At 44.2% G+C, this 115,343-nt stretch carries 101 protein-coding genes, 2 tRNA genes and 1 riboswitch (1 of these 104 running past the window's edge); of the genes, 57 read left to right on the top strand and 46 right to left on the bottom strand.

The genetic code is table 11. The features are described from left to right. On the bottom strand, nt 1–15 hold the start of the coding sequence (sdhC, locus tag IQ457_RS10115; RefSeq protein WP_082894375.1) for a succinate dehydrogenase, cytochrome b556 subunit. 372 nt of this gene lie to the left of the window's left edge; 15 of the gene's 387 nt are visible here — the first part of the coding sequence; its start codon is at nt 13–15; its stop codon lies beyond the left edge, outside the window. 1,154 nt (nt 16–1,169) lie between these two features. Here sdhC and gltA point away from each other — a divergent pair. Next, nucleotides 1,170–2,450 carry a citrate synthase gene (gene gltA / locus IQ457_RS10110; RefSeq protein WP_200663064.1) on the top strand — a complete coding sequence of 427 codons (1,281 nt, stop codon included), beginning with the start codon at nt 1,170–1,172 and terminating at the stop codon, nt 2,448–2,450. An 88-nt stretch (nt 2,451–2,538) separates the two neighbouring features. Here gltA and IQ457_RS10105 read toward each other — a convergent pair whose 3' ends face one another. Next, the gene (locus tag IQ457_RS10105) at nt 2,539–3,552 is read right to left on the bottom strand and encodes a hypothetical protein (RefSeq protein ID WP_200663063.1); all 1,014 of its coding nucleotides are present in this window, start codon (nt 3,550–3,552) and stop codon (nt 2,539–2,541) included. A gap of 140 nt (nt 3,553–3,692) precedes the next feature. Next, nucleotides 3,693–4,268 carry a type IV secretion protein Rhs gene (locus tag IQ457_RS10100; RefSeq protein ID WP_446737540.1) on the bottom strand — a complete coding sequence of 192 codons (576 nt, stop codon included), beginning with the start codon at nt 4,266–4,268 and terminating at the stop codon, nt 3,693–3,695. A gap of 229 nt (nt 4,269–4,497) precedes the next feature. Between IQ457_RS10100 and IQ457_RS10095 the strand changes: the two genes are divergently transcribed. Both IQ457_RS10095 and ribBA read left to right on the top strand, forming a co-directional pair. Beyond that, on the top strand, nt 4,498–5,787 hold the full coding sequence (locus IQ457_RS10095; protein ID WP_200663062.1) for a replication-associated recombination protein A: 1,290 nt from the start codon (nt 4,498–4,500) through the stop codon (nt 5,785–5,787). A 303-nt stretch (nt 5,788–6,090) separates the two neighbouring features. Then, entirely contained in the window at nt 6,091–7,203 is a 1,113-nt protein-coding gene (ribBA, locus tag IQ457_RS10090) for a bifunctional 3,4-dihydroxy-2-butanone-4-phosphate synthase/GTP cyclohydrolase II (protein WP_200663061.1), read from the top strand. Nucleotides 7,204–7,341: 138 nt separating this feature from the next. Here ribBA and IQ457_RS10085 read toward each other — a convergent pair whose 3' ends face one another. The 6 genes from IQ457_RS10085 to IQ457_RS10060 all read right to left on the bottom strand — a co-directional run bounded on the left by IQ457_RS10085 (nt 7,342) and on the right by IQ457_RS10060 (nt 13,459). Beyond that, nucleotides 7,342–7,833, bottom strand: coding sequence for an acyl-CoA thioesterase (locus tag IQ457_RS10085; protein WP_200663060.1), 492 nt, complete (start codon nt 7,831–7,833; stop codon nt 7,342–7,344). A gap of 44 nt (nt 7,834–7,877) precedes the next feature. Next, nucleotides 7,878–8,819 (bottom strand): hypothetical protein, encoded by a 942-nt coding sequence (locus tag IQ457_RS10080; protein WP_200663059.1) that lies wholly within the window; start codon nt 8,817–8,819, stop codon nt 7,878–7,880. A gap of 71 nt (nt 8,820–8,890) precedes the next feature. Continuing rightward, nucleotides 8,891–9,847 carry a uroporphyrinogen-III synthase gene (locus IQ457_RS10075; protein WP_200663058.1) on the bottom strand — a complete coding sequence of 319 codons (957 nt, stop codon included), beginning with the start codon at nt 9,845–9,847 and terminating at the stop codon, nt 8,891–8,893. A 117-nt stretch (nt 9,848–9,964) separates the two neighbouring features. Further along, nucleotides 9,965–11,002, bottom strand: a complete 1,038-nt coding sequence (hemC, locus tag IQ457_RS10070) for a hydroxymethylbilane synthase (RefSeq protein WP_200663057.1) — start codon at nt 11,000–11,002, stop codon at nt 9,965–9,967. A gap of 379 nt (nt 11,003–11,381) precedes the next feature. After that, the gene (locus IQ457_RS10065) at nt 11,382–12,119 is read right to left on the bottom strand and encodes a LytR/AlgR family response regulator transcription factor (protein ID WP_200663056.1); all 738 of its coding nucleotides are present in this window, start codon (nt 12,117–12,119) and stop codon (nt 11,382–11,384) included. A 293-nt stretch (nt 12,120–12,412) separates the two neighbouring features. Then, complete coding sequence (locus IQ457_RS10060; protein WP_242465406.1) at nt 12,413–13,459, bottom strand: sensor histidine kinase; 1,047 nt, start codon at nt 13,457–13,459, stop codon at nt 12,413–12,415. A gap of 218 nt (nt 13,460–13,677) precedes the next feature. Here IQ457_RS10060 and argH point away from each other — a divergent pair, with 218 nt between their 5' ends. The 3 genes from argH (at nt 13,678) to thiC (ending at nt 18,093) form a co-directional block, all read left to right on the top strand. Next, the gene (gene argH, locus IQ457_RS10055) at nt 13,678–15,051 is read left to right on the top strand and encodes an argininosuccinate lyase (protein ID WP_200663095.1); all 1,374 of its coding nucleotides are present in this window, start codon (nt 13,678–13,680) and stop codon (nt 15,049–15,051) included. Between the two features lie 240 nt (nt 15,052–15,291). Then, a complete protein-coding gene (locus IQ457_RS10050; RefSeq protein ID WP_068407860.1) occupies nt 15,292–15,582 on the top strand; it encodes an oxidative damage protection protein in 291 nt (96 codons plus the stop codon). A 151-nt stretch (nt 15,583–15,733) separates the two neighbouring features. Beyond that, a riboswitch (TPP riboswitch) is annotated at nt 15,734–15,857 on the top strand. Between the two features lie 262 nt (nt 15,858–16,119). Further along, nucleotides 16,120–18,093 carry a phosphomethylpyrimidine synthase ThiC gene (thiC, locus tag IQ457_RS10045; protein ID WP_207161732.1) on the top strand — a complete coding sequence of 658 codons (1,974 nt, stop codon included), beginning with the start codon at nt 16,120–16,122 and terminating at the stop codon, nt 18,091–18,093. A gap of 86 nt (nt 18,094–18,179) precedes the next feature. Here thiC and IQ457_RS10040 read toward each other — a convergent pair whose 3' ends face one another. Together IQ457_RS10040 and IQ457_RS10035 are read right to left on the bottom strand one after the other, a co-directional pair. Beyond that, nucleotides 18,180–19,070 (bottom strand): fructose bisphosphate aldolase, encoded by an 891-nt coding sequence (locus IQ457_RS10040; RefSeq protein ID WP_200663054.1) that lies wholly within the window; start codon nt 19,068–19,070, stop codon nt 18,180–18,182. A 160-nt stretch (nt 19,071–19,230) separates the two neighbouring features. Beyond that, nucleotides 19,231–20,079 carry an EamA/RhaT family transporter gene (locus IQ457_RS10035; RefSeq protein WP_200663053.1) on the bottom strand — a complete coding sequence of 283 codons (849 nt, stop codon included), beginning with the start codon at nt 20,077–20,079 and terminating at the stop codon, nt 19,231–19,233. 328 nt (nt 20,080–20,407) lie between these two features. Here IQ457_RS10035 and IQ457_RS10030 point away from each other — a divergent pair, with 328 nt between their 5' ends. The 3 genes from IQ457_RS10030 (at nt 20,408) to IQ457_RS10020 (ending at nt 23,982) form a co-directional block, all read left to right on the top strand. Then, the gene (locus IQ457_RS10030; RefSeq protein WP_200663052.1) at nt 20,408–22,357 is read left to right on the top strand and encodes an ABC transporter ATP-binding protein; all 1,950 of its coding nucleotides are present in this window, start codon (nt 20,408–20,410) and stop codon (nt 22,355–22,357) included. 64 nt (nt 22,358–22,421) lie between these two features. Beyond that, entirely contained in the window at nt 22,422–23,324 is a 903-nt protein-coding gene (locus tag IQ457_RS10025) for an alpha/beta fold hydrolase (protein WP_200663051.1), read from the top strand. Nucleotides 23,325–23,364: 40 nt separating this feature from the next. Beyond that, nucleotides 23,365–23,982, top strand: a complete 618-nt coding sequence (locus IQ457_RS10020; RefSeq protein WP_200663050.1) for an alpha-ketoglutarate-dependent dioxygenase AlkB family protein — start codon at nt 23,365–23,367, stop codon at nt 23,980–23,982. Nucleotides 23,983–24,013: 31 nt separating this feature from the next. Here IQ457_RS10020 and IQ457_RS10015 read toward each other — a convergent pair whose 3' ends face one another. The 3 genes from IQ457_RS10015 to IQ457_RS10005 all read right to left on the bottom strand — a co-directional run bounded on the left by IQ457_RS10015 (nt 24,014) and on the right by IQ457_RS10005 (nt 27,163). Then, nucleotides 24,014–25,009, bottom strand: coding sequence for an NADP-dependent oxidoreductase (locus tag IQ457_RS10015; protein ID WP_200663049.1), 996 nt, complete (start codon nt 25,007–25,009; stop codon nt 24,014–24,016). An 80-nt stretch (nt 25,010–25,089) separates the two neighbouring features. Continuing rightward, complete coding sequence (locus IQ457_RS10010; RefSeq protein ID WP_200663048.1) at nt 25,090–25,848, bottom strand: endonuclease/exonuclease/phosphatase family protein; 759 nt, start codon at nt 25,846–25,848, stop codon at nt 25,090–25,092. Nucleotides 25,849–26,050: 202 nt separating this feature from the next. Beyond that, nucleotides 26,051–27,163 (bottom strand): AOC03_06830 family ribosome hibernation factor, encoded by a 1,113-nt coding sequence (locus IQ457_RS10005; protein ID WP_200663047.1) that lies wholly within the window; start codon nt 27,161–27,163, stop codon nt 26,051–26,053. A 448-nt stretch (nt 27,164–27,611) separates the two neighbouring features. On the opposite strand from IQ457_RS10005, the gene IQ457_RS10000 reads away from it, so the two are divergent. The 4 genes from IQ457_RS10000 to IQ457_RS09985 all read left to right on the top strand — a co-directional run bounded on the left by IQ457_RS10000 (nt 27,612) and on the right by IQ457_RS09985 (nt 31,311). After that, nucleotides 27,612–29,801 carry a M3 family metallopeptidase gene (locus IQ457_RS10000; RefSeq protein ID WP_200663046.1) on the top strand — a complete coding sequence of 730 codons (2,190 nt, stop codon included), beginning with the start codon at nt 27,612–27,614 and terminating at the stop codon, nt 29,799–29,801. Further along, complete coding sequence (locus IQ457_RS09995) at nt 29,802–30,059, top strand: YheV family putative zinc ribbon protein (RefSeq protein ID WP_200663045.1); 258 nt, start codon at nt 29,802–29,804, stop codon at nt 30,057–30,059. 121 nt (nt 30,060–30,180) lie between these two features. Further along, a complete protein-coding gene (locus IQ457_RS09990) occupies nt 30,181–30,702 on the top strand; it encodes a hypothetical protein (protein ID WP_200663044.1) in 522 nt (173 codons plus the stop codon). A 30-nt stretch (nt 30,703–30,732) separates the two neighbouring features. Further along, nucleotides 30,733–31,311, top strand: a complete 579-nt coding sequence (locus IQ457_RS09985) for a hypothetical protein (protein WP_200663043.1) — start codon at nt 30,733–30,735, stop codon at nt 31,309–31,311. 121 nt (nt 31,312–31,432) lie between these two features. On the opposite strand, the gene pnp is transcribed toward IQ457_RS09985, so the two are convergent. The 14 genes from pnp to tpiA all read right to left on the bottom strand — a co-directional run bounded on the left by pnp (nt 31,433) and on the right by tpiA (nt 45,299). Beyond that, on the bottom strand, nt 31,433–33,535 hold the full coding sequence (gene pnp / locus IQ457_RS09980; protein ID WP_200663042.1) for a polyribonucleotide nucleotidyltransferase: 2,103 nt from the start codon (nt 33,533–33,535) through the stop codon (nt 31,433–31,435). Nucleotides 33,536–34,172: 637 nt separating this feature from the next. Continuing rightward, nucleotides 34,173–34,439: a 30S ribosomal protein S15 gene (rpsO, locus tag IQ457_RS09975; protein WP_068407892.1), complete on the bottom strand. Its 267-nt coding sequence runs from the start codon at nt 34,437–34,439 to the stop codon at nt 34,173–34,175. Nucleotides 34,440–34,738: 299 nt separating this feature from the next. Continuing rightward, complete coding sequence (locus tag IQ457_RS09970; protein ID WP_200663041.1) at nt 34,739–34,918, bottom strand: hypothetical protein; 180 nt, start codon at nt 34,916–34,918, stop codon at nt 34,739–34,741. A gap of 85 nt (nt 34,919–35,003) precedes the next feature. After that, a complete protein-coding gene (locus IQ457_RS09965; protein ID WP_156508534.1) occupies nt 35,004–35,165 on the bottom strand; it encodes a hypothetical protein in 162 nt (53 codons plus the stop codon). Between the two features lie 143 nt (nt 35,166–35,308). Next, nucleotides 35,309–35,833 carry a type 1 glutamine amidotransferase domain-containing protein gene (locus IQ457_RS09960; protein ID WP_200663040.1) on the bottom strand — a complete coding sequence of 175 codons (525 nt, stop codon included), beginning with the start codon at nt 35,831–35,833 and terminating at the stop codon, nt 35,309–35,311. A gap of 342 nt (nt 35,834–36,175) precedes the next feature. Further along, complete coding sequence (gene truB, locus IQ457_RS09955; RefSeq protein ID WP_200663039.1) at nt 36,176–37,237, bottom strand: tRNA pseudouridine(55) synthase TruB; 1,062 nt, start codon at nt 37,235–37,237, stop codon at nt 36,176–36,178. Nucleotides 37,238–37,245: 8 nt separating this feature from the next. Then, nucleotides 37,246–37,650, bottom strand: coding sequence for a ribosome-binding factor A (locus IQ457_RS09950; RefSeq protein ID WP_068407899.1), 405 nt, complete (start codon nt 37,648–37,650; stop codon nt 37,246–37,248). 222 nt (nt 37,651–37,872) lie between these two features. Then, on the bottom strand, nt 37,873–40,599 hold the full coding sequence (gene infB / locus IQ457_RS09945) for a translation initiation factor IF-2 (RefSeq protein ID WP_200663038.1): 2,727 nt from the start codon (nt 40,597–40,599) through the stop codon (nt 37,873–37,875). A 164-nt stretch (nt 40,600–40,763) separates the two neighbouring features. Then, a complete protein-coding gene (nusA, locus tag IQ457_RS09940) occupies nt 40,764–42,248 on the bottom strand; it encodes a transcription termination factor NusA (protein WP_068407903.1) in 1,485 nt (494 codons plus the stop codon). Nucleotides 42,249–42,377: 129 nt separating this feature from the next. Then, complete coding sequence (rimP, locus tag IQ457_RS09935; protein ID WP_200663037.1) at nt 42,378–42,878, bottom strand: ribosome maturation factor RimP; 501 nt, start codon at nt 42,876–42,878, stop codon at nt 42,378–42,380. 534 nt (nt 42,879–43,412) lie between these two features. Continuing rightward, a tRNA-Met gene (locus IQ457_RS09930) sits at nt 43,413–43,489 on the bottom strand. A 152-nt stretch (nt 43,490–43,641) separates the two neighbouring features. Continuing rightward, nucleotides 43,642–43,726, bottom strand: a tRNA-Leu gene (locus tag IQ457_RS09925). Nucleotides 43,727–43,923: 197 nt separating this feature from the next. After that, nucleotides 43,924–44,232, bottom strand: coding sequence for a preprotein translocase subunit SecG (gene secG / locus IQ457_RS09920; protein WP_025652589.1), 309 nt, complete (start codon nt 44,230–44,232; stop codon nt 43,924–43,926). 266 nt (nt 44,233–44,498) lie between these two features. Beyond that, on the bottom strand, nt 44,499–45,299 hold the full coding sequence (gene tpiA / locus IQ457_RS09915) for a triose-phosphate isomerase (protein ID WP_200663036.1): 801 nt from the start codon (nt 45,297–45,299) through the stop codon (nt 44,499–44,501). A gap of 396 nt (nt 45,300–45,695) precedes the next feature. On the opposite strand from tpiA, the gene pilB reads away from it, so the two are divergent. The 4 genes from pilB to coaE all read left to right on the top strand — a co-directional run bounded on the left by pilB (nt 45,696) and on the right by coaE (nt 50,569). After that, nucleotides 45,696–47,405, top strand: coding sequence for a type IV-A pilus assembly ATPase PilB (gene pilB, locus IQ457_RS09910; RefSeq protein ID WP_200663035.1), 1,710 nt, complete (start codon nt 45,696–45,698; stop codon nt 47,403–47,405). A 209-nt stretch (nt 47,406–47,614) separates the two neighbouring features. Next, a complete protein-coding gene (locus tag IQ457_RS09905) occupies nt 47,615–48,838 on the top strand; it encodes a type II secretion system F family protein (protein ID WP_200663034.1) in 1,224 nt (407 codons plus the stop codon). A 25-nt stretch (nt 48,839–48,863) separates the two neighbouring features. Further along, a complete protein-coding gene (locus IQ457_RS09900) occupies nt 48,864–49,763 on the top strand; it encodes a prepilin peptidase (RefSeq protein WP_200663033.1) in 900 nt (299 codons plus the stop codon). 116 nt (nt 49,764–49,879) lie between these two features. Then, nucleotides 49,880–50,569, top strand: coding sequence for a dephospho-CoA kinase (gene coaE, locus IQ457_RS09895; protein WP_200663032.1), 690 nt, complete (start codon nt 49,880–49,882; stop codon nt 50,567–50,569). Here the strand turns inward: coaE and rlmB are convergent. Both rlmB and ppnP read right to left on the bottom strand, forming a co-directional pair. Then, a complete protein-coding gene (gene rlmB / locus IQ457_RS09890; RefSeq protein ID WP_200663031.1) occupies nt 50,532–51,302 on the bottom strand; it encodes a 23S rRNA (guanosine(2251)-2'-O)-methyltransferase RlmB in 771 nt (256 codons plus the stop codon). The two genes, coaE and rlmB, sit on opposite strands and share 38 nt — an antisense overlap. A gap of 378 nt (nt 51,303–51,680) precedes the next feature. Continuing rightward, entirely contained in the window at nt 51,681–52,016 is a 336-nt protein-coding gene (ppnP, locus tag IQ457_RS09885; protein ID WP_068407914.1) for a pyrimidine/purine nucleoside phosphorylase, read from the bottom strand. Nucleotides 52,017–52,561: 545 nt separating this feature from the next. On the opposite strand from ppnP, the gene recN reads away from it, so the two are divergent. The 9 genes from recN to IQ457_RS09840 all read left to right on the top strand — a co-directional run bounded on the left by recN (nt 52,562) and on the right by IQ457_RS09840 (nt 60,070). Further along, a complete protein-coding gene (recN, locus tag IQ457_RS09880; protein WP_200663030.1) occupies nt 52,562–54,241 on the top strand; it encodes a DNA repair protein RecN in 1,680 nt (559 codons plus the stop codon). Nucleotides 54,242–54,424: 183 nt separating this feature from the next. Next, the gene (locus tag IQ457_RS09875) at nt 54,425–54,988 is read left to right on the top strand and encodes a YqgE/AlgH family protein (RefSeq protein ID WP_144296863.1); all 564 of its coding nucleotides are present in this window, start codon (nt 54,425–54,427) and stop codon (nt 54,986–54,988) included. 72 nt (nt 54,989–55,060) lie between these two features. Next, on the top strand, nt 55,061–55,615 hold the full coding sequence (gene ruvX / locus IQ457_RS09870; RefSeq protein ID WP_207161731.1) for a Holliday junction resolvase RuvX: 555 nt from the start codon (nt 55,061–55,063) through the stop codon (nt 55,613–55,615). A gap of 72 nt (nt 55,616–55,687) precedes the next feature. Next, nucleotides 55,688–56,167 (top strand): hypothetical protein, encoded by a 480-nt coding sequence (locus IQ457_RS09865; protein ID WP_200663029.1) that lies wholly within the window; start codon nt 55,688–55,690, stop codon nt 56,165–56,167. Nucleotides 56,168–56,243: 76 nt separating this feature from the next. Then, complete coding sequence (gene tusA / locus IQ457_RS09860; RefSeq protein ID WP_200663028.1) at nt 56,244–56,570, top strand: sulfurtransferase TusA; 327 nt, start codon at nt 56,244–56,246, stop codon at nt 56,568–56,570. Nucleotides 56,571–56,675: 105 nt separating this feature from the next. Continuing rightward, nucleotides 56,676–57,908 carry a methyltransferase gene (locus tag IQ457_RS09855; protein ID WP_200663027.1) on the top strand — a complete coding sequence of 411 codons (1,233 nt, stop codon included), beginning with the start codon at nt 56,676–56,678 and terminating at the stop codon, nt 57,906–57,908. A 38-nt stretch (nt 57,909–57,946) separates the two neighbouring features. Then, the gene (gene xerD, locus IQ457_RS09850) at nt 57,947–58,885 is read left to right on the top strand and encodes a site-specific tyrosine recombinase XerD (RefSeq protein ID WP_200663026.1); all 939 of its coding nucleotides are present in this window, start codon (nt 57,947–57,949) and stop codon (nt 58,883–58,885) included. Nucleotides 58,886–58,929: 44 nt separating this feature from the next. Next, on the top strand, nt 58,930–59,268 hold the full coding sequence (locus IQ457_RS09845) for a DUF3817 domain-containing protein (protein WP_200663025.1): 339 nt from the start codon (nt 58,930–58,932) through the stop codon (nt 59,266–59,268). Nucleotides 59,269–59,449: 181 nt separating this feature from the next. Beyond that, nucleotides 59,450–60,070, top strand: a complete 621-nt coding sequence (locus IQ457_RS09840; protein ID WP_200663024.1) for a class I SAM-dependent methyltransferase — start codon at nt 59,450–59,452, stop codon at nt 60,068–60,070. 96 nt (nt 60,071–60,166) lie between these two features. Here IQ457_RS09840 and lptG read toward each other — a convergent pair whose 3' ends face one another. Both lptG and IQ457_RS09830 read right to left on the bottom strand, forming a co-directional pair. Next, nucleotides 60,167–61,408 carry an LPS export ABC transporter permease LptG gene (gene lptG, locus IQ457_RS09835; RefSeq protein WP_200663023.1) on the bottom strand — a complete coding sequence of 414 codons (1,242 nt, stop codon included), beginning with the start codon at nt 61,406–61,408 and terminating at the stop codon, nt 60,167–60,169. Continuing rightward, nucleotides 61,408–62,697: an LPS export ABC transporter permease LptF gene (locus IQ457_RS09830; RefSeq protein WP_200663022.1), complete on the bottom strand. Its 1,290-nt coding sequence runs from the start codon at nt 62,695–62,697 to the stop codon at nt 61,408–61,410. Before IQ457_RS09830 ends, lptG begins: the two co-directional genes overlap by 1 nt. A 613-nt stretch (nt 62,698–63,310) precedes the next feature. Here IQ457_RS09830 and IQ457_RS09825 point away from each other — a divergent pair. From IQ457_RS09825 to sstT, 3 genes are all read left to right on the top strand, one after another. Beyond that, nucleotides 63,311–64,963 carry a leucyl aminopeptidase gene (locus IQ457_RS09825; RefSeq protein WP_200663021.1) on the top strand — a complete coding sequence of 551 codons (1,653 nt, stop codon included), beginning with the start codon at nt 63,311–63,313 and terminating at the stop codon, nt 64,961–64,963. Nucleotides 64,964–65,013: 50 nt separating this feature from the next. Continuing rightward, on the top strand, nt 65,014–65,502 hold the full coding sequence (locus IQ457_RS09820) for a DNA polymerase III subunit chi (protein WP_200663020.1): 489 nt from the start codon (nt 65,014–65,016) through the stop codon (nt 65,500–65,502). A 195-nt stretch (nt 65,503–65,697) separates the two neighbouring features. Then, nucleotides 65,698–66,900: a serine/threonine transporter SstT gene (gene sstT / locus IQ457_RS09815; RefSeq protein ID WP_200663019.1), complete on the top strand. Its 1,203-nt coding sequence runs from the start codon at nt 65,698–65,700 to the stop codon at nt 66,898–66,900. 130 nt (nt 66,901–67,030) lie between these two features. On the opposite strand, the gene IQ457_RS09810 is transcribed toward sstT, so the two are convergent. Then, nucleotides 67,031–67,354, bottom strand: a complete 324-nt coding sequence (locus IQ457_RS09810; protein ID WP_068407333.1) for a chaperone modulator CbpM — start codon at nt 67,352–67,354, stop codon at nt 67,031–67,033. A gap of 143 nt (nt 67,355–67,497) precedes the next feature. After that, nucleotides 67,498–68,481 (bottom strand): DnaJ C-terminal domain-containing protein, encoded by a 984-nt coding sequence (locus IQ457_RS09805; RefSeq protein WP_200663018.1) that lies wholly within the window; start codon nt 68,479–68,481, stop codon nt 67,498–67,500. 461 nt (nt 68,482–68,942) lie between these two features. On the opposite strand from IQ457_RS09805, the gene IQ457_RS09800 reads away from it, so the two are divergent. After that, the gene (locus IQ457_RS09800) at nt 68,943–69,305 is read left to right on the top strand and encodes a septal ring lytic transglycosylase RlpA family protein (RefSeq protein ID WP_102076714.1); all 363 of its coding nucleotides are present in this window, start codon (nt 68,943–68,945) and stop codon (nt 69,303–69,305) included. Between the two features lie 140 nt (nt 69,306–69,445). On the opposite strand, the gene IQ457_RS09795 is transcribed toward IQ457_RS09800, so the two are convergent. Then, on the bottom strand, nt 69,446–71,512 hold the full coding sequence (locus IQ457_RS09795) for an ABC-F family ATP-binding cassette domain-containing protein (RefSeq protein WP_200663017.1): 2,067 nt from the start codon (nt 71,510–71,512) through the stop codon (nt 69,446–69,448). A 553-nt stretch (nt 71,513–72,065) separates the two neighbouring features. On the opposite strand from IQ457_RS09795, the gene erpA reads away from it, so the two are divergent. The 9 genes from erpA to IQ457_RS09750 all read left to right on the top strand — a co-directional run bounded on the left by erpA (nt 72,066) and on the right by IQ457_RS09750 (nt 81,134). Continuing rightward, on the top strand, nt 72,066–72,446 hold the full coding sequence (gene erpA / locus IQ457_RS09790) for an iron-sulfur cluster insertion protein ErpA (RefSeq protein ID WP_068407319.1): 381 nt from the start codon (nt 72,066–72,068) through the stop codon (nt 72,444–72,446). Nucleotides 72,447–72,817: 371 nt separating this feature from the next. After that, the gene (locus tag IQ457_RS09785; protein WP_200663016.1) at nt 72,818–73,174 is read left to right on the top strand and encodes a roadblock/LC7 domain-containing protein; all 357 of its coding nucleotides are present in this window, start codon (nt 72,818–72,820) and stop codon (nt 73,172–73,174) included. A gap of 295 nt (nt 73,175–73,469) precedes the next feature. Next, a complete protein-coding gene (gene gshA, locus IQ457_RS09780; protein WP_200663015.1) occupies nt 73,470–75,044 on the top strand; it encodes a glutamate--cysteine ligase in 1,575 nt (524 codons plus the stop codon). An 85-nt stretch (nt 75,045–75,129) separates the two neighbouring features. Further along, complete coding sequence (locus IQ457_RS09775) at nt 75,130–75,642, top strand: disulfide bond formation protein B (RefSeq protein WP_200663014.1); 513 nt, start codon at nt 75,130–75,132, stop codon at nt 75,640–75,642. A 421-nt stretch (nt 75,643–76,063) separates the two neighbouring features. After that, the gene (locus tag IQ457_RS09770; RefSeq protein WP_200663013.1) at nt 76,064–76,696 is read left to right on the top strand and encodes a copper resistance protein NlpE N-terminal domain-containing protein; all 633 of its coding nucleotides are present in this window, start codon (nt 76,064–76,066) and stop codon (nt 76,694–76,696) included. 197 nt (nt 76,697–76,893) lie between these two features. After that, nucleotides 76,894–78,384 (top strand): UDP-N-acetylmuramate:L-alanyl-gamma-D-glutamyl-meso-diaminopimelate ligase, encoded by a 1,491-nt coding sequence (gene mpl, locus IQ457_RS09765; RefSeq protein WP_200663012.1) that lies wholly within the window; start codon nt 76,894–76,896, stop codon nt 78,382–78,384. Nucleotides 78,385–78,763: 379 nt separating this feature from the next. Next, nucleotides 78,764–79,018 carry a GlsB/YeaQ/YmgE family stress response membrane protein gene (locus IQ457_RS09760; RefSeq protein ID WP_068408390.1) on the top strand — a complete coding sequence of 85 codons (255 nt, stop codon included), beginning with the start codon at nt 78,764–78,766 and terminating at the stop codon, nt 79,016–79,018. Nucleotides 79,019–79,243: 225 nt separating this feature from the next. Further along, the gene (def, locus tag IQ457_RS09755) at nt 79,244–79,798 is read left to right on the top strand and encodes a peptide deformylase (RefSeq protein WP_200663011.1); all 555 of its coding nucleotides are present in this window, start codon (nt 79,244–79,246) and stop codon (nt 79,796–79,798) included. A 160-nt stretch (nt 79,799–79,958) separates the two neighbouring features. Next, a complete protein-coding gene (locus IQ457_RS09750) occupies nt 79,959–81,134 on the top strand; it encodes a type III PLP-dependent enzyme (RefSeq protein WP_191691813.1) in 1,176 nt (391 codons plus the stop codon). Nucleotides 81,135–81,234: 100 nt separating this feature from the next. Here IQ457_RS09750 and IQ457_RS09745 read toward each other — a convergent pair whose 3' ends face one another. From IQ457_RS09745 to dnaJ, 3 genes are all read right to left on the bottom strand, one after another. Then, the gene (locus tag IQ457_RS09745) at nt 81,235–82,164 is read right to left on the bottom strand and encodes a hypothetical protein (RefSeq protein ID WP_200663010.1); all 930 of its coding nucleotides are present in this window, start codon (nt 82,162–82,164) and stop codon (nt 81,235–81,237) included. Nucleotides 82,165–82,244: 80 nt separating this feature from the next. Further along, on the bottom strand, nt 82,245–83,087 hold the full coding sequence (gene dapB / locus IQ457_RS09740; RefSeq protein WP_200663009.1) for a 4-hydroxy-tetrahydrodipicolinate reductase: 843 nt from the start codon (nt 83,085–83,087) through the stop codon (nt 82,245–82,247). 145 nt (nt 83,088–83,232) lie between these two features. Continuing rightward, entirely contained in the window at nt 83,233–84,360 is a 1,128-nt protein-coding gene (gene dnaJ / locus IQ457_RS09735) for a molecular chaperone DnaJ (protein ID WP_200663008.1), read from the bottom strand. 421 nt (nt 84,361–84,781) lie between these two features. On the opposite strand from dnaJ, the gene IQ457_RS09730 reads away from it, so the two are divergent. Further along, nucleotides 84,782–85,435: a DUF2939 domain-containing protein gene (locus tag IQ457_RS09730; protein ID WP_200663007.1), complete on the top strand. Its 654-nt coding sequence runs from the start codon at nt 84,782–84,784 to the stop codon at nt 85,433–85,435. Nucleotides 85,436–85,617: 182 nt separating this feature from the next. Here the strand turns inward: IQ457_RS09730 and IQ457_RS09725 are convergent, their stop codons facing one another. Together IQ457_RS09725 and IQ457_RS09720 are read right to left on the bottom strand one after the other, a co-directional pair. Further along, nucleotides 85,618–86,700: a disulfide isomerase DsbC N-terminal domain-containing protein gene (locus IQ457_RS09725; RefSeq protein ID WP_200663006.1), complete on the bottom strand. Its 1,083-nt coding sequence runs from the start codon at nt 86,698–86,700 to the stop codon at nt 85,618–85,620. A gap of 307 nt (nt 86,701–87,007) precedes the next feature. Further along, nucleotides 87,008–87,712, bottom strand: coding sequence for a pseudouridine synthase (locus tag IQ457_RS09720; RefSeq protein WP_068405762.1), 705 nt, complete (start codon nt 87,710–87,712; stop codon nt 87,008–87,010). Nucleotides 87,713–87,909: 197 nt separating this feature from the next. On the opposite strand from IQ457_RS09720, the gene IQ457_RS09715 reads away from it, so the two are divergent. The 4 genes from IQ457_RS09715 to IQ457_RS09700 all read left to right on the top strand — a co-directional run bounded on the left by IQ457_RS09715 (nt 87,910) and on the right by IQ457_RS09700 (nt 91,751). Beyond that, nucleotides 87,910–88,506 carry a YigZ family protein gene (locus IQ457_RS09715; protein WP_200663005.1) on the top strand — a complete coding sequence of 199 codons (597 nt, stop codon included), beginning with the start codon at nt 87,910–87,912 and terminating at the stop codon, nt 88,504–88,506. 199 nt (nt 88,507–88,705) lie between these two features. Further along, nucleotides 88,706–89,767 (top strand): YheT family hydrolase, encoded by a 1,062-nt coding sequence (locus tag IQ457_RS09710; RefSeq protein ID WP_200663004.1) that lies wholly within the window; start codon nt 88,706–88,708, stop codon nt 89,765–89,767. Between the two features lie 68 nt (nt 89,768–89,835). Next, nucleotides 89,836–90,378, top strand: coding sequence for an acyl-CoA thioesterase (locus IQ457_RS09705; RefSeq protein WP_200663003.1), 543 nt, complete (start codon nt 89,836–89,838; stop codon nt 90,376–90,378). A gap of 329 nt (nt 90,379–90,707) precedes the next feature. Then, nucleotides 90,708–91,751: an NAD(P)H-dependent flavin oxidoreductase gene (locus IQ457_RS09700; protein ID WP_200663002.1), complete on the top strand. Its 1,044-nt coding sequence runs from the start codon at nt 90,708–90,710 to the stop codon at nt 91,749–91,751. 98 nt (nt 91,752–91,849) lie between these two features. Here IQ457_RS09700 and IQ457_RS09695 read toward each other — a convergent pair whose 3' ends face one another. Then, nucleotides 91,850–92,803 carry an alpha/beta hydrolase gene (locus IQ457_RS09695; protein ID WP_200663001.1) on the bottom strand — a complete coding sequence of 318 codons (954 nt, stop codon included), beginning with the start codon at nt 92,801–92,803 and terminating at the stop codon, nt 91,850–91,852. Between the two features lie 263 nt (nt 92,804–93,066). On the opposite strand from IQ457_RS09695, the gene IQ457_RS09690 reads away from it, so the two are divergent. Then, nucleotides 93,067–94,647 (top strand): MATE family efflux transporter, encoded by a 1,581-nt coding sequence (locus IQ457_RS09690; protein WP_200663000.1) that lies wholly within the window; start codon nt 93,067–93,069, stop codon nt 94,645–94,647. 69 nt (nt 94,648–94,716) lie between these two features. Here the strand turns inward: IQ457_RS09690 and IQ457_RS09685 are convergent, their stop codons facing one another. Then, nucleotides 94,717–95,475, bottom strand: coding sequence for an aspartate/glutamate racemase family protein (locus tag IQ457_RS09685; protein ID WP_200662999.1), 759 nt, complete (start codon nt 95,473–95,475; stop codon nt 94,717–94,719). Between the two features lie 224 nt (nt 95,476–95,699). Here IQ457_RS09685 and IQ457_RS09680 point away from each other — a divergent pair, with 224 nt between their 5' ends. From IQ457_RS09680 to IQ457_RS09645, 8 genes are all read left to right on the top strand, one after another. Further along, entirely contained in the window at nt 95,700–95,993 is a 294-nt protein-coding gene (locus tag IQ457_RS09680; RefSeq protein ID WP_264753696.1) for a DUF2798 domain-containing protein, read from the top strand. A 111-nt stretch (nt 95,994–96,104) separates the two neighbouring features. Beyond that, nucleotides 96,105–97,205: a DUF2157 domain-containing protein gene (locus IQ457_RS09675; protein ID WP_200662998.1), complete on the top strand. Its 1,101-nt coding sequence runs from the start codon at nt 96,105–96,107 to the stop codon at nt 97,203–97,205. Next, nucleotides 97,198–98,364 (top strand): DUF4401 domain-containing protein, encoded by a 1,167-nt coding sequence (locus IQ457_RS09670; protein ID WP_200662997.1) that lies wholly within the window; start codon nt 97,198–97,200, stop codon nt 98,362–98,364. Before IQ457_RS09675 ends, IQ457_RS09670 begins: the two co-directional genes overlap by 8 nt. Next, nucleotides 98,361–98,987 carry a GDYXXLXY domain-containing protein gene (locus IQ457_RS09665; protein WP_200662996.1) on the top strand — a complete coding sequence of 209 codons (627 nt, stop codon included), beginning with the start codon at nt 98,361–98,363 and terminating at the stop codon, nt 98,985–98,987. The genes IQ457_RS09670 and IQ457_RS09665 overlap by 4 nt, the downstream gene beginning before the upstream one ends. A gap of 159 nt (nt 98,988–99,146) precedes the next feature. Continuing rightward, a complete protein-coding gene (locus tag IQ457_RS09660) occupies nt 99,147–100,124 on the top strand; it encodes a zinc-binding dehydrogenase (RefSeq protein WP_200662995.1) in 978 nt (325 codons plus the stop codon). 398 nt (nt 100,125–100,522) lie between these two features. Continuing rightward, entirely contained in the window at nt 100,523–101,503 is a 981-nt protein-coding gene (locus IQ457_RS09655) for a zinc-binding dehydrogenase (RefSeq protein ID WP_200662994.1), read from the top strand. 55 nt (nt 101,504–101,558) lie between these two features. Continuing rightward, nucleotides 101,559–102,563, top strand: a complete 1,005-nt coding sequence (locus IQ457_RS09650; protein WP_200662993.1) for a YhdH/YhfP family quinone oxidoreductase — start codon at nt 101,559–101,561, stop codon at nt 102,561–102,563. Between the two features lie 192 nt (nt 102,564–102,755). Beyond that, nucleotides 102,756–103,604, top strand: a complete 849-nt coding sequence (locus IQ457_RS09645; RefSeq protein ID WP_200662992.1) for an HNH endonuclease — start codon at nt 102,756–102,758, stop codon at nt 103,602–103,604. Between the two features lie 75 nt (nt 103,605–103,679). Here IQ457_RS09645 and IQ457_RS09640 read toward each other — a convergent pair whose 3' ends face one another. Both IQ457_RS09640 and guaA read right to left on the bottom strand, forming a co-directional pair. Continuing rightward, nucleotides 103,680–104,666: a tetratricopeptide repeat protein gene (locus tag IQ457_RS09640; RefSeq protein WP_068405737.1), complete on the bottom strand. Its 987-nt coding sequence runs from the start codon at nt 104,664–104,666 to the stop codon at nt 103,680–103,682. Between the two features lie 48 nt (nt 104,667–104,714). Next, nucleotides 104,715–106,325 (bottom strand): glutamine-hydrolyzing GMP synthase, encoded by a 1,611-nt coding sequence (gene guaA, locus IQ457_RS09635; RefSeq protein WP_191690874.1) that lies wholly within the window; start codon nt 106,323–106,325, stop codon nt 104,715–104,717. A gap of 402 nt (nt 106,326–106,727) precedes the next feature. Here guaA and IQ457_RS09630 point away from each other — a divergent pair, with 402 nt between their 5' ends. From IQ457_RS09630 to IQ457_RS09620, 3 genes are all read left to right on the top strand, one after another. After that, on the top strand, nt 106,728–108,470 hold the full coding sequence (locus tag IQ457_RS09630; protein ID WP_200662991.1) for an FAD-binding oxidoreductase: 1,743 nt from the start codon (nt 106,728–106,730) through the stop codon (nt 108,468–108,470). 24 nt (nt 108,471–108,494) lie between these two features. Beyond that, on the top strand, nt 108,495–110,198 hold the full coding sequence (locus IQ457_RS09625) for a glycerol-3-phosphate dehydrogenase/oxidase (protein ID WP_200662990.1): 1,704 nt from the start codon (nt 108,495–108,497) through the stop codon (nt 110,196–110,198). Nucleotides 110,199–110,363: 165 nt separating this feature from the next. Next, a complete protein-coding gene (locus IQ457_RS09620) occupies nt 110,364–111,932 on the top strand; it encodes an FGGY-family carbohydrate kinase (RefSeq protein WP_200662989.1) in 1,569 nt (522 codons plus the stop codon). Nucleotides 111,933–112,010: 78 nt separating this feature from the next. Here the strand turns inward: IQ457_RS09620 and IQ457_RS09615 are convergent, their stop codons facing one another. Both IQ457_RS09615 and IQ457_RS09610 read right to left on the bottom strand, forming a co-directional pair. After that, on the bottom strand, nt 112,011–113,174 hold the full coding sequence (locus tag IQ457_RS09615) for a PatB family C-S lyase (RefSeq protein WP_200662988.1): 1,164 nt from the start codon (nt 113,172–113,174) through the stop codon (nt 112,011–112,013). Nucleotides 113,175–113,207: 33 nt separating this feature from the next. Then, nucleotides 113,208–114,014, bottom strand: coding sequence for a crotonase/enoyl-CoA hydratase family protein (locus tag IQ457_RS09610; protein WP_200662987.1), 807 nt, complete (start codon nt 114,012–114,014; stop codon nt 113,208–113,210). Between the two features lie 241 nt (nt 114,015–114,255). Between IQ457_RS09610 and rlmF the strand changes: the two genes are divergently transcribed. Then, nucleotides 114,256–115,308 (top strand): 23S rRNA (adenine(1618)-N(6))-methyltransferase RlmF, encoded by a 1,053-nt coding sequence (rlmF, locus tag IQ457_RS09605; protein ID WP_200662986.1) that lies wholly within the window; start codon nt 114,256–114,258, stop codon nt 115,306–115,308. Nucleotides 115,309–115,343 lie beyond the last annotated feature (35 nt).

Genomic DNA, 115,343 nt, shown 5'->3' with positions numbered 1-115,343 from the left:
TTTCACAGCGGGCATCCTTTTTGCGGTTATACTCCTGTATCAGCTATCAACGCATTATATGAATACTATTTATCAATACTATTCTACAAGCGGCAAGCAACACATGAGATGAATAAAGTAAGGAAGGGCTAGCTGACGTCGTTTCATTTGCGCTAAATATGCAAGGTCGATAAGTCTTATTTATCTGACGTTCAGATAAACTCTATAAATAAAATCTATGCCCATAGCGACTGTTTATTTAGTTGCTATTTGGGTAGTTTCCATTTATAAAGTGGTTATAGACTTCCCTATCGCTCACTGAAGTGACAATCCCTTTTTATGACAAATCATTCACACCCTTTATGCAAAATAAAGAAGTTATATGGAGTTCATAATGTGGGATAAATCGATTAACTATTCTATTTTTACGACGTTGCATCAACAAAAAAGATAACGCCATAATATCGTCTGTAGAGTATCATCTTTTATTAAGGCAAACTTCACTGTTGACTATTTAAAAATAGAACAGTTAACAAGAATATTTAAACGATAAGTCGGGTTTTGGTCTATTAACCGAACAGTATATCATCAAAAAGTCTCAGTAAAGCTGGGCTTTACCAGTGGTTTTATCAGAGCAACCTATCCATTTGCGCAAAGCTAGTGCCAGTTAAATCCCTCCAATTATAAAATGACTGCGTCATAATTACAAATTTATCCCCTAAATAGTGGTTATCGGTGATTATTTAACAAAAAGCTAGCTATTGGTAAGACGAATTTATTAGTATTGGTGTGTCAGAATCACCTTTTGACCCCAAACAATCTGTCGGCTACTCATACTCTGTTTATCGCATGGTCCATTGAGGCAAATAGTAAAAGTGTTTATTTTGCGATAAGGTGTTTATTTTTATAATGTTAATGAGAATCATTACTTTAGAAGTAAACAGCAGACATGCGGTTAAATTACCAAATAGACATATTTTGATACAAAGTTTACAGTCGTTTAGTACGACTAATGCACACCTATTACAGACATTACTGCTAAAAGTCTTTTCAAAACCTCAGTAATTACTGCTAATATAGCCTGCATATTAAATGGGTTAGAATTTTTTGACCGTTTAACAAGTGAAGACGCGAGGGTATGCGTCGATATAATTTTATTCCAACAAGTTAAAAACAATGGAGAGCAGTTTATGGCTGACAACAATGCCAAATTAAGCGTAAATGGTAAAGAATACGAATTTCCTATTATTGAAGGTACTTTAGGGCGTCCAGTTATCGATATTGCTGCTCTACAAGATTCAGGCTTTTGGTCTTATGACCCAGGTTTTAAAGTAACCGCTCCTGTTGAATCTAAGATTACTTACATTGATGGCGGTAAAGGTGAGTTATTACACCGTGGCTACCCTATCGACCAGTTAGCAAACAATGCTGAATACTTAGAAGTGGCGTATGCACTGATTCATGGTGATCTACCAAATGCTGAGCAAAAAGCAGATTTCTATGAAAAGGTTCGTAAACATACGGGTGTTCATGACCAATTACGTAAATTCTTTGAAGGTTTCCGCCGTGACGCGCATCCAATGGCGATTATGGTTGGTGTCGTTGGTGCTTTATCCGCGTTTTATCATGACAACTTAGACGTCAGCAACGAAGCACACCGTGAAATCACCGCTATCCGTCTAATCGCTAAAATGCCAACGCTTGCAGCGATGAGTTATAAATACTCGCAAGGCGAACCGTTCATGTATCCACGTAATGATTTTAATTACGCAGAAAACTTCTTATACATGATGTTCGCAACCCCTGCTGATGTTGACTACAAAACCAATGACGTGATTACTCGCGCGATGGACAAAATCTTTACTTTGCATGCTGACCACGAGCAAAACGCTTCAACCTCTACGGTACGTCTAGCAGGCTCTACTGGTGCTAACCCTTATGCGTGTATCGCTGCCGGTATCGCTGCCCTTTGGGGTCCATCACATGGCGGCGCTAACGAAGCTGTCCTTGAGATGCTAGATGAGATTGGTTCGGTAGAAAACGTTCCTGAATTTATGGAAAAAGTGAAAAGCCGTGAAGTAAAACTGATGGGCTTTGGTCACCGTGTTTACAAAAACTTTGACCCACGCGCACAAGTCATGAAAGAAACTTGTGACGAAGTATTGGGTGCATTGGGTATCAATGATCCTAAGCTTGAGCTTGCTATGGCACTTGAGAAAATCGCTTTAGAAGACCCGTACTTCGTTGAGCGTAACCTGTATCCAAACGTTGATTTCTACTCGGGCATTATACTTAAAGCCATCGGTATCCCAACGTCAATGTTTACCGTCATCTTCTCACTGGCGCGTACTTCTGGTTGGATCAGCCATTGGTTAGAGATGCATAGCGCTCCGTTCAAAATCGGTCGCCCACGTCAATTATATACTGGTGAGACGCATCGCGACTTCATTAAAGTTGAAGACCGCAAATAGTAAGCTGTTATTGGCAGCATAAAAAATCCCGCGACTGAGCGGGATTTTTTTATGGTCTAAATTCAATAAAATGATGACTACTTATTCTTTATTGAAATTCTTTTAAGGTCTGCTCATATTTTGCAATTTGCTCATCATAACCTTGGATGGTTTCATTAAATTTTGCCATCAGTCTCTCAAACTCTTGCTGTTGGTCGATTTTCATTTGCTGCATATCCATGACCTGTTGGGCTTCTATTTGCTCCCAAACCTGATGCTGAATAATCAAACGCGCCAGCGCCGGACTTTTTGCACTTAGTCGACCAGCGATTTCTGCATGTTCAAATAACTGCGGCGTCAAGGTGGCAATGTTAATCAAGGTATCAACCTCTTCTGCATTAAGCGGCGTGGTCACAGGTTGATAAAGCGCGTCCATCGCTTGTTGATAGCTTTCTATAATCTGCTCATCTGACAACATCACAGGTTTGCGCGGCTCAAGACTGATACGTTTTAGCACCGTTAAATCGCGCTCGCCAACCTCGGTACTGGTATTAATATTCGCGTCCGTAGTAGCATTAGCGTCAACTTCAGAGTCATTGCTAACGTCTGACTCACTATTGCTATTGTCCGTATCAGCGGCTGAATTCGTAGCAGTTGATTTTGCTATTTGCTCAGAATCGTTAGTATTTGCAGCTGGATTAGGGGTATTAGACGGCTTAGCATTGTCTACTGACGCAGCAGAGGTATTATCTGGCAACAAATCATTGCCACTGTCTGAGGCATCTGCCGCTTGTAGCGATTCATATTCAGCTTGTAGACGCTGCTGTAAACTTTTCGCTTGCGCAAGATACAAGGGTTGAAATTGCTCTATGCGCGCAGCAGCGGAGTCACTTTTACGCATCGGCTGACTGTCCTCTACGCTGGTTTTTTCTTTGGGTTGACTATTATCAGCTACTGGTGCTTCTGCTTGCTGCTGACAGCCGCTTAGCAATAAAATTCCAGTCATGGCGGCCGCTAGCAAGGAGCGCGTACGCGGCGGCATAATTGCTTCATTTAGCAACCTTGTATTTATATAGGTATGATGAGTCTCACCATCAGGCTTTACGAGCAAATTTTTAAACATCCGAGTTCTCATCCTTATTAAAAGCAGTGCGCTTATATGCTGAGGCTACTAGCTATTTTATTTTGTCTGTATGTTTAGCAGCTTGTTATTATTATAAAAAGGTTCAGTCATCATATAAATATTATAGGATAAAAGAAAGACTAAACTTTAAATGTCTCATGAGTTTTATGTTCGTCGCAGGTTCTATTATGATCATGGCTTTTATCGATTTTTTGTGTCGCTAAAAATGGAATACAGCTTTCAAAACCCTGACAATCGCGGCCATGCTGCCGACTGATAAAATAATCTTGTACCATGCGTGCTTGCTGCTCAATACCATAGTTGAAAAAAGGTTTGCCAGCGGCAAGTACATAATCATAGCGACGATCAATCATAGCACCGCGTACGACTTTAAGACCTTGCTGCAATTGCCAAACGTGGGTCAACTCATGGATAAGCCAGCTTTGCTTAGCCAAGGAACACTGACTAAAATCTATGACCCAGTCGGCCGGGTGAAAATAAATATTACCATTGGGACTGACAGCGTAATTTTTTAGTACCCAGCATGCGGTTTTTAGCTGAACTTGCCCAAGCCGGATACTATCGCCGAACACCGAGCGAGCCAGTGCCATCTCCCCAGCCGTCAGCTGCCGTGAACGCTGCTTGGTAGCTTTAAGAGGCCTAGCACGAAGAGACTCAGCGCGTTTAAATAAACGCTTGAAAGCAGATAGCGACAGCATAAATGTCTTACCTTGTATTGGTTGCTCGTTTTATATTTGATAATTTGTCATAACATGATTGGTCATCACTGATAAACCATTAATAAGGTCGAAATTGCTTAAAACAAAGCCTTTAAGACATAAGCTGTACACTTAGCTGACTTTTATTAACGTAAATCTGCGTTAGCCTAGCTATAGTCACAACAATACAAAAAAAACAGTCGTTTAATTGATAATAGAGATTTTTATGCCACCCAGTTTTCATGCTGATACGCCCCTTGCTCAGCGTATGCGCCCAACGACGCTCAACGCTATTATTGGACAAGAGCACCTGTTATCAGCAGGCGCACCGTTACGGCGCTTGGTTGAGCAAGGGCACCTGCCATCGATTATTTTGCATGGCGAAGCAGGCATTGGGAAGACCACCATCGCTATGCTATTGGCTGATGCCGTTGGCCGACCTTTTCATGCGTTATCGGCATTAAATACGGGCGTGAAGCAATTACGTGAAGTGCTAGAAACAAAAGACTCGTTAAGTTTTGAATCGCCGGTGGTATTTATCGATGAGATTCACCGTTTTAATAAAGCACAGCAAGATGCGTTACTTGGCGCGGTAGAGTCAGGTGATATTACGTTAATTGGGGCGACGACTGAAAACCCGTCGTTTAGTGTGAATAACGCCCTGCTATCGCGTTGCCAAGTGTATCGTTTAGAGCCGCTGACACCTGAGCAAATCAGCGCCGTATTGCAGCGCGCGCTATTAGAAGACAATATCCTTAAAAACCTAAAAGTTGATTTGCAAGCGCAAGAGACGATTAGCCAATTGGCACACGGTGATGCCAGAAAAGCGCTCAATCTATTAGAGCTTGCCATTCAAACGGCGGACACTAAAGAATCGAGATTAATTATCAATGATGAATTGGTCGCCCGTGTCGCCCAAACGGCGCTGGTACGCTACGATAAAGATGGCGAGCAGCATTACGATATCATCTCGGCCATGATAAAATCTGTACGCGGCTCCGACCCTGATGCGGCGCTATACTGGATGGCACGGATGCTAGTTGGCGGTGAGCCTGCTGATTTTATCGCACGGCGTTTGGTTATTTTAGCCAGTGAAGATATTGGTAATGCCAATCCTAATGCCCTGCTCCTTGCCGATGCCGCACTGCGTAGCGTACAGTCTATCGGCATGCCAGAAGCGCGCATTATCTTGGGGCAAGTGGTGGTTTATCTGGCGACCAGCGCCAAAAGTAACAGCACTTATAAAGCCATCAATGCGGCAATGGCCTTGGCAGAAAAAGACGCCTCGCCTGTACCGCTACATTTGCGTAATGGCGTGACCAAATTGATGCGCAATCAGGGCTATGGTGAAGGTTATGTATATCCGCACAATTATCCCAATCATTATTATCCGCAAAGCTATCTGCCGAACAATTTAGTCGGCACCAGTTTTTATGAATTTGCGGACAATCAGCGCGAGCAGCACAGCAAGCAGTTTATGGACTGGCTAAAAAGCCAAGCGGCCAGTAACGAATAACAGCATATTTGCTTGCATCATTGATAATACTTATCGCTATTTTTAAGCGATTAATAGACATATTGGTAAGATGACGCAGCACAGCAGGGTGAAAAGCGTTAAAATGGCCTCATAATGATATATACAAGTCGATAGAGCGCAGCAATTTTATCGCATGATGCTGTTATTTTTAGGGCTATTCTATTATTAAGCCACGCCATGCTTTATCACAGCGCTTGATGCCCTCTGCTGCTACAATAGACAAATAATAATTTAACCTTCTCATCAAACCCATCTATACATAATAAAATATTGAGACTTCCTATGAGTTTAAATACGATTCCTGAGATTATCGAAGACATTCGTGCTGGCAAAATGGTCATCTTGATGGATGACGAAGATCGCGAAAACGAAGGTGATATCATTATGGCCGCGACCCACGTACGCCCTGATGATATCAACTTTATGATTACCCACGCGCGTGGTTTGGTTTGCTTAACCTTATCAGAAGCGCGCTGCCAACAGCTGGCATTGCCGCTAATGTCAGACCGCAACGAGGCAAAATTTAGCACCAACTTCACCGTTTCTATTGAAGCGGCTGAAGGCGTGACCACAGGTATTTCTGCCGCTGACCGCGCTCGTACCATTCAAGCAGCAGTGTCTTCTTCAGCAAAACCAGAAGATATCGTCCAGCCTGGGCATATTTTCCCGATTATGGCACAAAATGGCGGTGTCCTGCACCGTGCCGGTCATACCGAAGCAGGTTGTGATTTGGCTCGCCTAGCAGGGTTAGAGCCAGCAGCCGTTATCGTTGAAATCATCAAAGACGATGGCACAATGGCGCGCCGTGATGACCTTGAGATATTTGCCAAAGAGCATGGTCTTAAAATAGGGACGATTGCCGATTTGATTAACTACCGGATTGCCAATGAGCAAACGGTCGAAGAGGTTGAGTCCCATCCGTTTGAGACCGAATACGGTACCTTTACCTTGCATCGCTTCCGCGAGTTTGGTGCAGACGAAACTCATTTAGCCTTGGTAAAAGGTGATGTCAGCGAAGGTATCAGTACCGTTCGTGTACATGGCTTCCATCCTTTACGTGACTTGTTTGCGGCGAAAAACGACACCACTGGTCGTAGCGGCTGGAGCGTACGCTCAGCCTTAGAAGAAATAAACAATTCAGAGCGCGGCGTGTTGGTTTGGATCGGCAATCATCAGCCGATTGACTTGGGAGAGGCATTGGATAAAGCGGCTGAAAATCAGTCCATGTCTACCATCGCTCAGCAGCCTTATCGCAGTATCGGGGTTGGCGCACAGATTTTACGTCATTTGGGCGTACGTGATATGCGCTTACTGTCGTCACCAATGAAGTTTTATGCGCTGTCAGGTTTTGATTTAAATGTAGTAGACTTTGTTCATGCGCCTAAGCAAAAATAAAGCTTAGAAATTAAAAGGCACAGCAACATAAAAAAGGCACGCTAATATCATTTAGCGTGCCTTTTTATTTTTAACGGTATCATTTTATTGATATTGATACTTAATAATTTGGCCGACTTTTCAAAGTTTTTAAATTTTTTAAAATTCGGGCGTATGGTTAAATTTTGCCTCTAGTTTCAATAACCGCTCACGCTCCTCATTGCTCCACGGCAATTTATCCTTACCATCACTGTCTAAACGGACGATAACGGCATCAGCGGTCGCGACAATCGCTTCTTGAGCGCAGCTATAATAGCTATATTCCATCACAATACTGGTATTGCCCAAGCGCTGGCAACGCACGCCTAATAATAACGTATCGGGATAGGTCACCGGGCGTAAATACTGACAGCTTGATTGCGCCAATACTGTCACCATACTGCCATCAAACATACCTAGCGCTTGCAGATAGCCAATCCGTGCTGACTCCGCATAACGATAATAGACCACGTTATTTAGATGATTAAAGGCATCCATTTCGCCCCAATGGATCGGCTGCTGATGAATGATTGGATAATGCGCTAGCTCGCTAGGACGGCTATCATCTACGCCATTATTATTTGCGTTTGTGTGTTGTTCAAAAGCACTCATCACTGCATTTCTCTTATTTTTTTATAGAATTTCAAAAACGACAATTAACGCTTAGGCTTATCTAAAATTTGCGTGGTCAACAATGGCGTTGGCTGTGGCGCCGTGGCAATCAGTCGATCTAACCAGTCAACAACTTCTGCGATATTATGAGGGGCAGATTTGGTTTGATCTTTATCTTTAGAAGTTGCGTTGCTCGTTGTTTGAGCGTTTTTATTATCGGTAGCGGATTTTGACGCAGACGTATCTACTAGAGTTTGTAGCTGTTTACGCGCTTGACGCAGATAGCCAATCAGCTGATCTTTTTCACGCATATTGCTTGCTTGACTGGCAAGGTTTAAAGTCATAATCACTTCATGAATGATAAGTTCTTTGCGGGTGACGCCGACATCGTTAGCGCTAGTATTAGACGCGTCAGTTGCACGAGCAGGACGCTGATAACTATGCAAAAACGCTTGGATATTTTGAATGGCTAAGTTTTGTAGCTGCCAAGGACTCGGCTGCGAGCTTCTTGCTTGCAAACGTTCAATGTCTTTCATCAAACTTTGCTTGATTACCACGGTAAGCGCAGGGGCAACCTCATTACTGCTTTGAGACAGTTGCCAATGCAGACCGCGCAACAACTCAATCGCCGCACTCTCATTATTATCCGCCAATAATCTATCGGCCGCCTGTATCTGAATGCGCAACAAATCAAGCTGGTTTTGGGCTTGGCTAGTAGCAGCGACGCGCGGCTCTGGCAGCGTCTGCTGACTCATCGCAAAGATGCGATCGTCCATCTCATTTAGGCGGCTGACGACTTGCTCATTACTTTGCAAGCGCTCATTTATACTGCGCTCAAAGCGCTGCTGACTGATAAACAACCACAGCAAAGCAGCAATAAGCAATAATATGACCAGCCATTGTAAACGCACCAAAAACATATTTGCTTGCCGGCGCTGCTGAATAGCAGAAGGTTCCTTAGCTAACGAGTCAGAATTCATGGACATAAGGCAGCACCGTTGGTGAATAATTTTTTAAGCAAATATAAAATAAATGGCTTGAGAAAAGGAAGTGTTTTTTAACTGCAACCAACTAGCGGTGTATGGATTGCCGCAGCAATGGTTTCGGGCGCCAAATCTTCCACGCGCCAATAACTTAAATCCTGACTAGCAACCATATTGGCTAAGCGCTCACCCAGTACGACATAAGCAAAATCGTTGAGTTGCAGCGGCGCACGGTTTGATTTTTCTGCATTGGCTTTTTGCGCTGCCACCTCTGTAACAATCGCTTGCCAATGCTCAAACGCTGTGCTACTACTGACAATCACGATGGGTCTGGGCTGCTCAGACTTTTGGCTAAGATACTGGGCGTACCATTCTTTATACTGCGCCATAGCATCATTGGGCATTTTGCGCTCATACCAAGCGATGCTATCGATATGGACACCGCGCGCCTGTAAGGTATTGACCAATAAACGCCGCCCACCAAGCCCGCGCCATACCAAGAGCTTATCGCCAGCTTGAAGGCTGTCAATTTCAGGCATGGCTAGCATACCTTCGTTATTGGCAATTAACGGCTGCAATACTTGATAGCTTGATGCAGCCAACTTTGCATCATTTAACACTGCCGCAGTCGCTTCCCCAACCGCTATCAGATGGCTTGGCGCTTCTAAACCTGTAAACCCCGTCTCTTTTTGCTGACTAGCATTTTCGCTAGATTTTTGAACGTGGCATTCTTGCTCAAGTGCTTGCCAAATAGACAGCCCTGAAGCTGCGGCAGTCGGGCTAACGATAACGAGTGCTTGATAGTCACCTGCAAACCATTGGCGCATCAACCCCATATCTTGCTCGGTAGTTGGCCGCGCCTCTAAGGTCAACATCGGCATATCAATCACTGACATCCCTGCCGCTTGTAAATGCTCGGTCAGCGGCGCCGCACGCTCAACTGGGCGCGTATTGATGACAACCTGCGGCAGCAATACTGGCTTATCAATAGGTTGATTTGAATCAGTAGAATTCGGTGATGACCAAGACATAAACATACCGTGACAAAAGGCTTAGGAAAAAAGGACGCTGAATCATAGAGCCATCTGAATAAAGATAGCGCTATGATTGAGATGACAATAATAGTTAAACATTATTAAATATAGATGCTATTTAGGATTATAAATGGCGGATAAAATATCACCAGCACCGATGGCTAGTAGCATTTCAGCAACTTCAATACCTAGCTGGTTGGCTTGCGCTTCTTGCTCAGCTTGGCTGCCCGTTAAGGTCAGACGTTTATCAGCTTTGAGCAGCTCGCTACCGTCTTCTTGACCGACGCGACCGCGTAGCCATAAGCTATCACCGGCATCATTATTACCGTTTTGGCTATCGTTTTTGCTACTGCTATTGTCGTCTGCATCAGCCATTTGTAAGACTGCATAAGCCGCAATCGGTACTTGGCAGCCACCTTGTAAATGACGGTTTAGCGCGCGCTCAGCGATGAGGCGGATACGAGCTTTATCATCATTTAACGGCGCTAGTAATTTTAGAACCTCGTCATCGCCTTCGCGGCATTCAATCGCTAGCGCACCTTGTCCAACCGCGGGCAAGCAAATATCAATATCCAACTCACTACGAATGCGCTCGTCATGCTTGATACGCTGTAAACCACTGGTTGCCAAAATAATAGCGTCATACTCGCCGGCATCAAGCTTACCTAAACGCGTACCAACGTTGCCGCGCAGGGTCTTGATTTGTAAATCGGGACGATAGGCTTTGATTTGACATTGACGACGCAAACTTGCGGTGCCAACCACCGCGCCTTGCGGCAACTCATCGATATTATGATAAGTATTCGATACAAAGGCATCGGTTGGCGAAGCGCGTTTACAATAAACACCAAGCGTCAAGCCTTCTGGCAACTCCATCGGCACGTCCTTTAGAGAATGTACCGCGATATCTGCCTGTTTATCATATAACGCCTGCTCGAGCTCTTTAACAAACAAACCCTTACCACCAATTTTTGCCAGCGGCGTATCCAAAATTTTATCGCCTTTGGTAACAATTTTTAGCAGGTTAATGGTCAGCTCAGGATACAGCGCCAGTAGGCGGTCACGAATGTGCTCCGCTTGCCATAATGCCAATGGACTTTGGCGGGTGGCGATATTTAAGGTAGTCAAAGCAGGTTGCTGCATGGTGCTCATAAAAGGCCTCAATAGATTCGATATAAAATCGCGTTGCTGAATAACAGTTACTTAACGACAATCGCTCGACAACGGTCGCTCAACAACAAAGGATTCATTATCTTTACAATAATGCGAATGTATAGTCAAAATACCCTAAAAACGCTACGGTATTGCTGATATCAATTTTTCGTAGCCTCTGTCTGCGCAGGCACAGCAAGCAAGAAAAATTGATATCAGCAGTGCGTGATGCATTGATATTACTTTTCTCTCACTATAGTATTCAATATAAACGTTAAATGTCTTTAAACTGAGTGCTACAAAAAAATACCCCTATTTAAGCATAAATAAGGGTTTGATGATATGGCATGATTATGTCAACAGCATGAAGCCCTTATCACTACATGCTTTGAATCTTTTCACGGAGTGCCGGTAGATGGCGACGACTGACTGCTAGCGTCTCATCAATCCCTTTAAAGTGCAGTTGAAACTGTCCTGCATCCAAGGCTTCTAAAAAATCTAGATATTTGATATTGATAATCGCGTTACGATGCACACGAAAAAGCCTGTCTTCAAATTCTTGCTCAAGCTCTTTTAGGGTGTCGTCAATGAGGACAACGCCTTCTTTATGGCGTACTTTGACGTATTTTTGATCGGCGGTAAAATAATAGATGTCTTTGAGTTCAATCAGCTCTACGCCGCGGTGGGTACGCGCGACGATATGTTCGCGCACTGGGCGCGCAGTTGGATTCTCAAGTTTTCGAATCTCGTTTAATTGCGCGGCATTGAGATTGGTGGCTTTTTTTAGCGCCTCGAGTAATTCATCTTTATTAGCAGGTTTTAACAGATAACCGATGGCGTTGGCTTTGAGCGCCGCGATAGCATAATGGTCATACGCCGTGACAAAGATAATGGCAGGTGGATGGTTTAACGTTGCAAGCTCTTGCGCGCACTCGACGCCATCCATCTCTGGCATGCGAATGTCGAGCAATATAATGTCTGGTTGCTCAGATTTTACGGCGATAATGGCCTCTATGCCGGTTTTAGCTTGGGCAACCACCTCATGACCTGACTCTTTGACTATTCTAACCAAACGCTCGCGAGCTAAGGGCTCATCATCACAAACAACAATCCGCATCCAAACTCCTTTATAAGTGCCTACTTATAAATCTTTTAAAGTATTAATAACCTATCAATCTTTAACACTCATCCCTTAGTAAGAATGCAACTCCCTACTTAAGTTATAAACCAACCGCCACACTTGTGCAAGCCACGAATTTAACTTTGCCGTTTAAATGCTTTAGCGGTACATAACAGCTTAGACGGTGCAATAAATATGCCACGATAAATGCTTTGTAATAAATGACTGACGCTTACAATTTAGAGAATAGATTTTTAGGGAAAACGTTTTAAAAAGGAAGAAAGAAAGGATTATAAACTGACATCTTGCAGCGGATAGCTAATATTAGTAAGAATTTGTTTATTCATGATGCTGCTTTGGATGTCGGCACTTTGACCAAAATAGGCGCGCAGGCGCTCTGCCTGAATATAAAAATCCATATGCTGGCGTAAGTCATGGTTAATCAACAAGGTTTTTTTCGGCAGCTGCACGCTAATGGTAATGTCGACCCGATGCTGTAACCAAGTGACTTTTATATCAATATAAATGGTTTCAGTGGTCATCCTAATGACGTTCACCAACATTTTTTCAATCACGCTTTGTAAGGTTAAAGCGGTAATCACCATGTCATACATGACGTCTTCTTTTGGCAATTGCCAGTTTACTACCAATTTATCTGCCAAGCGGATGGATTCAATAGCCAAATAATGCTCACACAGGGCAATCTCTTCTTCAAAGCTGATCTCACGCGCGCCATTAAAACTGGCACGAAATAGCGCTGAGACGTGCTGTAATAAAATAGCGGCGCGCTGCGGCTCAGACTCAATCAGCGACATCAAAGTATTGATGGTATTAAAAAAGAAATGCGGTGCTAGGCGAGCTTTTAACACATCATTTTGGGCGCTCAATTTTTGCTCAAATGAATGCTTTAGTGCATTTAGCTCACGATAACGGCGCAAAAAAAACAACAAGGCGGCAACGGTAAATCCGGCGGCAATCACCGTATTAAACACAATAATTGAGATAAAGTCCGCCAAGTTATAGTTAAACCAGCCAGCGTTTATCATAATTAGCAAGGCCAACGCGACTGTCACCGCCGTGGCAGTGGTCAAAATGAGTAAAACATACATACTGACGGTCGTTACGCGTAAGCCTTTAAAAACTGGACGTAAATAATCGGTGAGATAAAAAGATGGTATCAAGGCCAAGCTGGTTTGAATGAATCTTGCCATAAACTTGATAATAAACTGCGTTTCATTGACCACGCTATGCCGATCGACGATTGCCACAAATAGCGACCAAAAAAAGATCGCCAGCAGCCATTGCCAAGGCTTCATCACCTCCATGAGCTTAGGCATAAAAAACTCTAAGCGCTCCGCTAGTAAGGCAACCTCATCATTTGCTATACTTGAGTTCTTATTCTCTTGACTTGTCTTGTACCGATATGAACGCCAACTCTTCAAATAGTATTAATCCTAATTCAAATAAAAATTCATCTACTCCTGATTCTAGCATAGATGCTTCTATAACCAACACTCCTGCGCCGCAAAGCGCTACAAGTGGTCAAGGTCAGCAGATGTGGGGCGGGCGCTTTAGTGAAGCGACGGACAGTTTTGTCGCCGCCTTTACCGCATCCGTCGGCTTTGACCAACGCTTTGCTCGTCACGATATCCAAGGCTCAATCGCCCATGCAACCATGCTGAAAGAATGCGGCATTTTAAGTGCTGATGAGGTTGCGACCATTATCGATGGTTTACAGCAAGTGCTGCGCGAGATTGAAGCCGGTGAGTTTAACTGGTCAATTGCGCTTGAAGACGTGCACATGAATGTCGAATCGCGCTTGACGGATATCGTCGGTGCGGTTGGTAAGAAACTACATACTGGCCGTAGCCGTAACGATCAGGTTGCGACCGATATTCGTCTATGGTTACGTGAAGAAACCGACAATATCATCGCGCTACTGGTACGTTTGCAAAGCGGTTTACTAGATTTAGCTGAGCAGCATACCGATACCATCATGCCGGGTTTTACCCATTTGCAAACTGCACAACCTGTGAGCTTTGGTCATCACGTGATGGCATGGTTTGAGATGCTCTACCGCGATACCGAGCGTCTGGTCGATGCCCGTCGCCGTATCAATCAGATGCCGCTTGGTAGCGCTGCCCTTGCTGGCACGACCTTTCCGATTGATCGCACCATCACAGCCAAATTGTTAGGTTTTGACGGTATTTGCCAAAACTCGCTCGATGCCGTCTCAGACCGTGATTTTGCCATTGAGTTTACCTCGGCGGCTTCTATCTTAATGATGCATATGTCGCGTATGAGCGAAGAGATTATCCTATGGATGTCAGCGCAATTTAACTTTGTGCAGATACCAGATCGCTTTTGTACTGGCTCATCTATCATGCCACAAAAGAAAAACCCTGACGTGCCAGAGTTAGTACGCGGTAAAGCGGCGCGTGTGTTCGGCCAACTAATGACGCTGCTTAGCCTGATGAAAAGTCAGCCGCTTGCCTATAATAAAGACAACCAAGAAGATAAAGAGCCGCTATTTGATTGCGTCGATACTTTGACGGGTTCGCTACTCGCCTTTGCCGATATGCTACCGAATATTACTCCGAATAAGGAAAACATGCGCGCTGCCACCCTGAAAGGCTATGCAACTGCGACCGATTTGGCAGATTATTTGGTTCGCCGCGGTGTTGCTTTCCGTGATGCCCATGAAGTGGTCGGCAATGCCGTTGCTTTGGGTATTCGCGAAGGTGTTGATTTGAGCGATTTGTCATTGGCGCAGTTACAGCAGTTTAGCGCTGCTATTGGCGCTGATGTTTTCGACTATCTAACGCTAGAAGGCTCATTGGCCGCTCGTGACCATTTAGGCGGTACCGCGCCAAATCAAGTCAAACAGGCAGTGGTTAATGGACGCGCGCGCCTAAAAGCGTTTGCGTAAAAGATTTTTTTAAAGTTGAAGCTAGCAATAAAACTGTGCTTTAAAACCAGCGCTTTTCTCTAACACCCGCCATTGTGCGGGTGTTTTTTTGCCATGCCTGATTTTGCCAGAATTAGATAGATTTGATGTTACTTTCTCTACACCTGATACGCTTTGCTAAATCGTGCAAGCGCGTTATGATAGATGAATATCAATATTCGACACGATAATTTAATACCCCTAATTAATGAGGATTGCCTGATGACTGAGACTTTTAATCCACAAGCCAATACCGTTTTTTGCCGCAAATATAAGCAAGAATTGCCAAAAATGCCGCATCCGCCATTTCCTAATAAAAAAGGTCAAGAGCTACAAGAAACCGTCTCTGACAAAGCTTGGAAAGAATGGCTTGAACAGCAAACCATGCTGATTAACGAAAACCATCTCAGCATGATGGACCCTGAAGCCAAAAAGTTCTTAACCGAGCAACGCGAGAAGTTTTTGGACAATGAAGACTATGAACGCGCGCAGGGTTGGACACCAGAAAAATAATACGCACGGTGATTTTTATTAATTAAAAAGACTGTCATTGATTAAAAGACAGTGATTACATTAATAACAGCAAGATTGCCTCTATACTAACAAACGGCAAATGACTGGGCATCATCCCTATAATTTGTTAGTATGAGACTGATTTACAACACTGACAGACTCGGGGTGCGGTGTATGACAAGCTTAGTTTATAAGGTTGTCATACATTCGCTGAGAGATCACCCGCCGAACCTGATGCGGTTAGTACCGACGCAGGGAAGTCTTAAGACTATGTTTTATATACAAAGGGCGCGCAGAAATGCCTTTTTATTATTGCTCATACTTCATATGCTAGCGTTTTTACGCGGCCATGAGGCAAGCAATAAAAAGCGGCGCCTACCAATCATTTAACATGGCATTAGATTAATTTTCAATGAAAGTTGAATTTAATAATAGTGCACGTGTTTGATGATTGAATTTGTCTATCTTGCATCGTCTTGCCCCGCAGCTACTGGCGGTGTTGCTTTTATTCAAAAAACCAACACGCTAGGACAGCATATGAACCTCACACAGAATACTTCAACTCCTATTGTCAAAACTTCTGACAAAAAAGCCGACGCCCTCAAAACGCCTGCTCACCGTACCGCCAATGATGCGCGGTTTGAAGAAGACGCCCGCGACTTACACCGCATCTTACCCGCTTCTAAAAAAGTCTATATCGAGGGCTCACGTCCTGACATTCAAGTACCGATGCGCGAGATCACCCTTGACCCTACCCCCATACAAGGGGCAAGCGAGTCCGAATGGGAACAAAACCCACCGTTTTACGTCTATGATACCTCAGGCGTTTATACCGATCCCAATGTCGAGATTGATTTGACCCGTGGTTTGCCCAAATTGCGTGAAGGCTGGATAGCTGAGCGCGGCGATACCGAGCAATTAAGCGGCTTATCTAGCTCATACGGACAAGCGCGCGCCCGTGATATCAGTACTGCTAACTTAAGATTTGCGCATATTGATAGACCACGTCGCGCCTTAGTAGGAAAGAACGTCACGCAAATGCATTACGCGCGTCGCGGTATTATCACGCCTGAAATGGAATATATCGCCATTCGTGAGACGCAAAAGCAGCACGAACTGACCGATATGCGCCAACACGATGGCGAAAGCTTTGGTGCCAATACGCCAAAAATCATCACCCCTGAGTTTGTCCGCAGCGAAGTTGCCGCAGGCCGCGCCATTATCCCCAATAATATCAATCACCCTGAATCTGAGCCGATGATTATCGGGCGTAATTTTTTAGTGAAAATTAACGCCAATATCGGCAATTCAGCGCTCGGCTCATCTATCGATGAAGAAGTATCAAAAATGACCTGGGCAACGCGCTGGGGCGCCGATACCATTATGGATTTATCGACCGGCAATCATATCCATGAAACCCGTGAATGGTTGATTCGTAACTCACCAGTGCCAATTGGTACGGTGCCGATTTATCAAGCCTTAGAGAAAGTCGATGGCGTTGCCGAAGACTTAACGTGGGAGATATTCCGCGATACCTTGATTGAGCAAGCCGAGCAAGGCGTTGATTACTTTACCATTCACGCTGGCGTACTGCTACGTTATGTACCGCTAACCGCCAATCGCTTGACGGGCATCGTCTCGCGTGGCGGCTCTATCATGGCGCAGTGGTGTTTGGCCCATCATAAAGAGAGCTTTTTATACACGCATTTTGAAGATATCTGCGAGATTATGAAGCAGTATGATGTGGCATTTAGCTTAGGCGATGGCTTACGTCCGGGCTGTTTGCAAGATGCCAATGACGAAGCACAATTTGGTGAGCTACGTACCCTAGGTGAGTTGACGCAAGTCGCATGGAAGCATGATGTACAGGTGATGATTGAAGGCCCTGGACACGTGGCGATGAACCGTATTAAAGAAAATATGGACTTGCAGCTTGAGCTATGTAGCGACGCGCCTTTTTATACTTTAGGGCCATTAACCACTGATATTGCGCCTGGTTATGACCATATCACCAGTGCGATTGGGGCGGCAATGATTGGCTGGTTTGGCACAGCGATGCTCTGTTATGTGACGCCAAAGGAGCATCTCGGTTTGCCCAATAAAAAAGACGTCAAGGACGGCATCATCACTTATAAAATCGCCGCTCATGCTGCCGACCTTGCCAAAGGCCATCCGGGCGCACAAGCACGTGACAATGCCTTGTCCAAAGCCCGTTTTGAGTTCCGCTGGGATGATCAGTTTAATCTGGCGCTCGACCCTGATACCGCCCGTGAATATCATGACGAAACACTGCCAAAAGACGCCCACAAGTCTGCGCACTTTTGCTCGATGTGCGGACCGAAGTTTTGCTCGATGAAAATCACTCAAAACGTGCGCGAGTATGCTAAAGGTTTAGATGCAAAAGAAAATCTAAGCGCAGACGTCATGAGTGCAACTGAGATTGCGCAAGGTATGGCAAAGATGACCGAAAAATATCATGCCGAGGGTCGCCAGTTGTATAAAGAGGTTTAAGCGATTAACGTTAATCCTTAATTCACAAAAAAGCGCTACTCATAAGTAGCGCTTTTTATTGCAAACTGTTTTATCTTTATAGTAGATTAAATCTTTGATGCTTCGTAAATCTCTTTAATAGAAGTATTAATCGTATCAGCAAACTCTGCGTCGTCTTGTTGCTTACTTAAGCCTTCGGTAAAAGCACGCGAGAAGCTCGCAATCATACCGGGATTTTGCTTCAATTTTTCACAGGCGTCATGACGACTATAACCACCAGATAGCGCCACTACTTTTAGCACTTTTGGATGATCAATCAGCTCTTGATAAAATCCGTTTTCTTCAGGCAAAGTCAGTTTTAGCATCACTTGATGATCATCGTCTAAAAATTCAAGATTGTGCAAAATACTAGTTTTGAGGATGATTTCACAGTCATGTTTTTTGCTACTGTTGATATCTACTTCTGGCTCAACGATTGGCATAAAACCTTTAGAGAGAATTTGCTTTGCGACATCAAACTGCTGCTGAACGACAAGCTCGATACCATCGACACTTGGCTCATAAATGACTGAGCGCATCTTGGTACCAAATACCGGATAATTTTTTGCCTTATCCAACAACAAATCTAGATTGGGCATCGGACGCATGACCTGTACGCCGTTCATGTGTTCAGCCAAACCCTTATCTACCTTTAAAAACGGTACGATATTTTTATCTTCCCATAGGTAATTGGCGGTCGGTTTGCCATTAACCTCGCGCTCCATGGTATCTTCAAATAAAATCGCGCCGAGCACACGCTCATTATCAAAGGCATCACAAGTCATGATACGCGCGCGCATTTCATGCACCAAATCAAACATCGCCTCGTCATTGTCATAAGCATCGCCGCTGACGCCATAGTTCTCTAATGCTTTTGGCGTGCTGCCACCACTTTGGTCAAGCGCGGCGATAAATCCTGAGCCATTTTTTATATGCTGTAGTTGTTTTTCGTATTCCATTGAATGGGTATCCTATCCTAATTAATAAGGGTCAAACGTTATTATAATAAGTCAATCAGCCCTCAACCGTGTGAGCCTGACTGTCAATTACCTTATCATAGGACATGCCACCTGCCTATTGTTGATAAGTTAAAATTTTGCCTATTTCACAGTGGCGAGATTAAAGCAAAAACAATACCGCTACACAGCCAATCGCCAATAATAAACCGACGATATTGATATGATTAAGGCGCTCTTTAAATACGCCTACTCCAATTAAAGTTGCTACTGCAATCACGCCTACGTTCATACCTGTAAAGACGATACTTGGCGACTCAGACAAGACTTGATGGGCGCGCACATAAGCATATATATTGCCCATATTGAGCGCGCCAAGTAATAATCCTGCGCTAAGGGCATTGCTCTGCCAGCGCACGCGAGTGCTAAGCAGGTAAACGAGCAGCAGCAAACCTGCCAGCCCAAAGGTCACAAATAAGGTTAAAGGAAACGCCGCGCCTTGTTTGGCAACTTGTTTGAATAAAATATCAATCACGCCATAGCCTAGCCAAACGCCAAACAACCAGAGTGGCGTCTGCTTTGCTTGGCTATTTATAAGCCCATGCTGCGGACGATAAACCAAAGCACCAAGCGCCAAAAACCCTAACAACAGACCAAATATGCGCGTACCCGTTAATACTTCACCAAACAATAAAAAAGCAGCAACGATAGGAATGATAAGCGATAAACGCTGGGCGGCATCGGTTGCGACCATCCCGACCGATTCAATCGCCCGCCCAAGGATAATAAACACTGCTGGCAACAAGATACCAAGCGCAATAATGATACCCCACGCATTGCCAAGTGCGCCGATACTACTAACATCTGGTTTTAATAACAGCCAAGTTAATAGAAATGCCACGGGATATCCCGCCACGATGGTTTGGCGAATATCGATATTTTTTTGGCGTAATATTTTTAAAAGTACGGAAACAGCGACGCTACAGAGCACCGCTATCGTTAAATACATCATCAACTTTATCCTTGTTAAGTCGCAACTTTGCGCGTTTATTATTTTTATATGAGTAAAAAATACTTATTCATTAGCTGATTTCTCGTTTACTAAAACGTATAAATAAAGGAAAGCAATAAACTAAAAGAAATAATGGAATGTAACAAAATATTTCATCTGCAGCAATCTAATTATTGTGCGCTTGATTGTTCAGCTTACAATTAGCATGCAAGCATGAGGACGAACTTTGTTAAAATAACCAGCAATCCTAATAACAAAAGTAACGATTCACGATAGCGCTTGATGGCGTTTATCTTGGCGTACTGCTATGAATGCTCCCTGACTGCCTATGAATGCTCTATTTCGATTTTTTGAAACTCGTCTGCCCGCCTTTCCTGAGACGCCTATGCCGCTGCCCTCGCCGCGTGAAGGTATGCTCAAATTTATGTGGGCATGTACCAAAGGGTTACGCGGTTGGTTATTGCTATTTATGATTTTGTCCGCTGGCATCGGTATCTACGAGGCCATGCTATTTGCGTGGATTGGCAATATCGTCGATTGGCTTGGCGTTTATACGCCGCAAAATCTGTGGGCAGAAAAAGGCGATATGCTGCTTTTGATACTGGCCGTGATGATTTTAAGTCCGCTTTGGATTGCCCTATCGTCATTTATTCATTTCCAAACCTTGCAAGGCGTCTTCCCGATGCAGATGCGCTGGCGTTTTCATCAGCGTATGCTTGGGCAATCGATGCAGTTTTATCAAGACGAGTTCTCAGGTCGCGTCTCTGCTAAAGTGATGCAAACGGCGTTGGCGGTGCGCGATACCGTGATGACGGTCACTGACATGTTTATGTACGTCGCCGTTTACTTTATTACTTCTGGCATTATTTTATTTAATTTAGACAGCTTATTATTGATTCCATTTATTGTGTGGTTTGTCTTGGTATGGCTGGCGATGTGGTATTTTATTCCCAAACTTAAACAAACAGCGATTGTACAGGCCGATGCTCGCGCGTTAATGACGGGCCGCATCACTGATGCGTATGCCAATATCATGACGGTCAAACTGTTTAGCCACTCGCGCCGCGAGCTCGATTATGCCAAAAATGCCATGGGACAGTTTTTAGGTACGGTCCATGCGCAAATGCGTTGGGTCAGCTACCTTGAGGTATCAACCCACCTAATCAGTGTGATTTTGGTCAGTAGTACGGCCGGTATCGGAATTTATTTATGGCAACAAAGCGCTGTTGGTGTTGGGGCAATTGCCGCTGCCACGGCGATGGCGCTGCGATTAAATGGCCTGACGCGCTGGATTATGTGGCAAACTGCTAGCCTGTTTGAAAGTATCGGGACGGTACAAGACGGGATGCGCACCTTATCTGCCCCGCAAACCATCGTCGATAAGCCAAATGCTTCTATCCTTAAAGTCAGCGATGGTCATATCGTTTTCGACCATGTTGATTTTAGTTATGAAGGCGAAGACGATGCCACAGGTTTAAACAAGCATAAATCAGACAAGCCTCTAGATAACACGCATGAAGATGCTGCTATTCCTGCTGCGGATTCTGCAGCGGGAACTTCATACGCCAAGCTATTAGATAACTTTTACTTAGATATCAAATCGGGCGAGAAAATCGGTCTGGTTGGGCGTTCTGGCGCTGGTAAATCAACCTTGGTTAATCTACTCCTGCGCTTTTTTGATGTTGATAAAGGGAAAATCTATATCGACGGGCAAGCGATTGACGAAGTTACCCAAGAATCGCTGCGTCAGCAAATCGGTATGGTCACCCAAGATACCTCGTTATTGCACCGTACTGTGCGCGAAAATATCGCTTACGGTCGTCCTGACGCAACCGATGAGGAAATCATTACAGCTGCTAAGCAAGCGCAAGCGTGGGACTTTATCAAAGATTTATACGATGATAAAGGCAATACCGGTCTTGATACCCAAGTCGGCGAGCGCGGCGTTAAGCTCTCTGGCGGTCAACGTCAGCGCATCGCTATCTCACGCGTGATGCTAAAAAATGCGCCGATTTTGTTACTGGACGAGGCGACCAGTGCACTTGACTCTGAGATTGAATTTGCCATTACCGAAAGCCTAAACGATATCATGACCGGCAAAACTGTGATTGCGATTGCGCATCGATTATCGACCATTGCCGCGCTAGATAGATTGGTGGTCATGGATAAAGGCCGTATCATCGAGCAAGGCAGTCATGATGAACTACTGGCGTTAAATGGCGTTTATGCGCGCTTATGGCAGCGTCAAAGTGGCGGCTTCTTAGGTGAAGACAGCTAATTGAAAACTAACAATAAAATGTAAGATAACGGTTAAAAAACCGCCACAAGGAAGTGTGATTTTTATGGAAACTTTTACCAAACGTATTAATATCAGTGGCAAGCAAGCGCGCTATTATGATTTAGAGCAGTTGAACCAAGCTGTAAATCACGCAGACAAACCGAACCACCATAAACGCCCGCCTGCCCATTTTTATGGTGGCAATAGCTTTACCGTTGGTACTTATGCGCCATTGTTAAATGAGCTCGCAACAGAGTTTGATTTATCGGCATTAGCGCTACGTGGCTATTGGTATGACAAACCGCAAGCGCCGCGTCTGACCCGCGAGCAAGATGCCGATATACTGATTGAGTTTTTGGACAAAACCCAAAACGCGCCTATCGTTGGTATTGGACATTCACAAGGCGCAACAGCAACCGCCATAGCAGCAGCGAAACGCCCCGATTTATTCTCGCAGTTATATCTTATCGAGCCTGTCACCTTTACTAAAAAACAAGCAACGCTTTATAACTTACTACCGCGCAAGATATTGCTAAGCCGTGAACCTTTTAAAAGCACCCTAACCAAGCAGGTTACATGGGCAAGTATCGAGGATTATTATGAGCATTTGCGCGCACAACGGGCTTATAAACGTATCAGTGATGAGCACTTAAAAGTATTTGCTGAGCAAAGTTTGACGGCCAATAATAATGGCAGCTATAGCTTGATGTTTGCCCCCGAGCAAGAGCTTGCCAATTATTTTGGTGCGCCTCATATCGATGCAGCATTAAAAAAACTGCACTGCCCTTACACCTTAATCACCGGCAAACCAACTTTGTTTATCAATGATAAAGTACGCAAACAATGGCAAGGATTTGTTCCCGCAGATAGCATTATCTCTTTGCCAGATTACGGTCATCTTTTGCCAATGGAAGCACCTGAATTGTGCGCGCAAATTATTAATGAACATTATGAAAGCAATAAATAGGCCGAGCGATGTGGAATGTAGGATATACGGGATATGAGCGATGAGCGACCTTTTTGCCCCTGCACCGACCGATAATTTCTTACCTTATGATGGCAAGGTAAATGATTTAGGAATCGTGATTGACTATCCAAGTGCCCTATATTATGCCTTGTTGACGACGCTGCCTTGGCAATCTGATATCGTCACTTTATTTGGTAAGACGCACGTCACCACTCGGCAAATAGTATGGATGGGCGACAGTGCTGCCAGTTATCAATATTCTGGGCACAGGCGGCAAGCCATTGCATGGACAGACTCGGTGTTTCATGTGAAACATCATATCGAGCGGCAACTATTAAAAATCGGAGTTAATGCCAACTTTAATTCTTGTTTGCTAAATTACTATCCGACTGGCGACGATGGTATGGGGTATCATGCCGATGATGAGAGGGAGCTTGGCGAGCAGCCAATTATCGCCTCTTTGTCACTCGGAGCGACGCGCAAGTTTGTCTTGAAGCATAAAAAAACTCAAGATAAAGTCGAGCTTTATCTTGAGTCCGGTCAGCTTATCGTCATGCATGGGGATACGCAAAAATATTGGAAACATACTGTTACTAAGACGAAAACAGTTTTAGAGGGACGTATTAGCTTAACCTTTAGGCAAATGATATTAGGTTAAGCGGGTTTGGCTTAATTTAAGCAACTCTGCCTTAGCTTGCTTTGAGCACAATCTTGCCAAAGGTATCGCCTTTTTCTAGCTCGCGATGGGCAGTAACTACTTCAGACAATGGATAGGTTTGCTGAATTTGTAAAATTAGCGTGCCATCAGCGATATCTTGTAAAACCTTTGCCATATCTTCGCCATTTGGCTTTACCGCGTAGCCGTCGACGCTCAAGTTTTTATTACTACCGGCAGCTTTTAGTTTATCAACCCAAATGGTCGGTAGCACTTTAACGCGACCACCAGATTTGAGTGTGCTCAAAGCGCGCACGCCTGCATTGTCACCGACCAAGTCCATCAGTACATCGGCTTGTAAGTCAGGAAAATCTTGGTCTTTGGTATAATCTATCCAACCTTTCAACTTGCTTTTATCTATCAAATCGTCAAGTTTGGCGTATTTTTCTGGCGAGCAAATAAGCGTGACTTTGACATTATCTGACGCTACCTTTTTCAGTAAAAACTGAATCGCTAAATGTCCAACGCCGCCCGCTGGCGCGTTTATTACCACGTGTTCACCGTCTTTAATGTCGGCAAATTCTACAAACTGTAGCGCCGTTTGCCCGATACAAGGCAATGCTCCTGCTTGCTCTAATGTCACCGCCTGTGGTACTTTTGCCAGTAAATCAGCATCGACCGCCACGTATTCAGCGTAGCAGCTGCCATCAAAACTAAGGGCCGCGACGTCATCTCCAATGGTAAATTTATCGCTATTACTTTTGACCACTATCCCTGCAACATCAAAGCCTAAAATAGCGGGCTCGCCTTTATCAAAGTTATTTTTTTGAATCGCATCGGCGCCCCAGCCTTTACCTTGACGGGTTTTATAATCGACGGGGTTGATACCGGCATAAGCGACTTGTATTAATACTTGGTTATCCTTTAATTCAGGAATAGCCACGCCGTCTTGATATGTCATGACTTCAGGTTCGCCAAACTCGCCTATCTGTACGGCGTGCTGCGTCGTTGGTAGGTGTTTATCAGACATGATTTTTCATCCTTGTATTATTCTAATTTCTCTTTTTCGGCTAGTTTCTTACTTGTTATCCATTAACTGATAACAGCAATTCATAACAATGCTAACTCTGCACTTAGCGGCAAATGATCCGATAGTGTTGACCAAGGCTTACCGGTATGTACCCAGGCGTCTTTTACCCTTAGGTTACGCACGTAGATACGGTCAAGACTGAGTACGGGCAATTTTGCTGGAAAAGTCGGGAGCAATTTGCCATGACAATGTTTAAAAGCTTCGGTCATCCCTAAGCTTGAAGCGAGCCTGTCACAAGACATTTTTTTCCAGTCATTAAAATCGCCCGCCAAAATCAGCGGCTGGTCGGGCGCAATCTCATTACGCACATAGTTAGAGATGGCTTCATACTGCTTGATGCGGTCGCGCTCAAAGAGGTTTAAATGGGCGCATAACACCACCACTGGCATCTCCCACCCTAGCGGCTGCACTTCGCAATGCAGGACACCGCGCTGCTCAAGTTTATTCACCGTAATATTGACGTTATGCTTTGGATCTAGCGGAAAACGACTCAATACCGCATTACCATGATGACCGTTTTCATACTCTGAGTTTTTACCATAGCTGTTTTGCAGTTGCAGATATTCACCAAACCATTCGTGCTGTGATTGGTCGGGGTATTCGTTATATTGCATATTGCGCTTGAGGTTTTGCCCCTGCACTTCTTGCAGGCAAAGAATGTCTGAGCCGATGATATCAAGCGCTTGGGCGATACCCTGTATCTTCACTTGGCGATTCATCGGCGACATGCCTTTATGAATGTTGTAGCTGGTTAAAACAAAAGAGGTGGTATTAGTCATAAATTTATCAGTTATAAACTCAATATGGATAGCGTAAGGGTGAACAGCGTTTTATTAAAAACTTATCAAATGACACCGGTCATCAGATAAACATGAACCTAGGTTATTATAAAAAAGAGCATTGATTCATATCGAACCAATGCTCCCATATTATACCTAAGTCGTAACGATGGCTAACTCATTAACGAATAGCAGCTATCAATTAATAGCGCGTTACCAGAGCAATTGGCTGATCTTCACCCATCAGCTCCTGCGGCATGAATACGGCTTTGCCACCGTTATGAATGACGTGTTCGATGATTTCACCAACCGCATCATCAGTCACGCCTTGGGCAGTCGCATCATCAGCCATGCTTAAAGTCTGCGCCGCTTCATCGATCATAGCCGGTTGCATGTAACCGCGACGAACATATAAAGTCTCGCCAACCCCTTGGAAGGCGCTGCGGTACACTTCTTGTAAATCCGTTTGCAGCATATTGGCACCGCGCGCTTTGTCAATTTCACCCATAGCGGCTTGATGTAATGACGAGCGATAATTTTCAACCGCTTCTTGTACGCTATCAACGATATGCTGCGCGCTGCCTTCTTCCAAATTGGTGGCATTTGAAACGGTAGCAATAATATTATCTGGACGATCACAAACATCTTTATAATAACCGATATTTTTGGTATCCCCAACGATGACTAAAGGCATTTTATGCTCGCCCCATAGCTCTTGTACGCTCTTATCTACTTGGTTAAAGAACTCTTTTAGATAGCTACTCTCGTTATTTGCTGAGCGATCAGAGCCTGCATCACCCGTTGTATATAAACCATTATTTTCTACAGGAAACGGAATATTTTCCATATTGTTTTGTGCATCAGTATCTTGATCAAACTCCTTGACCACACGGTCGTTAGACGCTTCAATCAAGCGCGCCTTATCACGGGTTAATACTACCGTATAATAATGCACGGCGCTGGCCATATCACGCACCAAATCACGCGTTGCAAATCTATCAGAGATGATCACGCGCTCTTTGGTATCAATAGGCATACGGACGATTTGAGCATCGTCAGTGCTAGCAAATATGGCTAAGGTATCTAAGTTATAGTTGTGATTTAGGTCACTGGTTTTATTTTTGATATTTTCTAAAATAGAGGTGGCGGTACTTTTGTCGTACTCGTTATTTAGGCGCTCTTCGACGACTTTTAATTGGTTTTTTAGGGCGATAGGATCCTTTTGATTGTCAGGATGCTCACGGTGGGTTTTGACAAAAATACTAACCGCTGGATTGGCTTTGGTCTCACGTAGACTTTTAAGAGTTGCTTTCATAAATACTGCTCCTTATCTTATTATGATTGGTTGGTATTGCAAAATTGTCTTAGAATTTGAAAATTATTTTTAATAACTGCCTTGTATTTAATTTATTATATTAAGTCCTTGTATTACTAAGATGCTAACAACTTGTCCTCACTCCCTGTAGGGTTAATTTGCAAGTAAATGATGACGCTTTGTAAGTGAAACTTAGCTAACTATCGGTCATATCGATAATTAGCGCCGGGTTATTATCCAATTGGACATTTCTAAAAATCCCATTTGTAAAATGAACACTCTAAAACCAATTATAACGCTGGCTTGTATTTCAACCGCGTCATACCCATCTTTTAGATAACCTTTACTTTAAATTACGTCTTAAACTACGTTTTAAATAACGTTCATAGCACTTTATCTAAATCATAATAATTTATTCATTACTAACAGACATTGGATACCTTTCTTTATGAACTCTATTGCTCCAGATTTACACCTTGTTGATTTTTCCAGTACCACACCTGATACCTTACAAAGCCAGGTCATCAGTGCTATCGATGCTGCCAACCGTTTTTTAGATGAGATGTCGGCAGATAGCAAGCTTAGCGCTGAGCAGGCGTTGGCAGAGGTCATGAGCTTTGACCATATAAACTTGGCGTTGGATCGTAGTTGGGGGATTTTGTCGCATCTTAATAGCGTTATGAGTAGCGATGAGATTCGTCATGTCCATCATGAATTGTTGCCCAAGCTGTCTGCTTATGGCACGCGTGTTGGTCAGCATCAGCCGCTATTTAGTCGCTATCAAACGATCGTCAATGATCAGGCTTTCTTTGCTGCTCTAGAACCTGCGCGGGCGCGAGCGATTGAGCTTGCGCTGCGTAGCTTTGAGCTATCAGGCGTTGCGCTACCCAAAGCTGAACAAGAAACCTTTGCTGCTATTCAAAGTGAATTGTCGACTTTATCAGCGACGTTCTCAGACCATATCTTGGATGCTACTCAGGCGTATGCCTTACCGCTTGAACAAGGCCAATTAGCAGGGTTAACTGAGAGTGGTTTGGCGCTATTAGCGGACGCAGGTGAACAGTATAAAGCGCGTGAGCTTGCCAGCGGTACGCTCACTCAAGCACAAATTGATGCGTTGCCGACGCCTTATTATGTGGCAAGCTTAAATATTCCTGTTTATCTTGCCGTCATGACCCATGCCGATGATCGCAATCTACGCGAGACGCTGTACCATGCTTATGTGACCCGCGCCTCTGAGTTTGATGCGCATACCAATGCCAAAGGTGAAGCGCTCAATAATGCCGATATCATGGGCCAAATTCTGCAATTACGCGCGCAAAAGGCCAAGTTATTAGGCTTTGATAACTATGCAGAAGTGTCACTGTCGACCAAAATGGCAGATAGCGTTGTAGAGGTTGAAACCTTTTTACGCGATTTAGCCGCGCAAGCAACGCCAGCCGCTAAGCAAGACTTAGCGCAGTTGCAAAAGTATGCGCAGGCTTATGGTATTAATGACTTGCAGCCATGGGACAGCGCTTATATTGCCGAAAAAGTAAAACAGAGCGAGTTTAGTTTATCGCAAGAGGAGATACGTCCTTATTTCCCACTACCGAAAGTGATTAGCGGATTATTTACGATCGTTGAGCGCTTATACGGTATCAAGGTACAAGAGCACAGTGAGTCTGTGTCGCGCTGGCACGATGACGTACGTTTTTATCAATTATTTGACGCCGATGATCACTTGCTTGGTGGCTTTTACTTTGATTTATTTGCTCGTAGCGGCAAACGCGGCGGCGCGTGGATGAGCGGTTTTCAATCACGTTATACCTATACGGAGCAAGACCATCAGCAGCTACCGGTCTGCTTTATGGTCGGCAACTTCACCCCTGCCCTCGATGGTAAACCAAGCCTATTGACTCACGATGAAGTACTCACCTTGTTTCACGAATTCGGTCACGGTTTGCACCATTTACTCACCCAAGTCACCGTTAGTGATGTCGCTGGTGTCAATGGCGTTGAGTGGGACGCGGTCGAATTGCCCAGTCAATTTATGGAAAACTGGGCGTGGGATGCCGAAGGGATTGCTTTAATAAGTAGCCATGTTGAAAGCGGCGGACCCTTGCCAAAAGACAAACTTGCCGCCCTACTAGCGGTCAAAAACTTCCAAAGCGGCATGCAAACCTTACGTCAGATCGAGTTTGCGCTTTTTGATTTATTGATTCATGCGCACACACCAGCCCTTAATTATGAAGGTATCTTGGCGACGCTAAATACCGTGCGCGATGATATTGCGATTATGCAGACACCGGATTACAACCGTTTTGCTAATGGCTTTAGTCATATCTTTGCTGGTGGGTATGCCGCCGGTTATTACTCGTATAAATGGGCAGAGCTATTGTCTGCCGATGCATTTAGTAAGTTTGAAGAAGAAGGTATCTTTAACCCAACTACGGGCAAAGCCTTTCGCGAGACTATTTTATCGGTCGGTGGTAGTTTCCCTGCTAAGACCAATTTTGAGAACTTCCGCGGTCGCAGCGCCAGCATCGATGCTTTACTACGGCATAGCGGTTTTGACAATGCTAAAAATGACAATACTAAAAATGATGCTGCCGCCACTGCTAAAGCCAATGATCAAACGACGCGCGAGGTCATCTAAATGCGCTATCAATCGTCAGCACCAAAGCGCCGGTTTTTAGCAGGCGTTCGCTGTCCTAAATGTCAGGCGATGGATGCTGTGATGCAAGTAAATATCGTCACACCCGAACCTGACGAATACATCGAATGTACGCAGTGCGGACATACAGAGCACCGCCCCGATCCTGATACTATCAGTGCTAAAAACCATTTAGAGGACCAGATCGCGCGTGATGCGATGTCGACTGGTACCAGTGGGACAGTCAAATTCAAGCCATAAGCAATAAAAGCTGTATCGTCAAGTCCTAATAACACTTAGCCTATCTACCAATAGATAGGCTTTTTATTTTGAGTTTGCTATAGTATGCCTACTTATATTTTTGACATAAATCGACCATTGTATGAATAAAAAACAAACACCGCCTTTATCAGTTAAACCATTAAAAAAACAACCAGTAAAACAACGCAATAAATGGTGGCCAATTGTCATACTAGCTGTTTTCTTAATTGGCTACTTGGTTTGGAAAAACAATTCGCTAGACACTGAAAAGGCGCCGATCGAAAGCACAACACCTACTGCCGAGTCTATTGAGCAAAATAACGCTGCGCAAGCAGATACCACCTCATTAGATGATGGTGAACTAACTTTGGATAGCGATAGCTCGATAAGTACAAACAGCCAAATCCCTGATCCCAACGCTATTCTAAATGCGCCCTTGCCGGAAAATGATAGTTTAGCAAAAGAAGAAATAGATCGCTTAGAAGATGAGCGTCAGCGCTTAGCAGAACAAGAGAAGCTGGCAGCGGAACAGTTGGCAATGAATAAGCAGCTGACAGAGATGAAAGAAAAGCAAATCGCCCTCCTGGAGGAGCAAATTGCCCAATTAGAAGCTGCTGAAAGCGCGAAAAACAGTGTAAAATAATATTCATTTCACAAAGGGGCAGATAGATAAATGGCAAGTCTACAACTTACTCACGCCCCTATTTTAAATAGCAGCGCCCAATTGCTGGTATTGCCAGTGAATAACGCCGGTATTCTGTTAGACCCTATCCTTACGCGCAGCAAAAACTTATATCCTGATAACTACCAACATTACTTTCGTGCCTGCCGCGATGGTAGCTTAATGCTTGGTAGCTGCTTGATGCATAAGCGCGCACGTGAGCAAGCTGGACTTGGCGTCAGTAGCAACGGTAGCCAACCAAGTTATATTGCCAACCTAGTGATATCCGATCATCCCTATCATTCACCGAGGGTAAGTTGGCTAAGCGCAGCTCTAGTCGATTTACAACAGCAACTTATCCCGCTTATCCGTTATCAAGGTATACGCCGGATTGCATTGCTAGCGCGCCCGCTTATTGCTCATTATTCGCAAAAAAATTCTGCTCAAAATGATGGTAGTAACAACGCCGAAGTAGAAAAATTAATTGCTTTAGATTGGCATAGCGATATCTTGCCGCTTATCAACCAGCATTTGCAAGATTTACCAAAGCTGCGTATTGATATCCACATTCCTAAAGATATCAGCATATAAATTGATTTCTCCATATCCTCACCTTTTTGAAGACATAAAAAAATCGCCTTGATTGCTAATCTCAGCAACCAAAGCGGTTTTTTATATCTTGACTAGGTCAAGTTACGTCAAATATCGATGCTTAGCTTTGCTCGATACCTTTCATGGTCAGCTTAATACGACCACGGTTATCAACGTCTTGTACCAATACGCTGACGGTTTGACCTTCTTTTAGGTAATCAGACACATTTTCTACGCGCTCATCGGCGATTTGCGAGATATGTACGAGACCATCAGTGTTTGGCAAGACGTTAACGAAAGCACCGAAGTCAACGATACGCGCAACCGTACCTTGATAAGTTTTACCAACTTCCACTTCTGCGGTGATGGCTTCAATTTTACCAATAGCCGCTTTGGTTGCTGCTTTATTTTCACCAAAGATACGAATGGTACCAGCATCATCGATATCGATAACCGCGCCAGTTTCTTCGGTTAGCTGACGAATCGTTGCGCCACCTTTACCAATCACATCACGGATTTTTTCTGGGTTGATTTCGATAACCGCATAGTTAGGCGCATGAGCGTTGATTTCTGTACGGCTTGCAGGCAGTACTTTATTCATCGCTTCTAGGATATGAATACGACCAGCGTGGGCTTGCTTAAGCGCTTGCTCCATAATATCTGGGGTAATACCTTCGATTTTAATATCCATCTGTAGCGCGGTAATACCGTCTTTTGAGCCTGCTACTTTAAAGTCCATATCACCAAGATGATCTTCATCACCTAGGATGTCAGACAATACAGCAAAGCGCTCGCCTTCTTTAACCAGACCCATTGCGATACCAGCAACCGGTGCTTTCAATGGAACGCCAGCGTCCATCAATGCCAAGCTTGCGCCGCAAACCGAAGCCATTGAAGATGAACCATTTGATTCGGTGATTTCAGATACCACACGAATCACATATGGGAAGCGTTCGCTATCTGGCAACATCGCTTCAACGCCGCGGCGCGCTAGGCGACCATGACCGATTTCACGACGTTTTGGCACACCTTCACGGCCGGTTTCACCAACTGAGAAATGTGGGAAGTTGTAATGCAACATAAAATGGTCACGAATCGTACCCGCCAATGAATCAATCATGTTTACATCACGGGTGTTACCAAGCGTGGTGGTTACCAATGCTTGTGTTTCACCGCGGGTAAATAGTGCTGAACCATGGGTATATGGCAATACGCCTACTTGTACATCTAGCGCACGAACGGTTTCAAGATCACGGCCATCGATACGCGGCTTACCTGACAAGATATTGTCACGAACGGTGCGGTATTTTAACTCTTCATAAATCTCTTTTAATTCAGATACCGTATCGTTATACGTTTCTGCTTCGGCGTCACCTGCCAATGCTTCGATGATCGCTTGTTTGATTTCGTCAAGTTTGCTGTAGCGCTCTTGCTTATTGGTAATAGTATAAGCATCAGCCACTTGCTCACCAAACTGCTCTTTCATGCTGGTTTCTAACGCTTGATCGCGAACAGGCGCGGTATATTGCTGCTTAGCGGTACCAACCTCTTCTGCCAATGACGCGATATTATCAATGACGATTTGCTGCTGCTGATGACCGTATAAAACCGCACCTAGCATTTGGTCTTCAGACAATTCTTTCGCTTCTGATTCAACCATCAATACTGCAGATTTGGTACCCGCAACCACCAAGTCAAGGTCGCTGTCTTTAAGCTGCTCAAGCGTTGGGTTAAGGACATATTCTCCATTGATAAAGCCAACACGCGCTGCTGCTACCGGACCATTAAATGGCGCATCAGAAATAGCCAGCGCTGCTGAAGCACCGATGAGTGCCGCGATATCTGCTGACTGAGTTTTATCAGACGAGACAACCGTTGCCGTAATTTGAATTTCGTTCACATAGCCTTCAGGGAATAGCGGACGAATCGGACGGTCAATCAGACGCGACGTTAAGGTTTCATTTTCGCTGGCACGGCCTTCACGTTTACCATATGCACCTGGAATTTTACCAGCCGCATACATTTTTTCTTGATAGTTGACGGTCAATGGAAAGAAGTTTTGACCTTCTTTAGCATCCGACTTTACTACTGCCGCTACTAGGACAGTCACGCCGCCCATGTGAACCAAAATAGAGTTTGCTTGACGCGCGATACGGCCCGTTTCAATAACGACCTGCTGGTCGCCGTACTGGAATTCACGCTTAATGGTATTAAACATTGTCATATAATTTTCCTAATATTGACTGACGAAAGGGATATCAGCATTATAAAAAGCTGATATCTGTCATTAAAAATTCTTGGTAACTGGTTACTCGTGATTGGCTACTAATTGACGTTAACATAATTGGAAACTGGGTCGATTAGAGCAATTTTGTTACCTATTTATTTGATACCTTTATTTAAATAACGATTTCACGTTATTTGCTGACTAAAATCTGCTTTGCTAGCCACTGTTTGATAAATAATACTCATCACGCTAAACCTTATAAATAATTAATCGAGCGCGAATACTACTCTCAAACTCATAAGGCATTATTTTACAGTGATTTATAGCCATTGACCAATGAAATGCCAAACTGTCTGTTTGCGCATTACCGTTATAAGCATTTCAGTATAAAAAAGTCGGTTAAAATAGGAGTTTGTCACATTAAACGTATGCCGCTAAGGGATAATTTTTTAACAGTCAAACTCATATAAATACGCATAAAAAAACGGCGTGAAACTATTCCACACCGTCTTTAGAGAAAATCTATTTTATCGAGCTTAGCAAGCAAATACCAAGTGGCTTAGCAAAAAATTTAAAATGCTGCCATATTAGCGCATAATCTTTTTTGGTCGCCATTGGTACTATTACTACCAAATTAACGACGTAGACCTAATTGGCTAATAAGGGTGGTATAACGACCAAGGTCTTTACCTTTTAAGTAGTCAAGCAGTTTACGGCGCGTGTTAACCATACGGATAAGACCACGACGGCTATGATGGTCTGCTTTGTGCTCTTTAAAATGGTTCTGTAAATCGTTGATACGAGCACTCAATAGTGCTACTTGAACTTCTGGAGAACCAGTGTCATTTTCGCCACGTTGGTATTGAGCAATGATTTGTTCACGATCAGAATTGGTTAGCATAAATCTCTCCGGCAATGCTAAATGTACTAAGATACTTTCAATTTAAAGCATCTAGGCACAATAGAATAAAAAATAAAAAGTTTAACCGTCATTCAGGACAACCCTGCATTACTAGAGTTGACCTAGGGTACGACAAACTTATCAATTAGAACGTTTAGTTAAGAATAAAGCGAAAATTAAACGTGACAGCGATTATAACAAAAAACTGCTGAACTAGCAGCAGTTTTTATAGTAGTTTTACAATTTTTGCAGAGAAAAATTGATTAAGGTCTAAATTTATAAGACTGACGTTTTATCAACTATTTATCATTCTTAACGTCGTCCTGCGTAGCATTACCGCCAAGCTCATTATCTTCAAGAGGAACCGTCGTTGCTTCCGCTAAACTATCTGGAATATTATCTTCTTTAGGATTGATATCTTCGGCTTGTTGTTTAATTTTTTTCTCTTGCGCGTCTATGTTGCCTTTTGAGTCAGTCATAAATACTCCCAGTTATCATTATTTTTGTATATTTTTACTAACTATTTTATTAATAATCAGCAGATTCAATAAATTACGGAGTTAACTATTTTTCTTCTTTAGCATTTTTTAAATTATCAGCAATACGGTCTGCAGCCGCTTCAGTATCTTGCGTATGATTATCTTCTGTTTGACCTTTTAGAGCAGCAGTTGCTGATTCTGAACGTTGTTGCTCAAGCTTGGTATCGTTCGGATTAGGATTTGACATAATAATTTCCTTTTCTGTAGTTATGAATTCTGTAGTTATGATTTTAAAGTTATGGCAATTTCGTAAAATCAGTATAAATAAATCGTTATTAAATAGTAGCTGCTTCTTTTAGGTAATCTATAAAATTTAATTGGCTTATTAATCTAAGATAGCGCTTTATCAATAGCAGCGACAAAATCGTTAATATCATCTGGATTACGTGAGGTAATCAAATTACCATCCACTTGCACGCTTTTATCGACGAAATTTGCGCCCGCATTTTCTAAATCGGTCTGTAACGAGTGATAAGCTGTTAAGGTTTTACCTTTAGCAATGCCCGTATTAATCAATACCCAAGGCGCGTGGCAAATGACCGCCAATGGTTTACCTGCATTGTTAATAGCATTAATGATACTATGCGCTTCTTCGTTACCGCGTATGGTATCGGCATTCACCGTGCCACCTGGCAAAACCAGTGCCTCATAATCAGCAACGTTAGCGTCTTTAGCAAATATATCTGCAGTAAAGGTATCACCCTTATTGACGTCCTGCTGCATACCTTGGACTTCTTTGTCTTTATTGGTCGTAATGAGGACTGTTTTATAACCTTTATCTTTTAATTGGTTGTTAACTTCTTCATATTCAGCTTGTTCGAAGTTATTATGTAATAAGAAAGCAATGGTTTTCATAATAATCCTTATACTTTAGATTTCAATTTTAGGTATGAGTATTTTTAAAATACATTTTTTATTATTAATCTCAGATACTTTTTATATTAGTTAATGTCTTTTTATTTTTATATATACTGCTTTTTTATAATTTTAATATTTAATAAAATCCCATTTTTATAATTTTTATTTTCTTATATTTTTTATATCCTTGTTTCGCCTTCCATGGCTGACTTAACTAAGGTACAAAAAAAGCAGGTTTCACTATAGGTGAAACCTGCAATAAAATGTGATGATATGTGATTAGTGTAAACTCTTAGTAATCTTTACCTAGTTTCAGTTAAGCTGCTTTGAAAAGGTACATCATAACTGAATCAACTTTTTAGGCTGTAGTCGCCCGTTTAAACTTACCGCTCCTAAACCAATAAACTGCCCTTGCTCATCTATAAGACGAATATCTACGGGCATTTCATGAGGTAATAAGGTTTCACTATCTTCTTTGTCACCGTCATCCTCATAATGCTGTTGTTCGATAGCCGTTATAATATAGCTTCGTATATCGTCCGTCAGCTGCTCGGTGACATTTAAGCGCTGTCCCATATGGACACGGGCGCACTGCTCAGCCGTTAAGCTAAGCTCAGTATCAAGGGTGATACAAGCATCAACGGGTAATAGGTGGGTCAGGCGACTCGCAAGTGACAACGCTTCTAGATCGGCCAAACCAATCACATTATCAATCTTAAAACTGCCAACCTGCAGGCGCCGTAAAGCGGTGAGATGCCCTAGCGTGCCAAGGGTTTTAGCGATATCTTCTGCCAATACTCGTACGTATGTACCTTTCGAGCAAGTCACTGTCAACTGAATTTGTTGCGCATCGATTGCGGTTAAATCAATGGCTTTAATGACAATATCTCTTGCGGGCCGCTCAATCTCAATACCTGCTCGCGCATATTCATACAATTTTTTGCCATCTTTTTTTAGCGCCGAATACATCGGAGGAATTTGCTGCTGTGGCCCTAAAAATTGCTGAGCAATGTTTTCTAATATGGCATGATCAAACTGTGGAATAAGTGCTTCAGCAACAATCTGCCCGTCGGCATCACCCGTATCGGTTTGACTACCCAAAAGAATGGTTGCTTGATAGGTTTTATCGGCATCGAGTTGATAGTGACTAAACTTGGTAGCCTCACCTAAGCAAATGGGCAATAAACCCGTTGCCATCGGATCGAGTGTGCCTGTATGACCAGCTTTTTTACTGTCATGGTTGGGTGATTTAAACAGGTATTTCACCTTTGACACTACTTGTTGCGAGGTCATACCTTGTGGCTTATCCACTAATATTACGCCCGAGACTTTGATTTTATCAGGCGTTTTAAGCGTTTTTGCAGCGGCTGGCGTAGAGGTGTTAGTAGAGGCGGTCGACATAATAGCTATTACTCGTTAATTTCTTGCTCATCAGACTCGTTTTGCTCAGTTTTGGTCACAGCCTTATTGATAAGATCCATCATATAGTTGCCACGCGCCGTCACTTCATCATAATGAAAGCGTAAACGCGGTGTGGTACGCGTTTTTAGACTGTGGCTTAATTCGGTACGCAAAAAACCCGCCGCTTTATTGAGGACCTTGATGCTGTCTTCATGGCTAGATTTGGTCATCGCATCGTTAAGCTCAGGCTCCATGATGGTGACGTAAATATCTGCGTAACCCAAGTCTGGGCTGACTTTAACGCTAGAGATAGTGACAAAGCCCGTCAAACGCGGGTCATTGACTTCGTCACGGATAAGAACCGCAAGCTCACGCTGAATCTGATCAGCCAAGCGTTGTAAACGTTGATTCATGTTATTACCTTATTGGTCATACAGCTTATTTTTATTAAAAAACTCTCATTAAAAACGCATGAGCGTTATATCTAATGACATTAAATATAAAACACAATGTCTTTGCTAAAAAAGGCCTAGCAGGGTGTACCTGTTAGGCCTAAGTACAGCTAAATCTTAAGAAATTATCCAACCATTCAATCATTTTATACGATTGAATGGCTAAATCATAAAGCGACTGCTTTAGATGGTACGGGCGAACTCTTGGATTTCAAAGACTTCGATTTTATCGCCCGCTTCGACGTCGTAACCACGAACCGCTAGGCCACACTCCATACCGGTACGTACTTCATTAACGTCTTCTTTATAGCGACGTAATGATTGCAATTGACCCGTAAAGATAACTTGATCATCACGCAAGACGCGGATAGGTTTGTTGCGATAAATCGTACCTTCAACCACCATACAACCGGCAGCAGCACCAAACTTACTAGAACGGAATACTTCGCGAACCTCAGCAACACCCAAGATTTTCTCACGATGTTCTGGCGCTAGCATACCACTCATCGCCGCTTTGACATCATCAATCAAACCATAGATAACGCTATAGTAGCGAATATCCATTTTAGCAGCGTCTGCTTTACGGCGTGCGGTTGCATCTGCACGGACGTTGAAACCGAGCAATACCGCTTCGCTAGATTCAGCCAATGTCACATCAGATTCAGAGATTGGACCAACGCCTGAGCTAATCACTCGAACTTTAACTTCATCCGTCGATAACTCATTTAGAGCCGCAAGTAACGCTTCAAGCGAACCACGCACGTCAGTTTTTAAGACGATATTTAAGAATGACACATCGCCTTGTTCCATCTGATCAAACATGCTCTCTAAGCGCATCGCATTTTGACGTTCAAGCTGGCGCTCGCGCTCACGGTTGGTTCTGAAATCTGCCACTTCACGGGCTTTTTTCTCATCGGTTAAGACTAAGAACTCGCTACCAGCAGCAGGTGTTTCAGGTAAACCTAATATCTCTACAGGGATAGACGGACCAGCAGATTTGATTCGTTGACCATTTTCGTCTGTCATAGCACGAACCTTACCGTAATGCTCACCTGCTAATACTAAGTCGCCCTGTTTTAAGGTACCTTTTTTAACTAGGACACTGACAACTGGACCGCGACCTTTTTCAAGTCGTGATTCAATAACAACACCTTGAGCAGCACCGTCTAACGGTGCTTCTAGCTCCATTAGCTCAGCTTGTAGACTGATAAGCTCTAATAACTCATCAATACCGTCACCCGTTTTGGCTGAGATACGCGCCATTGGGGTATCACCGCCCCATTCTTCTGAAACCACTTCTTTAGCAGTGAGTTCATTAAGTACGCGATCAGGATCGGCGCTTGGCTTATCCATTTTGTTGATAGCAACGATGATAGGCGTACCAGCAGCGCGCGCATGATCAATCGCTTCTTCGGTTTGTGGCATCATACCATCATCGGCAGCCACAACAATGACAACGATATCCGTTGCCTGTGCACCGCGTGAACGCATGGCGCTAAAGGCGGCGTGACCTGGAGTATCAAGGAAAGTAATAACACCGCGATCGGTTTTCACATGGTAAGCACCGATATGCTGAGTAATACCGCCAGCTTCACCGGTAGCAACTTTCGTTGTGCGAATTTTATCGAGTAGTGAGGTTTTACCGTGGTCAACGTGACCCATGATAGTCACAACTGGTGGACGCGTTTGCACGTTACTGCTACGCTCATCTACCGCATCTTGTAGATCATCTTCGACCTTGGTATCACTAACCGGTACTGGGTTGTGACCCATTTCTTCAACAATCAGACTAGCTGTTGCTTGATCAATAGTGTCGGACTCGCGTGCGATTTCACCCATTTTCATGAGCAATTTGGTCACTTCGCGAGCTTTAACCGCCATACGCTGTGCCAAATCAGAAACCGTAATGTGTTCACTGATCTCAACATCGTAAACGATTTTATCGACTGGTTTTTCAAACTTATGCTGTGAGGCTTGCGTTGAGCGTAAACCGTTTTTACGGTTTTTGATTTCACGCTCGTCTTGATTCTTACGGCGACCACGACCGCGAGCACTGGTGCTACTGGTGCCGCGTTTGATTTCGCGACGTTCTTTTTCAAACGATTCTTCTAGCGCATCACCGACCAAACCTTCGGCTAACGGCTCATCTTTACGCACTTCAGTAGCCGGCTGATCGGTATATTTACCAGCCATTTTACGCATTTGCTCAAGGGTACGCTTTTGCGCTTCTTCGGCTTGCGCACGGCGAGTTTCTGCTTCGATTTCACGCAGACGCGCTTCCTCGACTTCACGAGCTTCGCGAGCTTTACGCTCTGCTGCCGTTTCAACTTTTGGTTTCGTGGCGGCAACTTTTTTCTTCGGCTGCTCTTTCGGTTTAACTTCTACCGCCGCTTTACCGCCTTTTTTCACAACCACTGAGGTTGAGATATCGTCATTCTTATCGTCTGACTTTTTGCTCGAACCTAAGCTTGCACGCATCGCTGCCAACGTAGCCGCTTGACGTTCTTCCGCCTTTTTCTTAGTAGCGGCACGCTCTTCTGCTTCTCTAGTTGCACGCTCTTGTGCTTCAATCATGGCTTGTTCGCGCGCTGCCAATTCTTCCGCCATCTTTTCTGGATCAGGCTTCTCGAACACTTTCTTTTTGCGCACTTCTACATTAACGCTCTTAGATTTACCTGAAGAGCCGGTCACGCGTGCGGTGCTGGTCGTCTTAGATTTCAGGCTAATACGTCGCTTTTCTTGCTGGCCATGACTTTGCTTTAAATACGTCACCAACTTCTCTTGCTCAAGCTCGGTGACTAGGTCATCCTCTGCGCGAGCAGGCAGTCCAGCATCTACCAGTTGCTGTTGTACAGCACTTGCGGTTTTGCCTACCATATCTGCCAGTTCTTTGACGGTCTTATCTGCCATTTATTATCACCTACTGTCTATTATTTGCTATATATTCAATTCAGTTGTTGGCTACAAATGATTGGGTTAAGGCTAGTATTTGTAACACATTTGATTGGGTTACGTCACACCAGCCCTTATTATCGATAGCATATCACTAAAAGACAGCGATATGCAGTTACCGCTTATTCATTGAACCAAGATTCCCGAGCTTTCATGATGAGTTTTCCTGCGGTTTCAGAGTCTAAACCTTCGATATCTTCTAGATCGAAGACGGCTTGTTCTGCCAAGTCATCGACGGTAATGATGTCTTTTTGTGCCATTTTATAGGCCCAACTGACCGTCATTCCTTCAAGATCTTGTAGCTCTTGACTTGGCTCTTTCATGTTTTGTTGTTTGACCAATTCATCGGCGATAACCACTTCTTTGGCACGCTCTTGAATCATGTCAATCGCTTCATCGTCTAGGCCTTCGATATCATAAAAGGTTTCGACTGGCACATAAGCGACTTCTTCAATACTGGTAAAACCAATATCAACCAGCGCTTGGGCAAGATCTTTATCGACCTCTAAACGCTCATAAAATAATTCGATAAAGGCCTTGCTTTCGTTTTCTTGACGTTGCTGATACTCTTCCTCTAACATCATATTAAGCTTATAGCCGGTTAATTCAGAGGCTAAACGCACGTTTTGACCTTGTGAGCCAATCGCCCGCGCCAATTGATCATTGGTGCTAAAGATAATATCCGCCGTTTGCGTGTCTTCATCTAAGATGATACTGCTGACGTCCGCTGGCTCTAGCGCACTGATGATAAATTGGGCTGGGTCATCTGACCAAACCACCACATCAATACGTTCGCCATCAAGCTCTTGTTGTACCGCTTGGATACGCGTACCACGCATACCAATACAAGCGCCAACGGGATCAATACGATGATCGTTGGTTTTAACCGCTATTTTAGCACGCGTACCCGGCAAACGCGCGACATTACGAATTTCAATAATTTGTTCGGCAATCTCGGGCACTTCTTTTTGCATCAATGCTGAGAGCATTTCAGGATGCGTGCGTGATAGTAACAATTGAGCACCGCGATTTTCACGGTTAACATGATATAAAATGGCATTGATACGTGATTTTGGGCGCAATTGTTCACGAGGTAGCATCTGATCACGTGACAAATAGCCTTCAGCATTGTCACCTAAATCAATGATATAACCATCGCGCGTTTGTTTTTTAACTTCGCCATACATCATCTCGCCAATACGTGGCTCAAAAGCGTCGGCTACTAAATTGCGCTCTGCTTCACGGATTTTTTGAATGATAACTTGCTTAGCTTGCGTCGCAGCAATACGACCAAATTCAATCGATTCGATCTGCTCTTCTTTGATATCACCAATTGACCATTCGTCTTGGTCAAGATCGGTAATCGCCAGCTGACACGCAGGCATCTCATGGTCTTCATCTGCAACCACTGTCCAATAACGATAAGTATCATAATCGCCCGTCGCACGGTCAATAGCAACCCGTACCGCTACTTCTGGCTGATCGGTATAGACTTTTTTCTTCGTGGATACCACCAAAGCATCTTCGATTGCTTCAAAGATGTCTTCAGGATTTAAGCCCTTTTCATTACTGACAGTTTCTACTACCGTTAAGATTTCACGACTCATGCTATACCTGTCCTATCGTTTTATAATTGACTTAAACTTTATCGTTAATGTGTTGACGTTATATTTTCACCGTAAGCCAAAGGCTGTTTGGAGAGTAAAATATTCATTTATCAAGCTACTGTTTTTAAACTAAGCATCTTCATAAATCAAGTTGGCTTTGTCAATATTGCTTAATGCAATCTCAAACTGCTCACCATCAGTGGCGGTTAGCTTTAAAGAAGTATCATCAATACTGTCTAAAGTACCAGTCGCTTTGCGGCGTTTTTTATCACCTTCGCCAATCGCTTGGATCAATCGCAAGCTCACTGTTTGACCGACATAGGCACGCATTTGCTCATCTGAGAAAAAGGCACGATCAAAACCTGGCGACGATACTTCTAAAATATATTCACCAGCAATCGGGTCATGAACCTCAAGAATGCCGCTCACTTGATGATTCACCGCTGCGCAGTCCTCGATGGTTACTTGCTTATCTTGGGCTTGGTCTTCTGGCAATGCCTCAATATAAATGCGTAACAACGAGCGACGACCTTGTGGCGCAAATTCAATACCCCACAGCGCCACATCACAAGCCGCTACCGCAGGCGCAATAATATTGGTCAGTTCTGTAACTTTTGTCGAAAGCTTCATAATCTATTTATCTTTTCTTATCCACGTAACTATCGTACTAAGCAAACTGTATTTTATATCGTAAAGCTTGTATTGATAGCACTTTGTTGTTTATCGATAACAATATTTATTGTTAATAATTAACTTTTATAAAAACTGGCTGCCGTCAAATTAAGACAATTCGCGCCTTAACTTATAAACCTACATTGTTCTTAACGCTTAAACGCGTCACTATATAAATAAGATGTTTTATAACTCGTGCTTTTATATAAGGATGAGCCTAGAAAACATCAAGCTCAACCAGACAATGCTTTTATTATGTATAAAGCAGAACTATCGGTAAAGGTATGAGAAGTAAAGGATAGTACGCTTAACAAGCATCGCGGCGAATGACGATGGATAACGAATAGCATCGTACTCTATAGAAATAGAGCTTAGCATAAGTAGGACAGATATCGCGATAACACCGACCATCAGATACAAAAAAACCCACAAACATAATGGTGGGCTAATCGTTACTGACAAATTTAGTGTACAAAACATCAGTATAAAAAGTGGTAGCGGGGGCTGGATTTGAACCAACGACCTTCGGGTTATGAGCCCGACGAGCTACCAGACTGCTCCACCCCGCATCAATCTAGAACGCATATTATAGAGAGGTTTTATAGGGCTGTCAATACTTATTTTAGATAATAATCAAATTAAGCATTAATGACGATGAACCCTGCTTTCTATAATGTTTGAGTACAACAACGTTCAAGTAAAACATCATACACATAAAGCTTGGTGCGATTGGGGGGACTTGAACCCCCACAGCTTGCGCCACCACCCCCTCAAGATGGCGTGTCTACCAATTCCACCACAATCGCATTTTTCTTACTACTCTGTTTTTCAGCTTTAACCCTTTATAACCGATGCTTAAAGAAGGCAACGAAAGTTAAAGACGGCTAAAAACAGAGAAGCATTGTAAATCTAACGTCTTAAAATAGCAAGTACTGCCTGCATTAAAAGATAACGGTTAAAATTATCTGTCAAAAAATTAAGACAGACTTTAACGTAAATATAGTTACTGAGGATTTTGTGTCAGCGGGCGCGGCGTTTGCGGCGCCGATACGGGCGCATCTAAACGAAACTGGTCTTCGGCTTGTTTACGTGCATGTACGGCAAGCGTCATACTGGTGATAAAAAATATCACCGTTAATACCGCAGTGGCACGCGTCAAAAAGTTTGCAGTGCCGGCGGCGCCAAATACGGTACCTGATGAGCCCGCACCAAAAGAAGCTCCGGCGTCTGCCCCTTTGCCATGCTGTATCAAAATCAAGCCAATCATGGCAATCGCCACGATAATGTGCAGGGCTAATATAAACGTAAACATGGTGGCCTCTTTTGCCGCGTAATGACGACTGATAACGTAAAATAAATCGTAGGAATGAGTAATAAAACTGCGTAATGCTTATTGATTAACATCTAATATGACCAACAACGTCAAACCAGTTGTGTAAATAAAGCAATCATCTAAATAAGGCGCATTGTACACGATTGCAAGGTCACTGTTAAAGCCACTTTTGCCAACTGCGAAAGACATTTTTTGAGCAAAGTCATTGTTCAATATGGATTAAATTGTAATTTTACTGAATACGACTACGCTTTATTGCCGCCAAAAGCTTTGGCAATCGCTAAAAAACTTTCTGCTTTTAGCGATGCGCCGCCAACCAATGCCCCATCAATCATGCTATCAGCAGCAAAACTGTCGGCATTGTCAGCATTGACGCTACCACCATATAAAACCGTTATGTTGTCTAATTCGCCATTGAAGCTCGCAAGGGTTTGCTTAATATGTTGATGCGTCGCACTTACTTCAGCGACGGTTGGTACTTTGCCCGTGCCAATTGCCCAAACTGGCTCATAAGCGATGATTAAACGCTCTGACAAATCTGTAGCAAGTTCAGGATTTTGCGCAAGTAAATCTTTAATCACCGCTAATTGCGCATCAATGACTGCCAGCGTTTCTTTGGCATCATACTGCGCTTGGGTTTCGCCAATGCAAAATATGACGCCTAAGTTTTGCGCGAGGGCGTGAGTCATTTTTTGCAATAAACAGTCATGAGATTCTTGATGATACTGACGGCGCTCAGAGTGTCCCAGTATCGTCCATGTTGCGCCAGTATCAGCAACTTGCTGCGCTGAACAATCACCAGTATAAGCGCCAGTACTGGGACTATAGGCGCTTATATCTTGAGCGGCGCTCAGTATTGAACTACCTTTTAGACGCTCACTGACAGCGGTTAAATGAATCAAACTCGGGGCGACCATCAATTGACAGTGAGCCTTATCAGGCTGCTCTTCTCTACTAACAGCCGTTAATAAGTCATCTAGTAGCGCCTTGACGTCATGGCTCGTTGCTGGATTCTGCTTCCAATTCCCAATTACCCAAGCTTGCATACCCATTTACCTTATCTTATGTATTGCTGCCAATATGGCTCATATGCGCGCAAGTATAACAAATATTTCCCAAGTGCTATAGTGCGTTGCTATAGTATGAGGTGCTTAGCATTGGAACCGATTTTGCATAAAATTATTTTAAATAAGTATTTGCCACATTGACGTTTTTTGCAGATTAGTCATCTTATACGCTATATAAAATCTTTTAACTCTAAAAAATTCCTATATCATTCTATTTATAAAAAATAAAACCAAGGCAATCAATCAGTTGTTTTTAGAATAAATGTTACTAATCAATGTAACGATTATAAATAAACTACTGGTGTTATATATAGTAGATGCTTTGGTTTTGGTAAAAAATACAGCCCATTTGGTATCACGCATAGAGAGGTCTTAATGTCTATCACAGCCAGTAAGTACGGTGGTTTAGCGCAGCAGTTGATTAGCGAAGGTATCGTCAGCGAAGCACATATGAAAACCGCGCAAACAGAGTCGCAACAGCAGCAAATCGGATTGGTGCCTTATTTGGTTGACAATAAGTTGGCTAATGCTTATCAGGTCGCTCAGATGCTATCACAAGCGTTTGGTGATCCTTTGTTTGATCTTGATGCCCTAAGCTCAGACATCATTCCAAAAGACTTGGTTGATGAAAAAATCGTACGTAAGTTTAACGCGTTACCACTGTTTAAACGCGGGCAACGCTTATTTGTGGCATTAAGCGATCCCACCCGTATCGATGCCATTGATGCTATTGCTTTTAACTCGCGCCTGTCTATCGAGACTGTTGTTGTTGAAGAAGATAAGCTCAAAAGGCGTATTGAGAATCTATACGCTGATACCATGCAAAGTTTTGATAGCTTTTCTGACAGCGATTTAAATATCGGCTTTAATGAAAGCGAAGAAGATGAAGGCGAAACCAAACTCAGCGACGGCGTTGATGAAGCGCCAGTTGTAAAATTTGTCAATAAAATGTTGGTTGACGCCATTCGTATGGGTGCCTCAGACTTACATTTTGAGCCTTATGAGAAAACCTATCGCGTACGCTTTCGTGTCGATGGCGTCATGCAAAAAATGGCCAGTCCGCCGGTACAGCTTGCGGGTAAAATTGCCGCGCGTCTAAAAGTCATGTCACAGATGGACATCTCTGAGCGCCGTATACCGCAAGATGGCCGTATCAAGCTTAAAATCTCGAAAGATAAAGCCATTGATTTCCGGGTAAACTCCCTACCTACCTTGTTTGGCGAAAAGCTGGTTTTGCGTATTTTGGATCCGTCCTCAGCCATGCTTGGTATTGAAGCTTTAGGCTATGAGCCCGACCAAAAAGAGATGTTTTTAGAAGCCTTACATAAACCGCAAGGCATGCTGCTGATTACAGGTCCTACTGGTTCTGGTAAAACCGTCTCGCTCTATACGGGTATCAATATTTTAAATACTGGCGAGACCAATATCTCAACGGCAGAAGACCCTGTCGAGATTAACCTTGAAGGTATCAATCAGGTCAACGTTAACCCCAAAGTCGGTTTAACCTTTGCCAATGCCCTTAAATCATTCTTACGTCAAGATCCTGATATCGTCATGGTCGGTGAGATTCGTGACCTTGAAACGGCTGAGATTGCGATTAAAGCAGCACAAACAGGACACATGGTACTCTCTACCCTGCATACCAACTCTGCCCCTGAAACCTTAACGCGTTTGCGCAATATGGGTGTTGCCTCATTTAATATTGCCACCTCAGTCAACTTAGTTATCGCTCAGCGACTAGCTCGGCGCTTATGCAAAAATTGTAAAAAACCCATCAATATACCACGGCAAAGCCTGCTTGAGCTTGGTTTTACCGATGCTGATTTAGACAATCCAGATAACCTCATTTATGAACCTATTGGCTGTAATGAATGCCGTGAAGGCTACAAAGGCCGTGTTGGTATTTATGAAGTGATGAAAGTCAGTCCCGATATTTCACGTATCATTATGGAAGATGGTAACGCCATAGACATTAAAGATGCTGCCCTTAAAAACGGCTTTAGAGATTTACGGCGCTCGGGTATTTTAAAGGTGCTACAAGGAGTAACCAGTATTCAAGAAATGATGCGCGTGACTTCTGAATAGCAACCGTTGCAAAATTAAAATTCTAATTCGTGATTTTAAACCTTTATACTTATAAACTAGCAATGTTATCTAACAGATGTACTTAAATATAAAACATATATATACTGGCTTTTCTTATAGAAATGAAGTATGCCGAAATGAGGTATTAAATTTGACATACTTTTATCGGTTTATAACATCTTTATTAGATGAATTTTGAGGGTATCAACATGGCAAAAGCTAAAACCGACATGCTATTAGACTTTGTCTATGATGGAGTAAACCGGCGCGGACAAAAAGTAAAAGGCGAAACCACCAGTCGTAGCTTGGAGTTGGCGAAAGCCACTTTGCGCAAACAAGGTATCACTGTCAAAGGTATCAAGAAAAAACCCAAGCCTTTATACACTTTTAAAAAGTCTATTAAACCGATTGATATTGCTATTTTTGCCCGCCAGTTGGCCACTATGATGAAAGCTGGCGTGCCGTTAACCCAATCCTTTGAGATTGTTGCTGACTCTCTTGATAACCCGAGCATGAAAGATTTGGTCTTACAAATAAAAGCCGATATCGAAGCGGGCGGCACTTTTGCTTCGGCACTGCGTAAACATCCGCGCTATTTCGATGATCTGTTTTGTTCTCTTGTAGACTCTGGCGAGCAGTCCGGTTCGTTAGAGACCATGCTAGAGCGCGTTGCAACCTATAAAGAAAAAAGTGAGCTGTTAAAAGCCAAAATTAAAAAGGCAATGAAATATCCTATCGCCGTGATTGTCGTTGCCATTATCGTCACTATTATCCTACTGGTTAAAGTTGTTCCTGTATTTGCCGATTTATTTGGTTCATTTGGTGCCGAACTACCGGCGTTTACTCAGATGGTAGTAGGGATGTCAGAATGGATGCAATCTTGGTGGTTTATTTTAATCGTACTGATTGGTGGCGCCGTCATTGGCTTTTCAGAAGCTAAAAAACGCTCTAAGAAGTTTCGCGATTTTTTAGACCGTGCGGTATTAAAAGCACCCATATTTGGCAATATTGCTTATCAAGCCGTTATTGCTCGCTTTGCGCGTACATTATCGACCACCTTTGCTGCTGGTGTACCCCTCATTGATGCTTTAGATTCTACTGCGGGCGCTGCAAATAACGTGGTCTTTTATAACGCCATTCAGCAAATAAAAAACGATGTTTCAACCGGTCAGCAATTGCAATTTTCGATACGCTCAACCAACTTATTCCCAAGTATGGCGATTCAAATGGTTGGTATCGGGGAAGAATCAGGTAGCTTAGAAGAGATGCTCGATAAAGTGGCGGTCTATTACGAAAATGAAGTCGATAACGCCGTCGATGGTTTGACCAGCTTAATGGAGCCGTTAATTATGGCGGTGCTCGGTGTGTTGGTTGGCGGCTTAGTGATTGCCATGTATTTACCAATCTTCCAAATGGGCTCAGTGGTAGGCTAACAGCCACTGCAAGGAAAACGATTTCATGCAATTTATTCAATTATTACAAGAAAATATGACTCTTGCCTTAGTCGTATTTGGTCTACTTGGTCTTTGTGTTGGCAGCTTTTTAAATGTGGTGATTCATCGGACACCGCTCATGATGGTAGCGGCGTGGCGGCAAGAATGTAGCCAGTTTATGGCTGAGCAAGCAGACATGCCGCCTGAACATACGCAACCATTGGCAAACATCGTCGCTGCTGACCCTTCTATTACATTAAGCACACCGGCTTCACGCTGTCCGCACTGCGCTCATAAAATAAAGTGGTATGAAAACATCCCTTTAATAAGCTGGCTTATATTACGCGGGCGCTGCTCAGACTGTAAAGCGGCTATCGGACTACGTTATCCTATTGTTGAGCTGGTAACTGCTCTGCTATCTATGTTGGTCATTTATCAGTTTGGCGTCAGCGCCGCAGGATTATCAGCATTGATTTTGGTTTGGACCCTAGTTGCACTAACAGGTATCGATTTTGATACCCAGCTATTGCCAGATCGCCTAACCTTTCCATTAGCGGGCTTAGGATTGGCGGTAAATTCGCAAGGTTGGTTTGTGTCCCCTACGCAGTCCATTTGGGGACTTTTACTTGGTTTTTTATCTTTGTGGGTCGTGGTAAAAATCTTTTATCTCATTACGAAAAAACACGGCATGGGACAAGGCGATTTTAAATTACTGGCCGTATTGGGTGCTTGGCTTGGGCCTACGATGTTGCCGTTAATTATCTTACTGTCGTCACTGCTTGGTTCTATCGTTGGGATTATTTTGATGAAGAAACAAGGGGAAAGCCGCCCTTTTGCCTTTGGTCCTTATATCGCGATTGCCGGTATCATTGCATTATTATACGGCCCAGATATCGTCAATTGGTATCTAGGAATGTACGCTTAAACCCCTATACTGACGCAAGTAGACGCGCAATTTCTCAAAAATGCGCTTTAACCTGCTAGAATAGGCTATTAGTATATTGTAGCCTCCCTCTTCTATCGGTTAAATAAGTCATTACTATGTCAAATTATGCCTCATCTTCATCTTATTCCTATCAGCCACAGTCGCCCCAATCCAAAAGCAAGACGTTAGTTGTCGGCTTGACCGGCGGTATCGGCAGCGGCAAGTCGGCGGCAAGCGATTGGTTCGCGCAGCAAGGGATTGATATTATTGATGCAGATGTGATTGCTCATCAAGTGGTCGCTAAAGGCAGCGCCACTTTACGCAAAATCAAAAGAAAATTTGGTGATTGGGTATTAAACGATGATGGGGAAATGGATCGCGCCGCCGTGCGCACTCATGTCTTCACCCATCCTGAAGCCTTAATTGAGCTTGAAGCCATCACCCATCCAGCGATACGCGAAGCGGCAAAATTGCAACTAGCAGCCAGTACGTCACCATATGTTGTGCTCTCAGCACCTTTGCTCATTGAAGGTGCAGAAGCAGGGCTTGCCAACTTATGCCAGCGTATTTTGGTAATGGATGCCACCGAAGAAACTCAGCTTGCGCGTGCCAGCCAGCGCGATGAGCAAAGCGTACAAAAGATTAAAGCCATCATGATTAATCAGCTCAGCCGCGAAGAGCGTAATCGTCATGCAGATGATGTGGTGCTTAACGAAAGCGATCTTGCGGCGCTATATTTACAGCTTGAGCCATTACATCAAAACTATCTTACGCTTGCCCAGCAGCTAAAGTTCGCTGCCGATTAATCTCATAGAGCGCCATACCAGTCGCCACACTCACATTTAAGCTTTGCAGGTTACCATGCTCGTTGCCTGACATCGGAATATAAACCAGCTCATCGCAGCTCTCCATCGTCAGGCGACGCATGCCCTCGCCCTCAGAGCCCATAATAATCGCAGTTTTACCCGTCATATCAGCGGCATGTATTGGCTTTGCCTCTGCATTTAATGCGGTTCCAAATACAAAGACGCCAGCGTTTTTAATCTTGCTTAACGTACGAGCCAAATTGGTCACACTAACGATAGGCATCATCTCGGCAGCCCCTACCGATACTTTCGCAACGGTTGGCGTCAGGCTTGCCGCATGGTGTTTGGGGCAAATAACGGCATCAACGCCCATGGCCACTGCAGTACGTAAGCAGGCGCCAAAGTTATGCGCGTCGGTAATTTGGTCGAGAACCAATAATAAGCACTGCTCACGCTTAGCAATGGTATCCAATAAACCTTCGTCAGCGAACCCTAACGGACGCGCATTAAGCACCACGCCTTGATGTTGCGGGCTGCCGCACAGCTGAGTAAGCTTATCTTTTTGTGTCGGTTGAATACTAATACCATTATCACGTGCTTGCGCCATGATCGCTTGCACATGGCTGTCGCTCTCACGTCCTTGTTGGACAAATAAGCTGAGCCCATCAAGCGGGCGGTATTCGAGTAAGGCTTCAATCGCGTGAATGCCATAAAAATAGCTGGGTTTTGCCATAGGGAATCTACAATATAAAAGTGGTATCGCGTACGGCGATAAAAAATAGGAAATACAGTTAGTCCTAAATAAAATCAGTACAAATATGATAACGCGCTACTGGTATTCATTACTGGTATTCATTTTCCTCGCTTGCTATGCCTACGCAGACAGAGGCTGCGCAAAATGAATGCCAGTAACTCTATGTTCATTTTGTAGCGGACCGCCTATATAACGATAATTGTAGCAATTAACGCGTAGCGAAACGAAAAATTATTAAAATAATTGCCAAAAAAAAGAAATAAACCTTCGCATAAGGTTTATTTCTTTTAACTTGTTTATTTAAAGGTGGGGCAAGTTGTCTTTTGACACCTTTAATCGTATGATTTTTTAGCCAGCTTAACCTTCTAAATGACAGATATACTGCACGATTTCTTCTGTGCGCAAATTAAAACCACTATTGCCTTCGACCACGAATGACTGTCCTGCGCGGTAGTAGCTAAATTCTTCCTCACCGTTTATTTTGACCTCACACTCACCGCTGATGATTTCGATGCGCTCCGAAGTATTGGTGCTAAAGTGATAGTGCTCAACCAAATTGTCGCAAGGCAAAATAACCCCGAGCGTTTTATGGCGACCGTCCTCAAACATAATGGTATGGCTTGAGCAACGACCGTCGTAGGATATCGTGGCTTGAGCATTGACTGTTACATTGGTAAATTGCGCCGCTGTCATAGTGGCTTCCTTATCAAATAATTATTGCCAAACTAAAAGACCAAATTGAAAAACTAAATAGCAGAATAACTCATCGCTTAAATGACAGTTCTATTACAACTTTTTGACGATTCACTCTATATTTAGCTCGATACAACTGTTAACCAAATAAAGACTCGCATAGAGAATACACTATGGAAAGTAATGATGAAACGCTTACTTTATCTAGCATGAACTCACCTCTCGTCTTTTACTAGAAACATCATAGATAGCAGATTGTATGAAAATCTGGTGGTAAGAGTTTATCATTATGTGAGATTATGCTACCACATTATATCTATAAAGTTTGTTACAGCGACTAGGAAAGTTGCGCTTATTGTTAAATGAATACCTAGCTTTGATTACCTTTAAAATTTGTATTTCCTACCTTTTGCCACCATAATATTTGCCAATTGTCTTTATCTTATTAGCACCATATACCAAAGCTGTTTTTCTTTACTTATCCTATTGTAGACCTAAAAATCAGCCTAATTGCTGATATTTATTGTCTGCCATGAGAGGCGTTGATGCTCGTATCATTAACTTTACAGCAGTTTGCATTGATTGCTCAGCATGAGCTGAGCATGGCTGAAGGCTTCAATGTCATCACCGGTGAGACAGGTGCTGGCAAGTCATTATTACTAGATGCGCTGTCTTTGTGCGTAGGCGAGCGCGCTGATAGTGCCATGGTCAGGCACGGCGCGGCATATGCTGATATCTATGCGCAGTTTGATGTAGAAAATAATGACGTCGTGGCAGAATGGTTTGCCAAAAACGAGCGCTCTTTAGAAGAACCTGAAGTCCTGATTCGCCGTCAGCTTAGTAATACAGGCCGCTCTAAAGCCTGGTTAAATGGCACGCCGGTCAGCTTAGCGGAATTAAAAAGCTTAGGCGCTTTATTGGTAAACATTCATAGTCAACATGCTCAGCAAGCCTTACTAAAGCCACAATTTGTGGTGCAATGGCTTGACGAGATGGCACAAATCACGCCACTTGCTGTACAAACGACCAGCAGCTATCAAGCTTATCAGCAGCTCAAACGCCGCGCTGATGATATCGCCAGCCGCGAAGCTCAGCGTCAAGATCGCATTCAATTGTTGCAAAGCCAGCTTGCTGACATTGCGCCGCTACTCGCGGTTGATTATGCAGAAGTTGAAGCGGAGCACGAAGAGCTGTCTAATATCGAAGCGTTGATGACGGAAGCCAGTCACGGCTTGCACCTGCTCGATAATGACACTGATGAGCCGGATGTCATGACCTTGCTCGGGCAAGCGATTAAGCTTTGCGACAATCAAATGGGCGTCAGTCAAACCTTTGAGCAGGCGTCCGAACAGTTGCATTTGGCGCAGCAGCAAATCACTGAGGTCACAGGCTTACTATCGGATTATGCTGAGCAGCAATTACCCGACCCTGAGCGCTTGCAAACACTCGATAGCTTAATCAGTCTTGGGCACCGCTTGTCGCGTAAGCATGGCTTGCCCGCAAGCGATTTGATTGATGAAGCAAAGCAGTGGCAAGCGCAATTAGAACAGTTAGAAAACCAGCCAAGTAGCGATGCGATAGCAGCGCAAATCGAGCAAGCATGGCAAGAGTATTTGTCACTTGCCACTGAGCTTAATAAACAGCGCTCAAAAGCGGCGCCAAAAGTCAGTAAACAGCTGATTGCGCAATTACAACCGCTTGCCCTGCCAAATGCGCGCTGCGAGTTTGTCTTTACCAAAAAGACCGATCCTAACCAGTATAATGGTCAAGGCTGCTATGATATCGATTTGTTGTTTAGCGCCAACGTCGGTATGCCCATGCAGCCGCTACATAAAATTGCCTCAGGTGGTGAGCTGTCGCGGATGGCACTGGTGATGCAAGTTCTGCAAGCGACCAATGCTAATAATAATGCTGCCAAGCCAATGCTCGTCTTTGATGAAGTGGATGTTGGTATCAGTGGCGGTACGGCGCAAGTGGTTGGTGAGCTGTTACGCGCGCTTGGGCAGACGCAGCAGCTATTGGCCATTACCCACCAAGCACAAGTTGCGGCGCAAGCGCATCAGCATATCTTGGTACAAAAACATCATGATGAGCAAACCGAAAGCGAGCTATTAATCTTAACCGATAGCGCGCAAGTCGATGAGCTGGCCCGTATGTCTGGCGGGGTGACCATCACGGATGTCACCCGTGACCATGCGCGTAGCTTATTAAGCGATGTTAAATAATGATTATTGATTGATGGCTATTGATTGATGGTTATGAAATGGTTGGCAGCTAAATGATTAATAGCAAATTACTCACAAATAATCGCTAAACATTTGCTTTAGTTGATTTTTTACACCTAAACGCCATATAGTGGTCTATCCTCTTGATAATTTCACCTTTAATATTAGGTTGCGTTTGTTTCTATGTCTAAAGCCAATTTGACCCATCATTTCTTAATCGCGGCGCCCGAGCTGTCAGACCCACGGTTTGAGCAGGCGCTGATTTATATCTGTCGCCATGATAAACATGGGGCGCTCGGTCTGATGGTCAATCGTCCGATAGAGCAAGCGCGCGTCGGCAAACTGCTAGAAGACTTAGGTATCGAAGTGACCGATCCGCAAGTAATGGAAGATATGGCGCTAGAAGGGGGTCCTATGTATCCAGAAGTCGGTTTTGTCTTGCACACCGGTCAACCAGAATGGGCGTCTTCTTTCGCCATATCAGAAAACGTCTGTATTACTACCAGTCAAGATATTCTAAAACGCATCGCCGCCGGTCAAGGTGTTGGGCATTATCAGCTGTGCTTAGGTCATGCCAGCTGGGGTAAAAAACAGCTCGACCAAGAACTTGCGAGTGGCGACTGGCTCGTCTGCCCGGCTGATTTAAACTTATTGTTTGATACGCCATTTGCAGAACGCTGGCAAATCGCTGCCGATAAGATTGGCGTTAATTTTGACTATTTGAGCAGCGATATTGGTCATGCCTAGCGTTATATATTAAGTGCTATATACTGAGCAGCATTTGCTTAATGATGACAGAAACAGGAAGTACCTCAAATTATGGTCAATAGTATTCTTGCAGATAGCGCGGGCGCTATAACTACTGATAGCACAGACGTTATAAATGCTGATAGCGCTACAGAGCCAACGATTAAGCCGCATCTTATTTTGGCGCTCGATTATGGCGTCAAAAAGATGGGCATGGCGCTAGGCAACTCTATTACCGAGACGGCACGTGCCTTTGATATTTTGGCGATGAATAATGGTCAGCCGGATTGGGACAACCTGCTTGGTATTATCAAAGTTTGGGGCGTGGCAAAAGTGGTGATCGGATTACCATTAAACATGGATGGGAGCAGCTCAATGCTGTCCAAGCGGGCGCACAAATTTGCTCGTCGGTTGGCGCATAGAATTATGGAGCAGCGTTTACCCGTCATTGTCTCTCTCTGTGATGAACGCCTGACCTCAGTAGCAGCACGCGAAATTGCGTGGGAAAACGGCTGGATTCAAAACGAGCGCGATCCGATTGATGATATCTCCGCTTGTATCCTAATGTCGACGTATTTTGCTGATCCGAGTAGCAGTATCGCTATCGACGCCATTAAAGCGGATTAATAGTAGGGTAAAGCCATGACTAACCTCCCCCTCTTTTTTTATATCGTCTAAACGAATAAATGACTGATTAATATGACCACTGTCTCAGACCAATCTTTGCAAAACAAGTCGCAACGTGGCTTTGCACCGCTCGCGATTGCACGTATCAAAGGCGCTCAGCGAGCAAACCAGATAGCGATTTATCTTATTTATGCTGCTATCCTCGCCTTTATGGTCTTTGGCACCATTGCCAGTATCAAGGCCTTTCATGACAATCAGCTGCTGTATCAACTCTTCTATAACTTGCCCTACGCTTTGGTGGCGCTTACGATTCCTATTACTATCTATGATGCCTTGGTTATTTATCGTTATCGCTTAAATCAGCCGTCAATGATTGCCATGAGTATTGGTGTATCGACGGTTATATTACTTGGCGGGCTATTATTTGCTGATACTGCTTGGTTAGGTTTGGCATGTTGGCTTGGGGTGGCGTTTTTATTTAAGGTGAGCTTTAAGCGCTTTTTTAACTTTTTAGACGCTGAAGAAACGTCTGAAAATGTTAAAGAAACATAAAACTTCCTGATAAAAATGCCATCACTAATAAAGAACTGAAAACATTCACCATATTTTATTGATTTAAAAAACGACTATGACAACTTCAACATCTGATAGTACCATTCAACATCATTTAGATACCCAAGGGCTGATTTGCCCTGAGCCGGTGATGATGCTACATCGAACCATACGTAATGCCGAAGCTGGCGCAGTGATTGAGATACTCGCTACAGATCCTGCGACCACTCGCGATATTCCTAATTTTTGCCGTCACTTGGGGCACGAGCTTGTAAAGCAAGAAACGCTTGCTGAAAATGTGCCTTTAAATGTTGATCCGGATGAAATCACAATTGCGGACGATGATGATGCGCCTATTAACGCCACCCTTTATCGGTATTTGGTCAAGAAAAAGAATGCTTAAAGCATTTAATTAAGCTTAAAGCACTCATAGCATCCGCGCACTCATAGCATCCAGATATCTTTGCTTTGTACGAAACATATCATTCACAAATTAAAGGTAGATAGCATGTTAGCACCCCAAAAGCAGTATGTGCAGTGGCTCGAAAACAAAGACGGCAGCGAGACGTTACATCAAGCACTTTGGGTGTCGGAAAGCAATCATGCGCCACCTGCGCGTATTGTGTTGGTCGATGATAAAACGACCGCCGATGAGGCTTACCGTTTGGCTTGCGAAGGCACTTCACTACTGTGGCACGGTGACTTTCATAATGCACGGCAATTGCTACAAGCGCTCAATCGACGCATCGAGCGTACCAATGAGCGCTCTGAGCTACGTAAAATGAAAAAAGCAGCAAATCAATCTGCGAAATCCAATAAAAATGTAGATAAATCTTCAGAGTTATTCAAAGACATTCCTAACTTATTTCATCAGCAGCGCCAATTGCAAGCCCAGCGTGCGCGCATATTAAGCCGTCTGCTACTCGAGCTTGATGCCAATTATGTCAGCCAATTACGCCGCGCCCCTGATATGAGTGCAGCTTGCATAGCTGCTTTTGGTCAGTTGGATAATGAACTGAATGAGTCGTATGTGCTGTCGTTTCGTGACTTACAAGGAGCGCTTGGTGCAGCGCAGTGGCGCGAAAAAGGCGTTCCGATTGATGGTTTAGATTTATCAATATTCCCGCATTATGGTGTCTTTGCCCCAACCCGCCATGAATATGTACAGCTATTACTCGATGCGCCACTGCCAGATACTTGTGATGTTGCTTATGATATCGGTACGGGCACTGGCTTGCTGGCAATTATCTTGGCGCAGCGCGGTGTCAAACAGGTAATTGCCACCGACTTAAATCCGCGAGCTTTAACCTGTGCCAGCGAAAATTTTACGCGATTAGAATTAGCTAATGTGCAGTTGCAGCAAGCGGATCTGTATCCAACGGATGCTCCGCTCGCCAATTTAATTGTCTGTAATCCGCCTTGGTTGCCTGCTAAGCCAAGCTCGCCATTAGAGTATGCCGTTTATGATGCCAATAGCAAAATGCTGTGTGGGTTTTTGCAAAGCGCGAAAACTCATTTAGTCGAGCATGGAGAAGTCTGGTTGATTCTGTCGGATTTGGCTGAGCACCTGCACCTGCGCACTCGTGAGGAATTATTAAGCTGGTTTTTTGATAGTGGTCTGAAAGTGAAATACCGGCTTGATACCAAACCTAAGCATGGTCGCAGTCAGGATGAGTCTGATCCGCTATATGCAGCGAGGAGTAGCGAGGTCACTTCGTTATGGTGTTTAGAACCTGCCTAATCTTTAATAATTGATAATTAATCATTGAGTATCAAATTATGAGCCGCGACCGTGCTGTGCAACAGCGCCAACCTAAAGCGCTCGCCATCGATGACGAGCCAGCTTACATCACTGAGTTTCGGCAAGCAATGCTTGCCCGTGGACTTGCAACGCGGACGCGTAACGCTTATGTGCGCGACTTGCGTTCTTGCGAGTTGACCAATCCTATCGCGCTGACAAAATGGCAGCCTGAAGACGTGCTGCACTGTTTATCAACCCTTACCATCGAGGGCAAAACGCCGCGCACGCAAGCACGTATGCTCTCAAGCTTGCGCCAGTTCTACCTTTGGATGATTGCCAGTAATCTGCGCGAAGACAATCCTTGCGAGCGTATCAAAAGCCCCAAATTAGGTCGTCCACTGCCAAAGGATTTGAGCGAGGCCGATGTCGACAATCTCCTCGCCGCGCCTGACACTAGCACCGCACTCGGACTGCGTGATAAAGCCATGTTAGAGGTGCTCTATGCGTGCGGTCTGCGCGTCAGTGAGCTGATTAATCTATCATTAGAACAAGTCAATCTAAACGCTGGTTGGCTACAAATTACCGGTAAAGGCAATAAAACCCGACTGGTGCCACTCGGCGAATATGCAAGCGATGCGCTAGAAGATTATCTAACGCATGCTCGTGGTGATTTGATTGCGCATTTGAAATCGGGTAATTGCCAAGCAGTATTTTTGACCGCGCAAGGCGGCTATATGACACGGCAGAACTTTTGGTATCTATTAAAAAAATACGCCAAAGTTGCCAGCATTGATAAAGAATTATCACCACATACCTTACGTCACGCCTTTGCCACTCATTTGCTCAATCACGGCGCAGACTTGCGTAGCGTGCAGTTATTACTGGGGCACAGTGATTTATCAACCACGCAGATTTATACCCATGTGGCGACGGCGAGATTACAAAAGCTGCATGCCGAGCATCATCCGCGCGGTTAAAACTGAAATTAAAGATTTATTGATGATTGTAAAAGGAATATAACGTGTTGCAAGCTCAGCCATCTACTCTGCCTACCCTAACAAAAGGGCAAAATTCTGCCCTCAAAAACCTGACCATCATGGGTTATCTAGAAGGCACGTCTTTTTTATTATTGCTTGGTATCGCCATGCCACTAAAATATATGATGGGTGTTACTGAAGCCGTGAAATATATCGGTATGGCGCATGGGGCATTGTTTATCGCCTATATTTTGATGCTACTGATTGCAACGAGCAAAATAAAAATGCCGCTATGGGCAATGCCTGCAGGTGTGCTCGGCTCATTTTTACCATTTGGTCCGTTTATATTTGATCATTTATTAAAGAAAAGTTTGAGGAAGTAGAATGCGCCTTGCGTATCCATGTTAGATATTGTCTTGATTAAGGTGCGCTAGGCGCACCCTACTTCTTTTCTTCAACCCTTGCTACAATTCTATCAATCCCTAGCTGCAAACCTGCCCTTTTCTCGTTACAATACCTGCCATAGCTTATTAACCTTTTACCTATCTACTATCCGAGAATCCCATGAGCCACCCATTAAACCATAAGCCTCCTGCTGACCTATTAAAAAGCGCCGAACACTGGCGTGAAGACATTCATTTTCGCCAAGATGTGCTGGGCAAGCCGTTTGATTTTGCGACCACGTGGGGTATTTTTTCACCGCAAAAGCTCGATGATGGTAGCTTGATGCTGCTTGATTACGTGGATTTTCAAGCGGACGATGATTCGATCGATTTGGGCTGTGGTTATGGCGTGCTTGGGATGACGGCGGCGCGTGAATGCCCGAATGGTCAGCATACCTTAATTGATAAGGATTTTATGGCGGTAGAATATGCGCGCTTGAATTGCGAGAAAAACGGTCTAAAGAATGTCGATGTACATTTATCAAATGGCTTTAACCATGTGGCAAAAGACAAAGACTTTAGCCTTGTGATGTCGAACTTGCCCGCTAAAGTCGGCAAAGAGCAGCATTATCTGTATTTCCTTGATGCTTATGCGCGCATGCGTCAAGGTGGGCGTTTTTATGTAGTGACAATCAATGGTTTACGTCAGTTTATGAAGCGCTCGTTTACCGAAGTCTTTGGCAATAGCGAAAAGGTTAAACAAGGTAAAACCTATACCATTACCATGGCGACCAAAGACTAAGCTTAAGCAACTTAAAAGCTGCACAAAAAATCCCGCTAACACGATGATGTGTTAGCGGGTTTTTTTACCTAAATTTTTAGAACTATATTTTTACAATTATATTTGCCGCTTCAACAAATACCCGCCCAATATCGCACTGGCGATAATCGGTAATAGCACCATTAATAACGGCGAAAAACCAGTCGCCAATGAGACAAAGCCAACCAAGTCTTGCACATAACTAAACAGCAAGCCAAATAGCAATGCCACGACGATGCGTAAGCCCAAGCTATGCGTACGTAGTGAGCCAAAGACGAATGAACAGGCAACAATCACTAGCGATAAAATCGATAATGGTGACAGCAGCTTTTGCCAAAAGGCCAACTCATGACTTAACGAGCGCGTGCCTTGCTGGCGCATAAATTGGCGATGCTCATATAATTGAGTCAATGACAAATCTTCGGCCTTACGAGTGAGTAAATACACCGACTCAGGCGCGAAGGGCAAACTCAAGGTATCTGACGGTGCGATAGCTTGGCTACTCTCAAAGCCCTGACCAATCATCAGCTTGGTCATATTATTCAGCTGCCACTCGTAACGATATTGCTCGCTCGGTTTGCTGCTATTAGTATCTATTGCTTCGCGGCCGATATATTTGCCGCCCTCGGCATGAATAGCAGTTTGCAGATTGCCATTATTGTCTAAATGCCAACGTTTAACTTCGCCGATATTGCCTTGCACATCGGCATAATCGATATACAAAATATCGCTGCCATCTGGCTTGGCACTGCCGTCTTTTGTACTCTCAAAGCGTGGCTGTACTGTCCAATAACCGCGTACCGAGGTGACAAGCGAGCTATTGTCTTGATCGTTAATTTCTTGCGCTAATTGATTAGAATGCGGTAGGACAAACTGATTAATCACCAATGCCAATAGCACAAAAATCAAGGCCGGTTGCAATACCCAACTGACGATACGATAAACGCTGACGCCAGCGGCGCGCATAACGACCAGCTCGCTTTTATTGGCTAGTAAACCCAAACCAACCACCGCACCAAGTAACGCACCCGTTGGGATAAATTGCTCTAAGAAGTACGGCGAGCGATAAAAAATATATTTAATCGCCTCGCCCATCGTATAGTTATCATCTAACGAATCCAGCTCAGACAAATAAGAAAATACCAGCTGCAATGCCCACAAGCCTATAACCGCGCCGATGATGGCGAGCAAAGCATTAAGCTTGACGTAACGGCTCAGCACCTTTAGATTGGTTGGTTTTGGCGCAAGTTTTAGCTTAGGGCTGGGCGAATTTGGCTTTGATGAATTAGAATTTGATGATTTAGAGAATAAAGCGCTCATTAGGATTGTCCTCCTTGTGAGCCATTACTTTTATGGTCAATATTGCCTTGATGCTCGCTAACGGTTAACAGCTCATCTGGTTTGCGAAAGCGCAAACGATGCTGGACGCGGCTGCCCCAATTCATATAAAGCGCTAATGCCATAAACCCTAAAACCAGCCATGCATACGCCCAAACGCTAACACTGCCTTTGCTTACCGCGTTTTTGAGTGAAATAATGCCAAGCGCACAGCTGACAAACAATAAAATCGATGGGAATAGACGCAACCAGCGACCTTGGCGCGGACGTACTTGCGCCAGTGGCACGGCGAGCATCGGTGCGATAATCATGAGCCAAGGCAAAGCCAGACGATAGCCAAGCTCCCCTTGCGCCGCTCGAAGTGCGTTTTCACTATTTACTGCTGTACTGCCCGTTGCGGCTTGCCATAATGGGCCTATCGCTTGGGTTTCGATATTGGCTTCGGTGATGACCTCTTTGGAGGATTCGGTCAAGGTGATACGGTAGCGATCAAAGCCCACTTGGTTGTATTTTAGACTGCCTGCGCCGACTTCATAACGGCGACCTTGGAACAAATCTAGTTGAGTAACGCCGCTACTGCCGGTATCTACTTGCTGAGCGCGTTTGGCAAGGGTAATGGTATCTTTACTGATAGCATTGTTGCTTATAAGCGCGTTTGGCAGCTCTGGGATATTTAATTGCTCAGCGGTTTCTGGGTCGATATTATTATTTACATCAGCGGCCGCGTTTTTCGCCGTACTGCCTTTGGCTTTAGGCTCAGATTGAATCAATATCACATCTTGCAATTGTTTTTTATCATCGCTCAAGCTGCCGACATATAAATGATAATTGCCACTACTGATAAACTGATTGGGACGTATCAAATCAAAAGCACTGGTCAACGCTTGCTGTTGCCACACGCTCTCCGATGAGCGTACGCCCCACGGTTTTCCAACAATAGATAAGGCCGCCTCTCCAACAAATAATGCCAATATCAGCGGCGTCATCAAACGTCCAAGCTTACCACGCGACACGCCGCTGGCATTAATCACCGCCATCTCTTGGTCGACGTATAAGCGCCCGAATACTAGCATGAGTGCGATAAAAAATGCCAATGGCAGGATAAGCTCTAAGAAGTAGGGTAAATTATAACCAATGATGGTAAATAATAAACTGATGTCTAAATTGCCTTCTGCGGCAATACCGAAATAACGGATTAAGCGGCCGCCGAGCATCATCACCACTAAAAACCCCAACACCAAAGCGGTCGTTGAGGCAACTTGTTGAGTCATATAGCGGCGTAATATCACAATAGGCACTCTTTAGAAAAAGGTTGGTATGCGCACAATTTAGCGCAGTTTGACTGGCGCTATGTTATAAACAGTAGCGATAAAGATAACCGCTAATCCTAGCATATTTTGCTCAAAAATGGCTGTGAAATGTGTTGGAAAACATTGCATGCATCTTGCTATAAGCCTTGATTGTTTGGTTCATAATAGCTAAAACTAACAAAGCCTACAGCGTAAATTATTTATAAGAATACCTTAATCTATGGATGAATCTGTTAACTATTTACGCCGTATGTTTGCTTTATACTATTTAGCAAAGTTTGTTTGTCCTTGGTATCCTTTGCCGCGCTTTTTTAGGTTTTGTTGCTAAACTACTGTTTCTGCCAAATTTAAATGGTACAAATACTTTAAACAGCACAAATAAATAGGTAGTCGATTCAAAAAAATATAGAATTGCTATATGGATAGCGACGCCGCGCTCGCTGCGCACTCGCCTCGCAATATGCTACACTATTGTGCTAGCTGCATAAGTAACGGCATTTAAAAAGTATTATTTTAAAAAGCACGAATACATTAATAAAATACGTCATTTCATAACTCTAATAAGGATAACTATATGAATATTAAATTAACGCAAACCCTGCCAAAAACCCATACACAAAAAATACTTAAAAAAGAAGCCAAAAGTAAAGACGCTGCCTGTCTTGTGGTGCTCATCGATGATAAGAAAAACATCTTAGCTGAAGCGCAATTGAGCGATTATCAAAGCCGTATTGCGCAATTGATGGAAGTATCACATTTTAATGGTAAAGCCTGCGAAACCGTCGCTGATTATGCGCTCGCTGGCGACAAGAAAACCACGAAAGAAAACCCAGTACAGCTATTACTCGTTGGTGTGGGTAATCTTGATAAGCTTGGTCACAGCGTATTGCAAAAAATCGCCAATACCATCTATCAAAGCACGCAAAAACGTGTTGACTCTATCACCGTTGCTTTAGGTGATGCTTTAGAAGAAAATCATTTCAGCCAGTTTGCCCTTAATTTATTGGCAGCAAGCTACCGTTTTGATAAATACAAATCTGAACAAAGCACGCCTGTTTTAACCGACATCTATTTATTGGCTGACGAGTCATTAGAAGCTGCGTTAACATTTGCCGAAGCGGTATTCGCTGGTCAAAGCTTGACCCGTGATGTCGCCAATGAGCCGGGCAATATCTGTTTCCCTGCTTACATGGCCGAACAAGCCGAAGCGCTTGCTAAAGCTTATCCTGACTTATTAAAAGTCACCGTCTTGGGTGAAGATGAGATGTCAGCGCTGGGTATGAACTGCTTCTTAGCGGTTGCCCAAGGTTCAGCCAAAGAAGGCAAATTGGTATTGTTAGAGTACCGCGGTAAATCTAACTTTAGCGCTAAAGTCGGCGCTAACAAAATCGCCAATAGTGGTGCAAAAGTAACAGGCGGTCTAAAAGCCTTGGCGGATAAATTACCGACCAAAGCTGCTAGTAAAAAATCTGACAAAAACAGCGATGTAAAAACTGTCAATGATGATGCGCCTATCGTCTTAGTCGGTAAGGGCGTGACCTTTGATTCAGGCGGTATCTCAATCAAACCTGGTGCGGCGATGGATGAGATGAAATTTGATATGGGCGGTTCAGCATCGGTACTTGGTACGATTAAAGCTTTATGTGAAGCGCGTCTCCCGATTAACGTCGTTGGTGCGCTTGCTTGTGCGGAAAACATGCCATCAGGTGATGCCACGCGCCCAGGCGATATTGTCAAAGCCATGAATGGCAAATCGGTTGAAATCTTAAATACCGATGCCGAAGGTCGTTTGGTGTTGGCCGATACGTTATGCTACGTCCAGCGCTATCAGCCAAAAGCCATCATCGATGTGGCAACGTTGACCGGCGCTTGTGTGGTTGCCTTAGGTCACGTGCGCTCAGCGGTATTTAGTAATGACGAAGACGTGTTATTTGAATTAGAAAACGCCAGTCATTTATCGGGCGATTTAATCTGGCATATGCCGTTAGATGATGAGTATCAAACACAGCTTGACTCGCCTATCGCTGATATGCAAAACATCGGTGGTAAAGGTGGCGGGGCTATCACAGCTGCTTGCTTCTTATCGCGCTTCGTTGAAGAAGGTCAAGCATGGGCGCATTTGGATATCGCTGGTACGGCATGGAACTCAGGTAAAGACAAAGCAGCAACTGGTCGCCCTGTTCCGCTATTTATGCAATACCTCAAAAACAGCGCAAACAATGCCTAATCTGCTATTAATAATCCATTGGTAAAATACCAATTTATGAAAATGAATTTATGAATATCAGTTTTTATATTTTAAGTGAGAGTAAAGCCCAAGATATCTTGGGCTTTATTTGTCAATTGACCCAAACCGCGCTGAATAAAAGCGCTCAGTCGCTGTTGATTCTCATTGATAAAGATGATGAATTGCTATCGACACTTGATGAGGCGCTATGGTCATATGATGCCGCAAGCTTTATACCGCATCAGCGACTTTTGCACGCTACTATTTCTGAGCCTAAAGATGCTAGCAAATCTGTGCAAGAGAATAACGAGGCATTAGCCCCTGTTTTACTTAGCAGTTATATGCCAGCGGATTTTAAAGGTATTGTCCTAAATACCACCATCCATCCTGTCAATCGTTTTATGGCAGCGACCAATAATGCCCAGCCTACTCGGGTGCTTGAGCTGATAAAACCTGACCCTGAGAGTACGCAAGAAGGTCGGTATAAATACAAAGCCTATCAACGATTGGGCTACGAGCTGACCCATTTTAAGGTTTAGCTATAAAATCCCTTTATTTCTCGTCCTAAAAAACACTTCTATTTTTTCACATTGCGCACTTTTACTTCACCTTATGTGCTTAGGTAGGCATTGGTTAAAGGTAGGCGTTTATCTTAAAAAAATGCTACCATCCTTCGATTACTTTTCCGTTCTATTATAAATTTTATATTTATTGTCTAAGTCGAGGGTGTATAGATGCGTTCATTGATTGCAATGTACCAGCGTATAGGGCTGGTGCCGCTTATTATTATCGGTTTAATATTAGGCGTTTTGATTGGCTGGCTGGCACCAAATATCGGTATTGCGCTGGGCCTATTAGGGACGCTATTTGTCGGCGCGCTAAAAGCAGTCGCGCCGATATTGGTCTTTATTTTGGTCATGGCAGCGATTAGCCAACATCGCAGTGGCAATGAAGTGTACGTCAAGCCGGTGTTGATTATGTATATGTTTGGCACTTTTTTGGCAGCACTGACCGCCGTTGGCGCAAGCTTTTTATTCCCTACCGAGCTAATATTGGTCAATGCCAACATTGAGCAAGTACCCCCTGCTAACCTGCAAGAAGTACTCACCAACTTGCTGATGAATTTGGTTGCCAACCCTGTGCAGGCTATCGCTGATGCCAATTATATTGGTATTTTAGCGTGGGCAATCATCATTGGTTTTGCCCTACGTCAAGCCAGCGATACCGCGCGAGCCGTGGTCAGTGATTTTTCTGATGCCATCTCGCAAGTGGTCAAATGGGTCATTGCGCTAGCGCCATTTGGTATTTTAGGCTTGGTTGCCAATACCGTCGCTGAGACAGGCTTTGCCGCCCTAGCAGGTTATGCGCGCATCTTGATGGTACTGGTCGGTTGTATGTTGTTTATTGCGCTAGTAGTCAACCCTATTATCGTCTTAGTTAAGACGGGTAAAAACCCTTTCCCACTGGTATTTACTTGTCTGCGTGAATCGGGGATTACCGCGTTTTTTACCCGTTCATCAGCCGCCAATATTCCGGTTAATATGAACCTTGCGCATAAATTGGGTCTACACGAAGACACTTATTCAGTCACCATTCCGCTAGGTGCAACCATCAATATGGCGGGCGCGGCGATTACCATTAACGTCTTAACGCTAGCAGCAGCGCATACACTTGGTATCGAAGTAAGCTTTGCCTCAGCGCTACTACTAAGTTTGGTCGCAACGATTAGTGCTTGCGGCGCTTCTGGTGTGGCTGGTGGTTCGCTACTTTTAATTCCATTAGCTGCGAGCTTATTTAGTATTCCAAACGACATCGCCATGCAAGTGGTGGCAATTGGCTTTATCATCGGGGTGGTACAAGATTCCGCTGAAACTGCCTTAAACTCATCAACAGACGTCTTATTTACCGCTGCCGCTGATCCAAAATATGCGCGTTAGTTGTTAGTTGTTATTTGTTAGTTATTGACGTTGGTTTTAATGAAAAACCGTCATTTTTAAAGCGGTATTTTTAATAGTATAAAGGGTCTCATTTAGAGACCCTTTTTTATGGATAATAATAAGACGTTGGCTATTTTAAATGCTCGACGTCTACTTCAATCACCGGCATCTGCATATCAAGCTGGCGCTTAAATTGGCGCAGCTGCTCAACCTCATCTAGTAACTCCAGTATCAAACCAATCGCCGGCACGCTGGCTTCAAAGTCGCGGCTGAGTCGCGAGGCACGGCGTACGGTTGTCAGCTGATAACCGGTAAATTGCTGACGCTCTGGTACATCATATTCGATAATATTTTCTTCAAGCAATTCGATGACCCATTGGCGCTCTTGCCCACAGGCAGATACAAGCTCATCTAGGCTCAAGATAATGTCGGTAAATTCAGGCGAATGTTTCATAATGATTATCCTCGTTTGCGCTTTATTTTATCGTATGGTCTTTATCTCTATTACAGGGCGATTATTCATAATTCATCACAGTTAAAAACTGATAGCACCAATCGTTAATAATAGCTGTCAACATCAGACGTTAATACCCGCCGTTAACGACTGATACTGGTATCAGCAAACGCTTCTTTAAGCTGTTCATAAGCTTTTATGGCCGCTTCGCTGCTGACATCAGGATTGACGATGTTTAAGGTCAAATATAGATTGCCGGCTTGCTTCGCAGGAATACCTTTACCTTTTAGGCGTAAATTGCTACCTGATTTGCTGTTTTTAGGAATCGTCACCCCAAGTGAGCCAGCTGGAGTATTAACGGTGATTTTTTCACCGAGCGCCGCTTCCCAAGGCGCAATATTAACGGTTTGATAAACATCGGCGCCTTCAATGCGGATATTATCAGCGTGACTGATTTTAACCTTTAAAAATAAATCGCCGTTTTTACCACCGCCGATACCAGCAGCCCCTTGTCCTGCTAAGCGGATTTGTTTGCCGTCAGTGATGCCCTTAGGAATTTTAATTTTAAGAGTTTTATTTTCATAATCGACACTACCATTCGCCTGACGCACGGGCACATTTAGCTTGATGCTATAATCATCGCCGCTATAGACCGAAGCCAAATCCACGGTAATCTCCGCATGTTGGTCTTGACCTTGGCTATTTTGCGACCTAAAGCCACCCTGCTGCGATTGTCCGCGCGCACCGCCGCCAAAAGCGGAGAAAATATCATCGAAGCGAAAACCGCCACCACCATAAGCCTCACCTTCACCAAACTGATCTTTGATGTCTTCCCAGCGAAAACCGCCTTGTCCACCAGCCGATTGGCCACCAAAACCGCCGAAACCACCAGCGGCACCTGCACCGGCAAAAGGGTTGTCTAGCATAGCATCGTATTCTGCGCGCTTGTCTTTATCCCTGAGGGTTTCATAAGCATTATTGATTTCCGCGATTTTATTATCAGCGTCTGGATCATCACTGACGTCAGGGTGATATTGGCGTACCAGCTTACGATATTTCTTTTTAATTTCAGCATCGCTGGCATCTTTTTTGACGCCCAAAATGTCATAGTAATTTTTCTCTGCCATGTTATTTTTCCTCAATATAAAAGCCTTTGAATAAGACTGCTATGCCAATGTAAACGAAACGATGGACCGGTTTGTATGAGAGCGATATAACGCATATAACGTCTGGTCGTTATCATTGTTATTACCATCTACGTATCATCATAACAATAATAAACGGCTAACAATACCAACCCAAACTGTTAGACAAATAAATAGTTACCTTAAGTATAAAGGCTATATTTATAAGTAATAATGGAGATATTGTTAACAAAATTAAAGAGTGATGAAGAGGATTGAGCAATGGTGAATCATAGATTTGCAGGCATAACAGCGCCCTTTTGACCTTAGTAGTTCTTTTACATACCTGTAAGGGTATAACAAGCTCTTTCTTGTAAAATGTCTTTATTATTTGTACTCGCAGGGAGTATGGATAACATAGGCAAGAGTATCTGTCTATCTCATCAACAAGAAATAGGTATTAAATGTCTTATTTAATCAAGTCTTTAGTCATCACTTTATCGCTGCTGTTAAGTACGACCGTTTTTGCCGGCAACACCAGTTATTATGGCAGTAAGTTCCACGGTAAACGTACCGCAAGTGGCAGTATCTTCAACATGAACTCCCTCACCGCCGCGCATAAGACGCTGCCGTTTGGTACGAAGGTACAAGTGACTAACAAAAAGACAAAGCAGAGCGTGATCGTAAAAATTACCGATAGAGGACCTTATATTAAAGGTCGTATTTTGGATTTATCGAAAGCCGCTGCTGGTCAAATAAACTGTGAACTTTGCACAACTACTATGAAAATACTGTCTTATGGAGATGGTAAATACCGGATGGAATAATGGCATAAAAAAGGGAGAGCTTAGGCTCTCCCTTTTTTTATATCGACGAGTTTTTATAGTCCCTATATTTATAGTCACTATATATAGCCACTATATTAGGCGCTTAAATAATCACGCTGTCACCTTGCCTTTACAACTTTTTATTGAAAACGCGCTTCCATCTCTTCTAAATTTGTCATCGCCAGCAACAACTTTTCTTCATTATCGCTATGCTGCTGCTGGAGCGCGGTTTGCTCATCTAACAATAGCAATAAATCAGCCTTGCGGCTTTCTTCGTACAGCTCAGTATCGGCAAGCTTGGTTTCTAAACTGGCCAATTTTTCATCAATTTTAGCCAAAGCTTTTTCTGTGTTTTCAATCTCACGGCGCATCGGTGCGGTGAGCTTACGCTGCTCAGCAGCCAATTTGCGCTGCTCTTCTTTGCTAATTAAAGGCTGAGCGGCTTTATTATTTACAGGTGCAGTTGACGCTTTACTGTTTATTTGATCTGATTGGCTGACTGATGGTTTGGTTATTTGACTGTTTGCCGAACCTGCATCTGTTTCACGTGAAACGGATTTCTTATTGTCTTTTTTGTTCTTTTTCTTACCGGTATTTTTGTCTGAGGCATTTTCTTGTTTGCGTTTTTCTGCTAGCCATTTACCGTAGTCGCTGATATCGCCATCGAACTCATCGATTTGACCGTCATGCACTAAAAACAGCTCGTCGCAGACGTTGGCAATCAACTCGCGATCATGCGATACCAGCACCACTGCCCCTTTAAACCCTTGCAGGGCGATGGTCAAAGCCTGACGCATTTGTAAGTCTAAATGGTTGGTTGGCTCATCGAGGACAAGGACGTTTGGACGCTGCCAAACGATTAATGCCAAAGTCAAACGCGCGCGCTCGCCACCAGAAAACAGCTCACTTGCGGTATCGATACGGTCGCCGCGAAAGTCAAAACTACCAAGGAACGAGCGCAACTCGGCATCAGAGGTTTTACCTGCTAGGCGGCGCAGCATTTGCATCGGTGTCGCTGCGGCGTCTAAAGTATCCATTTGGTGCTGATTAAAATAGCCAAGCTTTAAGGTGTCAGAGACGCGATAGCTGCCTGATAAAATACCAATTTCGCCAACCAAAGCTTTAATCAAGGTCGATTTACCCGCGCCATTCATCCCCAATAAACCAAGGCGAGTGTCGGGCGTCACTTGGACGTTGGCATTATGCAAAAGCGGCGTCTCACTATAGCCGATATCAGCATTGCTCATTTCTATCAGCGGCGAGCTCATATTGGCCGGCTCATAAAAGCGGAACGAGAACGGATTGTCCGCCATCATCGGCGACAGCTCCGCCATGCGCTCAAGCTGCTTAATACGGCTTTGCGCCTGTTTGGCTTTACTGGCTTTGGCACGGAAACGACGAATAAAATCATCCAAATGGGCTTTGGTCGCTTGTTGCTTCTCAAACGCTTGCTGCTGCTGCGCCATACGCTCGTGACGGGTACGGATAAACTGCTGATAATTACCTGTATAAAGGGTGATTTTTTGTTGTTCGACGTGCAAAATATGCCCGACGGTGGCGTCCAAAAACGCTTGGTCGTGCGAGATAACAATCACCAAACCGGTATAAGCATTAATCCAGGTCTCAAGCCAAAGAATGGCGTCCAAATCCAAATGGTTGGTTGGCTCATCAAGGAGCATTAAATCGGCGCGGCTCATCAAGGTCTTAGCAAGGTTTAAACGCATACGCCAACCACCCGAGAACCCTTCAACGGGCAATTCATGCTGACTGGTCTTAAAACCAAGACCTGCCATGATTTGCGCCGCTTTGGTCGGCGTACGATAGCCGTCAATTTCATCAAACTGCTGATGCAATACGCCAATCTGATCGTCACTGACACTGCTTAAATCATTTAACGCCGCATTAATCTCATACCACTGCTCATCACCACTTAGCACATAATCTATCGCCGTCTGCGTGCTCGCCCCGACTTCCTGCGCCATGTGCGCCACCTGCCAGCTATCTGGAATGCTGACTTCGCCTCTATCAAGCGTCACTTCGGTATCGCCGGTGCCCATTTGCGTCAATAATAAGGCAAACAAGGTGGATTTACCGGTGCCGTTATTGCCCGTCAAGCCAACTTTGTGGCCCGGATGGAGCTGAAAGCTTGCCCCTGCAAACAACTCACGACCATCACGGCGAACGCCAACGTCTTTAAATTCGATCATATAATTTCTTCATCTCAACAATAATATAAAACTTAAGGCAATAAAAACACACGTCTGGCATGTTTACAGGCGGCTATTATTTCAAACGCTTGACGCATAGGCAAACGATTAAATAACTATTTTAAATTCAAACCTTTATACGGCTAAAAACCACTTGCGATCATAATGATGCACCAAAAATTTAAAATTTAGGTACTTAAAACCGATATATAGTTGCAAACGCTACTGTCACCCTTGACAAATCAATCAGCACCCCAATTATGTTATACTAGTAAAATACTATTGACATCATGCAGTTAGGTGTTCGAAATTGAGCCTTTAAAGTTAAGTAGCGTCCGTATTGCTATTCACCAAATTGCCATGCCACAATAATGTTTCAATACTAAGTTACATTGCTAAAATGTTACATTGCTAAATGCCTTAACAAATATAAAAAATTTTACCGTAGCCTAGGCGTTATCAGCCGCTACTTATCAGTCGCCCTATCCAGTATAAATAGACGACCTCGCAGAAATAAAAAACAAATCATTTGATTTTAGCAACTGAGGTAGATATGAACGAATCAGCCAATCAATTTAATCCAAGCACAAGTCAACCAGTCGACCCAACCGCCTTAAACTTAACTGACAGCGCGGCAAAAAAAGTACGTCGCCTACGTGAAGAAGAAGGTGATAGCAATCTGATGCTGCGTGTCTATGTGACGGGCGGCGGCTGTTCAGGTTTCTCTTATGGCTTTAACTTTGCCAATGAGCTCAATGAAGATGATGCCAATTTTGATAATGACGATGTAACCTTAGTCGTCGATTCGCTAAGCTATCAGTATCTGCAAGGCTCGACCGTAGACTATACCGAAGGCTTAGAGGGCGCACGCTTTATTGTCACCAATCCAAACGCCACCACGACCTGTGGCTGTGGTTCATCGTTCTCACTTTAAGCAAGTCGAGTTAAACAAGTCGAAATAATGGCTTTATTTTAAAAGCAATACAGTCCTTTTAGATCAAATTGAGTATACATTCGTAAACTGAAAAAGATGTTTTTGACCGATAATCCGGTAAAAAGCGGCTTTAGTCGGTTTGCGATTGTTTTTTTTATGGGAATGTGCTTAAATACCACCTTCCTTTGAGTAGCTAGACTAATTAATCCTGTATTTTAGTGAGTACTTAAGATGTTTTGCAACGCTGCTATTTGCAAGCCTTTTATTAAAAGATTTTTGTGAGAAGGTTTTTTATTAAAGGATTTTGCTCCTAAAGAATAATGACTAAAAAATAATCCTATCCCTATCCCAAGTTATTAAGGCACACCCTCATGGCTAAGTTATCACTTGACGCATTAAACGACATCGACGGCTTTATCGCCGCCGCCCTAGTAGACAGCGAATCTGGTCTTGCAATGGCTACTCTTGGCTCTGGTATCGACCTTGAGCTAGCAGCGGCTGGCAACACCGAAGTGCTACGCTCTAAGCGCAAAGTAGCAGCAGCGCTAAATTTAAATGAAAACATCGAAGACATTCTTATCACTTTGAGCAAGCAGTATCATTTGCTACGTCCACTAGTACGTAACGACAACTTGTTCTTATACCTTGTACTTGACCGTCAAAAATCAAACCTTGCAATGGCGCGTCATATTTTAAAAGGTTTCGAGACGGAATTAGAATTCTCGTAAGCCTGTTGGTACAAAACAATGAGTTATCTAAAGCATCTACTTGATAAGTAGATGCTTTTTTGTTTTCTAGGTATTTACTTTAAGCCAATAGATTTGGTTAATAACTGCACGGAGCCGCCACCTTTACAAGTCAAATAACCGCTGTCTGAGCGCTAATGAAGCTTACTGTATTTGTAATTGTACGTGGTTTTTGGGGCGGCTTTGGGCTAAACTGACGTGATTCTATAACCCGTTTTTGCGGTTGCACAGCGATTGTGTGGCGACCGACCATAACTAATAACAACAGATGACTATTATGAGTAATTTTGCGAGCAGCTTTGTCGATTTTAAAATTCCAAACTGGTTTGATAGCAAGCATTTAAGCGGCATGCTGCGCGGTATCGAAAAAGAAGGGCTGCGGGTTAAACCTGACGGCTACTTGGCGCAAACTCCGCATCCAGCCAAGCTTGGCTCCAAGCTCACCCATCCATTTATCACCACCGATTACTCTGAAAGTCTGCTCGAACTTATCACTGACCCAAAAACCTCTCCAAAAGAAACGCTAACCATGTTGCGCCAATTGCATTTATTGGTTTATCAAGGTATGCCTGAAGGCGAGCTGATGTGGCCATTGTCAATGCCGTGTATGCTGTCATCAAAAGATGAAGATATTCCGCTAGCAGACTATGGCAGCTCTAATACGGGTAAGCTAAAAACCCTCTATCGTAGTGGACTTGGTATCCGTTATGGTCGCCGTATGCAGACGATTGCCGGCTTGCACTATAACCTATCGTTTGGCGATGATTTATTTGCCGCGTGGCAAGCGCAAACGCCAAGCGCGCAAGATTTGACCCTAACCGAATTTAAAAATGACAAGTATCTGGGATTGATTCGTAACTTTAAACGTCTGACCAGTTTGGTACTGTATTTATTAGGGGCCAGCCCTAGCGTTTGTCCGTGCTTTGTGTCAGGTATCGAACATGACCTTGAGCTGCTCAATGACTCAACCTACTATAGACCGACGGCGACCAGCCTACGTATGGGCAAGCTTGGCTATACCAACAGCGTGCAAGAACATCTCGATATTCGTTATAATAATTTGCCCGAGTATATTAAAGGGCTGCGCCGTGCGATTCAGACCCCGCATGCAAGCTTTGAGAAACTTGGCTTAGATGATGCCGACGGTAATCCGATACAAATCAATGACCATATTCTACAAATAGAAAATGAATACTATAGTCCGATTCGCCCCAAACAAATCGCGATGAGTGGCGAGAGCCCAACCGAAGCGCTTGAGCGTCGCGGTATCGCTTACGTTGAGTTTCGTGCTATCGACCTCGACCCTTATAGCGATATTGGCATTCGTTTATCTAGCGCCTGCTTTTTAGAAGTGATGGCATTGTACTGCCTGCTCAGTGATTCGCCAGAGCTGCTGCCAGCAGAAGAAGAAGCGTTGGCGGTTAATTTAGAACGCGTGGTCAACGAAGGTCGCCGCGAAAACTTGCAAATCATTAATAATGGTGATGAGCAAACCCTTGAAAGCTGGATGCTCATGCACTTAAGCCGTATGCAGCCATTGGCAGAGCTGCTTGACGCGCATTATGGGGGTAATGAATATCGGACAGCAGTTGCTTTAATGCAAGGTAAAGCAGGGCATCCTGAGTCAACCATCTCGGCACAAGTGAACTCGGATAGTAAACGTTTGGGTAGCTTATGGCAGCTTGGCTTTACTTTGGCGCAGCAGCATCGTGAGTCGATATTACAGCAGACGTTGAGCCCAAACACTCAAGCCAAATATGAAGTACTTGCCGAAAAATCTATCTTGCAGCAGGCAGAGCTTGAAGCTGCCGAAACCGAAGATTTTATGGAATTTTTACAACAGTACCGTTAATGGTTGATTAATTTGACCTTTTAACAGTCTGCTTTTTATTAGTTTTATCCTATATCAATGAGCACTTTATAAGAGTATTCGCCCCATGCGACAGCTGACCACTTACCGTAATCTACAAGTGTTTTTAGTAATCATGGCCGTGATCGGCATGAGCTTTGCGCTATTTTTCTTACAGCGTTATATGGGGTTTTCGCCTTGTCCGCTATGTATCTTTCAGCGCATCGGTCTGATGATTATGGGCGGCTTTGCTTTGATTGCCGCTATATTTGACCCAAAATCAAAAATTGTCCGCTTACTATTATGGCTTGGCAGTTTGGCAGGTATTGGCTGGGCAGCAGTAGTTGCCGGTCGGCACGTATGGCTACAGCATTTGCCCGCCGACCAAGTGCCCTCATGTGGACCCGGCTTAGACTATTGGCTTGACACCCTACCGATGCAGCAAGTATTAAAAGAAGTATTTGCCGGCTCTGGTGAATGCGCGTCTATTGAGTGGACGTTTATGGGTTTGAGTATCCCTGAGCAATCTTTGATTTTATTTAGCATTTTGATATTGGTACATTTGCTGATTTTGTGGCGTATCGTACGCCCTGCCCGCTAACCTGCTTCTACTACCCTTATGAGTAGCCAATAACCGTCCTGCACAACGCATGGACGGTTATTTTTTTGGCTCATATTTCAGGCGTTTTTAGCACGTTTAAAGCCATAGGGTTTAATTAACGACACGCTCTAGTCACTTTTACACTTTGATATATCCAAGGTGTTTATTTACCCTATTGGAATAACGGTAGTCTTAATTGCACTTTAAACGTATATAGCTGGTGTTTCCAAAGCCAAATGGCGAAGTGTGTTATCAAAACCATGAGGTCTATCACATAATTTAACGAAGTGAGGGTCGCAAGCGCTGCCTGTTGGCGCTAAGATTGTCCCTTACAATTTCTTTAACTTTTACCAAGACTTTAATTAGTTATCCTACTGACAAGGCTGAAACCCACTATTAAAAAATGTTTTTTGGTAACACTATGATTACTATCTTACCCTATTCCTCCGCTGCAATTACCGCTATGAGACGCTGTACGCGCCCCTTGCTAGCACTGCCGCTCTGTTTGCTACTCATGAGCTGTGATAGCGCCTCATCTTCTACGACTGCCAATAACACAACAACGCAAGGTGCTCAGACTACCAATACGGTGGCACTTGCTGACTTGCAGGATATTGATGTTCAAAACAATCTGACCGACGATGCAGTGAATGAGACAAATAATGCAGAAGGCCAATCACTGATAGCAGCAGCAAATTCAAATGACAACAGTCGCCGCGCGCCGATGATTTCGGCCGCCAGTAGCGACAGCAGCTTACAAGCCACCTTGATGGGCGATTATGGCGGTGTGGTACCGTGTGCTTCTTGCGATAATATCGAGATTACCTTAAATTTGTTCGCTGATGGCTCTGTGCTAAAAACCAGTGTTTTTAATGATGCGGCGCCGACCGTTCCGCCTTTGTTAGAATCAGGGGTTTATCGCCAAGATGACGATAAAATCACCATCGTTTATGAGAGAAAAAACATCGAAACCTATAAAATCAGTGACAACCATTTGATTATGATGGACACTGATGCCAATCTTAACGATGACTACACCCTTTCTCGTAAATAAATAACTGCCTACCTCAGCCAAATTGAGAGTCCACACAACGCCTACCGACTAGGCGTTTTTTATTGGTCATCTTATGGTGTTTACTTTACAATGAGGCTTTGATTATTGAGCTACCTACCGAACTGCTGGCTGTAGTAATCACTGTTGGCTGACATTCAAGCTCAATCCCCTCCTTTTTAAGCGTGTACGGAACGTCTATGCATATTCATATTCTTGGTATTTGCGGTACTTTTATGGGCTCGCTGGCGTTACTGGCGCGCAGCCTTGGGCATACAGTCACAGGCTCAGACGCCAATGTCTATCCGCCAATGTCCACCCAACTTGAAAATGCGGGCGTGACCATTGCCGAAGGTTATTTAGTCGAGCATTTGCAGCCAGCGCCTGATTTGGTGGTGGTTGGTAATACCATGAAGCGTGGCATGGATGTTATCGAATATATGCTCGATAGCGGTCTGCGCTACACCTCAGGGCCGCAGTTCTTATCTGAGCAAGTGCTACAATCGCGCCATGTCATCGCTGTGGCAGGTACGCACGGTAAGACCACCACGACAACCATGCTGGCATGGATATTACATTATGCCGGTATTGATACAGGATTTTTGATTGGCGGCGTGCCCTTGGTTAATACTAGTGATGAACACCTGCAACAAGTCTTTGCCCATAGCAGCTATTTGGGTGCTAAAAAAGTCGCTGATGGCAGTGGAGGAAAAACCGGCTACTTCGTTATTGAGGCCGATGAATACGATTCAGCGTTTTTTGATAAACGCTCAAAGTTCGTCCATTATCGCCCGCGTACCGCTATTTTAAACAATCTTGAATTTGACCATGCCGATATCTTCGCTGACCTAAACGCCATCCAAACCCAGTTTCACCATATGGTGCGCATGATTCCAAGTAGCGGCAAAATCATCATGCCAGCGGCGACCATTAGCTTAGAGGAGACTTTAGCAAAAGGTGTTTGGACGCCAGTTTGGCGGACGGCGGTTATTGATAAACAGTCAGTTGATCATAAAAAAGACGAGCAGAATTTACAGCACACTAACGACTGGCAAGCCGAACTTATCAGCGCTGATGGCGGTCAATTTAGCGTCAGCTTTGCAGGGAACGATGAGCATACAGCGATCGTCGATTGGTCGATGAGCGGTATTCATAACGTCAATAATGCGCTAGTTGCGGTTGCCGCCGCTTATAATGTTGGTGTCGATATTAAAACCGCCTGCGCAGCATTATCCGCTTTCGCTGGTATCAAACGTCGTATGGAGCTGATTGGCGATGTCAACGACATCTTGGTATTTGATGATTTCGCCCATCATCCGACCGCTATTACGACTACCTTAGATGGCGCTAAAAAGAAACTGGCAGACAGACGGATTTGGGCGATTATCGAGCCGCGCAGCAACACCATGAAAATGGGCATTCACCAAGACAGCTTGGCTGAATCCGCCGCCCTCGCCGACCATACTTTATGGTATGAACCAACCGGACTTGAATGGGGCCTAAAAGACGTCGTTGATAATGCCAAAGCTAACAAACCCAATATCGCAAGCCAGCAAGTATTGTCTAGTACCGAGGCGATTATTAGGTATATTATTAATAACGCTCAAGCGGGCGATGCGATTGTCATTATGTCGAATGGCGGCTTTGAAGGGATTCACCAGCGTCTATTGACCGCGCTGCGCAATAAATAAATCTTTGCTTAAATATTAAGCATATTAAGACCTTGTTATTTCTAAGAGCATAGTTCGTTAAACGAGCTATGCTTTTTTTATAGCTAGTTTCCTTCCTATAGATAGCTCCTTCAACGTTTATAAGTCCATATAATTATTTGAATAATTTACACATGATAGTAATCAACACTTTGTTACGTTAGCGACTTTACTACCTTTTTAACCTGCCGTTTACCTATTTCATCTGCTTGATAGCAAATATGGCTTTTTTCTCACATAGCCCGTACACAGATAACATTTCGTCGTTACTTTTTATAGTGGCTAATGATTACAATGAGTTCATCAAATAAGTAACAGATTATAAATAACCATATAAATTAAAAACATTAGGAGAATAACAATGAGCTTTATTTGGATGATTATCGTAGGTTTGGTCGCAGGTTTATTGGCACGCGCTATTAAACCGGGCAACGACCCGATGGGTTGGATTATGACCATCGTATTGGGTATCGTTGGTGCGATGCTTGGTGGTTTTGTCGCCGGCTTAATCGGTATCAATGCTGATGGCGGCTTTACCGGACTTATCTTCTCAGTAATCGGTGCGATTATCTTACTGTTTATCTATGAGATGATTATGAACAAACGCCGCGTATAACAAGCGCAAGCCGTTACTCGTAATAAATTAGAGCATATAAAAAAGGTCTTACCTAGCGTAAGACCTTTTTTAATGACTGCATTTTCTATCTGAATTATTAATAGTCAGTTTTTCTTATGTTATTCCCTAAGCATAAAACACCTTATGTATTGATATGCATTACTTTTGCCCCCATTTATCTTATAATATCAGACCTATTTTATCTTTATCATTGAGGTGAGCCTTATGGCGTTACTCCCTATTTTAAGCTATCCCGACCCGCGCTTACGCACGATTGCTAAGCCTGTCAAGGAAGTTACTGCTGAAATCAAAACCTTAATCGCCGATATGATTGAGACGATGTATGATGCCCAAGGTATTGGTTTGGCGGCAAGCCAAGTCGACCGTCATATTCAGCTTATCGTCATGGATTTATCGGAAGACAAAGACAACCCAAGGGTATTTATTAACCCGAAAGTTACGCCATTGGTAGAAGAAAAGCAGCCGTACGAAGAGGGCTGTTTGTCGGTGCCTGAAGTCTATGATAAGGTTGAACGTCCAACCAAAGTACGTATCGAGGCCTTGGATGAAAATGGCAATAAAATTGATGAAGAAGTCGAAGGCTTACTTGCCGTCTGTATCCAACATGAAATGGATCATTTAAATGGCGTCATCTTTGTCGATTATTTATCGCGTCTTAAACAAACGCGGGCGCGTGATAAAGTGCGTAAAGTGCTTAAAATACGCGAAAAACAGGGCGAGCAAATCGCGGATAAACAGCCACAAACCACCAACTCTTAATACATTTATATTTTAAGCCACGTTTGTTGTCCTATCATTATCGTTAAAAATAATGGCTTTATGATGATAAGATTGGCTTTTATATTCTAACGTTTTAATTCTCTGCTATTTTTATTCTCCGACATTCACTGTCTTCATTAAAGGTTTCCCCACCATGACCATGATCAAAATTGACCAATATTTTGACCCTGCCGGCTGGCAGAAATTTACCAAAGCTGCCGAAGGTCGCGAAACCCCGTTTTTGGTGGTCGACTTAAGCCGCATTAAAACAAAATATGCGGAAATGGTTGGTTTTTTTCCAAAGGCAAAAATTCATTATGCTATGAAGGCAAGTCCTGCGGTTGAAGTCATTAACTTATTGGCTGAGCTTGGGTCAAACTTTGACTGTGCGTCAATCTATGAGCTGGATCGGGTGCTTGATTGCGGCGTTGAGCCATCGCGTATCTCTTATGGCAACACCATTAAAAAAGCGCAGCATGTCAAATATGCCTTTGAAAAAGGGATTGATTTGTACGCAACCGATTCTGAAGCGGATTTAAAAAATATCGCTAAGCACGCGCCTGGTTCAAAAGTATTTGTGCGTATCTTAGTACAAGGCTCTGAAACCGCTGAATGGCCGCTATCACGTAAATTTGGTTGCCATCCAAATATGGCGATTGACTTGTTGATTCAAGCGCGCGAATTGGGCTTGGTGCCTTATGGTATCTCGTTTCACGTCGGTAGCCAGCAAAAAGACGTCGCCGCTTGGGATGATGCGCTCGCCAAGGTCAAATATATGTTCGACTGGATGAAAAATGAGGAAGGCATTAAGTTACAAATGATTAATTTGGGCGGCGGCTTTCCGGCAAACTATATCAGCGAAGTCAATCCGGTCAAAGTCTATGCAGAAGAGATTACCAGTTATTTGACTGATGACTACAATGAAGATGAGATGCCAGAGATTATCCTTGAGCCTGGTCGTTCATTGGTTGGCGGCTCGGGTGTCTTGGTCAGCGATGTGGTGCTGATTTCGCGTAAATCAGATACGGATTTGACGCGCTGGGTATATACCGATGTGGGCTTATTCCAAGGCTTAATCGAGACTCTAGGCGAAGCAATCAAGTATCCTGTCTACACGCCTAAAATGGAAACCTCAACCAGCGAAGGCACGGTCGTATTGGCAGGGCCAACGTGTGACTCAACCGACATCATGTATGAAGAAGCGGGTTACCAGTTGCCAGAAGAGCTAGAGATTGGCGATAAAATCTTTTGGTTAACCACGGGTGCTTATACCAACTCGTATTCGTCGGTCGAGTTTAATGGTTTTCCGCCATTAGAGGTGGTTTATATTGATTAATTTTTAACCAATTAATATCAATAACAGTAACAAAGCGCGGTACTGCTTATCACAGTGCCGCGCTTTGTTATTTTTGCTTCGCGACAACATTAATAATCAGCTACTGTACCAATAATGAAATAGGTACGCTATTACTGCTATTTAGCGTCCTATTACTGGCATAACCTGAGCTTTGGCTTTGATTGTTTTGTGAGATTTGTCCAATATTGACCCACTGCCCACGTGGGACGACAATGGTGCTATTCAATATTTGCCCTTGCACGCTATTATTATAGCCATAGCGATTATAAGAAGGATTAGCGCGCACGAGCTGTTCTTCTACTTGGGATAATTGTACTTCGACCTGCCCGTTTGGTAGTAGCCTTGGCGTCGCCGTAATCCCTTGCGTCGTCGGCAGTAATACTTGCTGCTGAATAATAATTTGCCCTGAAGGGCGATGAACATTCGGATAATTTGGATATCCTAGATAACTATTGGCAATATAGCTTTGGTTTAATGAGTAAAGCGTGCCTGTGCTGATGCTTGCTGCGCTGCCCGACAGCGTTTGTACTTGATATAGGTTATTACCTTGTTGTTGGCTATTACTTTGGCTGATTACGCCAGTACCTTGAATACCGCGATTACTAATAACAACCCGACCTTGCTGGATATTACCTTGGGATTGACGACTATTACCGACACGCACAGCAACGGTCAACGCCTGCGGTTGACCGTCAATCTGACTAAGTAACTGCTGTACTTTTTGATAATTAGCAGCCGTGGTATGTAATACGAGCTTATCTTGATAAGTCGACACCGTACCGCCATCGCGACTGCTACTTAACTCTTGACGCACCGCTGGTAATAAGCTCTCGCCACCATAGGTATGAATCACATAAGTTTGATAAGCGGCCGCTTGTACGACGATTGGCAATACCGTTAAACTTAAGATAAATACTATCGGACAGGTATAACTTATGATTTTGGTAGCTTTTATCATAGCCAGCGTACGACTAAAATAGGCTATTAGATGTTCGCTAAACTTATTCATGTCTGACTCCTAGCAGTCATTCTGCTTTATCAATAAGTAACCGCTACCAAACCATCAATGAGAAACCTAATTCTTTAGGTTTAGTCATTTAAGCCTAAAACATCCTGCATGTTATATTGACCAAATTCTTGCTCAATTACCCAAGTGGCCGCACGTACCGCTCCAGCGGCAAAGGTCATACGCGCACGCGCACGGTGGGTAATTTCAACCACTTCACCGTCGGCAATAAACATTACGGTATGATCACCGATGATTTCACCGCCGCGTATCGCATGAATGCCAATACTGCCAGCTTCGCGCTCGCCTGTTTGCCCTTCGCGGCCATAAATGGCAACGTCTTTTAAGTTCTGTCCGCGCGCTTCTGCGACTGCTTCTGCCATCATATAAGCCGTGCCCGATGGTGCGTCGATTTTGTGTTTATGATGGGCTTCGATAACTTCTACATCGGCATCATTGCCAAAGGCTTTTGCGGCCATAGCCAGTAGCTTTAAGGACAAATTAACGCCCGTTGAATAATTACCCGCATAGACAATAGCGATTTGCTTACTGGCTGCTTGTAATACTTGCTCTTGCTGCTCATTAAAGCCTGTTGTGCCAATCACCATCGCAACGTTGCTTGCCGCGCAGAGTTGCATATTTTGTTCGGTAGCATCAGGTAAGCTAAAATCAATTAATACATCGATGTCATTAATAACGGCTGTTAAATCATCGACAATTTGCACATCTAAACGACCAATCGCGGCAACTTCGCCCGCATCGGCACCGACAAGGCTTGAGCCTTGACGTTCAATCGCGGCGTTCAGCGTGGTTTGTGCGTTGTCTTGCACCGCTTCAATCAGCATACGCCCCATACGCCCGCCGGCACCGATAACGCCAACGTTAATGGTTTTTTTTTGCTCTTTGTTTTTTGACTGCTGACTCATATAGCTACCCTAGATATTTTATTTTTGATAGGTTAAGTTTAGCAAATATAATGGATAAATGGTTTTTTATAGCATCAACAAAAAGGCCTATCGTTTCACGTGAAACAATAGGCCTTATAATGACTTAAACAGTAGGGCTTAGCTATCAATCAAACAAATCACCAATCTTTTTAAAGAATGACTTTTTATGGGGTGACTGCTGATGCTTGCTGTCACCATCAAGCGTATCTTGGAATTGACGTAACAAGTCTTTTTGCTCGCGCGTTAGATTCACTGGCGTCTCGATGACCACACGACAAATCAAATCGCCTTTCATCGTCGTACGTACTGGCGTCACGCCTTTACCGCGCACACGCAGCAATTTGCCACTTTGCGTCCCTTCAGCGACCTTGATGTTGACTTTACCATCTAAGGTTGGGATTTCTACTTCTTTACCGAGTGCCGCATCAGTAATGCTCACTGGCACGTCCATATAGAGGTCAGCGCCTTGACGGTTAAAGACGTCGTGCGGTTTCACACGTACTTCAACGTATAAGTCACCGTTTTGTACGCCAGCGCCGCCCGCTTCGCCTTCACCTGCTAGGCGGACACGGTCACCATCGTCAACGCCCGCTGGGATAGACACTTCAAGCGTGCGCGATTTATCTTTTACGCCGCTGCCATGACAGTCAGAGCAAGGGTTTTTAATCTGTTTACCAGAGCCGCCACACTGCGGACACGTCTGCTGCACGGCAAAAAAGCCTTGCTGCATACGCACTTGGCCTTGACCATGACACATCTGACAAGTGACCACATCAGAAGCGTCTTTTGCGCCTTTACCATCGCAGGTATCGCACGGCGCAGGTGCCGTAAAGCTGATTTCTTTTTTACAGCCGCGTACTGCTTCTTCTAAGGTTAGCTCAATGACATAACGTAAGTCTGAACCGCGGCGTGAACGGCTACCGCCGCCGCGTGATTGACCAAAAATGTCGCCAAAGTTGCCAAAAATGTCGCCAAAGATATCTTGGAAATTGCCACCGCCGCCAAAACCGCCACCGCCCATGCCGTTTTCAAACGCCGCGTGTCCCATGCGATCATAAGCTGAGCGCTTGTCTTCATCGCTCAATACTTCATACGCCATCGACGCTTCTTTAAATTTGTCTTCAGCATCAGGATCATCAGAATTGCGGTCAGGATGGTATTTCATGGCCAGCTTGCGGTAGGCTCGCTTAATTTCCTTGCTGTCAGCGGTCTTACTGACACCTAATACTTCATAAAAATCGCGCTTACTCATGGGCTCTCCTATCGTCTTTACAGTCCACCGATCGGCCGATTCATCAACCCAAGTCAATCTTCTCCTTTGCACTGCACGCACCTACTTACAGGTTTCACATGAAACGTGGTGAATAGGTAGCAAAAAGAGGATAACTTATGAATCTTACGAGCGAATACGGCGGGATGCTGCTTAGCCAAATCAATTATTAAAAGTTTGCGCTATTTATGGAGATGATGGCGGGATTTATCAAGCACTGAGGCGTCTAAATTATAAATTATGAGGCTGTAGATGCCCTAAAAAAGGATTTATTAAGAATTGCACAAAGGTTTCCATACCTTTATAAGGCGTAGGCGTGCTAATATTTAGCGCGATATTGATATATATATAAATACTGTTTTTAATTTTTTAACCATTAGGTTTGCGCTAAGGTCGTATTTTTATGAAAAAGCTGATTGTTTTGTTGATTGTCATTGCCGTCGCTATCTATGGCGGTTCGCCTTATTACAGCGCTTATCAGCTTAAAAATGCCTACGATGCCAAAGATGGTGCAACGATCGCAGCGGCGATTGATTATGAGCAGGTGCGACCCAGTATTCAAAATCAGCTGACCAGCCAATTTGCAGTGACCATGACCAAATATCCATTGGTCGCCGAACTTGGCGGCGCGCCATTAACCGAAGCGGCCAATGGTTTTATCACTCAAGCGGTCGATGGCGCTATTACTCCGCAAAATATTGAAAAACTGATTAACACCCAAGGTCAAGCCAATACCGCGACCAAGGAGCTTGCCGCAGCATGGGCGATAGCCAGTAACCAAGTCGATCTTAAAAACCTGATTCAAAATTTAATCATTCAGCGCGGCGACGTCAATGCCGTAGTCAAAAACCAAATGCAGCAAATCATGCAAAAACAAGCGGCCGAGCTTGAGCAACAAGCGGCGCAAGGTACGGATAGTGACAAGCCAAAACTGGCTTATTGCGGGATTAACTGCTTTACCATTAGCGGTCAGGTGAAAGGTTATCCGCTGACTATCGAGATGCAGCGCGAAGGTTTGATAAATTGGAAAATCGTCGATATTGTTTTACCGCAATAGCTGTTACTACAATAGCTGTCACTGAGATAGACTGATAGAATCAATCATTAAGCACCATTAAAAACTGCCCTATGGACATCGCTCATAGGGCAGTTTTTAATGGTTACTTTCTATGTTATAGACTTTTTAATAATCAGAGCTTTTAATAATCAGAGCTCTTAATAAACAGACTTCTTAATCATTTACTCTACACCCAAGAACTCTAAAAACTCTGGGCTCTCAAAGCTTGCTTGATAAAGGACGCCATCTTCACGATAAATTGCCGGCGTTGCCATGACCGCAAGCCCTGCTGATTTTTCACGGTTAGGCGTTACATAATCGGCTTTACAGCTGGCTGGTGCCGGCGTCATTTTACCTTGTAGCATTGCTTTATCAAAAGCTGTGCGGCGGCTGTCCTCACTACCCTGACACCAGATAGCGCGCATTTGCTCAGGCGACTTTTCATAGATTGGATAACCGATGGTTTTTACCGTCACGCCTTTGGCATTGAGCATGGGTAGCTGCTGATGGAGACGGCGACAATAAGGACAATTGACATCATTAGCGACATAAATAACCGCTTTCTCAGGGCTGGTGGCAGGATAAGTAATCAGTTGGCTGTGGTCTAAGGTTGCAAATACCGCTTGGTTCTTAAGGCGCTCAAAGTTGCTATCAAGCCCGATAAACTGACCGTTTTCAATCACTGATATCTCACCGTCGGTGATATATTGCCCATCGTCTGATAGTAGAAATGGCACACCTTCTAAAGTCGCACCCCAAATGACTCCCGGCACGGCGGTATAAAAGAACGGCGTTTTAGTACTCATGTTTTTAAGCGCGCCCATATTTGCTAATAGGTCAGATTTCAGGCTGGCACTGACGGGCTTGCCTACTTGCAAGCTGCTGCTACGCGCTGGTGTTTTTGTGACGACGCGTTTGCTTGGATTCTTTTGTAGCTCACCTTGGATGACATATTTACCCTCTTTAGTGATATGCAGCGGCGGCTGTCCTACCAAGTTCACTTGATACATGTTGGGCAATTTAGAGGGCACAATAGAAGTGATTTGCGTTTTGATACCGGCTTGGCTCAGCAGTTGGCGTAATTGACTATCGACAGCTTTGCTCACACTGCTAGTCGCTTGCGTACTTTGTATACTTGCACTATTTTGCGGCGCTTGGTTGACATTATTTTTGATAGTGTCAGTGGCGCTTTGCTGCGCACAAGCGGTGGTAGTCAATAATATGACACTGATTAAGCTGGCAGATTTTAACAGAGAGAATTTCACAGAAGACTGTCCTATTGATTTTTAATAGCAATACTTTAAAAATGCTCATTATTAATAAAGCTGACTATATTATGTAAAAATATAGATTAAAAAATATAGGCAGACTTTAGCACAAGGACAGTTTTTGCAAAGTTTAAAAGCCTCAATTTTGCAAAATTGCTACTGAGCTTTAAGAGATAGGCAACACAGACAGTAGCCAGGGAGTATAACGGTAAACAGTGGACATTAAAAAAGCAGCGCACTTTTTCGTGGCTGCTTTTTTTGTAGAAAATTTTTATGACTGTTTAAGATGCAGCAGAGCCTAATTTTAGAATTTAGCGACTTCTTCCGGCGTTAAGAAACGACTGTCACCTTTCTCCAAACCGTCTAAGGTGATATGACCAATGCTGGCGCGATGCAGCTCGGTGACCCGATTACCAAAATAGCCCATCATACGTTTTACTTGATGATATTTACCCTGCTCCAAGGTCAAGCGTGCATGGGTTTCATCAATAAACTCAAGGGTAGCAGGCTTGGTTTCTTCGTGGTCGCCTTCTAAAAGGATACCTTCAGCCACTTCTTTGACGGCATTGGCTTGCGCGTCGCTGTCCATGGGACTTGCTAATGTGAGCTCGTATATTTTGGCATGCTCATGTTTAGGGCTGGTCACACGGTGTAACCAGCTGCCATCGTCACTGATAAGTAGGGCGCCCGTGGTATCGACATCGAGGCGTCCTGCAATACGCAAGCTGCCAAGCTCAGGTACAGCGATTAGCTCGGTGACGATAGGATATTCTTTGGCTTTTAAAGAGCATTCAAAACCTTCAGGTTTATGAAGCAATATATAGCGATTGCCAGTCGCAACCGACAATGGCTCGCCCGCCCACAGTACTTCATCGTTGACGATATCGACATGCAGCCCTGGATCTTTGACCACCGCATCATTTACCGTCACTTCACCGGCGTGCAAAATCCGCTTTGACTCTTTGCGCGACAGCTCAGTGGCTTTACTTATAAATTTATCTAGACGCATATGCTTGACTACCATTCGTTTTATACTACCAACTTCGTATCAAAAGCCAATCATACAAGCGCAGCTATTGCGCTTGTCCGCTGTCTTAAGTAATGAGAAGTGATACTATAATAAAAAATTAAATGAACACTGCGCCCAATACGGCAGGCAGTGGAAGTTAAGTAAGTTTACCATATCCAACCTAGACCTGATGAAATATGAGTTATCAAACGCTAAAACATGCGGTCAGCGCGCGCTTAGACATTAAAAAGTCTGAGTTTATTGCCTACGCCTATCCTGTAAACTCGCGCGAGCAAGCAATGTTTCACGTGGAACAGCTACGCGTGCAATATGCCGATGCGCGTCACCACTGTTGGGCGTATATTATTGGCGACCCCAATAACACCACTAGCGCAGGCTTTGATGATGATGGCGAACCAAATGGTACGGCAGGACGACCGATATTAAACGTCTTACAGCATAAATCTATCGGCAACGTGATTATCATTGTCGTGCGTTACTTTGGCGGTATCAAACTCGGTGCAGGCGGTCTAACTCGCGCTTATGCGGGTTCTGCGCAGGCGGCCGTCGATGAAATGGTACTGCTCCCGTACGTGCCGATGGCGCAAGTACAAATAATCGCTGAATTTGCCACCGAAGCGCAGTGTCGCTACGTGGTTGAGGACTTGGACGGGCATATTGATGATGTGACTTATAGTAAACAAGTGACCTTGACCGTAACGCTTGCTGAAGCAGATATCGATCACTTAAAAGAGCGGCTGGCGATGGATGGGCGTGTCTTAGAGTCGCGATAATTGATAAGTATGTATGCAGAGCCATTTTTCTTAGTTCTTCTTAATGGTAGTTCTAGATGAATTGCTTTGAGTGACCATACGTTCACTGAGCGTTCACTGAAAAGCATTGGTTTTAGCAACCGCCGTCGGTATGATAAGGCATTGATTGTTAAAGACGATTTTAACGATATTTTTAACGTCCATTAAATAAGAAACCTTTATGCCAACATCGAAACCACATAAAACCTTTACCCCTGCCCCATTTAAACCGCCATTTTGGTTAAGCAATCCACACTTACAAAGCATTTTACCCAAATTTTTTGCCCCTAAAACGCCGACTTACCGCCGCGTGGTCGAAAAAGACTCGCTGGATGAAAGCGATATTGCCTATGACTTTTATGATGCGCATCCTATAGACGCCGATTTTATAAACTCAGCAGGTAATGGCGAGCTTGAGCAAACCCCATTAATCGTATTGTTTCACGGTATGGAAGGCAGTAGCGACAGTCATTATGCGCGCGCGTTGGCCTATCAGATGCATGCGCAAGGATGGCACTTTGTCGTCGCTCACTTTCGTAGCTGCGGCGGTATTCCGGCGAGCGGTCGCGTCTTTTATAACGCTGGTGACACCGGCGAGCTGCATCATATGCTTGAGAACTTGCGCAAAAATTTTGCCCATATCTATGCGGTAGGCGTGTCCTTAGGCGGTAATGCACTGGCAAAATATATGGGCGAATATGGCGACAAAGCACTCTGTGACGGCGCGGCGGTGATTTCAGCACCTGTCGATATGTCGTCGGCGGCGCTTAGTATGCACAGCTTTTTGAGTCACCGTATTTATACGCCGTATCTGCTGAATCCCATTATCAAAAAAGCCTTGGCGAATGACATTACTAAAGATGAGATTGACTCTATCAAAGCGGTCAATCGTATCAGTGACTTTGATGATATCTTTACCGCTCCGCGTCATGGCTACCGCTCTAATAACCATTATTATCACGCTTCATCGGCGCTGCCTTATTTGATAAAAGTAACCAAACCTTTATTATTAATCAGCGCTAAAGACGACCCTTTCCTTGGGTTTACCGCCACGCCAAACGACGTCTCCGATACTGTCACGCTTTTAGAAACTGAGCATGGCGGGCACGTGGGCTTTATTCGTTATAACGTCGATAAAGACAAATCGACGCATCTTTATAAACAATCAAGATTTGATATCAACTGGTTGCCCGAAACGGTCAGCGCTTATTTTGAGTCTATTGGCGTGCCGTCTAACCATTGATAATGACATTTGCCACTCTGCCAAACTTTACTTTTTTTACTTAACCTTTAACTCTTTGAGATTGCGCCATGTATCCATTTATTCGTTATGCTAGTACCATCGCTCGCGCCGCACTACAAGTAAAAAAGGGCAATACCTTAACGTTTAAAGATACCAGCGAGATTAGCTTTCGCTGTCGTCTGACCGATATTGATAATTTCTTGGAGATGAATAATGGCCGCGTCCTGACCCTTTTTGATATGGGACGTACCGATTTTGCGGTACGGAGCGGCCTTGGTACACAGCTCTTAAAGCAGCGTTGGGGTTTGGTGGTCGCTGGCAGTACCATCCAATATCGCAAACGCATTCGCGCCTTCGATAAAGTCACCATGAAAACTCGTATCGTCGGCTTCGATGAGCGCTGGATATATATCGAGCAGTCGATGTGGGTCAAAGGCAAGCCTTGCTCCTCTGCCCTACTGCGCACGGGCGTCACCGAGGGCGGCAAAGTGATCGAAACCTCGCGTGTCTTAGGGGTGCTAAATCAAGCAGATTGGAAGCTACGGCCGAGCGGCTATGTGGCAGAATGGATTATCAGTGATGCCGACCGTCCGTGGCCGCCAGTGGGTTAGGATACGATTGTTCGATAAGCGCCTTACGATCATCAGTGGTGATGACGTGGTTGGGTTATTGATGAATGCGAAAGGGTTTTTGCAGTTGAATTAAGCAGTAAGTAAGTTTAAAGAAATGGGTCAGTTTTTTCGGTCATCGCATTGATGATTTAAAAAGCTGACCTTTTTTTATCAATTAGTGAGTACTAATCTTAAAAAACATTGGTTTCATAATAGAAATCCACTACTTTTATTGCATAACTAAATACACATTATCTAACACGCACGCCGTTCAGCTTTGCTAAAGTAAGTCATGCAAATTTTCTCATAAAATAACAAGGACGCCCGTCATGACCTTACTAAATACCTTTGATTTAACCTACCCTATCGTACAAGCACCGATGGCAGGGGCGACGACGCCTGAGCTGGCAGCGACAGTAAGTAACTTTGGTGGACTGGGGTCATTGGGAGGCGGAACGACGGCGCCAACGGTTTTAAATGAGCACATTAATATCCTTAGATCGCTCACCGACCGCCCTTTTATGATCAATCTAATGGTGTTATCTGAGCACGATTCTACTACCTTAGATAGCAAAATGCCTGCTTGGTTAAACGAGTATTATAAAAAAAACAACATAGACATGGCGTTACCTGAACGTCCCGCATTTAATTTTTCTGAGCAGCTACAAGTGCTGTATGACAATCCAGTGCCTGTCGCTAGCTTCACCTTTGGTATTATCAGCGCCGAGCAGGTGCAGGGCTTAAAGGATTTGGGCACACGCGTCATCGGTACTGCCAATCATCCGTTGGAAGCGAAAGCATGGGCAGATATTGGTGTCGATGCGGTCTGTATTCAGGGCTCAGAAGCTGGCGGTCATCGCGGTGGTTGGTTGCCACAAAGCGCAAACGATCCATTGGGTTTATTGACGCTGATTAGTCAAACGCGTGTTTGCACCGATATTCCTTTGATTGCAGCGGGCGGTATTATGACAGGGCAAGCGATTAAAGCGGTGCAAACGGCTGGCGCTGAGCTGGCGCAAATAGGCACGGCTTTTTTGACCACCGATACATGCGCTATTAATGATACGTATAAACAAGCGCTACTTGATGCCAGTCTGGGTAAGCGCAGTTCGGAGACGCGATTAACGCGGCTGTTTTCAGGTAAGCATGCACGCGGATTGTTAAATGACTATTTGCGCGATTTTGGTCAATTTGAGAGCGCGCATGAGTTACCGCCTTACCCACAATTAAATGCCATGACCAAAAACTTACGTGCTCATGCAAAAAATAACCTCAATGCTGAACATCAGTCTTTATGGGCAGGACAAGGGGTCGCGTTGGTCAGACAAGAAAGTACGCTTGAATTGCTCGAGCGACTTGTCAAAGATTTATAATCTTAAACGACTTCATTAAAATCTTATAGACAATAAAAGAAACACCAGAGGCTCTGGTGTTTCTTTTTTATTTTAAAATAAATACTTTTAACCAATCCCTAACGCTGTGCGTCTACTATACTTCTAAACGCTTTGTAATCGTCTGCCGTTTGTTCCACCGCCTCGATCATCGGTACATGACCAATATCTGGCATCATAATCACCTGCGCTTGCGGGATGATTTTTTTTATGAGATTGACCGTTTCAGGTTTGATGATCTGATCTTTATCACCCCAAACGACGAGCGTTGGGATTTTATATTGGGCGATAATTTTGGCGCGCTCTTCGACATTATCGGTGACGATTTGCTCGAGGATTTTGGCGTCCAGCTCTTTATTTTTGATACGTTCTTGGGCAAACACCGCTTTGACCGATTTTGGCAAATATGGCGGCTTATGCATGACAAAATCATACATTTTATAAAAATCTTCATTGCTATTAATCAACAGCGGATTATTCTCTAATGTTGCGCCTTCTAATGATTTAGGAATGCCAGCTGACCAAAAACCTGCGCTATCGACGAGCCATAGACTTTTAACCTCTTTGGGATATTTTGCCGCATAAGCTACGCTGATAGCGCCGCCCATCGAGTTGCCGCCGACATGAATGTTTGACGCCAACCCTTTGGCTTGCAGTAACTCATGTAAGCGCGTCGCTTGCGCCTCCGAGCGATAATCAGCGCTCAACGGTTTGCTCGACTCACCAAAACCAAGCAAATCAGGAATGATGAGATGATAACCTTCTAACTGACGCGCGATACGGGTAAAGTTGTCCTTATTACCGCCAAAGCCATGAATGAGTAATAACGGCTCGCCAGCGACATTGCCGTTTTCGGCATAGACCATCTTATCGCCAGAGGCCAATGTCAGCGCTTTGATTTCTAAATCAGACTTGTTACGCTCATATTGGATAATCTTTTGCGTGGTATTGGCCGCTAATTGATTGGGCGCGGTGGTACAACCGACCATAGAAAGACTAAAAACCGCGGCAAGGCACAGGCGTTTTAAGAGCATCGAAACATCCTTGTTATAGTTGGTAGATAGAGATAAAAAAGTTAAAATCGCAATCTTAGCATAAGAGTATTAATAACTAGCTTACTGGGTCAACAACTTATCACTATTTATCATTGATTAATTTTAATACTACTATCACCTATCAATACATTATATAAAAAAACGTTACCAGTCTAACCAAGATGCTATAGGCAAGGTCATCTATAATAAGGGTTTTTATGTCATAAAATACAGCAAACTTGGATGGCGAAAAAGGATAAACATTGAGTAAAACAACTACCTCCACTGCTAAAAGCCGTGACCTCACCCAAGGGTCGATTGCCAAAACCATGCTGCTTTTCGCTCTGCCAACCCTTGGCTCATCAGCCTTGCAATCTCTGAATGGCTCGATTAATGCCGTCTGGGTAGGGCGGTTTTTAGGGGAAGAAGCGCTGGCTGCGACGGCAAACGGCAACATCTTGATGTTTATCCTCATCTCCTTCGTTTTCGGTTTTGGTATGGCGGCGACTATTTTGATTGGTCAAGCTATGGGACGCCGTAACGACACCATGGTGAAAAGAACCATGGGTACCGCGCTGGGTAGTATTATTCCAATCAGTATATTGGTGTCGGCAATCGGCTGGCTATTTGCTCCACTGCTGCTTAACCTGCTCGGTACGCCAGCAAGTGCGGTAGAGCTTGCGCTGACCTATCTGCGGATGATTTTTGTAGCGATGCCTGTCACTTTAACTTTTACGCTGATCATGATGGCACTACGCGGAACGGGCGACTCTACCACGCCGCTTTGGTTTATCATTATTTCGGTGATTATCGACCTGATTTTGACGCCGGTGCTGATTTTGGGTATCGGCCCCTTTCCTGAATGGGGTATCTTTGGTTCGGCTTTTGCAACTGCTGTCGCCAACGCGCTGGCGCTGATTGGCATGATTGTCACTATGTATTTGCGCGGTTCTGTGCTGACACTTAAGCTGCCCGAGCTGCGTTTTTTACGCGTAGACCGAGATATCCTAAAGTCGATGTTTTCAAAGGGTCTGCCGATGGGGCTGCAGATGATTGTTATCTCATCAGCAGCGCTCACAATGCTGTCGCTCATTAACCGCGAGGGCGTACAAACAACGGCCGCTTATAGCGCAACGCAGCAACTTTGGACCTATGTGCAAATGCCAGCAATGGCGCTCAGTGCTGCAGCCAGTGCAATGGTCGCACAAAATATCGGTGCCAATCAATGGGACCGTGTTGCTGGCATCACGCGCTGGGGACTTATCTTTAACGTTATCCTAACAGGCGCTATGATTGGGGTACTAAGCATTTTTGATGAGACTATTTTGGAGCTATTCCTTGGTAGTGACAGCGCCGCCGTGCCGATTGGGCGCCATATTCAGTTGATGGCGACATGGGGCTTTATCTTTTTTGGCATTGCGCAAGTTTTCTTTGGCACCATGCGTGCCAACGGTTATGTGGTTTGGCCGCTTATCGTCATGGTGATTTCGATGTATCCTGTGCGCCTTGGCTTTGCGTTCGGGCTTTATCCACTCCTTGGAGCCGATGCGCTTTGGCTATCGTTTCCAGCTGGCATGGTAGCAACGGCGTTGATGGGCGCGGGATTATATCTATACGGCGGCTGGCGCAAAGGTAAAAACATGCCCGCCGAAGAAGCGGCGCAAAGATCGGAGGAGTTTCGCGCCCAAACCGGTACCAGTGCCTCGTTTCGTGATATTTTACCGACTACTGTGTGGAAGCTCTCGCCTTTACGCCGTATTACAAGGCTGCGTCGTCGACTACAAAAACGCCTGCAAAAACACCGTATGAGAAGAAAACATAAACGTTCCTCGCGCGGTTTATAGGTAGTCAATGCAATGGGTTTAAGTTCAACCGTTTTAAAATTAACTATTTTAAAATCATTAACCTTAAAATCAAGAACTTAATAAAAAATCCACTGCTGCTGCTGCATGAATTGCAGTGGTATCAAATACGGGAATGGGGCTGTCTGCTTGCTGAATCAGCAGTCCAATTTCGGTACAGCCCAAAATGACGCCCTTTGCGCCTTTATCTGCTAAATTTTCAGTCACTTGCTGATAATACTGGCGTGAGCTATCAAGTAGCTGACCTTGACACAGCTCCTCATAAATAATGCGATGTACCTCTGCCCGTGCGCCTGTCTCTGGTATCAACACTTGCAAACCTGCATCTATCAAACGCTGCTTATAAAAATCCTCTGTCATGGTGAACTGCGTGCCAAGTAGCGCAACTTTGGTTAGCCCTTGCTGCTTAATCGCCGCAGCGGTGACATCAGCAATATGAATAATCGGTAAGTTGGTAGCGGCTTGAACGTCATCGACGACTTTATGCATGGTATTAGTCGCGATAAGCAAACCTTGCGCGCCAGCCGCTTGCAGACGTTTGCCGCTATTGGCCAATACTTTACCCATTTCATCCCTTGCGCCTTGTGCTTGTAGCGCTTCAATCGGTGCAAAGTCCACGCTATGAATCAGAAAATTTGCTGAATGCAAATTGCCAAGTCTAGCTTTGATACCCTCATTTATCAGTCGATAATAGCTTTCGGTACTCTCCCAACTCATGCCGCCGATGATGCCAAGCGTCCTTTGTTTACATGAGTTTTTGGATAAATGTTTTTCTACGTTCTGCGCTAAATTACTTGGATTGGCAGACATTTTTATCATTATAGAGTTGTTTTGGATAGTGCTAAGTTTACTTCATCAGCATGAACAGCGACAAATTACTAAAACTGAATGATAACAATATAATAAGGCGAACTTGATGATTGATAATAACCATTTTACCTCGCCGTCATCACGCGTTATCATAGTCGCCGCTAAGCATGAGCAATGCTTTATATCACCCTCTCTCATCGCAAAATATCACGTTTACAGCAGCAGTGAAACGTGGCTCTCATCAAGCAGGACAACAGAACATTATGGCAAACTTCCCGACCGTCAGAATACGCACGCGGCGCAAATACTATCGGCTGATTTTCACCTTTTTAATGGCGCTGATGATGTCGACGATTATCTCGACGGCCCTGCTACTGATCAATGTAGGATTTGTCGAAGGCTTTTTTATCACGCTGTTTAATTCGTGGAAATATGCCTTTATGGTCGCTTGGCCGAGCGCCTATATTTGCGCCTATTTAATCCAAGAGCACCTGCTGAGTAGGATTGAGTTTTATTAAAACATAAAAGTTAATAAATCATAAAATTTAGTAATTTATAAACTTTAGTACATTATGCCAGCGTAAAAACAGCTAAGATAGGCTAAAAACCGTTTTTAATCAGAGGCGACTATGAGCCACGCACGGCGTACTATTGAGCAGTTACTGCAGCAAGATATCCTCTCTCTTAAAAATGCCGAGGCAGCAGCAACGCATCTAGAAGTCTATCCGAGTAAACGCAGGTGGCTAGACTTTTTTGATAAGGCGCTGCTAATTATTGGCGCGGTAGCACTGGTCTTATCCCTAGTGTTTTTTATCGCTTATAACTGGCAAAACTTGGGCAAAATAGGCAAATTCGCCTTGGTTGAAGGGGCGCTGGTGATTACCATCGCGCTTTATGTAGCACTGTCTTTTAGGCGACAATTTCAACTGATTCGGCAGTTATTATTACTTATCGCTAGTATTATTACCGGCAGCTTATTGGCGCTATTTGGGCAGGTCTATCAAACAGGCGCTGATACGTGGCAGCTTTTCTTTGCTTGGGCGATACTGATTACACCTTGGGTAGTTATCGCCCGTTTCCCTGCGCTCTGGCTGCTGTGGTTAGGCTTAATCAATGCATTTTTGCTACTCTATTTAGATGTCGCAAATCTACAATTTATTAAATATAGCCTGCAAAACATCTCTCAAGTAGCCGTTCTTGCGCTATTTAATTTTATTGCCTTTTATAGTTGGTTGATTGGTTTCGATAATAAAACTTCCTCTTCTATTCCCTATCTGTTTCATCGCATTAACGTTAAAAAATCCACTGCTCAAATAAACAGCGCTCAAACCAATTCCAGCTTGCATTGGAGCACTTATGTCGTCGGTTTATTAAGCACGTTTTTTATGACGTATCTGGCGATTGTCACGGTCTTTGATAATGGCAATATCTGGGCGACGCTTATCGCTACCATAGTATGGTTAGGCTGGTGCGGCTTTATGCTTTGGCAGTTTTATCAGCGCCGTCTTGATTTACTGATGCTGACCTATTTGTCGTTTTCTATCATTATTATGGTGATGTTTTGGGTCGGCAAATGGCTGTTAGATGATTTTGAGGGGGGTGGATTTCTGCTATTAGCCTTGCTACTTGTTGGCATGAGCTCTGCGGCAGTTGTGTGGCTGCGCAAAGTTGCTTATATCAACAATGATGACACTACCTCTTCTATTGTTAAGGGAGACAGTGATGAATAATGAGCTGAATAATATCAACCATAACAAGCAACAGCCCGAGATTTTGCTATTACAACAGCAGGGATTCATCGACGCACAAAACGTCAATGATAAGCTTTTAAATAATGCAGCTGTAGCGCCTAGCCCGTGGTTTATCAGTTTGCTTTTTGGTTTTAGTGGCGTATTTGCCAGTTTATTTTTTATCGGGTTTTTGACCTTAATTTTAGACAACACCGGTTTGCTGGATAGTACGCTAGCGCTATTTATTATTGGCGGCATATTAAGCGGCATTGGCGGGTTTCTATTTTATAACGCCCGCTTGCGCCATAGTTCTTTTTGGAATAGCTTAGCTTTTGCAGTTACGCTAGCAGGTCAAGGTTATATCGCCTATGCTTTACTAGCGAGTGAGATTACAGAGCCACTCAATATAATGCTATTGCTCCTTGTGCAACTATTGATGACGGTTGTCATTCCCAATTTTGTTTATCGTTTATTGAGCGCAACCTTGGCTTTAGTCTGCCTACTTTACCTGTTAAATTACTATCACTTATCCGAAGTCAGCTTAGGATTATTGGCTTTGATAACCAGCGTGACTCATTTACAGCGTTATACACTCGCTGTATTTATCCCGAGAAAATGGCGAATGAATGCGTTAGAAATCATGAGTGCTATTGGCTATACGAGCGCCTATGTCTTGCTCAGCATTTCCGTCTATTTTATCGCTGCGGAATATGGCAATAGCCTCAATAATTACGGTGAGTCCTTTAGCTATAACTACTACTTAGCTCAAGGGCTATTAACGCTTGCCAGCCTTTATGCCGCTTATCTCATTTTAAAGCGCTATCACATCAAATTATTATCAGCAGCAGGACTACTCATTAGCGCTGCGATTGTATTACTTGGGATCATGTCTATTTATGTCTCAGGCTTATTGGCCACCAGTTTGATTATTATCATTGCTACTGCTAATAGCCAACGCGTGTTGTTAGGGTTAAGCGTTATTGCCTTGGTCGGTTATATCTTTTGGTATTACTATCAGCTCGATACGTCTTTATTGGTCAAGTCTGCCTCTATGCTGGTCATCGGTAACGCACTACTGCTGCTGCGCTGGCTGCTTATCAAAAACTATTTTGCGCAGATAAAATCAAGCGCTAACGATCATCAGGAGCGGCTGTCATGAATGATAAAATTTTGACCAAGCGCTTGCTTAAAGCCACATCAAAGACCCATTGGCTACAAAAACCGGCAGTCACGATTATTATTGCCCTTCTTGGATTGGCGCTGGTATTGGTGGTGATGACGAGGAATATTATTAAATATGAAGCCCATCTGACGACTGGCGATACGGTTTTATTAGCGCTTGCACCCGTTGATCCACGCGGCTTTATGCAGGGCGACTATATGACCCTCAGCTATGCGCTAGAGCGTGACGTATTTGCCGCCTTAAATAAAGACCCCGGTAGCTATCCTAATAACGAACAAGGCTATGTCATTGTCGCTTTAGACCAACATAATGTCGGACAGTTTAAGCGCTTAGCGGCTAATCAGCCTAAAAATCTAGCCTCTAATGAGATGGCGCTTCACTACCGTATCCGTAACGGCGTAATGCAGCTTGCGACCAATGCTTTTTTCTTCCAAGAAGGTCATGGCGAAGCATTTGAGGCAGCAGAATATGGGCTATTTCGGATTAATGATAAAGGGGAGCCGCTACTGACCAATTTAGTAGATGACGATTTTAAGGTTATTAGTCCAGAGCAGGCACATGCAGAACAAATAACCACAGAACAAACTGCTAATGATTAATGAAACCAACTAAATGCTGCTCACTTAACGCTGACTACTTTGCTTTACCAAAGTAATATTGCGATAAGCAAGCTGGGTTTGCTACTGTTGATGGCTACAAATTTATTCGCTTGTCAAAAACATTTGAAAAAAACGTAACAATTAAAAAAAGGATTTATTATGCGTAGTGCAACTTATGATCATTTTGGCAAACCAACTGAAGTATTAAGCCTCGGCGACCGTCCTATCCCCGAGCCAAAAGCTAATGAAGTGCGCGTCAAAACCATTCTCGCCTCCATCCATAACCATGATCTGCTTACCATTCGTGGTCAGTATGGCTTTAAACCTGAAATGCCGGCTATCGGTGGTAGCGAAGCGTTAGGTATTATTGACGCCGTTGGTAGCGACGTTAAAGACTTAAAAGTCGGGCAACGCGTGGCGGCTGCCAGTGTACAAGCAACGTGGGCAGAGTATTTTGTCGCATCAGCGGATATGGTATTTCCTATCCCTGATAGTTTAGAAGATGAAATGGCCGCGCAGCTGATTGCTATGCCGCTCAGTGCGTTGATGTTATTAGAATTCTTAGAAGTAGAAAGCGGTCAATGGGTTATCCATAATGCGGCAAACGGTGCAGTCGGTAAGTCGCTTGCCATGCTAGCAGCGGCGCGCGGCGTCAAAACCATTAATCTGGTAAGAAGTGACGATGCCATAAAAGAGTTAGATACTCTCGGTATCAAAAACAATATCAACACCTCAGATGATGACTGGAAAGAGCAAGTCAAAGCGATCATCGGTGATGACAAAATCAGTGCGGCGGTCGATTCGGTCGGCGGCGAAAATAGCGGCGATTTGTTATCGTTACTCGGTCATGGTGGCACCTTCGCCGCCTTTGGGGCGATGTCGGGCAAACCTATGGTCATCAATCCTACCCATATGATTTTCAAGCAAGCAGTGATGAAAGGATTTTGGGGCAGTAAACTTAGTCAAGAAATGAGCGTGGAGAATAAGCAGCGCCTAGTGAATGAGCTGATCGATAGAGCGGTAGACGGACAATTAAAACTGCCTGTAGAAGCGGTATTTGATTTGGCCGATATCGTGAAAGCGGTCGATGGCAAATTGCAGTCAGGCAAAAAAGGTAAGGTACTGCTAAAACCTTGAATTATTATTCATTTATTATTTAGCTAACCTTCGTTTTATGGACAATGGCAGCGTTCTTTATTAAGAGCGCTGCCATTTCTTATGGCGGCTTTTTCTAACCTATCTCTTATAGCCTACCGCGCAATATCTTGATAAATAGCAACAACGTTCCTTTACCAAAGTCAGGTTGCAGCTCGCAAGACCCGCTTGTTAAGGTTGATGGGCAATTATCTACTAACATGGCTTAAAAATTAAAACATTGGGTGGTGTGTCAAAAAGTATGCTGATTAAAATTTGAATAATTTTTGAAGTCTTGAAAGCCCTATAGAATCAGAGAACTTCGCATAGATTTCTTATTGGCTTTCATCGCCAGCATACTTTTTAGAACACCACCAATTAAAATAATAAAAGGAATCATCATGCGTAGCGCAACTTATAACGAATTTGGCAAACCTTCAGAAGTACTGAGTATCACCGACAGCCCTACCCCAGAACCAAAAAATAACGAAGTCCGTATCAAAACTATTCTGTCCTCTATTCACAATCACGACATCGTGACCATAAAAGGCGAATACGGTAATAAACCACAATTACCTGCCACTGGTGGCTCTGAGGCGGTTGGTACGATTGATGCGTTAGGTAAAGACGTCAAATGTTTTAAACAAGGTCAGCGCGTCGTCGTGTCTGGCGTAACAGGCACATGGGCGGAATATTTTGTCGCTCCGGCAAAAAGCCTTATCCCTATTCCAGACGCCATCGATGATGAAATGGCCGCACAGTTAATTGCCATGCCGATGAGTGCGTTGCTGTTGATTGAATTTTTAAACATCGAACCCGGTCAATGGGTCATTCAAAACGCCGCCAATGGCGCAGTCGGTGAATCGCTTGCGATGTTGGCTGCCGAGCGCGGCATCAATACCATCAACGTCGTGCGTAGTAAAGAGTCAGCAAACGAGCTGACTGAGATTGGTATCACCGAAAACAACGTCGTGAGCGATGATGACGACTGGAAAGATCAAGTTCGTCAAATTATCGGTGATGCAAAAATCAGCGGCGCAGTCGACTCTGTCGGCGGTCAATCTGGCGGCGACTTACTAAGCTTACTCGGTCATGGCGGTATTATGGCAGCGGTGGGTGCGATGTCTGGTCAGCCGCTCGCGCTGAATCCGACTCATCTTATCTTTAAGCAAGCGACACTCAAGGGGTTTTGGGGTGGTGCGATGATGCAAAAGATGGATGCGGATAATAAAAGCCGTTTGATAAAAGAGCTTATCGAGCGCGCCGCCAGTGGTAAATTAAAGCTACCAACAGGTGGCATTTATACGCTGGATAATATTAAAGAAGCGGTATCTGGCAAGGTACAATCTGGCAAAAAAGGCAAAGTATTGTTAAAACCTTAATATATTTCGTTATAAATTCACTCAAATAAAAGAGCAATACAAAAGGATTCAGACAATGTCGAATAACAAAACCTTTAAAGCCTTAGTCGTCGAAGAAACCAGCAACGGTACGTTCGATAAAAGCATTCAAACGCGTAACGTCAGTGACTTGCCTAAAAATGATTTATTAATCGAAGTGCATTACTCATCGTTAAATTTCAAAGATGCCATGTCAGCATCAGGTAATAAAAGAATCACCAAAAACTACCCACACACTCCTGGTATTGATGCTGCAGGCGTGGTGGTCAGTGATAAGTCTGGCACATTTTCCGAGGGTCAAGAAGTCGTGGTCTTTGGTTATGATTTGGGTATGGATACCGATGGCGGTCTCAGTCAGATGATATCTATCCCTGCCGATTGGGCGGTCGAATGCCCATCTTCTTTAACGCTAAAAGAAGCCATGATATATGGTACGGGCGGCTTAACCGCAGCATTAAGTGTGCAAAAGTTAGAGAAAATGGGCGCAAAACCTGAAGACGGTCCAGTCGCGGTCACGGGTGCAACCGGCGGTGTCGGTAGTATAAGTATCGCCATATTAAGTCAGCTTGGCTATGAGGTCATCGCCTTTTCTGGCAAGCCGGAGCAAAGTGACTATTTAAAAGCGCTTGGCGCAAGCGAAGTCCGTCACCGCGATAGTATCAATGAAATCGGCGATAGACCTGTCGGTCGTGAGCTATGGGCAAACGCCATTGACACCATCGGCGGCGACTATTTGGCAAACCTACTAAAGCAAACCAAAGCGGGCGGCGCAGTGACCTCTTGCGGCTTGGCGGGCGGTGCTGAGTTTTCGATGACGGTATTGCCGTTTATCACCCGCGCGGTGTCCCTACTCGGTATCGATTCGGTCTATATTCCCCTAGCTGATAAAAAAGCCATTTGGCAGCGCGTCAGTACTGATATGAAGTTGCCTAATTTAGAGAATTATTGCGAAGAGATTACGCTTGAGCAAACACCTGAGTACTTAGATCGCTTTATGGCTAGTCAGACGGTTGGGCGTTATGTGGTGAATGTGCGGGGTTAAAGCTTAGATTGTTAACAGCTAAATTTTATAAGCAGTGGCGGTGTTCTTCACTTTGGAGAGCACCGCTATTTTTTTAAATCTTATAACAGAATTTTATAAACTCCAAAAATTGCGATTTAATGCAAGAACCATAAAAACACTTATCAACTATAGTAAACTCTATTAGCTTAATAAGAAAATAAGGAAGCCATAGTGTTTGAAATAGGAAAAATCTATAACCGTCGTTCTGATATACACAATATATATAAAGGGCAACAATATGGTGGCATAGCAACGCCTGCCGAGCATCCATATATATTTATTTTTACCGGCGATGCTGGCGGCGAATATGGCTATATTGATGATTTTGACCCTAACGGCACCTTTAAATATACGGGTGAAGGCCAAGAAGGCGACATGAGAATGACCAAAGGTAATTTGGCAATTCATGACCATCAAAAAAACAATAAAGAAATTCTACTTTTCGAATCAACATCACGAGGCTTTGTACGGTTTTTAGGGTATTGTAATTACGTTTTTCATCATATTGAAGAACGGCCAGATAGAAATGGCGAGCTTCGTGGCGCTATCGTTTTTCATCTAGATATAGTTAATACTAAAAATATTGATACAACTCAAACTCTGCCATCTAAAGTAGTTGAAGCCCCTAAAGCCGTTTATATCACTAAGCCTAGTAAAGGTAAGTCATTACAGCAATTACGAGAGATTGCCTTAAGTTCAACACCAATCCACGCAAGCACTCAAGAAAAAATTCAGTCTATTCAAAACCGTAGTACAGCAATTAAGCTGTATGCTAAAAAAAGAGCTAATGGTTTATGCGAGGGATGTAATGGGACAGCGCCATTTGAAACTAAATCTGGACCTTATCTGGAAGTTCATCATCTAACTAGATTGGCAGATGGTGGTGCGGACTTAACTCAAAACGTTATTGCGTTATGTCCTACCTGTCATCGAAAAGCTCACTACTCTTTAGGCCATTTAGAATTTAATAATAAGTTAATAAACAAAGTTGCTGCTATCGAAGCAAAACTTATCGAGTAAAACTTTTATGTTTAAAACAAAAAACACCCAACCAAGTTGAGTGTTTTAACTAAAGAGAAGTGCCGCTAAATCAAATTATTTTTTCTTCTTTTTCTCAGCACGTTTTTTCTCAATCAGGGTTTGAGCGGTAGTATTTTCTTCCCACCAATCGCCCATATCTTGCCAGTAGAGATAAGCCTGCTCTTTACCACCAATTTCGATACCATAACTATTGATACCCATACCGCGTGGTCTAGGATGACGCTTTTTAAGAATTTCATGCGCCACTTCAGGCAAGTTATCTTTTGCGATATCCCACTCTTTTTCAGCCTTATCTAATTTATCTTGATAACAGTAAGCCAGCACCTTACCGAAAGCGATATTTGCAAGCATATCCTCTGGATAGTTGCCGCAAATTCGAATTATTTTCTGATACTCTTCGGTAAACATGTACCATTCTATCAGCGCTTCACGCATACCTAGGTTATCATTAGGGCAAACTTGTAGCAGCCTTTCTCCTTGCTCGCAGGCTTCATCAAAGCTCATATTGTCAGCATAGACATTTGCCAGCTGAAACAGCGCTCGCAAAAAGGGACGGTTCTCCATGATGCCCCATGGCAGCTTACTTTTTTGCCAATTAAAGTTTTTGGGGAAATACTCTAAGTATAGGCGCATACATTCGCGGCTACTCAATAGTGCTAAAAAGCTGTCATCATGCTGCTCACACAAAAATGCTAAGTTAAAGTAAGCATCAGGGTCATTCATATTCTCTAATACTAAAAACTGAGCAATATCACGAGCCACTTCATAACCTTCTTTCTCCAGCGTCATCTGTATCACTTGGAATGAGGTTGGCGGCTGCTCATCAAAGTCTTGCACAATTTCATGCTGAAATTTGGTCATGACTTCATTCATAATATCGTTGATATCACGACCTCTTTTTACCTCGGCATCTACAAAGGCTTTTATTTTAAGATTAAGCGCTCTACCAGCGCCAAGCGCATTTGATCTATTGTCAGCCAACTTATCGCTAACGTCATCTTCAAACATCCACTCGTTTTGTCCCACATGAACCAGTTTCATAGTCCATCACTCCTTTGCGTTGATATTACAATCATAGCATATGAATAATTATTCCCACTCAATCGTCGCCGGCGGCTTACTCGACACATCATAAGTCACGCGAGATACTTCCGCGATTTCATTCATGATGCGGTTCGATACCGTTTCAATCAAATCATACGGCAGATGCGCAAAGCGAGCCGTCATAAAGTCTACGGTCTCAACGGCACGTAACGCGATCACCCACGCATAGCGGCGACCATCACCGACCACACCGACAGATTTGATTGGTTGGAATACAGCAAATGCTTGCGCGGTTTTGTCGTACCAGCCAGAGCGCTCCAGCTCTTGCATAAAGATCGCATCGGCAAGGCGCAGGATATCGGCATATTCCTTTTTGACTTCGCCAAGGATACGCACGCCCAAACCCGGACCTGGGAACGGATGACGATAGATCATTTTCTCTGGTAGGCCAAGGGTGATACCAAGTTTACGCACTTCATCTTTAAACAAATCGCGTAATGGCTCGACCAACTCAAACGCCAAATCGTCTGGCAGACCGCCAACGTTATGATGGCTCTTAATGACATGCGCTTTGCCTTGATGCGATTTTGCTGATTCGATAACGTCAGGGTAAATCGTCCCTTGTGCCAGAAACTCAATGACTTTGCCATCGCTTTGCGCGCTGATTTCACGGGCGCTATTGGCGAACACATCGATAAAGGTTTTGCCGATGATTTTACGTTTGGCTTCGGGATCAGACTCGCCTGCTAAGGCGTTTAAGAATAAATCTTCGGCATCGACACGGATGACTTTGACACCCATGTTTTCAGCGAACACTTGCATCACCTGATCTCCTTCGTGCAAACGCAAGAGACCATTATCAACGAACACACAGGTCAGCTGATCGCCAATGGCTTTATGCAATAGCGCGGCAACCACTGAGCTATCGACACCGCCGGATAAACCGAGCAATACTTGTTTGTCACCGATTTGCTCTTTGAGCTGCGCCACGCGCATATCGATAATATTGTCAGGCGTCCAATCGCCGGCGCAGTCGCAAATCTGATGGACAAAACGACCCAATAACGCTTGACCTTGTAGGGTATGCGTCACTTCAGGATGGAACTGTAGACCATAGTACTGTTTGGCATCATCGGCCATAATCGCAATCGGACAGCTTGGCGTACTGGCGATAATATCGAAACCTTGTGGCGCTTCAATGACCTTATCGCCATGACTCATCCACACATCTAGCTTGGCGGTGTTGCTGTCCGTCACGCTATCTTCAATACCATCAGTGAGCTGCGACTGACCATTAACTTCAATCGTCGCGGCGCCAAATTCATGGATATCACTGGCATGAACTTTACCACCGAAACGATCCGCCATCGCCTGCATGCCGTAGCAAATGCCCAATACTGGCACACCAAGCTCAAACACGGCGTCATTGATACGCGGGCTATTTTCCGCATGCACGCTCTCAGGGCCGCCCGATAGGATGACACCTTTTGCGCCAAAGTCCGTGATGCGCTGGGTGTCGATATCATAAGGGAACATCTCACAAAAAACGCCAGAGTCGCGTACACGGCGAGCAATCAGTTGGCTATATTGCGAGCCAAAATCAAGAATAAGAATACGATCTTCTTTGATAGTAGGGATAGCAGCGGCAGTGGTCATAAATCGATGTCCATCAAGAAAAAATTAGTGCCCTATTTTAACAAGTTTGCGCCTATTAATGGCTATTAGATGGTGAATTATTGACGATTTTTGCGAGATATTACGCCTTGATAAGAATAATACGCCAACGCGAACCCCAATAATGCCGCTACTAAATAAAAGTCATAAATTTTTATTATACAAAAGACGAGTCTATATGAAATATTTGTTTATATTGTGCTATGCTCAAACGATAAATATGTTTGCTTTAGGATTGGTGATTGGCATAAGCGCTTAATATCGTATGATTTTTACGATAACCCTGAGCCTAATCATTCATCTATGCTGAGTAGAAAAACTGAATCAGCTTTAACCGAATTCTTTAGTATAAAACCGTGATAACGAATCGACAGGTATGTCCCTATGAGCATAATCAAATCTCTTATTCGTAAAACCACCAACTTTCCTGCTACCAAAAACACTGATAATAATTTAGAACCTATCCAAAAAAATAATACGGCTACTAATTCGACTGCCAATACGCCTATTGAGCAGACGCGCTGGAACGGTTGGGGCAATGTCAGTATCAATAAAACTGTCTCGCCGCATGGTGCAAAATTAATAAAATCACATATCGGTAAAACCAAAAAACTGTCCTCTGTGAGCTTACAACAGGTACTCAAAACTGTACCAAAATCACGCCTGCCTGCTGCGCTCACCGACCTTAATATCGTCTCAACTGATAAAGAAGTGAGGCTCAGACATGCGCGCGGTCAAAGCTTCCCTGATTGGATAGCGATGCATGGCGGCGACTTTGAAGTATTTCCTGATGGAGTCGCTTTTCCTGAATCGACCGCTGATGTCGAGACTTTATTAACGCTCGCCAATGAGCATGACTTAATTGTCATTCCTTTTGGTGGCGGCACCTCCGTGGTCGGTCATATCAACCCACAAAAGGGTTCACGTCCAGTCCTTACCATCGCCATGAGCAAGATGGATCAGCTGCTTGACTTAGATTTTGAGAGCCAAATCGCAACCTTTGGCGCGGGCACACAAGGGCCAGCTGTCGAAGCGCAATTGGACGCGCACGGTTACCGCCTAGGACATTATCCGCAGTCTTGGGAGCTATCAACGCTTGGTGGTTGGATTGCCGCGCGCTCTAGCGGTCAGCAGTCATTGGGCTACGGACGCATCGAGCAGATATTTGCCGGTGGTACATTAGTCACTCCGCAAGGTGTGCTCAATATCGCCGATATTCCAGCGTCATCAGCAGGACCTGATTTGCGTGAGATGATGATGGGCACTGAGGGTCGTGCTGGTATTTTTACAACAGTCAAAATGCGTGTACAACCGCAGCCTGAGGAAGAACTGTTTAAAGTGGCTTTCCTGCCTAATTGGGAAGCAGGTAAAGAAGTGCTTAGACAAGCGGTGCAAAAAAATGTTCGCTTATCTATGTTACGTCTCAGTAATGCCGTCGAAACTGATGCGCATCTGCATTTAGGCACGTCACCGAGCCAATTTTTAGCCATTAGCACCTATCTAAAAGCCCGTGGACTAAGCTCAGATAAGGTTATGCTCACTTACGGCGTATCAGGCGATAAAGCGCAGAATAAATTGGCGCTGACACAGTTTAATAAGCTGTTAAAGCAGCACGGTAGTGTCACGGGTAAAATCACTGATATCATGGGCAGTGTTTGGGCGCATGGGCGCTTTAAATTCCCTTATTTGCGTGGCACTTTATGGGACAAAGGCATCATGGTCGATACCTTTGAAACTGCTACTAATTGGAATAATATCGACGAGCAGATGCAGCAGATGCAAGAAGCGGTACAAAACGCCTTGGCAGATGAAAATGAGGAGGTCATGGCCTTTACCCATATCTCACACGTCTATAAGCAAGGTGCGAGCCTTTATACCACCTACTTTTTCCGCGCGGCAAAAGACCATGCGACTACCTTACAGCGCTGGCAAAAAATTAAACATGCTGCCAGTGTTAGCCTTGCTCATGGTAAAGCGACCATCTCGCATCAACACGGCGTTGGCCGTGATCATGCGCCGTATCTTGCCGTCGAAAAAGGAAAGCTTGGCATGCAAGTAACCCATGATATGCTCAAAAGCCTAGACCCTGAACAGCGTATGAACCCAGGTGTATTGCTTGAGAAGTAATAAACCAATTAAGAAGAGTGAGATATGACTCAAACCAAGCAACGCCAACAAGCATTAGCGCCTTTATCTTGTGGCTCGTCTCAAGTAAAACCTTGGGACATGCTTATCATCGGTGGCGGCATTACTGGCGCTGGGATTGCGCGCGAAGCGGCACGGCGCGGCTTAGCAGTATTGTTAATCGAACAAAAAGACTTTGCTTGGGGCACCTCCAGCCGTTCAAGCAAGATGGTACATGGCGGATTGCGCTACATTGCCTCGGGTGATTATAAAACCACCTTGCTGAGCGTGCGCGAGCGTGAGCGTATGCTCAGTGAAGCAAGCGGCCTTGTGAATGAAATGCACTACATCATGCCGCATTATAAAGGCAAGTTTCCGCCGCCATGGATATTTAAAATTTTATTACGCGTTTACGATGGACTGGCGGGCAAGCGCTACTCTAAGTACTTTAAAAAAGATGCCTTTCTTAGCCTGAACCCAAATATCAAACAAGACAAATTTTTGGGTGCCAGTCAATTTAGCGATGCGGTGACCGATGACTCGCGGCTGGTGATGCGCGTCCTTGCTGAGGCGATTCACGACGGCGCGCAGGCGATTAATTACCTAAAAGCCGAAACGTTGATTACCAATGAACAAGGCTTGGTAGTAGGCGCAACACTAAAAGACACTTCTTCTGAGGACAATGCTCAAAATAATATTCAAAACAATGTTCAAAGCAATGCTCAAAGTTACAATATTTACGCCAAAGTGGTGGTCAGTGCCACAGGCGCTTGGGCGGATACCTTACGGATGCAAGCCAGTAAACAGACTGAGCAAAGTTTTCATAAGCAAATTCGTCCGTCACGCGGCAGTCACTTGGTCGTGAGCAAAGAGCGCTTGCCAATCGAGCAAGCCTATACCTTTTTGCATCCTGAAGATAAAAGAGCGGTATTTGTCTTTCCGTGGGAAAACCGTACCGTGCTTGGCACCACTGATTTGGATCATCCCCCTTTGGACGATAGCGAGGTTGGCATCACGAATGAAGAGGTCGATTATTTATTAACGGCGACTAACGAGCTGTTTAATGATGCCAAGCTTAACCGAGAAGATGTCATTAGTACTTGGGCGGGCGTGCGTCCGCTGATCTCAGAAGGCAATGCTAGAGAGGATGGCAAACGCGTCAGCCCCAGTAAAGAAAAGCGCGACCACAGCGTGTGGCTCGACAATAACCTCGTCACCGTTAGCGGCGGCAAGCTAACAACCTTTCGCCTGATTGCTTTAGATGTCCTTGAAAAGTGTCAAGAAGTGCTCACCCTTGATAAGTCTGTCATTCAAAAGCAAACCTTAAATGATGATCACGTTTTTAGCAATACCGCGCCAACCAATCCTAAATTTTTTACTTTACCAAAAGCTCTACAACAACGCTTACAAGGGTTTTACGGTCGCCAGCTTGATACTTTACTTGAGCTTGCGCATGAAGATGATTTGGCTTATGTCACCGACAGCAATACCATTTGGGCAGAGATCCGTTTTGCCGCGCGCCATGAGCAAGTCATGCATTTAGATGATTTATTACTGCGGCGTACGCGCTTGGGTTTAATCCTACCGCATGGCGCAATGACGCCACTTATCAGCGCAAGACTGAAGCAGATATGTCAGCAAGAGCTCGGCTGGGATGAGCAAAAATGGCAGCAAGAAGCCCAGCTCTATCAAAAGCTATGGCAACGCTACTACTACTTACCTGCGGCTTAGCGCTTTTCTATTATATTAATAGTCATTGCTACTGATATAATTTTTCTTTGCTTGCTGTGCCTACGCAGACAGAGGCTGCGGAAAAATTACACCAGTAGTAAGCGATAATCATAGTGTGTTTTTATTTTGCGCTATCTATCTATTTTTACATAGTTAAGGACGACTATGGCCACTACCTTTGATGACCCTATTTATTTCTTAGCCATCGATAATGGCACCCAAAGTGTCAGAGCACTTATCTTTGACCAATTTGGCACTGAGATTGCTAAAGCGCGCGTTCCTATCGAGCCTTATTTTTCTACTGAGCCTAATTTTTCTGAGCAGCATGCCGACTATTATTGGCAAAAGCTAAGCGAGGCTTGTCAGCAACTGTGGCACACCAGCGCTATAAGCCCTGAGCAAATCGCAGGCGTCAGTCTCGCCACCCAGCGCTATACCATGATTTGCCTCGATAAAGATAAGCAGCCACTGCGCCCAGCTATTGTATGGATGGATTTGCGCCGCGGCGAAAACAACGATATCGGTTTTTTAAACCCACTAACCAAAATTATTGGCATGGGCGAACTGGTACAAGAGGCGCAGCAAAAAGCCCGCTGTAATTGGCTTGCATACCATGAACCAGAGATGTGGGCAAAGACCGCCCATTACGTCAATCTATCTGCGTATCTTACTTATCAGCTGACAGGCGAATTAGCCGATTCCAACGGTCATGCCCTAGGCTATCTGCCTTACGATTATAAAGCGCAAACATGGCTAAAACCTAAAGATTTTAAATGGCGCTTCTTTAGCTGTCGACCTGAGCAAATGCCTAAGATTGTCGCGCCAGGTCAGCCACTTGGCCGTATCAGCGCCAAAGCGGCTAAAGCCACAGGGATTTTAGAAGGCACGCCGATGATTGCTGCCGCTAGCGATAAAGCGTGCGAAGCGTTGGGGTCGGCAGGTCTCGCTGCTGACACTGCCTGTTTAAGCTTTGGTACTACTGCGACTATCAATACCACGTCGAGCAATTACGTCGAAATCCTTAAACACATGCCCGCCTACACCGCAGCCGCGCCAAACTACTACAATCATGAGTACATGATTTATCGCGGCTTTTGGATGGTCAGCTGGTTTAAAGAACAATTTGCCCACTATGAAGAGCAGCTAGCAAAGACGCAAGGCATCGATACCGAAAAGCTCCTCGATCAAGCAGTTAAAGATATTCCAGCCGGTTGTATGGGGCTGATGATGCAGCCGTATTGGTCACCTGGCGTCCGTCATCCGGGACTTGAGGGCAAAGGTGCGCTCATTGGTTTTGGTGATGTGCATACGCGGGCGCACGTTTACCGCGCTATCTTGGAAGGACTGGCTTATGAGCTGAAACTGGGCTTTGATACCATTGAAAAGCGCACAGGCAAAACTATCAAGCACCTGCGTGTCTCAGGCGGCGGCTCTCAAAGTGACTCAGCGATGCAGCTTACTGCCGATATCTTTGGTATGCCCGCTTATCGACCGCACACTTACGAAGCGTCAGGCTTAGGTGCTGCCATCAACTGCGCAGTCGGACTCGGCGTCTATCCTGACCATGCAGCCGCAACTGAGGCAATGACTCATTTGGGCGATGAGTTCATCCCTATTGAGGCCAACATCCAACTCTACAAACGCCTCTATAATGAGGTTTATCTTAAAATGTATGAGCGCTTAAAACCTTTATATCAAAGCATACAAGATATTACTGGTTATCCTGCCAGATAATATAAAACGTCTGCGCAGCCTAGCCTTAGTATTGATTAGGCATTTTGACTTTCGTAACTGGTTAACCGTCCTTATTGTTTAAGGAGTCCTATTTAAAGCGCTATGAACCCGATTTAAACCCTCTATCAATAGCGATTTAGGACACGCCACATTCAGGCGCATTTTCAGATGCCCCTCCGCGCCATATTTAATCCCTGCATTGAGCTCAACTTTGGCGGCTCGCAGCTTGTCATAAAGCGCCTGATCATCATCACCGTAAGCCGAACAATCGAGCCAAATCAAATACGACGCTTCTGGGCGCATCACCTTGATATCAGGCAGATGCCCTGCTAAAAACTCTAGCGTGATTTCAATATTGTTTTCGATATAAGCCAGCGCCTGCTCTAGCCATCCTCCACCATTTTCATAAGCGCTACGCATTACTTCATAAGCAAATAAATTGAGCTCATATTCATCATTTAACTGCTGCTGCTGACTTATTTTTTTGATTAATGAATTATCTTTAGCAAAGATCATCGAGCCTTTGATCCCCGCTACATTAAAGGTCTTGGTCATTGAGGTTAGACTGACGACGTTATGCGCGTAACCTGCCGCTTCTGCCAATTTTAAAAAAGGCGTAAAGGTATGACCACTCAAGGTTAAATCTTGATGAATCTCATCGCTGACAACCGCCACGTCATGTTTTTTGCAAAGCACAAGCAGCGCCTCAAGCTCATCGGTCGTCCACACGCGTCCGCCAGGATTGTGCGGATTGCATAATAAATATAGCTTAACCTTATGCTCGATTATCTTGGCTTCGATACCAGCTAAATCTAACTGATATTTACCGTCGAATTCTTTTAACGCTGACATCACAAGCGCGCGACCATTTTGCTCAACCTTAGTCATAAAAGGTGTATAAATAGGGTCATTAACCAGTACCGCATCGCCTGCTCCGGTAAAGACGTTCATCATCAGTGCGAGGCTTGGCACAACGCCCGGCGAAAACAAGATATTCTGCTTATCGAGTAGCAAGCCATAACGACTGCTATGCCACTGAATAATCGACTCATACAAAGCCGCAGTGGGTCTGGTATAGCCCAATATGCCATGCTGCGCGACTTGCTCAATCGCCTTTAAGATAGGCTGGGCAGTCTTAAAGTCCATATCCGCCACCCATAACGGAATCGTATCATCGTTATAGTGCCATTTAACTGAACCGGTATTACGTCTATCAATTATCTCATCGAAGTTGTATTGCACCACTATTCTCCTAAGGGGAAAACCTTTGAATAACTAACGTCCCTTAAACTCAGCTTCCCTTCTCTCAACCATCGCCATCGCACCCTCTTTCGCATCTTCTGAATAAAATAAAGGCGGCAGATAGCCATGAATATTCGCTAGCGCCGCTTTTGCGCCATTCCGACTGGCATCTTGCGCTGAGGATAGCAGCCCTTGCACGCCGAGCGGTGCGGCTTGGCAAATCTCTTGAGCAATAGTCATTGCTCGTTCGTATTCTGTACCATTTGCCACTACTTCGCTGACCAAATTTAGACTATCCGCAGTTTGTGCATCAAAGGCTTTACCAGTGAGCAAATACGGCATGGCTTTTTGCCAACCTGCTGCTGCGACGAAACGTACCGTTGCGCCACCAAACGGCATGATACCGCGCTGAACTTCCATTTGTGCAAAGTTGCAGTTATCACTGGCGATAACCACGTCACTATTTAGCATAAGCTCAATGCCCGCGGTAAAGCAGGTTCCTTGTACCGCGACGACCACAGGTTTGCTGCGTAATTTACCGCCAATTCCCCATGGGTCAATCTCATTATCACTAAACTCAAACGCGCCTTTATCCCACTTATCTTGCAACTCCATCAAATCAAGTCCGGCGGTGAAGTGCTCGCCATGGGCAAATATGAGCGCACAACGTAAGTTCTCGTCGTTTTCATAACGCGTCAGTGCTTCGGATAATTGCTTAATCATATGGCTATCAAAGGCATTGCGTTTATCGGCGCGATTGAGCCCGATTAGGCAGATATAGCCGTCGGTTTCATCGGTGATGCGGTTATCGGTACTGGGTTTATTACTTTCCGTTGTCATATTTTTATCCTTTTAAATGCATTATTGTCATCTGCTGCGCTTATAAAATAGCCGCTTTATGCTCATTTGGCTTAGTTTCAATATAGACACCCCCAGGCGATAACGCAAGGATAGATATACGCGCACAGGCAGATTGCTATTTTATTCGCCATAGGTAAATGAGTAGCCATGGATAAACAGATAGAGGGACGCGAAATCTGCTAAACTGGGTGATTATATTCAAACATCGCAGTCCGAAACTATGACCAGTAAGCCCAGCACCAATACATCAAACGCCCGTAGAGCAAATGCTAATACTCATCGCAACCGCTCACCTGAGACCGCCAAAAAGCTCGGCAAGCTACATCCACGCAATCCCCATCAAGGGCGCTATGACTTTACGCTATTGACCCGTGCCCTGCCTGAATTGGCTAAGCACACCATCACTAACCCGAAAGGTGAGCCGACCATTAACTTCTCGGACGCTGAAGCGGTACGCGTCCTAAATCAGGCGTTACTCGCTCATTATTACGGTGTGAAATTTTGGGACATTCCAGAAGGCTATCTCTGCCCGCCGATACCGGGTCGCGCAGACTATATCCATTATATTGCTGATTTACTGGCGCAAACCACGTACGTTAATGCTGACAACACCCCGCCGACGGGTAAAGAAATCCATGCCCTCGATATTGGTACCGGTGCCAGTGCGATTTATCCAATTATCGGTAGCCAAAGCTATGGTTGGCGCTTTACCGCGAGCGACATTGACCCTATTTCAGTCAATACCGCCGCGCTGATTTGCGAAGCCAACCCAAAGCTAAAAAGTGCCGTTAAAGTAAAACTACAGCCTGAGCCTAAGTTTATTTTTAAAAACATCATCGGTCGTCAAGATTACTTCGATGTGGTCGTTTGCAACCCACCGTTTCATGCGTCATTAGAAGAAGCGATGCAAGCCAATACCCGCAAGCAGCATAATCTGCAACGCCATCGTGGTAAGAATGAAAACGAGCAAATCAGCCGCCATTCAACCAAGGCTGGAAATGCTGCGCAAAATCTCAACTTTGGTGGTCAGCATAAAGAGTTGTGGAGTGAGGGCGGCGAAATTGCCTTTTTGACCAAAATGATAAAAGAAAGTCAAGATTTTGCCGAGCACGTTGGCTGGTTTACCAGCTTGGTGTCAAAGTCAGAGAACGTGAAACCATTACAACTGTTATTAAAACAGCTTGATGTTGCCCAAATGCGCATCATCGAGATGAGCCAAGGTCAAAAGAACACCCGTGTTCTAGCGTGGCGCTTTAATATTGACGAAGCGTAATTAACCCCAGTTCGGGATAAGGGCTCAAAAAAAGA

The organism is Psychrobacter sp. M9-54-1, from assembly GCF_016613355.1.
Classification (GTDB): Bacteria; Pseudomonadota; Gammaproteobacteria; order Pseudomonadales; family Moraxellaceae; genus Psychrobacter; species Psychrobacter faecalis.
This window is presented reverse-complemented; position numbering and strand designations above follow the sequence as displayed.

Excerpts from the sequence above, each read along its gene's own strand:
- rlmB (WP_200663031.1), bottom strand. The coding sequence starts at position 51,302 with ATGGCAAAACCCAGCTATTTTTATGGCATTCACGCGATTGAAGCCTTA.
- IQ457_RS09900 (WP_200663033.1), top strand. The coding sequence starts at position 48,864 with ATGCAATTTATTCAATTATTACAAGAAAATATGACTCTTGCCTTAGTC.
- IQ457_RS09950 (WP_068407899.1), bottom strand. The coding sequence starts at position 37,650 with ATGAATCAACGTTTACAACGCTTGGCTGATCAGATTCAGCGTGAGCTT.
- IQ457_RS09825 (WP_200663021.1), top strand. The coding sequence starts at position 63,311 with ATGAATATTAAATTAACGCAAACCCTGCCAAAAACCCATACACAAAAA.
- IQ457_RS09700 (WP_200663002.1), top strand. The coding sequence starts at position 90,708 with ATGACCTTACTAAATACCTTTGATTTAACCTACCCTATCGTACAAGCA.
- IQ457_RS10000 (WP_200663046.1), top strand. The coding sequence starts at position 27,612 with ATGAACTCTATTGCTCCAGATTTACACCTTGTTGATTTTTCCAGTACC.
- IQ457_RS10025 (WP_200663051.1), top strand. The coding sequence starts at position 22,422 with ATGGAAACTTTTACCAAACGTATTAATATCAGTGGCAAGCAAGCGCGC.
- IQ457_RS10015 (WP_200663049.1), bottom strand. The coding sequence starts at position 25,009 with ATGTCTGATAAACACCTACCAACGACGCAGCACGCCGTACAGATAGGC.
- secG (WP_025652589.1), bottom strand. The coding sequence starts at position 44,232 with ATGTTTACGTTTATATTAGCCCTGCACATTATCGTGGCGATTGCCATG.
- ribBA (WP_200663061.1), top strand. The coding sequence starts at position 6,091 with ATGAGTTTAAATACGATTCCTGAGATTATCGAAGACATTCGTGCTGGC.
- IQ457_RS09805 (WP_200663018.1), bottom strand. The coding sequence starts at position 68,481 with ATGGCAGAGAAAAATTACTATGACATTTTGGGCGTCAAAAAAGATGCC.
- argH (WP_200663095.1), top strand. The coding sequence starts at position 13,678 with ATGTGGGGCGGGCGCTTTAGTGAAGCGACGGACAGTTTTGTCGCCGCC.
- tusA (WP_200663028.1), top strand. The coding sequence starts at position 56,244 with ATGACAACTTCAACATCTGATAGTACCATTCAACATCATTTAGATACC.
- lptG (WP_200663023.1), bottom strand. The coding sequence starts at position 61,408 with ATGAGCGCTTTATTCTCTAAATCATCAAATTCTAATTCATCAAAGCCA.
- IQ457_RS10095 (WP_200663062.1), top strand. The coding sequence starts at position 4,498 with ATGCCACCCAGTTTTCATGCTGATACGCCCCTTGCTCAGCGTATGCGC.
- rimP (WP_200663037.1), bottom strand. The coding sequence starts at position 42,878 with ATGAAGCTTTCGACAAAAGTTACAGAACTGACCAATATTATTGCGCCT.
- IQ457_RS09620 (WP_200662989.1), top strand. The coding sequence starts at position 110,364 with ATGGCCACTACCTTTGATGACCCTATTTATTTCTTAGCCATCGATAAT.
- IQ457_RS09665 (WP_200662996.1), top strand. The coding sequence starts at position 98,361 with ATGAATGATAAAATTTTGACCAAGCGCTTGCTTAAAGCCACATCAAAG.
- hemC (WP_200663057.1), bottom strand. The coding sequence starts at position 11,002 with ATGAGCACCATGCAGCAACCTGCTTTGACTACCTTAAATATCGCCACC.
- gltA (WP_200663064.1), top strand. The coding sequence starts at position 1,170 with ATGGCTGACAACAATGCCAAATTAAGCGTAAATGGTAAAGAATACGAA.
- guaA (WP_191690874.1), bottom strand. The coding sequence starts at position 106,325 with ATGACCACTGCCGCTGCTATCCCTACTATCAAAGAAGATCGTATTCTT.
- IQ457_RS09730 (WP_200663007.1), top strand. The coding sequence starts at position 84,782 with ATGAAAAAGCTGATTGTTTTGTTGATTGTCATTGCCGTCGCTATCTAT.
- ruvX (WP_207161731.1), top strand. The coding sequence starts at position 55,061 with ATGGTCAATAGTATTCTTGCAGATAGCGCGGGCGCTATAACTACTGAT.
- IQ457_RS09625 (WP_200662990.1), top strand. The coding sequence starts at position 108,495 with ATGACTCAAACCAAGCAACGCCAACAAGCATTAGCGCCTTTATCTTGT.
- IQ457_RS09820 (WP_200663020.1), top strand. The coding sequence starts at position 65,014 with ATGAATATCAGTTTTTATATTTTAAGTGAGAGTAAAGCCCAAGATATC.
- IQ457_RS09985 (WP_200663043.1), top strand. The coding sequence starts at position 30,733 with ATGGCAAGTCTACAACTTACTCACGCCCCTATTTTAAATAGCAGCGCC.
- IQ457_RS10005 (WP_200663047.1), bottom strand. The coding sequence starts at position 27,163 with ATGAAAGCAACTCTTAAAAGTCTACGTGAGACCAAAGCCAATCCAGCG.
- IQ457_RS09675 (WP_200662998.1), top strand. The coding sequence starts at position 96,105 with ATGAGCCACGCACGGCGTACTATTGAGCAGTTACTGCAGCAAGATATC.
- IQ457_RS09775 (WP_200663014.1), top strand. The coding sequence starts at position 75,130 with ATGCGACAGCTGACCACTTACCGTAATCTACAAGTGTTTTTAGTAATC.
- truB (WP_200663039.1), bottom strand. The coding sequence starts at position 37,237 with ATGTCGACCGCCTCTACTAACACCTCTACGCCAGCCGCTGCAAAAACG.
- IQ457_RS10035 (WP_200663053.1), bottom strand. The coding sequence starts at position 20,079 with ATGATGTATTTAACGATAGCGGTGCTCTGTAGCGTCGCTGTTTCCGTA.
- IQ457_RS09965 (WP_156508534.1), bottom strand. The coding sequence starts at position 35,165 with ATGTCAAATCCTAATCCGAACGATACCAAGCTTGAGCAACAACGTTCA.
- IQ457_RS09705 (WP_200663003.1), top strand. The coding sequence starts at position 89,836 with ATGTATCCATTTATTCGTTATGCTAGTACCATCGCTCGCGCCGCACTA.
- IQ457_RS10065 (WP_200663056.1), bottom strand. The coding sequence starts at position 12,119 with ATGCGGATTGTTGTTTGTGATGATGAGCCCTTAGCTCGCGAGCGTTTG.
- IQ457_RS10085 (WP_200663060.1), bottom strand. The coding sequence starts at position 7,833 with ATGAGTGCTTTTGAACAACACACAAACGCAAATAATAATGGCGTAGAT.
- IQ457_RS10080 (WP_200663059.1), bottom strand. The coding sequence starts at position 8,819 with ATGTCCATGAATTCTGACTCGTTAGCTAAGGAACCTTCTGCTATTCAG.
- IQ457_RS09710 (WP_200663004.1), top strand. The coding sequence starts at position 88,706 with ATGCCAACATCGAAACCACATAAAACCTTTACCCCTGCCCCATTTAAA.
- IQ457_RS09810 (WP_068407333.1), bottom strand. The coding sequence starts at position 67,354 with ATGAAACATTCGCCTGAATTTACCGACATTATCTTGAGCCTAGATGAG.
- erpA (WP_068407319.1), top strand. The coding sequence starts at position 72,066 with ATGAACGAATCAGCCAATCAATTTAATCCAAGCACAAGTCAACCAGTC.
- IQ457_RS10020 (WP_200663050.1), top strand. The coding sequence starts at position 23,365 with ATGAGCGACCTTTTTGCCCCTGCACCGACCGATAATTTCTTACCTTAT.
- IQ457_RS09830 (WP_200663022.1), bottom strand. The coding sequence starts at position 62,697 with ATGACTCAACAAGTTGCCTCAACGACCGCTTTGGTGTTGGGGTTTTTA.
- tpiA (WP_200663036.1), bottom strand. The coding sequence starts at position 45,299 with ATGCAAGCTTGGGTAATTGGGAATTGGAAGCAGAATCCAGCAACGAGC.
- IQ457_RS09650 (WP_200662993.1), top strand. The coding sequence starts at position 101,559 with ATGTCGAATAACAAAACCTTTAAAGCCTTAGTCGTCGAAGAAACCAGC.
- IQ457_RS09630 (WP_200662991.1), top strand. The coding sequence starts at position 106,728 with ATGAGCATAATCAAATCTCTTATTCGTAAAACCACCAACTTTCCTGCT.
- IQ457_RS09695 (WP_200663001.1), bottom strand. The coding sequence starts at position 92,803 with ATGCTCTTAAAACGCCTGTGCCTTGCCGCGGTTTTTAGTCTTTCTATG.
- coaE (WP_200663032.1), top strand. The coding sequence starts at position 49,880 with ATGTCAAATTATGCCTCATCTTCATCTTATTCCTATCAGCCACAGTCG.
- IQ457_RS09640 (WP_068405737.1), bottom strand. The coding sequence starts at position 104,666 with ATGAAACTGGTTCATGTGGGACAAAACGAGTGGATGTTTGAAGATGAC.
- IQ457_RS09750 (WP_191691813.1), top strand. The coding sequence starts at position 79,959 with ATGATCAAAATTGACCAATATTTTGACCCTGCCGGCTGGCAGAAATTT.
- IQ457_RS09960 (WP_200663040.1), bottom strand. The coding sequence starts at position 35,833 with ATGAAAACCATTGCTTTCTTATTACATAATAACTTCGAACAAGCTGAA.
- dnaJ (WP_200663008.1), bottom strand. The coding sequence starts at position 84,360 with ATGAGTAAGCGCGATTTTTATGAAGTATTAGGTGTCAGTAAGACCGCT.
- IQ457_RS10050 (WP_068407860.1), top strand. The coding sequence starts at position 15,292 with ATGACTGAGACTTTTAATCCACAAGCCAATACCGTTTTTTGCCGCAAA.
- IQ457_RS09905 (WP_200663034.1), top strand. The coding sequence starts at position 47,615 with ATGGCAAAAGCTAAAACCGACATGCTATTAGACTTTGTCTATGATGGA.
- rpsO (WP_068407892.1), bottom strand. The coding sequence starts at position 34,439 with ATGCTAACCAATTCTGATCGTGAACAAATCATTGCTCAATACCAACGT.
- IQ457_RS10010 (WP_200663048.1), bottom strand. The coding sequence starts at position 25,848 with ATGACTAATACCACCTCTTTTGTTTTAACCAGCTACAACATTCATAAA.
- IQ457_RS10030 (WP_200663052.1), top strand. The coding sequence starts at position 20,408 with ATGAATGCTCTATTTCGATTTTTTGAAACTCGTCTGCCCGCCTTTCCT.
- dapB (WP_200663009.1), bottom strand. The coding sequence starts at position 83,087 with ATGAGTCAGCAGTCAAAAAACAAAGAGCAAAAAAAAACCATTAACGTT.
- ppnP (WP_068407914.1), bottom strand. The coding sequence starts at position 52,016 with ATGACAGCGGCGCAATTTACCAATGTAACAGTCAATGCTCAAGCCACG.
- IQ457_RS09770 (WP_200663013.1), top strand. The coding sequence starts at position 76,064 with ATGATTACTATCTTACCCTATTCCTCCGCTGCAATTACCGCTATGAGA.
- IQ457_RS10040 (WP_200663054.1), bottom strand. The coding sequence starts at position 19,070 with ATGGAATACGAAAAACAACTACAGCATATAAAAAATGGCTCAGGATTT.
- IQ457_RS09990 (WP_200663044.1), top strand. The coding sequence starts at position 30,181 with ATGAATAAAAAACAAACACCGCCTTTATCAGTTAAACCATTAAAAAAA.
- pnp (WP_200663042.1), bottom strand. The coding sequence starts at position 33,535 with ATGACAATGTTTAATACCATTAAGCGTGAATTCCAGTACGGCGACCAG.
- xerD (WP_200663026.1), top strand. The coding sequence starts at position 57,947 with ATGAGCCGCGACCGTGCTGTGCAACAGCGCCAACCTAAAGCGCTCGCC.
- def (WP_200663011.1), top strand. The coding sequence starts at position 79,244 with ATGGCGTTACTCCCTATTTTAAGCTATCCCGACCCGCGCTTACGCACG.
- IQ457_RS09970 (WP_200663041.1), bottom strand. The coding sequence starts at position 34,918 with ATGACTGACTCAAAAGGCAACATAGACGCGCAAGAGAAAAAAATTAAA.
- IQ457_RS09840 (WP_200663024.1), top strand. The coding sequence starts at position 59,450 with ATGAGCCACCCATTAAACCATAAGCCTCCTGCTGACCTATTAAAAAGC.
- IQ457_RS09715 (WP_200663005.1), top strand. The coding sequence starts at position 87,910 with ATGAGTTATCAAACGCTAAAACATGCGGTCAGCGCGCGCTTAGACATT.
- IQ457_RS09655 (WP_200662994.1), top strand. The coding sequence starts at position 100,523 with ATGCGTAGCGCAACTTATAACGAATTTGGCAAACCTTCAGAAGTACTG.
- IQ457_RS10060 (WP_242465406.1), bottom strand. The coding sequence starts at position 13,459 with ATGCCTAAGCTCATGGAGGTGATGAAGCCTTGGCAATGGCTGCTGGCG.
- IQ457_RS09795 (WP_200663017.1), bottom strand. The coding sequence starts at position 71,512 with ATGATCGAATTTAAAGACGTTGGCGTTCGCCGTGATGGTCGTGAGTTG.
- IQ457_RS09745 (WP_200663010.1), bottom strand. The coding sequence starts at position 82,164 with ATGAATAAGTTTAGCGAACATCTAATAGCCTATTTTAGTCGTACGCTG.
- IQ457_RS09610 (WP_200662987.1), bottom strand. The coding sequence starts at position 114,014 with ATGACAACGGAAAGTAATAAACCCAGTACCGATAACCGCATCACCGAT.
- IQ457_RS09760 (WP_068408390.1), top strand. The coding sequence starts at position 78,764 with ATGAGCTTTATTTGGATGATTATCGTAGGTTTGGTCGCAGGTTTATTG.
- IQ457_RS09785 (WP_200663016.1), top strand. The coding sequence starts at position 72,818 with ATGGCTAAGTTATCACTTGACGCATTAAACGACATCGACGGCTTTATC.
- IQ457_RS09800 (WP_102076714.1), top strand. The coding sequence starts at position 68,943 with ATGTCTTATTTAATCAAGTCTTTAGTCATCACTTTATCGCTGCTGTTA.
- nusA (WP_068407903.1), bottom strand. The coding sequence starts at position 42,248 with ATGAGTCGTGAAATCTTAACGGTAGTAGAAACTGTCAGTAATGAAAAG.
- IQ457_RS09995 (WP_200663045.1), top strand. The coding sequence starts at position 29,802 with ATGCGCTATCAATCGTCAGCACCAAAGCGCCGGTTTTTAGCAGGCGTT.
- IQ457_RS10075 (WP_200663058.1), bottom strand. The coding sequence starts at position 9,847 with ATGTCTTGGTCATCACCGAATTCTACTGATTCAAATCAACCTATTGAT.
- IQ457_RS10105 (WP_200663063.1), bottom strand. The coding sequence starts at position 3,552 with ATGTTTAAAAATTTGCTCGTAAAGCCTGATGGTGAGACTCATCATACC.
- thiC (WP_207161732.1), top strand. The coding sequence starts at position 16,120 with ATGAACCTCACACAGAATACTTCAACTCCTATTGTCAAAACTTCTGAC.
- IQ457_RS09670 (WP_200662997.1), top strand. The coding sequence starts at position 97,198 with ATGAATAATGAGCTGAATAATATCAACCATAACAAGCAACAGCCCGAG.
- infB (WP_200663038.1), bottom strand. The coding sequence starts at position 40,599 with ATGGCAGATAAGACCGTCAAAGAACTGGCAGATATGGTAGGCAAAACC.
- IQ457_RS09865 (WP_200663029.1), top strand. The coding sequence starts at position 55,688 with ATGACCACTGTCTCAGACCAATCTTTGCAAAACAAGTCGCAACGTGGC.
- IQ457_RS09855 (WP_200663027.1), top strand. The coding sequence starts at position 56,676 with ATGTTAGCACCCCAAAAGCAGTATGTGCAGTGGCTCGAAAACAAAGAC.
- IQ457_RS09660 (WP_200662995.1), top strand. The coding sequence starts at position 99,147 with ATGCGTAGTGCAACTTATGATCATTTTGGCAAACCAACTGAAGTATTA.
- sstT (WP_200663019.1), top strand. The coding sequence starts at position 65,698 with ATGCGTTCATTGATTGCAATGTACCAGCGTATAGGGCTGGTGCCGCTT.
- IQ457_RS09875 (WP_144296863.1), top strand. The coding sequence starts at position 54,425 with ATGTCTAAAGCCAATTTGACCCATCATTTCTTAATCGCGGCGCCCGAG.
- rlmF (WP_200662986.1), top strand. The coding sequence starts at position 114,256 with ATGACCAGTAAGCCCAGCACCAATACATCAAACGCCCGTAGAGCAAAT.
- mpl (WP_200663012.1), top strand. The coding sequence starts at position 76,894 with ATGCATATTCATATTCTTGGTATTTGCGGTACTTTTATGGGCTCGCTG.
- IQ457_RS09720 (WP_068405762.1), bottom strand. The coding sequence starts at position 87,712 with ATGCGTCTAGATAAATTTATAAGTAAAGCCACTGAGCTGTCGCGCAAA.
- pilB (WP_200663035.1), top strand. The coding sequence starts at position 45,696 with ATGTCTATCACAGCCAGTAAGTACGGTGGTTTAGCGCAGCAGTTGATT.
- gshA (WP_200663015.1), top strand. The coding sequence starts at position 73,470 with ATGAGTAATTTTGCGAGCAGCTTTGTCGATTTTAAAATTCCAAACTGG.
- IQ457_RS09685 (WP_200662999.1), bottom strand. The coding sequence starts at position 95,475 with ATGTCTGCCAATCCAAGTAATTTAGCGCAGAACGTAGAAAAACATTTA.
- recN (WP_200663030.1), top strand. The coding sequence starts at position 52,562 with ATGCTCGTATCATTAACTTTACAGCAGTTTGCATTGATTGCTCAGCAT.